The sequence below is a fragment of the Geomonas edaphica genome (assembly GCF_004917075.1).
Classification (GTDB): Bacteria; Desulfobacterota; Desulfuromonadia; order Geobacterales; family Geobacteraceae; genus Geomonas; species Geomonas edaphica.
On record NZ_SSYB01000001.1, the window covers coordinates 173015 to 288357 of the forward strand.

The 115343-nt window shown below is 60.1% G+C and carries 96 protein-coding genes and 1 pseudogene (2 of these 97 running past the window's edge); 58 read left to right on the top strand and 39 right to left on the bottom strand.

Going from position 1 to position 115343, the window contains the following annotated elements; all coding sequences use genetic code 11:
• A protein-coding gene (locus E8K79_RS00715) for a YeiH family protein (protein ID WP_136513021.1) crosses the window boundary here: on the bottom strand, positions 1 to 467 show its 5' portion. Its footprint begins 466 nt before the window's first position; only the first 467 of its 933 coding nucleotides appear in the window; its start codon is at positions 465 to 467; its stop codon lies beyond the left edge, outside the window.
• Between the two features lie 116 nt (positions 468 to 583).
• On the opposite strand from E8K79_RS00715, the gene E8K79_RS00720 reads away from it, so the two are divergent.
• The 4 genes and pseudogenes from E8K79_RS00720 to E8K79_RS21435 all read left to right on the top strand — a co-directional run bounded on the left by E8K79_RS00720 (position 584) and on the right by E8K79_RS21435 (position 4050).
• Positions 584 to 1510: a LysR family transcriptional regulator gene (locus E8K79_RS00720; RefSeq protein WP_136513022.1), complete on the top strand. Its 927-nt coding sequence runs from the start codon at positions 584 to 586 to the stop codon at positions 1508 to 1510.
• A gap of 1090 nt (positions 1511 to 2600) precedes the next feature.
• Positions 2601 to 2846 carry a hypothetical protein gene (locus E8K79_RS00725; protein ID WP_136513023.1) on the top strand — a complete coding sequence of 82 codons (246 nt, stop codon included), beginning with the start codon at positions 2601 to 2603 and terminating at the stop codon, positions 2844 to 2846.
• A 508-nt stretch (positions 2847 to 3354) separates the two neighbouring features.
• A pseudogene (locus tag E8K79_RS21430) lies at positions 3355 to 3528 on the top strand (helix-turn-helix domain-containing protein); the annotation flags it as partial.
• A 117-nt stretch (positions 3529 to 3645) separates the two neighbouring features.
• Entirely contained in the window at positions 3646 to 4050 is a 405-nt protein-coding gene (locus tag E8K79_RS21435; RefSeq protein ID WP_246043738.1) for a response regulator, read from the top strand.
• 57 nt (positions 4051 to 4107) lie between these two features.
• Here the strand turns inward: E8K79_RS21435 and E8K79_RS00735 are convergent, their stop codons facing one another.
• Positions 4108 to 4419 (bottom strand): hypothetical protein, encoded by a 312-nt coding sequence (locus E8K79_RS00735; RefSeq protein ID WP_136513025.1) that lies wholly within the window; start codon positions 4417 to 4419, stop codon positions 4108 to 4110.
• Between the two features lie 178 nt (positions 4420 to 4597).
• Here E8K79_RS00735 and E8K79_RS00740 point away from each other — a divergent pair, with 178 nt between their 5' ends.
• Complete coding sequence (locus tag E8K79_RS00740; RefSeq protein WP_136513026.1) at positions 4598 to 5170, top strand: YcbK family protein; 573 nt, start codon at positions 4598 to 4600, stop codon at positions 5168 to 5170.
• A 35-nt stretch (positions 5171 to 5205) separates the two neighbouring features.
• Here the strand turns inward: E8K79_RS00740 and nhaD are convergent, their stop codons facing one another.
• From nhaD to E8K79_RS00770, 6 genes are all read right to left on the bottom strand, one after another.
• Entirely contained in the window at positions 5206 to 6489 is a 1284-nt protein-coding gene (gene nhaD, locus E8K79_RS00745; RefSeq protein ID WP_136513027.1) for a sodium:proton antiporter NhaD, read from the bottom strand.
• A 130-nt stretch (positions 6490 to 6619) separates the two neighbouring features.
• Positions 6620 to 7999 (bottom strand): TRAP transporter large permease, encoded by a 1380-nt coding sequence (locus tag E8K79_RS00750; protein WP_136513028.1) that lies wholly within the window; start codon positions 7997 to 7999, stop codon positions 6620 to 6622.
• The gene (locus E8K79_RS00755) at positions 7996 to 8667 is read right to left on the bottom strand and encodes a TRAP transporter small permease (protein ID WP_198419753.1); all 672 of its coding nucleotides are present in this window, start codon (positions 8665 to 8667) and stop codon (positions 7996 to 7998) included. The genes E8K79_RS00750 and E8K79_RS00755 overlap by 4 nt, the downstream gene beginning before the upstream one ends.
• A gap of 69 nt (positions 8668 to 8736) precedes the next feature.
• Positions 8737 to 9741 (bottom strand): TRAP transporter substrate-binding protein, encoded by a 1005-nt coding sequence (locus E8K79_RS00760; protein WP_136513029.1) that lies wholly within the window; start codon positions 9739 to 9741, stop codon positions 8737 to 8739.
• Between the two features lie 398 nt (positions 9742 to 10139).
• Positions 10140 to 11519 (bottom strand): sigma-54-dependent transcriptional regulator, encoded by a 1380-nt coding sequence (locus E8K79_RS00765; protein ID WP_136513030.1) that lies wholly within the window; start codon positions 11517 to 11519, stop codon positions 10140 to 10142.
• A 124-nt stretch (positions 11520 to 11643) separates the two neighbouring features.
• A complete protein-coding gene (locus tag E8K79_RS00770; protein WP_136513031.1) occupies positions 11644 to 14154 on the bottom strand; it encodes a PAS domain-containing sensor histidine kinase in 2511 nt (836 codons plus the stop codon).
• A gap of 267 nt (positions 14155 to 14421) precedes the next feature.
• Between E8K79_RS00770 and E8K79_RS00775 the strand changes: the two genes are divergently transcribed.
• The 5 genes from E8K79_RS00775 to lgt all read left to right on the top strand — a co-directional run bounded on the left by E8K79_RS00775 (position 14422) and on the right by lgt (position 18963).
• A complete protein-coding gene (locus E8K79_RS00775) occupies positions 14422 to 16263 on the top strand; it encodes a UbiD family decarboxylase (RefSeq protein WP_136513032.1) in 1842 nt (613 codons plus the stop codon).
• 160 nt (positions 16264 to 16423) lie between these two features.
• The gene (locus E8K79_RS00780) at positions 16424 to 17191 is read left to right on the top strand and encodes a TlyA family RNA methyltransferase (RefSeq protein WP_136513033.1); all 768 of its coding nucleotides are present in this window, start codon (positions 16424 to 16426) and stop codon (positions 17189 to 17191) included.
• Positions 17192 to 17218: 27 nt separating this feature from the next.
• Entirely contained in the window at positions 17219 to 17563 is a 345-nt protein-coding gene (locus tag E8K79_RS00785) for a histidine triad nucleotide-binding protein (protein ID WP_136513034.1), read from the top strand.
• 48 nt (positions 17564 to 17611) lie between these two features.
• Complete coding sequence (locus E8K79_RS00790) at positions 17612 to 18109, top strand: DUF4124 domain-containing protein (protein ID WP_136513035.1); 498 nt, start codon at positions 17612 to 17614, stop codon at positions 18107 to 18109.
• Between the two features lie 80 nt (positions 18110 to 18189).
• Complete coding sequence (lgt, locus tag E8K79_RS00795; RefSeq protein ID WP_135870193.1) at positions 18190 to 18963, top strand: prolipoprotein diacylglyceryl transferase; 774 nt, start codon at positions 18190 to 18192, stop codon at positions 18961 to 18963.
• Positions 18964 to 18966: 3 nt separating this feature from the next.
• Here the strand turns inward: lgt and E8K79_RS00800 are convergent, their stop codons facing one another.
• The 5 genes from E8K79_RS00800 to E8K79_RS00820 form a co-directional block, all read right to left on the bottom strand.
• Complete coding sequence (locus E8K79_RS00800) at positions 18967 to 19392, bottom strand: ATP-binding protein (RefSeq protein ID WP_129125725.1); 426 nt, start codon at positions 19390 to 19392, stop codon at positions 18967 to 18969.
• A 32-nt stretch (positions 19393 to 19424) separates the two neighbouring features.
• Positions 19425 to 19766 carry an STAS domain-containing protein gene (locus E8K79_RS00805; protein WP_129125724.1) on the bottom strand — a complete coding sequence of 114 codons (342 nt, stop codon included), beginning with the start codon at positions 19764 to 19766 and terminating at the stop codon, positions 19425 to 19427.
• 92 nt (positions 19767 to 19858) lie between these two features.
• On the bottom strand, positions 19859 to 23092 hold the full coding sequence (locus E8K79_RS00810) for a SpoIIE family protein phosphatase (RefSeq protein WP_136513036.1): 3234 nt from the start codon (positions 23090 to 23092) through the stop codon (positions 19859 to 19861).
• Complete coding sequence (locus E8K79_RS00815; protein WP_136513037.1) at positions 23092 to 23340, bottom strand: hypothetical protein; 249 nt, start codon at positions 23338 to 23340, stop codon at positions 23092 to 23094. The genes E8K79_RS00810 and E8K79_RS00815 overlap by 1 nt, the downstream gene beginning before the upstream one ends.
• Positions 23337 to 24899, bottom strand: a complete 1563-nt coding sequence (locus E8K79_RS00820; RefSeq protein WP_136513038.1) for a bifunctional aminoglycoside phosphotransferase/ATP-binding protein — start codon at positions 24897 to 24899, stop codon at positions 23337 to 23339. The genes E8K79_RS00815 and E8K79_RS00820 overlap by 4 nt, the downstream gene beginning before the upstream one ends.
• 216 nt (positions 24900 to 25115) lie before the next feature.
• Between E8K79_RS00820 and E8K79_RS00825 the strand changes: the two genes are divergently transcribed.
• The 14 genes from E8K79_RS00825 (at position 25116) to E8K79_RS00890 (ending at position 39354) form a co-directional block, all read left to right on the top strand.
• Positions 25116 to 26834 carry a tetratricopeptide repeat protein gene (locus E8K79_RS00825; protein WP_136513039.1) on the top strand — a complete coding sequence of 573 codons (1719 nt, stop codon included), beginning with the start codon at positions 25116 to 25118 and terminating at the stop codon, positions 26832 to 26834.
• Positions 26831 to 28423: a peptide-binding protein gene (locus E8K79_RS00830; protein WP_136513040.1), complete on the top strand. Its 1593-nt coding sequence runs from the start codon at positions 26831 to 26833 to the stop codon at positions 28421 to 28423. The genes E8K79_RS00825 and E8K79_RS00830 overlap by 4 nt, the downstream gene beginning before the upstream one ends.
• Before the next feature lie 67 nt (positions 28424 to 28490).
• Positions 28491 to 29471, top strand: coding sequence for an ABC transporter permease (locus tag E8K79_RS00835; RefSeq protein WP_135870187.1), 981 nt, complete (start codon positions 28491 to 28493; stop codon positions 29469 to 29471).
• Positions 29472 to 29504: 33 nt separating this feature from the next.
• A complete protein-coding gene (opp4C, locus tag E8K79_RS00840) occupies positions 29505 to 30359 on the top strand; it encodes an oligopeptide ABC transporter permease (protein ID WP_136513041.1) in 855 nt (284 codons plus the stop codon).
• A gap of 152 nt (positions 30360 to 30511) precedes the next feature.
• On the top strand, positions 30512 to 31024 hold the full coding sequence (locus E8K79_RS00845) for a hypothetical protein (protein ID WP_136513042.1): 513 nt from the start codon (positions 30512 to 30514) through the stop codon (positions 31022 to 31024).
• A gap of 163 nt (positions 31025 to 31187) precedes the next feature.
• Positions 31188 to 32564, top strand: coding sequence for a tRNA lysidine(34) synthetase TilS (gene tilS, locus E8K79_RS00850; protein WP_136513043.1), 1377 nt, complete (start codon positions 31188 to 31190; stop codon positions 32562 to 32564).
• A 178-nt stretch (positions 32565 to 32742) separates the two neighbouring features.
• A complete protein-coding gene (gene ftsH / locus E8K79_RS00855; protein WP_135870183.1) occupies positions 32743 to 34581 on the top strand; it encodes an ATP-dependent zinc metalloprotease FtsH in 1839 nt (612 codons plus the stop codon).
• Between the two features lie 2 nt (positions 34582 to 34583).
• Positions 34584 to 35417, top strand: a complete 834-nt coding sequence (folP, locus tag E8K79_RS00860; RefSeq protein WP_136513044.1) for a dihydropteroate synthase — start codon at positions 34584 to 34586, stop codon at positions 35415 to 35417.
• A 46-nt stretch (positions 35418 to 35463) separates the two neighbouring features.
• Positions 35464 to 36222 (top strand): diadenylate cyclase CdaA, encoded by a 759-nt coding sequence (gene cdaA, locus E8K79_RS00865; protein WP_135870181.1) that lies wholly within the window; start codon positions 35464 to 35466, stop codon positions 36220 to 36222.
• On the top strand, positions 36219 to 36614 hold the full coding sequence (locus E8K79_RS00870; protein WP_246043656.1) for a YbbR-like domain-containing protein: 396 nt from the start codon (positions 36219 to 36221) through the stop codon (positions 36612 to 36614). Before cdaA ends, E8K79_RS00870 begins: the two co-directional genes overlap by 4 nt.
• A 38-nt stretch (positions 36615 to 36652) precedes the next feature.
• Positions 36653 to 38017, top strand: a complete 1365-nt coding sequence (glmM, locus tag E8K79_RS00875; protein ID WP_136513045.1) for a phosphoglucosamine mutase — start codon at positions 36653 to 36655, stop codon at positions 38015 to 38017.
• Positions 38010 to 38729 carry a pyridoxine 5'-phosphate synthase gene (locus tag E8K79_RS00880; RefSeq protein ID WP_136513046.1) on the top strand — a complete coding sequence of 240 codons (720 nt, stop codon included), beginning with the start codon at positions 38010 to 38012 and terminating at the stop codon, positions 38727 to 38729. The genes glmM and E8K79_RS00880 overlap by 8 nt, the downstream gene beginning before the upstream one ends.
• Before the next feature lie 10 nt (positions 38730 to 38739).
• Positions 38740 to 39021: a peptidylprolyl isomerase gene (locus E8K79_RS00885; RefSeq protein WP_136513047.1), complete on the top strand. Its 282-nt coding sequence runs from the start codon at positions 38740 to 38742 to the stop codon at positions 39019 to 39021.
• Positions 39022 to 39150: 129 nt separating this feature from the next.
• Entirely contained in the window at positions 39151 to 39354 is a 204-nt protein-coding gene (locus E8K79_RS00890; RefSeq protein WP_407925471.1) for a hypothetical protein, read from the top strand.
• A 56-nt stretch (positions 39355 to 39410) separates the two neighbouring features.
• Here E8K79_RS00890 and E8K79_RS00895 read toward each other — a convergent pair whose 3' ends face one another.
• From E8K79_RS00895 to E8K79_RS00915, 5 genes are all read right to left on the bottom strand, one after another.
• Positions 39411 to 40967, bottom strand: a complete 1557-nt coding sequence (locus E8K79_RS00895) for a DHA2 family efflux MFS transporter permease subunit (RefSeq protein WP_136513049.1) — start codon at positions 40965 to 40967, stop codon at positions 39411 to 39413.
• Positions 40968 to 40986: 19 nt separating this feature from the next.
• Positions 40987 to 42063 (bottom strand): HlyD family secretion protein, encoded by a 1077-nt coding sequence (locus E8K79_RS00900; RefSeq protein ID WP_136513050.1) that lies wholly within the window; start codon positions 42061 to 42063, stop codon positions 40987 to 40989.
• Positions 42064 to 42126: 63 nt separating this feature from the next.
• Positions 42127 to 43392 carry a TolC family protein gene (locus tag E8K79_RS00905; RefSeq protein ID WP_136513051.1) on the bottom strand — a complete coding sequence of 422 codons (1266 nt, stop codon included), beginning with the start codon at positions 43390 to 43392 and terminating at the stop codon, positions 42127 to 42129.
• A 13-nt stretch (positions 43393 to 43405) separates the two neighbouring features.
• Positions 43406 to 43840 carry a MarR family winged helix-turn-helix transcriptional regulator gene (locus E8K79_RS00910; protein WP_136513052.1) on the bottom strand — a complete coding sequence of 145 codons (435 nt, stop codon included), beginning with the start codon at positions 43838 to 43840 and terminating at the stop codon, positions 43406 to 43408.
• 212 nt (positions 43841 to 44052) lie between these two features.
• A complete protein-coding gene (locus tag E8K79_RS00915; protein ID WP_136513053.1) occupies positions 44053 to 46194 on the bottom strand; it encodes a transglycosylase SLT domain-containing protein in 2142 nt (713 codons plus the stop codon).
• A gap of 147 nt (positions 46195 to 46341) precedes the next feature.
• Here E8K79_RS00915 and E8K79_RS21040 point away from each other — a divergent pair, with 147 nt between their 5' ends.
• The 33 genes from E8K79_RS21040 to E8K79_RS01085 all read left to right on the top strand — a co-directional run bounded on the left by E8K79_RS21040 (position 46342) and on the right by E8K79_RS01085 (position 81212).
• Positions 46342 to 46941, top strand: coding sequence for a ribosomal eL19 family protein (locus E8K79_RS21040; protein WP_162604571.1), 600 nt, complete (start codon positions 46342 to 46344; stop codon positions 46939 to 46941).
• A 66-nt stretch (positions 46942 to 47007) separates the two neighbouring features.
• The gene (gene rnr, locus E8K79_RS00930; protein WP_136513055.1) at positions 47008 to 49221 is read left to right on the top strand and encodes a ribonuclease R; all 2214 of its coding nucleotides are present in this window, start codon (positions 47008 to 47010) and stop codon (positions 49219 to 49221) included.
• An 81-nt stretch (positions 49222 to 49302) separates the two neighbouring features.
• Positions 49303 to 50148 carry a twin-arginine translocase subunit TatC gene (gene tatC, locus E8K79_RS00935; RefSeq protein ID WP_136513056.1) on the top strand — a complete coding sequence of 282 codons (846 nt, stop codon included), beginning with the start codon at positions 49303 to 49305 and terminating at the stop codon, positions 50146 to 50148.
• A 15-nt stretch (positions 50149 to 50163) separates the two neighbouring features.
• A complete protein-coding gene (locus E8K79_RS00940) occupies positions 50164 to 51156 on the top strand; it encodes a bifunctional riboflavin kinase/FAD synthetase (RefSeq protein WP_136513057.1) in 993 nt (330 codons plus the stop codon).
• 26 nt (positions 51157 to 51182) lie between these two features.
• Positions 51183 to 52211: a lysylphosphatidylglycerol synthase transmembrane domain-containing protein gene (locus E8K79_RS00945; RefSeq protein ID WP_198419754.1), complete on the top strand. Its 1029-nt coding sequence runs from the start codon at positions 51183 to 51185 to the stop codon at positions 52209 to 52211.
• A complete protein-coding gene (locus E8K79_RS00950; protein WP_136513059.1) occupies positions 52201 to 54060 on the top strand; it encodes a glycosyltransferase family 117 protein in 1860 nt (619 codons plus the stop codon). The genes E8K79_RS00945 and E8K79_RS00950 overlap by 11 nt, the downstream gene beginning before the upstream one ends.
• On the top strand, positions 54057 to 54929 hold the full coding sequence (gene aroE, locus E8K79_RS00955; RefSeq protein WP_136513060.1) for a shikimate dehydrogenase: 873 nt from the start codon (positions 54057 to 54059) through the stop codon (positions 54927 to 54929). The genes E8K79_RS00950 and aroE overlap by 4 nt, the downstream gene beginning before the upstream one ends.
• Before the next feature lie 57 nt (positions 54930 to 54986).
• The gene (pilB, locus tag E8K79_RS00960; RefSeq protein WP_136513061.1) at positions 54987 to 56693 is read left to right on the top strand and encodes a type IV-A pilus assembly ATPase PilB; all 1707 of its coding nucleotides are present in this window, start codon (positions 54987 to 54989) and stop codon (positions 56691 to 56693) included.
• Positions 56694 to 56728: 35 nt separating this feature from the next.
• A complete protein-coding gene (locus tag E8K79_RS00965) occupies positions 56729 to 57829 on the top strand; it encodes a type IV pilus twitching motility protein PilT (RefSeq protein WP_136513062.1) in 1101 nt (366 codons plus the stop codon).
• A 39-nt stretch (positions 57830 to 57868) separates the two neighbouring features.
• Positions 57869 to 59092 (top strand): type II secretion system F family protein, encoded by a 1224-nt coding sequence (locus E8K79_RS00970; protein ID WP_136513063.1) that lies wholly within the window; start codon positions 57869 to 57871, stop codon positions 59090 to 59092.
• Positions 59093 to 59096: 4 nt separating this feature from the next.
• Complete coding sequence (locus tag E8K79_RS00975; protein WP_136513064.1) at positions 59097 to 60722, top strand: two-component system sensor histidine kinase NtrB; 1626 nt, start codon at positions 59097 to 59099, stop codon at positions 60720 to 60722.
• 64 nt (positions 60723 to 60786) lie between these two features.
• Complete coding sequence (locus E8K79_RS00980; protein ID WP_136513065.1) at positions 60787 to 62160, top strand: sigma-54-dependent transcriptional regulator; 1374 nt, start codon at positions 60787 to 60789, stop codon at positions 62158 to 62160.
• A 53-nt stretch (positions 62161 to 62213) separates the two neighbouring features.
• The gene (locus tag E8K79_RS00985) at positions 62214 to 62417 is read left to right on the top strand and encodes a type IV pilin protein (protein WP_136513066.1); all 204 of its coding nucleotides are present in this window, start codon (positions 62214 to 62216) and stop codon (positions 62415 to 62417) included.
• A 187-nt stretch (positions 62418 to 62604) separates the two neighbouring features.
• On the top strand, positions 62605 to 62814 hold the full coding sequence (locus E8K79_RS00990; RefSeq protein WP_136513067.1) for a type IV pilin protein: 210 nt from the start codon (positions 62605 to 62607) through the stop codon (positions 62812 to 62814).
• A gap of 47 nt (positions 62815 to 62861) precedes the next feature.
• Positions 62862 to 63224, top strand: a complete 363-nt coding sequence (locus E8K79_RS00995) for a hypothetical protein (protein ID WP_136513068.1) — start codon at positions 62862 to 62864, stop codon at positions 63222 to 63224.
• Between the two features lie 87 nt (positions 63225 to 63311).
• Entirely contained in the window at positions 63312 to 64118 is an 807-nt protein-coding gene (locus E8K79_RS01000) for an ABC transporter permease (protein WP_162604572.1), read from the top strand.
• Positions 64115 to 64963, top strand: coding sequence for a tetratricopeptide repeat protein (locus E8K79_RS01005; protein ID WP_136513070.1), 849 nt, complete (start codon positions 64115 to 64117; stop codon positions 64961 to 64963). Before E8K79_RS01000 ends, E8K79_RS01005 begins: the two co-directional genes overlap by 4 nt.
• Entirely contained in the window at positions 64950 to 65876 is a 927-nt protein-coding gene (locus E8K79_RS01010) for an ABC transporter ATP-binding protein (RefSeq protein WP_136513071.1), read from the top strand. Before E8K79_RS01005 ends, E8K79_RS01010 begins: the two co-directional genes overlap by 14 nt.
• The gene (locus tag E8K79_RS01015; RefSeq protein WP_136513072.1) at positions 65876 to 67660 is read left to right on the top strand and encodes a tetratricopeptide repeat protein; all 1785 of its coding nucleotides are present in this window, start codon (positions 65876 to 65878) and stop codon (positions 67658 to 67660) included. The genes E8K79_RS01010 and E8K79_RS01015 overlap by 1 nt, the downstream gene beginning before the upstream one ends.
• On the top strand, positions 67657 to 68508 hold the full coding sequence (locus E8K79_RS01020; RefSeq protein ID WP_281276034.1) for a decaprenyl-phosphate phosphoribosyltransferase: 852 nt from the start codon (positions 67657 to 67659) through the stop codon (positions 68506 to 68508). Before E8K79_RS01015 ends, E8K79_RS01020 begins: the two co-directional genes overlap by 4 nt.
• Before the next feature lie 5 nt (positions 68509 to 68513).
• Entirely contained in the window at positions 68514 to 69329 is an 816-nt protein-coding gene (locus E8K79_RS01025; protein WP_162604573.1) for an FkbM family methyltransferase, read from the top strand.
• Positions 69330 to 69376: 47 nt separating this feature from the next.
• Positions 69377 to 70381: a glycosyltransferase family 4 protein gene (locus E8K79_RS01030; protein ID WP_162604574.1), complete on the top strand. Its 1005-nt coding sequence runs from the start codon at positions 69377 to 69379 to the stop codon at positions 70379 to 70381.
• Between the two features lie 5 nt (positions 70382 to 70386).
• Positions 70387 to 71241, top strand: a complete 855-nt coding sequence (locus tag E8K79_RS01035) for an ABC transporter permease (RefSeq protein WP_136513075.1) — start codon at positions 70387 to 70389, stop codon at positions 71239 to 71241.
• Positions 71241 to 72497 (top strand): ABC transporter ATP-binding protein, encoded by a 1257-nt coding sequence (locus E8K79_RS01040; RefSeq protein ID WP_136513076.1) that lies wholly within the window; start codon positions 71241 to 71243, stop codon positions 72495 to 72497. Before E8K79_RS01035 ends, E8K79_RS01040 begins: the two co-directional genes overlap by 1 nt.
• 77 nt (positions 72498 to 72574) lie before the next feature.
• Entirely contained in the window at positions 72575 to 73531 is a 957-nt protein-coding gene (locus tag E8K79_RS01045; RefSeq protein ID WP_136513077.1) for a glycosyltransferase family 2 protein, read from the top strand.
• 15 nt (positions 73532 to 73546) lie between these two features.
• Positions 73547 to 74518 (top strand): glycosyltransferase family 2 protein, encoded by a 972-nt coding sequence (locus tag E8K79_RS01050; RefSeq protein WP_162604575.1) that lies wholly within the window; start codon positions 73547 to 73549, stop codon positions 74516 to 74518.
• 56 nt (positions 74519 to 74574) lie between these two features.
• Positions 74575 to 75945: a hypothetical protein gene (locus E8K79_RS01055; RefSeq protein ID WP_136513079.1), complete on the top strand. Its 1371-nt coding sequence runs from the start codon at positions 74575 to 74577 to the stop codon at positions 75943 to 75945.
• 24 nt (positions 75946 to 75969) lie between these two features.
• Positions 75970 to 76719, top strand: a complete 750-nt coding sequence (locus E8K79_RS01060) for a glycosyltransferase (RefSeq protein ID WP_198419755.1) — start codon at positions 75970 to 75972, stop codon at positions 76717 to 76719.
• Positions 76712 to 77719, top strand: a complete 1008-nt coding sequence (locus E8K79_RS01065; RefSeq protein ID WP_198419756.1) for an STELLO glycosyltransferase family protein — start codon at positions 76712 to 76714, stop codon at positions 77717 to 77719. The genes E8K79_RS01060 and E8K79_RS01065 overlap by 8 nt, the downstream gene beginning before the upstream one ends.
• On the top strand, positions 77720 to 78598 hold the full coding sequence (locus tag E8K79_RS01070) for an alpha-1,2-fucosyltransferase (RefSeq protein WP_136513082.1): 879 nt from the start codon (positions 77720 to 77722) through the stop codon (positions 78596 to 78598). It abuts the gene before it with no gap.
• A 2-nt stretch (positions 78599 to 78600) separates the two neighbouring features.
• The gene (locus tag E8K79_RS01075) at positions 78601 to 79659 is read left to right on the top strand and encodes a glycosyltransferase family 2 protein (protein ID WP_136513083.1); all 1059 of its coding nucleotides are present in this window, start codon (positions 78601 to 78603) and stop codon (positions 79657 to 79659) included.
• Positions 79660 to 79771: 112 nt separating this feature from the next.
• Positions 79772 to 80173 (top strand): hemerythrin domain-containing protein, encoded by a 402-nt coding sequence (locus tag E8K79_RS01080; protein WP_136513084.1) that lies wholly within the window; start codon positions 79772 to 79774, stop codon positions 80171 to 80173.
• A 274-nt stretch (positions 80174 to 80447) separates the two neighbouring features.
• Positions 80448 to 81212, top strand: a complete 765-nt coding sequence (locus E8K79_RS01085; RefSeq protein ID WP_136513085.1) for an undecaprenyl-diphosphate phosphatase — start codon at positions 80448 to 80450, stop codon at positions 81210 to 81212.
• A gap of 8 nt (positions 81213 to 81220) precedes the next feature.
• Here the strand turns inward: E8K79_RS01085 and E8K79_RS01090 are convergent, their stop codons facing one another.
• The 8 genes from E8K79_RS01090 to E8K79_RS01125 form a co-directional block, all read right to left on the bottom strand.
• Positions 81221 to 81958 (bottom strand): sulfite exporter TauE/SafE family protein, encoded by a 738-nt coding sequence (locus tag E8K79_RS01090; RefSeq protein ID WP_135869774.1) that lies wholly within the window; start codon positions 81956 to 81958, stop codon positions 81221 to 81223.
• A gap of 114 nt (positions 81959 to 82072) precedes the next feature.
• A complete protein-coding gene (locus E8K79_RS01095; protein WP_136513086.1) occupies positions 82073 to 83458 on the bottom strand; it encodes a NarK family nitrate/nitrite MFS transporter in 1386 nt (461 codons plus the stop codon).
• Positions 83459 to 83484: 26 nt separating this feature from the next.
• On the bottom strand, positions 83485 to 84150 hold the full coding sequence (locus tag E8K79_RS01100; RefSeq protein WP_135869776.1) for a respiratory nitrate reductase subunit gamma: 666 nt from the start codon (positions 84148 to 84150) through the stop codon (positions 83485 to 83487).
• Positions 84144 to 84689 carry a nitrate reductase molybdenum cofactor assembly chaperone gene (narJ, locus tag E8K79_RS01105; RefSeq protein ID WP_136513087.1) on the bottom strand — a complete coding sequence of 182 codons (546 nt, stop codon included), beginning with the start codon at positions 84687 to 84689 and terminating at the stop codon, positions 84144 to 84146. The genes E8K79_RS01100 and narJ overlap by 7 nt, the downstream gene beginning before the upstream one ends.
• A complete protein-coding gene (gene narH / locus E8K79_RS01110) occupies positions 84686 to 86140 on the bottom strand; it encodes a nitrate reductase subunit beta (protein WP_135869778.1) in 1455 nt (484 codons plus the stop codon). Before narH ends, narJ begins: the two co-directional genes overlap by 4 nt.
• 16 nt (positions 86141 to 86156) lie before the next feature.
• Positions 86157 to 89729 (bottom strand): nitrate reductase subunit alpha, encoded by a 3573-nt coding sequence (locus E8K79_RS01115; protein WP_136513088.1) that lies wholly within the window; start codon positions 89727 to 89729, stop codon positions 86157 to 86159.
• Positions 89729 to 90553 carry a c-type cytochrome gene (locus E8K79_RS01120; protein ID WP_136513089.1) on the bottom strand — a complete coding sequence of 275 codons (825 nt, stop codon included), beginning with the start codon at positions 90551 to 90553 and terminating at the stop codon, positions 89729 to 89731. The genes E8K79_RS01115 and E8K79_RS01120 overlap by 1 nt, the downstream gene beginning before the upstream one ends.
• 379 nt (positions 90554 to 90932) lie before the next feature.
• The gene (locus tag E8K79_RS01125) at positions 90933 to 92147 is read right to left on the bottom strand and encodes a molybdopterin molybdotransferase MoeA (RefSeq protein WP_136513090.1); all 1215 of its coding nucleotides are present in this window, start codon (positions 92145 to 92147) and stop codon (positions 90933 to 90935) included.
• Positions 92148 to 92291: 144 nt separating this feature from the next.
• On the opposite strand from E8K79_RS01125, the gene E8K79_RS01130 reads away from it, so the two are divergent.
• Entirely contained in the window at positions 92292 to 92768 is a 477-nt protein-coding gene (locus E8K79_RS01130) for a hypothetical protein (protein WP_246043660.1), read from the top strand.
• Between the two features lie 95 nt (positions 92769 to 92863).
• On the opposite strand, the gene E8K79_RS01135 is transcribed toward E8K79_RS01130, so the two are convergent.
• The 13 genes from E8K79_RS01135 to E8K79_RS01190 form a co-directional block, all read right to left on the bottom strand.
• Entirely contained in the window at positions 92864 to 94216 is a 1353-nt protein-coding gene (locus tag E8K79_RS01135; protein ID WP_136513092.1) for an ATP-binding protein, read from the bottom strand.
• On the bottom strand, positions 94203 to 94832 hold the full coding sequence (locus tag E8K79_RS01140; protein WP_136513093.1) for a hypothetical protein: 630 nt from the start codon (positions 94830 to 94832) through the stop codon (positions 94203 to 94205). The genes E8K79_RS01135 and E8K79_RS01140 overlap by 14 nt, the downstream gene beginning before the upstream one ends.
• Positions 94829 to 98479, bottom strand: a complete 3651-nt coding sequence (locus tag E8K79_RS01145) for an eCIS core domain-containing protein (RefSeq protein WP_136513094.1) — start codon at positions 98477 to 98479, stop codon at positions 94829 to 94831. Before E8K79_RS01145 ends, E8K79_RS01140 begins: the two co-directional genes overlap by 4 nt.
• Before the next feature lie 10 nt (positions 98480 to 98489).
• Positions 98490 to 99908 carry a contractile injection system tape measure protein gene (locus E8K79_RS01150; protein ID WP_136513095.1) on the bottom strand — a complete coding sequence of 473 codons (1419 nt, stop codon included), beginning with the start codon at positions 99906 to 99908 and terminating at the stop codon, positions 98490 to 98492.
• A gap of 89 nt (positions 99909 to 99997) precedes the next feature.
• Positions 99998 to 104410, bottom strand: coding sequence for a hypothetical protein (locus E8K79_RS01155; protein WP_136513096.1), 4413 nt, complete (start codon positions 104408 to 104410; stop codon positions 99998 to 100000).
• Between the two features lie 15 nt (positions 104411 to 104425).
• A complete protein-coding gene (locus E8K79_RS01160; RefSeq protein ID WP_136513097.1) occupies positions 104426 to 107866 on the bottom strand; it encodes a hypothetical protein in 3441 nt (1146 codons plus the stop codon).
• Entirely contained in the window at positions 107863 to 111579 is a 3717-nt protein-coding gene (locus E8K79_RS01165) for a baseplate J/gp47 family protein (RefSeq protein WP_136513098.1), read from the bottom strand. Before E8K79_RS01165 ends, E8K79_RS01160 begins: the two co-directional genes overlap by 4 nt.
• Positions 111580 to 111585: 6 nt before the next feature.
• Positions 111586 to 112029, bottom strand: coding sequence for a GPW/gp25 family protein (locus E8K79_RS01170; protein WP_136513099.1), 444 nt, complete (start codon positions 112027 to 112029; stop codon positions 111586 to 111588).
• Between the two features lie 2 nt (positions 112030 to 112031).
• Positions 112032 to 112301: a PAAR domain-containing protein gene (locus tag E8K79_RS01175; protein ID WP_136513100.1), complete on the bottom strand. Its 270-nt coding sequence runs from the start codon at positions 112299 to 112301 to the stop codon at positions 112032 to 112034.
• A 241-nt stretch (positions 112302 to 112542) separates the two neighbouring features.
• On the bottom strand, positions 112543 to 114312 hold the full coding sequence (vgrG, locus tag E8K79_RS01180) for a type VI secretion system tip protein VgrG (RefSeq protein WP_136513101.1): 1770 nt from the start codon (positions 114310 to 114312) through the stop codon (positions 112543 to 112545).
• The gene (locus E8K79_RS01185) at positions 114309 to 115016 is read right to left on the bottom strand and encodes a CIS tube protein (protein ID WP_136513102.1); all 708 of its coding nucleotides are present in this window, start codon (positions 115014 to 115016) and stop codon (positions 114309 to 114311) included. The genes vgrG and E8K79_RS01185 overlap by 4 nt, the downstream gene beginning before the upstream one ends.
• Positions 115016 to 115171: a DUF5908 family protein gene (locus E8K79_RS21195; protein ID WP_198419411.1), complete on the bottom strand. Its 156-nt coding sequence runs from the start codon at positions 115169 to 115171 to the stop codon at positions 115016 to 115018. The genes E8K79_RS01185 and E8K79_RS21195 overlap by 1 nt, the downstream gene beginning before the upstream one ends.
• A gap of 165 nt (positions 115172 to 115336) precedes the next feature.
• On the bottom strand, positions 115337 to 115343 hold the final stretch of the coding sequence (locus E8K79_RS01190) for a phage tail protein (protein ID WP_135869794.1). It continues 431 nt past the right edge of the window; only the last 7 of its 438 coding nucleotides appear in the window; the start codon falls outside the window, past its right edge — the gene reads right to left on this strand; it ends in the stop codon at positions 115337 to 115339.

Genomic DNA, 115343 nt, shown 5'->3' on the forward strand with positions numbered 1-115343 from the left:
AGAGGAAACAGCAACAGAGCCACGGAGTTGAGGGTGAAGACGGTCCCAAGGGCCACCGCCGTCTCGTCATCCTTGGCGTCCAGCACCGGCGCTAATGCAGCAATCGCACTGCCGCCGCAAATTGCCGTTCCCGCAGATATCAGCGCGGATGTGTTGCTTTGAGTGCCGAAAAGTCTTCCCAACAGGTATCCGACGCCGAGGGTGAAGCCAATCCCCACTATGGTGTACCCGAGACTTTCCCTTCCTGTCTGCACCACTTCTCCAAGTTTTAGTCCAAAGCCAAGCCCGACCACGGAGAGCTGCAGCGACACCCTGCTCAAGCTGGCCGTTCTTTGTTGCCACGGGTTGCCCAAGGTCAGGGCGTAGCCAGTCCCGAGGGCGAGGGCCAAGGCGGGGCCACCCCATGGGGAGATGGCCAGCGCCAGACATAGAATCATGACAATGCTTCGGACCTCCATGTGTCTCATTTTCCCCTCCTTAATGTGGAAATCTATTGCGGATAATATGTCTTTTGAGATATAAACAAAAATTAGTAATTTAGATAAATAGTATCAATTTGATTTATGTTTATCCGGGGTAGGCTATGACGATAACGCTCAGGCAGCTAGAGATATTCGAGAAGGTCGCAGCATGCGGCGGGGTGACCCAGGCTAGTGGCCAACTGCTGTTGACCCAATCGGCGGTCAGCATGGCGCTTGCTGAGCTGGAAAGGCTGGCGGGAGCGCCCCTCTTCGAGCGCTCCGGGAGGCGGCTCTTTTTGAATGATCGCGGGCGGGAGATGCTTCCTCAAGCGCGGGAGGTGCTTTCGCGCGTACGCATGATTGAGCTTTTCCTGGACGAGTCCGTCGGTGCACCTAAAGGAACCTTGGTTATCGGGGCGAGCACGACCATCGGCAACTACCTGTTGCCTGCAATGGTCGGCGAGTTCTCGAAGCGGTATTGCGACGCCAAAGCTCTGCTGCAGGTCGGCAATGCACTTCAGATTGAGCACGGGGTCGAGTCGGGTGAATTGGACCTTGGGCTCGTCGAAGGTCTGCCGCATCTTTCGTCGCTCGCTACCACCCCCTGGAGGCGGGATGAACTCGTGATTGTTGTCGGGCAGCAACATCCGTGGGCAGCGGCCCGAACGGCCACTCAGGACATGCTGCGGGAAGCCCCATGGATCGTGCGCGAGAGGGGGTCCGGAACAAGGGAGGTTTTCGAGGCGGCAATGGAGAGGGCAGGTGTGACTTACTCCATTGCCCTTGAACTGGGTCATACCGAGGCAATCAAGAAGGCGGTGGAAGCGGGGCTTGGGGTCGGGTGCGTTTCCAGAATGGCGGTCCAGCGGGAACTGGATCACGGGTGGCTTTTAGAAGTTACCAGTACGGTGGATCTACAGCGCACCCTGCTTCTTGTTACCAGAAAAAACGACTACCGCACCGCGTTGATGCGAGCGTTCCTCGGGATGCTTGAAGAGAGCAGGGATGTCGACGAAGTGAAGAGCGAGAAGGCAAGGGAATCGGTTTGATGTTAAGAAGACCAAAATGATCTTTTTTATGTTGACTTGATAGTGCTGCAGGTGTAGAAATAAATAACCTCAATTATGGGAAAGGAGATCAGGCAATGTGGACCTCTAAGTTTGCTATTCGTCCTGTATCGCACTGCAAAGAAGGTTGCAGTATTTAGCCCGTCTCGGAAGAGATGGGCGGCCCACAACCAAAAAGCCCCTGTAGAGATACAGGGGCTTTTTGCGTTTGTACTTTGAGGCGGCGCTCATGCCGCCTCTATGACTGCCGGTGACGGAGTGGTTGCCCGTAAAAGACAGCTGTCCCTACGGTGCAACCAGCTTCCAGTTTACGCACGAAGAAGCGCGGAGATCTTTCCTCTCTTTTATGGAAGGCGTAGCGACTGTCCCGTCATGACAGGACATGCACAACCTCCCTTTGCCAAGTCGTGGATCGAAATCCTCAGGAACGGCGACATTGGCCGGAATGTTGAGGGCATATGCTTTCCCGGACTTGGTCTGTTCCGTCTTGCTATTCCACAACATGCCACCCTCGGTAGTATCCTGATGCGGGACATGACAGAACTGACACAGCTTGCCCGCCCCTGGAACAGCAACGGGCGCGTTAGCCGCATGGTCCGCTCCCTCGGAACTCGCACAAGGAGGCACGTCAGCTTCTGCGATGACGGCAATGCATAACACAGTAAAAAAAATAATGACAAATCTGCACATCGAGAGCTTGTTCATGGCGATCTCGCTAGCCGGCACCCGCTTTAAAGGGGCATTCGGCCGATGGATTTTGACGGTCACCTGTAGGTCAGGCTACACCTCTCCAAAGTTGGCGGCATTTTACACATACATGACTTGATAATCAAATGAAATATATATGTAGGAATAAATGAATATATCCTTCGGTATAGATTCCTACATTTAAGCTGGACCAGTAGGTAATGGATCCTGGCTGCTAATGCAACAGGCCCTTTTCATGGAGTCGTAGCCCATGAGTAGTGGTTCTTACCAGACGGCTAATGCTTTCAAGCTTGAAGACTTTGAGGCAATACAGTAAGGTGCCCAACTGCACGCGAGGTTATCTTTTTGGAGGATGAAGGAGTTTATGAGAAGCGGTAAGAGGGGCGGTTTTGTGATGATACTGTTTTGCATGCCATTCCTGCTGGAGTGGTGGTTCCTCAGCTCCATGCATTCGGGTATGGCCATTGCGGTTGTCCTTTTACTGCTGGGGCTGCTTTTCCTCTGCTACTGTGCCATCGCCTTGTTACTTCCGGAGCCGCCCATCCCTCAGAGGGTAGGAAACTTCTCGTTCTCATCGCCGGATACTCTTCAGCGCAAATATCTTTCCTAGTTTTTCTTTCCTGGTTTTTTCCCACTTGTCCCGGCTCATGCAGGCAGCCTCCACCGAAAGCAACCTGTCGTGGAGGCATGTTAAGCCCGCTAGCTTTATGTTGATCTTTGGCTGGGACAACCTTCCTTCGTAACAGCCAGGCCCCTTGCATACGCCGTTGGGGCTACCTAAATACTTGTCGTATTTTCGCCTACACATGAATAAAATTTACTGTTATTTGGAATTACCCGGTTTTGAACATGCGAGCAGGATCCTGCAGCGTAAACATCAACATGGTAGCCTTGCTCACCTTTTCTCGTAGGCTTTTATGCGTTAAATCAAATATTTAATGGCTGTGGTGGTAAGAGGGGCCCATGGTGATGTCGACTGTGCATTCCACGGTTCGCAATGGCGGCCGTTGATTGCACAGTGCTGTCATAGGAGATATTTTTTTATTGTGGGGGTAATTGTCTACAGTAATTTAAGTGAATATTTGCTATAAAAGCTTCCCATGTCTGGAGGAGCATTAATGACCATTGAAGAAGCATTCGGCATAGTCGTACGACGACTGAGAAGGGAACGCAACCTCTCTCAGGACAGGCTGTCTATGTTAAGCTGCCTGGACCGCAAATTCATATCCAACATCGAAGGCGGTAAACAGCAGCCGAGTCTCTTGTCCATATTTGCCCTTGCCTCCGCCCTCAACGCATCCGCCTCCAGTATCATCTTTGAGACAGAATTCATCCTTAAAATTAACACTCCGGAAAGGATGCGGCCCGACGGGAGCAAGATCGACTGGATCAGTAGCATGGAGATCATGATGAGTAAGATTAACAACTGCTACCAGGGGACAGAGACCATTCTGATCGTCGACGACGAGAAACAGTTGCGCGAGATGCTCTCTGATTTCCTCGTAAGCTACGGTTACCGAGTGATCACTGCTGAAGACGGTCAGGATGCGTTGGACAAGTACAAACAGAACGAACCGATCCACCTGGTGGTCATGGACGTGGTTATGCCCCGCAAGGATGGTATTAGCTGTTTCAGGGAGATAAAGAAGGTGAACCCGGCCGCGAAGGCGGTGTTCATGAGCGGCTACCGCCCGGATCACCTGCAAGCGAAGCCCGATTTCCAGCTCATTCAGAAGCCGTTTTCCCCGGTCGAGATGATCAAGGCGATTAGGAGCGCGCTGGAGAGTGAGCAGGAGGTAATTGGCGACCGGTGACCAGCTCTGTAGAAAAATGAATCCATGAAGGGACGTTCCGACGAACGTCCCTTTTTTTTATCCCTGCTGGTACAAAAGGCTGAGCATCCAGGCCGTAGCGAGGGTTGACGAGAACCATATGATCGCCCGCGGCGTGATGTCCTTTGGAATATCCAGGTACGGCCGCTCGCCACGCAGCGATTGAATCCTGTACTCGATGGTTTGCTTGCCGTGGACGAACACGGCGATGGAGATAGGGAACCACAGGGCTCCAGATAGGGTGAGGAGGGCGCTCAGCGGGCCTTTGAGGTGTTCGCCCATGGAGAGCAGAAGCGCCAGCGTGACTCCTGAAACGAGTGCTGTGGTCTTAGTGGCGTAGGGTATTTTCATGGCAGACCCCGTGCTGTCCGGGAGGTGGGTGCCGACCCACACAGCAAAGCATACAAAGCCACATTAGCAAGCTAAAGAAAGTGGAAGAGTATGGGGAATTGTTGACAGCTTGGGAGACTTTGTGGTAGCAAGGAGGGGCGATTTCAGGTCGCTAATTGCCTGATTTATAGAGGTTTATGTGAAAGATGCAATGTTGTGCCGCAGGATGTTTCTCAAGTCCTCCGCCTTTTTTGCTGCGACCCTTCTTGGTGCCAAATCAGCCTTTGCGAGAATGGTCGATGGCGCCGGTACCGGCAGCCTTACCGAGGGCAAACTCTCCCTGTACAACGTCAACTGCAACGAACGGCTCACCGTAACCTACCGCAACAGCCTAGGCGAGTACTGCGATGAAGCCCTGCAGGCCTTGAACTGGATCTTCCGCTGCCACCATACCAACCAGACAACGAAAATGGACCTTCGCGTCGTCGAATACCTGAACCGGCTGGACAACACCCTGGGGGGCGACAACGAGATTCACATCATCTCCGGTTACCGCTCTCCTGAATACAACGCCGAGCTGCGCCGTCGCTCAAAAGGCGTGGCGAAAGACAGCCTCCACATGAAGGGGATGGCTATCGACCTCGCCATCCCGAGGTTCGGGCTGGACCGGATAAGAAAAGGTGCCCTGACCCTTGCCGCGGGCGGCGTCGGTTACTACCCTCAGTCCGGTTTCGTTCACATCGATTCCGGACACTTCAGGACCTGGGGATAGTCCCGGATCACACAGGACTACGCAAGCCCCAGCCGTCACCCAAAGACCCTCGTCTGCAGCAAGTAAACACCTATTCCTCCGAAATAGCCCAAAAGGGCAAGCCCGCTTATCTTCCTCACATACCAGAAGAAGTGCACCTTCTCGAGTCCCATGGCGGCCACCCCTGCTGCCGAGCCGATGACGAGTATGGAACCGCCGGTACCGGCGCAGTAGGCCATGAATTCCCAGAGAAAACTGTCGGCCGGATGCGCGGCCAGGTTGTACATCCCCATGGAGGCGGCAACGAGCGGCACGTTGTCGACGATAGCGCTCACAAGCCCGATGAGGGTGACGATCAGGTCGAGGCGTCCCACGGTACGGTCGAGCCAGCCCGCGATTGCCGACAGGATGTGCGTGTGTTCCAGCGTCGCCACCGCAAGCAGGATGCCGATGAAGAAGACGATGGAGCTCATGTCGATCTTCTCCAGGGCGTGTGCCAGGGTGAAGTGCCGCTTGTCCATCTCCTCCTTCTTCCTGTGCACGAGGTCACCGGCGAGCCAAAGAATGCCGAGCCCGAGCAGTATCCCCATGAAAGGGGGTAGGTGGGTCACCGTCTTGAAAACCGGGACGCTCACCAGGATGCCGATGCCGAGGAGGAACATGAGGTTGCGCTCGAAGAGGGTGCTCTGCGGGATGTCGCCGTTTTCCTCTCGGACCGGAGCCACCACCTCGCGGCCTCTCAATTGGAACGCGACCACGGTAAGCGGCAGCAACAGGTTCACCAGCGAAGGGGCGAGCACTCCCTTCATGATCGCCAGGGTGGTGATCTGGCCGCCGATCCATAGCATGGTGGTGGTGACGTCGCCGATTGGGGTCCAGGCGCCGCCGGCGTTGGCGGCGATGACGATGAGACCGGCGAAGAAGAGACGGTCCTCGTGGTTATCGAGGAGTTTCTTCATCAGCGAGATCATGACGATGGTGGTGGTCAGGTTGTCGAGCACCGCGCTCAGAAAGAAGGTAACGAAGCCAACGAGCCACATGAGCGAGGAGAGTTTCCTGGTATTTATGTGGGAAGTGATCACCTCGAACCCGTTGTGGGCGTCGATCACCTCAACTATGGTCATCGCCCCGATCAGAAAAAAGACGATCTGCGCCGTGGACGCCAACGACTCGTTCAACTGGTGTACGACAAGGTGTGAATCCGGGTTTGCGAGCGCGTACACGGACCAGAGCAGGCCCGCACCGAGAAGTGCGGAGGATGACTTGTTGATCCCGATGGGGTGTTCAAGGGCGATGGCCGCATAGGCGATGATGAAGATGGCGACGAGCAAGGTTACCATGGGGGTGAGGTTCCTTAGGAGTGGCGCTTGGGGACTCGGGCATTGATAGCGCAACTTGGTCAGCGGGTAAAGGTAAAAAGGGCCTGTCGTATGGACAGGCCCTTTTTCATTCAACGGTTAGGCTCTGCCGCTAGTAACCGAGTGCGCGCGGCAGCCAGAGCGAGATGATCGGTACGTAAGTGATCAGGAGCATGAAGCAGAGCATGGCGAGCAGCCATGGCCAGACCGCCACTGTCAGTTCCGATATCCCCATCTTAGTGATGCCGCTGGCAACATAGAGGTTGAGACCGACCGGCGGGTGGCACATGCCGACCTCCATGTTCACCGTGATGAGCACGCCGAAGTGGACCGGGTCGATGCCGAGCTGCATGGCGACCGGGAACAGGATCGGGGCGAGGATCAGGATGATCGAGGAGGGCTCCATGACGTTTCCGGCCAGAAGCAGCAGCACGTTGGTCACCAGCAGGAAGGAGACCACGCCGAGGTTGTGGCCGAGGATCCAGTCCGCCATGAGCTGCGGGATGTTCTCGTGCGTCATCAGGAAGCTGAAGAGTACCGCGTTGGTGATGATGTACAAAAGCATCGCCGACATGCTGGCCGAGTCCAGGAGCACCTTCGGGACCTTCTTGAAGGGGACGTCGCGATAGACGAAGACGGCGATGACGAAGGCGTACACCGCGCTCATCGCGGCCGCCTCTGTCGGGGTGAACATACCTGAGTAGATACCGCCTAAGACGATGACGATCAGGAACAGGCCCCAGACGCTGTCGCGGAAAGCCTTGGCGCGCTCGCCCCAGGTCGCCTTCTTCATGCGGGGGAGATTTCCTTGCTTCGCCCTGTACCACGCCACAAGGCCGAGCAGGGTGGCGAGCATGAGGCCAGGGATTACGCCGCCCATGAAGAGAGCGCCCACCGAGGAGTTGGTGGCTACGCAGTAGACCACCATCGGAATGGACGGCGGGATCAGGATGCCCAGCGAACCGGAGGTGGTGATGACGCCGGCGCCGAAGCGCTTCGGGTATCCGGCGCGCACCATCGCGGGCATCATGATGGATCCGATCGCGACGACGGTCGCGGGGCTCGAACCTGAGACCGCGGCGAAGAGGGCGCAGGCCATGACGCCGGCGAGTGCCAGGCCGCCGTGCCAGTGCCCCACAATGGAGGTGGCGAAGTTGATCATCCTTTTGGCGACGCCCCCGTGGGTCAGGAAGTTACCGGCCAGGATGAAGAACGGGATCGCCATGATCTCGAACTTCTCGATGCCGGTAAAGAGCTTCATGGCGACCGCCTCGGTCGGCACCTCAGAGAAGAAGAAGAGGAAGGTGAGCACGGTGAGGCCGAGTGCGATGGAGATGGGCATGCCCGTCAGCATCAGGGCCAAGAGAAGCGCGAAGACGATGCCGGTGCTGCCGAGGGTGGCTATCGCTCCAAGTATCACGGCGATGGCGAGAAGCCAGGTCGCCGCCTTTTTCTTGGAAAATTGTTCCCAGCCAGCTACTGCAGTACTCATTTCACACCCCCAGCGTCTTTATGATTGAACTTGTGCTGCTCGTATTCCTCCAGCGCATCGGTGGAGTCGAGCGTACCGATCTCGTCGATACCGTCGACATGGGCATGGTCATGGTGCGGCAGCTCGCCGGTACGCAGGAAGGCGTATCCAACCTGCAGGAAGCGGAAGCACATGAGGTACGAGCCCAGCGGAACGGCGCAATAGACGATCCAGGTCGGCCACTCGAGGTCCGGGGTGGTGGGGCCTTCGATCAGATCGGTGATGTTCATGCCGAGCTTGTTGAATACGGCGTAGTGCATGCCGTTTTCCCAGACGAACTTGGCGCCCAGCGAGCCGATCAGGCCGGTGAAGATGACACCGCCAAGGACAGCGATGATCACGGTGGTCTTGCGCCAGGAATCGGGGAGGCGGGTTACCAGGACGTCCACCCCCACGTGGATGCCGCTTCTGACGCCGTATGCGGCGCCGAACTTGGCCATCCAGACGAACATGTAGATGCAGAGCTCCTGCGCCCAGCTCATGTTAATGGTCAGCAGCCAGTCCTGCAGCCCCGGGATCGGGAGGCCGGACAGGTAGCGATGGGCGACGGCGACGGCGATGATTACCGTGGCGGCGCCGATGAGGAAGGTGATGATGATTTCCTCAAGATGGTCAAGATACTTCATCATGATGGGCTTCTCCTGGAACTCTCGGCGACGGCCGCCTGGATGCGGCCGTCGCGTTAAGGTTCGGCGTGATTAGTTCGCGTTGTAACCGGTGGCCGCGTAGACTTCCTTCACGATGTCGGCACCGATGCGGCTCATGTTGTCCTTGTGAGCCTTGTCCATCGCCTTCTTCCAGGCAGCGCGCTCCTGCGGGGTGAGGGTGATCAGCTGGCTGCGGCCGGACTTCTTGACGGCGGCGAGGGCCTCGTCGTTGTCCTTCTTGGCAACGTCGTTTGCATACTTGGTTGCGTCTTTCATGCACCCTTCGAGGATGGTGCGGATGTCAGCCGGGAGCCCCTGCCAGAACTTCTTGTTCACGATGACCGCATAGCCGAGGTAGCCATGGTCGGAGAGGGTGACGTATTTCTGCACCTCGTGCATCTTCTGGGTGTAGAGGTTTGAGGGGGGATTCTCGGTGCCGTCGACGACGCCGGTCTGCAGCGCCTGGTACACTTCGGAGAAGGCGAGTACCTGCGGGATAGCGCCGACCGAGCGCATCTGGGAGTCGAGCACCTTGGAGGACTGGATGCGCATCTTCTGGCCCCTGAAGTCGGCGACGTTCTTGAGCGGCTTGTTGTCGCTCATCACCTTGAAGCCGTTGTCCCAGTAAGCGAGGCCGAGGATGCCTTTCGGCTCGAGCTTCTTGAGGAGCTTGGCACCCACCGGCCCCTGGGTCACCTTGTGTAGTTCCTGATAGTTGTCGAAGATGAAGGGGAGGTCGAACACCTCGAACTCCTTGACGCCGAGCGGTGCGAACTTGGCAAGGGAGGGGGCGAGCATCTGGACCGCGCCGAGCTGCAGAGCTTCCATTTCCTCCTTATCCTTGTAAAGCTGGCTGTTCGGGTAGACCTCGACCTTCACGCGCCCCTTGGTGCGCTCTTCGGCCAATTTCTTGAAGTAATCGGCGGCCTGTCCTTTCGGGGTGTGCTGTGCTACGACGTGGCTGAACTTGATCACGATCGGGGCTGCGAAGGCGTTCACCGGCAGGGCGAGTGCCGCTGCCATGGCCAGCGTTTTAAAACAGGCTTTCAGGTTCATAGGGTATTCCTCCTTGGTTGGTGTCCTGCAGTTATGTGAAAATATTTATTAGTTTCGTAACGGCACGTTGATTGAGGCTTGTGGCGTGTTCGTATACGATACATTGTTTTGTTGCAACTGCGGTGCCACATCGTCATGGTTGTAACGTGCTGATTAATGAGAGCTGTTGGTTACAGAATGATGGTTGAAAGGGAAGGCAGTGGCGGAAAACGGCCACATGGGTGGCGGATATCTGCCAAAAGCCGTCTCGCTTGTCGGATTAAAAACTTTGCGCGGGTGCGCCGGGAGAGTGTAGCCGTGGTTGGTGGGGACTAATGTTGGTGCCGTGCCGAAAATAGAACAAGGCGGGCCAACGGCCACGCCTCGTCATCGTTTCGCAGCATCAGATCTTGCAAAAGCTAGAGACCGTACTTCTCCATCTTGTAACGCAGGGTGCCGCGGGGGATCCTCAATATCGTAGCGGTCTGCAGTACGTTGCCGCCCGTCTTTTGCAACGCCTGCCGAATGAGCGTTTTCTCGATGCTGTTGATCGCCTCCTCCAGCCCGACACCCTCGGGAACTTCTATCGCCGTCGCGTTGGTGTCGATCGCAGTATGATCGCTGTCCTGGCTGTTTCTGATTTCCAACGGCAGGTGCTCCGGCAGGAGGGTGGGCCCCGTGCGCATGATGCAGATGCGCTCGATGACGTTTCTTAGCTCGCGCACGTTTCCGGGCCAGGCGTACTGCGCCATGAGCTGTTCCGCCTCGGGCGAGATGTCGCGGAACTGGCGCCCGAAGGAGCGGCTGAATCCATCTAGGAAGTAGGCGGCGAGGGCGGCTATGTCGGCGGTGCGCTCGCGCAGGGGCGGGATGTGGATCGGGAAGACGTTAAGACGGTAGAAGAGGTCCTCCCGGAAACTCTTCTCGGCGATGCGCTGCAAAAGGTCGCGGTTCGTCGCCGCGATCACCCGCACGTCGATGGTGACGTCCTTCACCGCGCCGACCCTGCGTATCGACCTCTCTTGCAGCACCCTCAGGAGTTTTGCCTGCATCGCCATGTCCATCTCTCCGATCTCGTCGAGAAAAATGGTGCCGTGGTGCGCCTCCTCGAAGAGGCCCTTCTTGCGGCTACTCGCACCGGTGAAGGAACCTTTCTCGTGGCCGAAAAGCTCGCTTTCAAGGAGCGTCGCCGGTATCGAGGCGCAGTTGATGGCGATGAAGGGGGCTTCCTTGCGGTCTGATAGGTCGTGGATGGCCCGGGCCACCAACTCCTTGCCCGTCCCTGATTCGCCGGTGATCAGGACGGTCGAGGGTATGCGTGCTATCTCGCGTACCTGGGCCACCACCTCGTTGAAGGCCTCGCTTTTCCCGATGATGGGGGAGGAACCAGGGAGCGTGGCATTTCCCTGGCGCAGTTTGCGCACCTCGCGCTTCAGGGTCTGGGTCTTCAGTGCGAGCTTTACGATGAGGCGCAAGGCGTCCGCCTTGAACGGCTTTTTCATGTAATGAAAGGCGCCAAGCTGCAGCGATTCCACTGCGCTCTCGACCGAGCCGTACCCGGTGATGATGATCACCAGCAGCTCCGGGTCAAGCTCCTTCAGAGCCTTCAGGACGTCGATGCCGTTCTCGGTCCCGAGGTTCAGGTCCAGAAGGGCGAGGTCGATCTGCTCGGAGGCGACGATGTCGCGGGCCTCTTGGCCAGTCTGGGCGGTGCAGACCTGGAACCCTTCCCCGGAGAGGATGCGCTGCACGTTTTCGCAGATGAAGGCTTCGTCGTCGATGATCAGTATCTTTTCCATGCTGTTCCTTTTCCTGTTCAAGCTGATCTGCGTATGCCGCATCTAAATTGAGTAATCGGCGGCTCTGCACCTCCCCCGGGGAGGGGGGAGGCCGGGAGGGGGGATTACCTTTGCCGCCCTGGACTCAATCCGCTTCCTTTTGTTCGCCAAGCGGCAGCTCGACGGTGAACCGGGTTCCCCGACCCTGTGCGCTCTCCACCTGGACCCGCCCTTGGTGCTCTTCGACGATGCGCTGGGTGATCGAAAGGCCGAGACCGGTGCCGGCTCCCTTTCTTGTGAAGAACGGTTCGAAAATAAGGGGCTGGTCCTCGCTGGCGATCCCGGGGCCGTCGTCGCTGATGGTGATCACGGCGTACCCATCGGCAACGGCGGTGGAGACCTCGATACGTCCACCGCCGGGAAGGGCCTGCTGCGCGTTCTTGATGATGTTGAGCACCGCCTGCTTGATCTTCTCCGGGTCGAATCGGAAAGGGGGGACCTCCCCCTCGTTCATGACCAGCTGTACCTGCTGTTTCTCGCACGGTCGCCGCATCAGGAGCACGGTGTCGTTCACGAGCCGGTTGAGGTCGCACTCCCTGAACTCTGCGCGCACCGGGGAAGAGTAGTTCAAAAGGGCGTTGATCAGCTTTTCCACCCGCTCGATCTCGACGAGGGCCTTCTTGATGAGCTCCTTATCTGCCGGGTTGGAGGTCGTCTGGTCGTGCAGGTCGTCCAGTAACAGCGAGATTCCGGTCAGCGGGTTGCGCACCTCGTGGGCGATCCCCGCCGAGAGCTTCCCAAGGGAGGCGAGGCGGTCTAGTCTCATCATCTCCTCGTGCAGGTTCTCGCGCTCGGTCTCGTTGCGCAGAGTCACGGTAAGTCCCTGGTCGGAATCGACGCCGATGGGGAAGAAGCCGACGTCGAAATGGGTCTTGCCCGGTTCATGGTCGAAACGAAAGGTCTCGCGCCCGTATCCCGAACCGGTTGCGAAGACGTCGGCGATCCGGTCGCCTAGTATCCCCCAGCCGTTGAAAACCTCGCGGTAATGCATTCCCGTGGCGATCCCCTCGCCCAGGAAGAGACGGCCGGTGCTGTTGATGGAGGTGAGGAAGCCCTCCGGGGAGAAGGTCACGATGCCGCTCGAGATACTCTGCAGCACGCTCTCCTTGAAGTTGCGTTCGTCAAGGATCTCCAGCCGTGACTTCTTGAGCTCTTCCAGTGTGGCGAGGAGGCTATGTTTGCGGCGGTCCAGCTCGTCGGCCATGTAGTTGAAGGTCTGGGCGAGGACGCCGATCTCGTCGGCGGAGTTCACCGCGACCCTGACCGCGCTGTCGCCGGCGGCGAGCTTTTTGGCACTCACGGTGAGCTGCCTGAGCGGAACGCTGATGCCGCGTGACAAAAGCCAGGCTGAAAGCGCGGAGAAGACGGCGGTGATCAGGATGATGACCCCGCTTGCCTTGCGGTGCTCCCCGAGTTGGCGGCTGATGAGCCTGCTTCCCTTGCGGGACGCCTCGTGGAAGCGATCAACCTGGAAGCCTATGGTGACGCCACCGAAGATGCCGTGCTTCGCGTAGTTACCGGTGTCGTAGAAGATGGGCGCGTAGGCCATGATCTTCTTGGCTCCCCCCACGTTGGTGATGTCCACATGTCCCTCCCGCTTGGCGCGCACCGCCTCGGCCACCTGCGGGTATCCGGGATGAATGAAACCGGCGAAGTCGAGGTTGAAGGGGATGCGGCCGCTGTCCACATCCGCCTTGCTCGACTTGTCGCTGTATGGGGGGACCAGCTTGCCGCTTGGGTCCACACCACGGATGTCCCAGTACTTCGGGTGCGTGATGATCCATCCCTCGTCGTCGAACAAAAAGGCGTAGTTGCCGCTTTGGTAGGAGGGAAAGAGGGCCGCCGCGTTCTTGCCCGGGTCGATGTGCTGGGTGAACTCCATCAGGTGGCGGTGGTCCAGGGAGAGGAGCACCATGCCGGCGAAATTCCCTTTGCGGTCGAAAAGCGGCGCTCCGAAGCGGATCACCCCCTGGTAAATCTTGCCGTCGTAGGCGCTTTCCGGGTCCGGGGCGCCCGCCAACTGCTCCTGCTTGCTGACGTGAAAGCCGGTCAGGTGCGATACGTAGATCTCGCCCGGCTTCAAGGCGCGCACGCGGCGGAAGTAGTCCTCGCTTTTGAACTCCGTGTTCGCGGGGGCGGAGACGTCGGCAAGCTCCCTTTCCGGGACGAAGCTGCCGTTGCGGATCGCCAGGCGCTCCCGCCCCTTTGCGTCGATGATGGCGATGGAGCGGTAGATGGGGCGGAACTCGTGGGTCCCCTGGGCTTCGGTGGCACCGCCGCCGCGCTGCCAGACCTCTGAGAGCCTGGTCTGGTAGAAGTCGAGCAGGGTCTCTCGGTCGAGCCGAGACCGCGAAACGAAGAGGAGATCACTCTCGCACTGGTGCAGGAAATCTTTGATGTTTTCCGCGAGGTCCCGCGCCCTCATCTGCAGCGACTCGACGGCCTGGCGGTCGTCGGACTCGGTTATCTCCATCGAGAGCTTGATGCTGGTTGCCTGCAGGTTGGCTAAGAGGATGACGGACGAGACGAAGAGCGGCAGCAGGGAGAGCAGCAGCGTGATGACGAGGATCTTTTTGAAGATGGTGAAACGTGGCACGTGGCTCTCCCATGTGGTTAATCAGTTCGGCAGGTTAGCACAAAAGCTCTTTTCAGAATAGTGTTTCGACACCGTTCGGGAGAGCTAGGAGGCGAGGTGAGGGGGCGCGCCCGGGGGCTCCGTTGCCGATGGCCTTGTTCGACTGTGCCGGTAACCGCGGCTGAGCCCTCTCTGCGTGCGGGCTCGGGGGTCTTTTGTGTTGACTTGGCTGCGGGGCTGCATTAATAGTAGTCCGTTGTTCAGGCTGGAATCGTCCGGAGGAATCGGTTGGGATATAAAGACCTTGCATCCTGCGTCGCTGACTTGGAGCGCACCGGCGCGCTGGTCAGGATTGACTGCGAACTTTCCGCGGAACTCGAGATCGGGTCGATCCAGCGCCGCGTCTACCAGGCAGGCGGCCCGGCGCTGCTTTTCACCAGGGTTAAGGGGAGCTCCTTCCCCATGCTCGGGAACCTTTTCGGGACCCTCGACCGCACGAGATACATCTTCAGGGACACCCTCAAAGCGGTGGAGCGCCTGGTGAAGCTCAAGGTGGACCCGCGCACGGCGCTGAAAGAACCGACCACCCTGCTCGGCGCGGTCCCCGCTGCTTGGCACCTCCTCCCGAAAACGGTGACGGACGGCCCGGTTCTTGCCAATCGCACCACGATCGCCGGCCTGCCGCAGTTGAAGTCCTGGCCCGACGACGGCGGCGCCTTCATCACGCTTCCCCAAGTCTATTCCGAGAGTGCGGCTCAACCCGGGTTGCGCCATTCGAACCTCGGCATGTATCGGGTGCAGCTCTCCGGCGGCGCCTACCGGGAGAACGAGGAGATCGGGCTGCACTACCAGATCCACCGCGGCATCGGCTTTCACCACTCCGAGGCCATCGAGCGGGGGGAGCCGTTCCGTGTCAACATCTTCGTCGGCGGCCCCCCGTCCATGACGGTCGCCGCGGTCATGCCGCTTCCCGAGGGGATGCCGGAACTCTCCTTCGCCGGGCTTTTAGCCGGGCACCGCATCGAGATGGTGCAGCGCGAGGGGGGGCTTCCCGTCCCGGCACAGGCGGATTTCTGTATCACCGGCATCGTCGACCCGAAAAGAACGCTCCCCGAGGGCCCCTTCGGCGACCATTTCGGCTATTACAGCCTCGCACACGATTTCCCGGTGGTGAAAGTCGAAGAGGTCTTCCACCGCGACGGCGCCATCTGGCCCTTCACCACGGTGGGGCGCCCGCCGCAGGAGGATACTTCGTTCGGCGCCTTCATTCATGAGCTCACCGGACCGCTCATCCCGACCGTCATCCCCGGGGTGAAGGCGGTGCACGCGGTGGACGCGGCGGGGGTGCATCCGCTTTTGTTCGCCGTAGGCAGTGAACGCTACGTCCCGTACGGCGAGCGGCGCACGCCGCAGGAGCTTCTGACCATCGCTAACGCGGTGCTTGGGCAGGGGCAACTCTCCCTGGCTAAGTACCTGATGATCGCCGCCCACGAGGACGCGCCGCGCCTGGACATCCACGACATCCCGGCGTTTTTGGGCCACGTTCTTGAGCGTTTCGACCCGCGCCGTGACCTGCACTTCCAGACCGCAACCACAATGGACACCCTGGATTACTCCGGCTCGGGGCTGAACAGCGGCTCCAAGGTGGTCATCGCCGCGATCGGGGAGAAGCGCCGCACCCTCGCTGCCGAGCTTCCCGCAGGACTCAGGCTCCCCGCCGGCTTCGTCGACCCCATGCTCTGCCTCCCGGGCGTCATCGCGCTGCGCGGACCCGCCTGCCAGACCAGGAAGGGGGAACCTGATGAGCGGATGGATGAGCTTTGCGAGACGCTAGCCGGCGTCGAGGGGCTGGAGGGCTTCCCGCTCATCGTGGTCTGCGACGACAGCCGTTTCACCGCGGCGGAGCTGAACAACTTCCTCTGGGTGACCTTCACCCGCAGTGATCCCGCCGCCGACATCTACGGCGTGGGTGCCTCCATGGTCTGCAAGCAGTGGGGGTGCACCGGACCCGTCGTGATCGATGCGCGCGTGAAACCGCACCACGCCCCGCCCCTGGTCGAGGATCCCGCGGTGGAGCGCAAGGTGGACGAACTGGCAGCACCCGGCGGCCCGCTGCACGGGCTTTATTAACGGCAAAAGGCCTTAACGCAAAGACGCCAAGGCGCGAAGACGCAAAGACGGAAAAAAGTAAATTACTGTTAAGGCTTATAACGTGGATTGTTTTTTGCGCCTTTGCGGCTCCGAGTCTTTGCGTTGAAGCTTTGTTTTTGTTTCTGATTTTGGAGTAACGGTGGCGAAGGAAAGACTGGACAAGCTGGTGTTCGAACGGGGGCTCGCCCCCTCGCGGGAGAGGGCCAAGGCGCTCATCATGGCCGGGCAGGTGGTGGTGAACGACCATCTGGCCGACAAGGCGGGGCTCATGGTCGCCCCCGAGGCGGAGATTCGCCTGAAGGGTGAGCCGCTGCCGTACGTAAGCCGCGGCGGCCTGAAGCTTGCCGAGGGGCTTGCCCGCTTCGGTATCGAAGTCGCCGGGCTTTGCGCCGTCGACGTCGGCGCCTCAACCGGCGGCTTCACCGATTGCCTGTTGCAGCGCGGCGCCCGGCGCGTCTTCGCCGTCGACGTGGGGTACGGCCAGCTCGCCTGGAAGCTGCGCGAAGACCCGCGGGTGGTGAACCTCGAGAAGACCAACATCCGTTACCTGGAGTCGCTCCCGGAAACCCCGGATCTTGCCGTCATCGACGCCTCGTTCATCTCTCTGGACAAGGTGCTTCCGCCGACGCTGCGCCTCATCAAGGAGGACGGCATCGTCGTCGCCCTCATCAAGCCGCAGTTCGAGGTGGGACGCGGGCAAGTAGGTAAGGGGGGCGTGGTGCGGGACGCGAAAAAGCACCAGGAGGTGGTCGATGGCATCACCGATCTCGCCCGTGGCCTGGGCCTTACCGTCCTCGGCGTCTGCGACTCCCCGATCCTCGGCCCCAAGGGGAACAAGGAGTTCCTGATCCATCTGAAAAAGGGCGACGCAGTTCCCGAACCCGGGGACGCGGACGCTTCGGAGTAGATTTCCATGCCGCAGGAGGTGTTTCACATGAATGACTGTCTTTTCTGCAAGATGGCGGACGGGCGCATCCCGGTCAAGAAGGTCTACGAGGACGACCTCCTCTTCGCCATTGAGGACATAAACCCGGTGGCCCCGGTGCACATGCTCCTCATCCCGAAGAAGCATCTGGTGAACGCACTGGAACTCGCCCCTGAGGACGACCAACTGATCGGTGCGGTGCACCGTATTGCCGCCTCCCTCGCCCGTGAACGCGGCTTCGACGAGGAGGGGTTCCGCCTGGTGAACAACACCAACGCCGGCGCCGGCCAGTCCGTATTTCACATTCATTTCCACCTTTTGGCCGGGCGCAAGCTCGGGTGGCCTCCGGGTTAGCTTCGGGGGGAACGGAACCTGAAACGGTACAGCCTAAGGAGAGAAAAGATGAAAAAACTGCTCGTGCTGTTGCTGCTGCTCTACCCGCTCACGGCCATCGCAGAGACCTACCAGTGGACCGACGAGAGGGGAACGGTGAACTTCGCCGAGGACCTCGGCAAGGTTCCGAAGAAGTACCGGAAAAAGGCCAAAAGGCTCGGCGGCGATGAGGAGTCGGTGAAGATCATCAACGAGGCCCCGGCGGAACCGGCCAAGGCGAAGAAGGACGAGCCGGAAGCCGGTAAGAAGCTCTACGGCGGGAAGGACGAGGCCGCCTGGCGCAGGGAGTTTGGACAGGCCGAGTTCAACCTTAAAAACGCGGAGTCTGACCTCGCAACGCTCAAGGGGAGGCTGCGCGACACCTCGACCATGAGTCGCTCCGAGTACCTCTCCATCCAGAACAGCATCAGGTACGCCGAGGACCGGGTCCAGGCGCAGCGCAAGAGACTCGAACAGCTTCAGGAGAGCGCCGACCGCCTGGGCGTCCCCGCCGAATACCGTAAATAACAAGACATCTCGCCAACCCCGGACCGGGCGCCGCCAAGTGCGGTTACCGGTCCGGCCGGCATCACCGCCTGGAGAAAAGCATGGTTTTTCCCAACATCGACCCGGTTTTCCTGCGCCTTGGGCCGCTGGAATTCCGCTGGTACGGTCTCATGTACATCTGCGGCTTCGTCAGCTCCTACTTCATCATCCTCTCCGGTGTGAAGCGTAAGGGGCTGCCGCTCAACAAGGACCAGGTCGCCGACATCATCTTCACCGTCGCCCTCGGGGTGATCCTTGGTGGCCGCATCGGCTACATACTCTTTTACAACCTCTCCTATTACCTGAGCCACCCGCTGAAACTGTTCGCGGTTTGGGAGGGGGGGATGTCCTTCCACGGTGGCCTGATCGGCGCCACCCTGGCGAGCCTTTACTACATCCGCAAGCACAAGCTCGCCTTCTATCCCCTTGCTGACATAGGCTTTCTGGCGGGCCCGGTGGGGCTTGGTTTTGGCAGGATCGGCAACTTCATCAACGGCGAGCTCTACGGCCGGGTTACCGACGTCCCCTGGGGGATCGTCTTCCCGAGCGGAGGACCGCTGCCGCGCCACCCTTCCCAGCTCTACGAGGCGTTTCTCGAGGGGCCGGTCATGTTCACGATTCTTTACCTGGTTTCGCGCAAAGTGAATAAGGACGGGGTCGTGGTGTGGTCCTTCATCGCGCTATACGGACTGTTCCGTTTCCTGGTGGAGTTCGTCAGGGAACCCGACGAGCAGATAGGTTTTCTCTTCGGAGGGCTGTCTATGGGGCAGATGCTTAGCTTGCCGATGTTCCTTCTGGGCGCGGCGATGGTGATCCGACGCTACCGCCGCGGATAGGGGTCAGGCGAGTTTCTTTTTCATCTCAAGCATGTTTTCCTTGCAGCTCTTTCTGTAAGCGACCGAGTCCATCAGGGTACGGATCAAGAAGATGCCGCGTCCCCGGTCCTCCAACTCCTCGAAGTTGGGGGCGGGGATGGCGTTGATGTCGAATCCTTGACCGTCGTCGTAAACCCTGATGGTGAGATCATCGCGGTGCAGGCTTATCACGATGCGAACGAGCTTTTCCGGCTCTTTGGGGCCGGCATGCTTTATGGCGTTCACCATCGCCTCGGTGAGGACCAGATTCAGGTGGTAGGCGAGCACCTCCTTATCCCCGCTGAAGCGCTCAAGCTCGCGGGCGATGTCCTCCCCGATCTTCCCGATAAGACTCAGGTACCTGGTCTTGTTGGGGACCTTTATGTCGACCTCGATCGTGTTCCCTTGCATCTAGAGCCTCGCTTCAGGACCATGGGCCCCGCCTAGGACTGAAAGTTCTCCACTGCCTCCACTGTGGATGGGAAAATCTCGAAGACCCGGTGCAATCGGGTCAATTCGAACATCGACTTGACCTGAGACTGCAGCGAGGAAAGCTTCAGGTTCCCCTGATGCGAAATGGCGTTCTTGAATCCGGACACCAGCGCGCCGAGACCGGAGCTGTCGATAAAACGGACATCCTTCAGGTCCACCAGCACGTTCTTCTTGCCGTCCTCAAAAAGCTTCTGCACCGCGCTCTTCAGCTCGGTGGAATTGTGCGCGTCCAGCCTTTCCTCCTTGACGTATATAATTACAACGTCGTTCCTCGTCTCGCTTGCTAGGTTCATGGCCTTCTCCTTGTTGTGAGGTCCGATACGGTATACACCCTGCTTTATTGTGCAATAAGTGCCGACATTTAGCAAGAGGCGCCCCCCTGTGGTCACGCCACCTTCATGACTACCATGGAAATGTCGTCCTGTAAAGGTTGGGGCCAGGCGTGGTTTCCCACCTCGGTCAGCACCCTCTCGATAACCACCTCTGGCTCCTCTTTAAGCAGCCCGGAGAGGAGCCGGCAAAGCCGGTCCACCCCGAAGAAATCCCCCGCATCGTTCTCCGCCTCGATGATGCCGTCTGTGTAAATGAAGAGGAGGTCCCCCGGTTCCAGCGGGGTACGTCGCTCCTCGAAAACGACATTTTTTTCGACACCCAGGATGAGTCCCTCGGCGTCCAACTCCTGCCAGGTCCCGCCGCGGAACAGGATGGGGCGGGTGTGACCCGCGTTGGCGAAGGTGAGGGCGCGTTCCGTGCCGTCGTACCTTGCGCAGAACATGGTGATGAAGAGTTCGGCGCCGGTCAGGTCCTCGTACAAAAGCTCGTTCAAAAGCTTCAAAAGGTCCTTCGGGGACCTCGACTCCTGCATCTGGGCGCGCAGTACGCTCCTTGTCTCGACCATGATGAGGGCGGCCCCGACGCTGTGGCCTGAGACGTCCCCCATGACCACGTCCATGACCCCGGTGCTGCGGTGGAAGAAGTCGTAGTAGTCGCCACCAACGTGTGCTGCGGGCACGCAGCGGCTGGCGATGCGCAGCCCGGGGAGTGACGGCGGGTTTTCCGGCAGGAGCGAGAGCTGGATCTGCTTGGCAAGCTCGAGGTCGCGGGTTACCCGTGCGTTCTCCAGAAGTGCAGCCTCCTTCTGGCGCCGCTCGCGCTCCTTCGCCTCCCGCTCCTCGACGATACGCACCGCCTGGGCGAGCTGCCCTGCAAGGCTCTCAAGAAGCTCGACGAACTGCTCGGTGAAAAGACCGATGATGGAGCGGGAGAATACCGAAAGAACTCCAACCGGAGGGGCCCCCTCGCTCGCGATCGGGATATGGGCGAAGGACTTGATCCCTTCCTTCTGGAAGATCTCCTTGGCGATCGGTTTGGTGATGAAGGCGGTGTCGTTGAAGAATTCGGTCCGGCGCCCGAGAAATGCCTCGCCGACGTGGGTGTCTATCTCGAGGATACGATCCTCCGCGGTGATTCTTTCCCCGCCGACGCCCCGGTAGGAGCGGACCTTCAATACCGATTCCTCGTTTAAAAGCCGTATCACGGCAAGATCAAGCTTGAATTCACGCAAAAGAAGCTCGAGAAGATCCCCCATGATGATGTCGAGTTCGAGCGAGCGGTTCATGATCTCGGACGCACGCAGCCTGACGAAAAGGGCCTCTCGGCTTTGGTCGCGTGAGGTGCGCACCGTGGAAAAAATGTCGAACACAGGCTCCATCTTGGAGCCGATGTCGCTTAGATAACTCTCGACGACTGCGCCGGCGGCGGCCCCCCCTAGCGAGCCGGCGAGGGTCTTTTCCACGAAGCGCTTCAGGTTCGGGAGCTCGAACTCGGAGACCCCCCCCTTGCCGTCGATCTCGCGTTCCCCCAGATAGTCCGCGATCGCGGCGTGGGCCTGCTGTTCGCCGATGAACTTGGACATGAGGGTAACGAATTGCACGATGGTGACCGGCTTCGAGAGGCGCTTGGTCTCCCACTGCGGCGTCCCCTCCTGCGAGAAGACACGCACGAAGCGGTTCATCTGTTCGCTCTCTTTCTCCCCCTGGCCAAGAAGGATGGAGAGGGAGAGGTAGGCTGCGATGTTCATGAACATGCTCCAGAAGAGCGTGTGGGTGAACTCGTCCAGTCCGGTCAGCCCGAAGAGTGCCTGGGGGCGTAAAAACTCGATCCCGAACGGGCCGTAGAGTAAAAGGTCGGTCTGCCACCCCCCCGCCTGCAGCACTGAGGGGAGGAGCAGAGTGTAGGACCAGACCGCGAAGCCGAGCAAAAGCCCTGTGATGGCGCCCGCCTTGTTGCCGCGCGGCCAGTAGAGACCGCCGATCAGGGCGGGGGCGAACTGGACCGCTGCGGAGAAGGAGATCAGCCCCATGTTGGCGAGCATGTAGCTCTCGCCCACCGCACTTTGGTACAGGTACCCGAGCAGGATGACGAGCACAATGCCGAAGCGCTTCAGGTTGATGAGCAGGAGGGGGAACCAGGACTGCGGCCGGAAGCGGATCACGACCGGCATCAGCACATGGTTCAAAAGCATGGTGGAGACGGCGATGGATTCGACCATCACCATCCCTGCCGATGCCGAGAACCCGCCCAAGAAGGCGACCAGGGCGAGCCACGGTGACTCAAGCCGCATCGGCAGTGTGAGCACGAAGTAGTCGGCACCGCTGTTGCTCCCTGTCATCAGGATTCCGGCGAGTGCGATGGGCATGACAAACAGGTTCATGAGGAACATGTAGGCGGGGAAGCGCCAGGATGCGCTGTTCAGGTGCGCCTCATGCGCGTTTTCCAGCACCATGACCTGGAACTGGCGCGGCAGGAGCATGACCGCGCTCATCGAGAGCGCGAGAATGCTGAACATCGAGGCGTAGGAGTTCTCCCCCGTCGCGTCGAGCGTGACGAGGCGCGCCAGCGTGTGCGGCTCCTTCTGGAACATGCGCCAGAAGATGTCCCCCATGCCGTCGAAGGCGAAGTAGGTGATGAAGGCGCCGACGACCAGCATGGCGACGAGCTTGACGACCGATTCCAGCGCAATGGCCGCCACGAGGCCGTCGTGGCGCTCGGTGGAGGTCAGGTGTCTCGCCCCGAACAGCACGCTGAACACCGCCAGCAGCAGCGCCGTGAAAAGCCCGGGGTGCGGGGAGGGGATGTAGGCCCGTTCCATGAAGCCTAGGTGGAAGTCGTGGTAGCCGGTGATGATGGTGAAGGAAGTGGAGACCGCCTTCAACTGCAGGGCGATGTAGGGCATCACTCCCATGAGCGTGATCACCGTGATGATGGCACCAAGCCACTGCGAAGAACCGTAGCGGGAGCTGATGAAGTCGGCGATGGAGGTGATGTTGTTTTCTTTGGAGATCCGCACCATCTTCTTCAGCAGAAACCACCAGGTAAAGGCGGTCAGGGTGGGGCCCAGGTAGACGGGTAGGAAATCGATCCCGGTGGTGGCGGCCTTCCCGACGCTGCCGTAGAAGGTCCAGGATGTGGCGTAGACCGCGATGGAGAGGGAGTAGACCCAGGCGTTGGCCGTGATGCTGCGCCCGGCCTTCTGTCGTAGATCGGCGTAGTAGGCGACCAGGAAGAGGAGGGCTATGTAGAGCAGGGCAGTGCCCCAGACCCAGTTAACCTCAAGCATCAAAGGTGCCCCTTGGTATCGGCTTCGCGGCGCGCGGCGCGGCTGAAAAGGTAGACGATGAAGATGGAGAAACTCCATCCAACCAGCAGGTACAGGTAGAGAAGCGGTATCCCGAAGGGGAGATACTCCTTGTTGAAGATGCTGATGAACGGGTAGTTCATCATGACCAGCCCGAGCACAAAGCAGATGACCCAGGTGTCCTTCAATTTGAGCCGGTGTATTACCAGTTCCTTCATGGTCTTTTTCATGACAGTATCCCCGCTGCCTCGATCACCAGGTCGACTCCTTGGTGAACGGGAAGGGCGCTGTCGACAACGATCGCCTCGCCCGGCTGCGGCGCCTCGAACTCCGCCTGCAGCTGGCGGTAATGTTCCCAACGCGCGTCCGATACCTCTGCTGCGTCGCTGTTTCGGGCCTCCAGGCGCCGGTGCGCGAGCTCTTCGGAACAGCGCGTCTCGACGATCAGAAACGGCACGCCTAGCCTCATGGCGAGCTCGCAGAAGCGCTCCCGGTCCGCACTGCGCCGGAAGGTGGCATCCACCACCATCCCTTCACACCGGGAAAGCGAGCGCTCCGCCTCTGTCAGGAGGGCGTTGTAGGTGGCCTGGTCCATGTCGCTGTTGTAAATCCCGGCGCGGTAGGACTGGATAGGCGCCACTCCCACGATGGCACCGCCGGCCAGTTCCTTGCGTACTACGTCGGAACGCTTTAGGGCGAGCCCCAACTCACGGCTGAGCGCGCGGGCGAGCGTGCTCTTGCCGCTTCCGATCATCCCGCAGGTGAGGACGAGCATGGGTTGCATTCTCGCTCTAAAGGTGTAGCCGCGCGCTAGCCTGAAGTAGCGGATCGCCACGTCCTTGACCGCGGCACGCTCCGTTTGGGTGAGGGACGCGTGCTCTAGGCGCAGGCTGGTCACCTTGCCCCGCACGAAGGCGCGCTGCGCCTTGTAAAAGTCGAGCAGCGGCGCCATCGCCATGTCTCCGCTAGCCGCCTGGTAGGCGTTAAGAAGCTCGCTGGCCAGGTCCTTTCGATCGGCGTATTCCAGGTCCATGAGCAGGAAGGCGAGGTCGGCGGCCGTGTCGATGTACCGGAACTTCTCGTTGAATTCTATGCAGTCGAAGATGCAAACCGGGTCGGTGAGGCAGATGTTGCCGGAGTGCAGGTCGCCGTCGCAATCCCTGATGAAGCCCCCACTCACCCGCTCCCGAAAGAGTGCGTCGTTTCCCTGGAGAAAGGAGGCCACCCACTGCCGGATCTCCGTCATCTGGGCGGCTGAGATGGTGGCATCTACGAAGTGGGCCGCCTGTCGGAAATTCTGCTCCCAATTCTCGCGTATAACGTCGGTTTCTCCGCAGGCGTCGATCACCGGACCGCGTTCAGCCTCCTCGTGGAAACGCGCTACCACCTGTGCGATGCGCGTCATGTCGCCGGCGTCGACGTTTCCTTCGGCAAGGAGCCTGTCGAGCATGCGTTCCTGCGGCAGGCGCCGCATCTTCACCGCGTAGTCGAGCAACGGACCGGTACCGCCGAAACAGGGGCCGTCCGTGGTGTCGCGCAGTTCGACAACGCCCAGGTAGACCTCGGGACAAAGACGGCGGTTCAGGCGCACTTCCTCGTTGCAGTAGAAGCGGCGCCGGTCGAGAGTGGTGAAGTCGAGAAAGCCGTAATTTACCGCCTTTTTCACCTTGTAGACGAAGTTATCGGTGAGGAATATGAAGGAGACGTGCGTCTCTACCAGGCGCACTTCCGTCGTCGGGTCCGGGTAGGCCTTAGCTTCAAATAGCGATTTTATAACGCTTCGGATCATCGTTTTACCTGTAAGATGATGATTTCATTTGAGAATAGTACCATACCGCATTTGAGGCGCAACCGCCTAAAATGCAGCTAAATGTTGTTTGACGCTGCTACCTATTTATGCTAGCTTTCATGGTAATTAACCGCGCCACCCACGGATACTGTATCCAGAGAGGGTGCCGCGTTTTTTAGGTTTTTGCCCCAAATCTACCGAAGCCACAGGTACCCCATGACCAAGAAGTGTCTGCCACTCCTTTTTCTACCCCTGTTGATCAACGCCTGCGCCACCGAGCAAGCTTCGGTTTCGAAGCCGCTTGCCGATCTAGGCGTCATCACCGCGCCGACTCCGCCCCCCGGTGGCGGGAAGACCATGTACCTGTTCGCTCTAGCGAGGTTGCGGGCGGCCGAAGGTGACCTGGACGCCGCGCAGGTCTTGCTGCGGGAGGGGATAGCGGCCGACCCGAACTCCGCATTCCTGCATCACACCTCGGCCCAGATCTACCTACAGCAAAACCGTCCTGAAGAAGCGCTTGCTGAGTGCCAGGCGGCCATCGGCATCGACCCCTCGTCCGTGCCGGCACAGCTTCTTTGCGGCAACATCCTGATGACGCTGCAGCGCGAAAAAGAGGCGGTCCAGCACTACAAGAAGGTGATCGAGCTCGACCCTTCCAAGGAAGACGTCTACCTGCACGTCGCCATCTACTACCTGAAGAGCTTCGAGTACGAGCAGGCGGTGGACACGCTGAAGTCGCTGGTGAAGGCTTCGCCCGACTCGGCGCTCGGGTACTACTACCTGGCGAAGACCTACGAGCAGATGCGTCTGCCGAAGGAGGCGCTCTCCTATTACAAGAAGGCCATCGAGATAAAGCCGGACTTCGAGCAGGCCCTGATCGAGATGGGCATCTCCCAAGAGACCCAGGGGCTCATCCCGGACGCGATCGATAGTTACAAAGACCTTCTTGAGATCAACCCGAACAACGCAAACGTGATCCAGCACCTCGTGCAGCTTTACATCCAGCAGAAGCGCCTCGACGAGGCCCTCGCCCTGTTGCAGCAAAAAGGCGGGCGCTCGCTGGAGAATTCGCGCAAGATCGGGCTTTTGCTGCTTGAGCTTGAGCGCTACGACGAGGCCATCAAGGTCTTCCAGGATATCCTCAAGGCCGAGCCGGACGCGCAGCAGGTCCGTTTCTATCTCGCCAGCGCCTTCGAGGAGAAAGAGGACGTAGATCAGGCCATCGAGCAGTTCCAGATGATCCCGCGGGACTCCGCCTATTACCTGGATTCCCTTGGGCACCTGGCCTACCTGTACAAGGAGAAGGGGCACCCGGAAAAGGGGGTAACCCTGCTCCTGGAGGAGATTGCCAAGCAGCCTTCCCGCATCGAAGCGTACCTGCACCTGGCCGGCTTTTACGAGTCAATGGAGCAGTACCAGCTCGGCATCAATACCCTGAAGTCGATGGACGTGAAACTCCAGGCGGACCCGCGCGTCCTGTTCCGGCTGGGGATCATGTACGACAAGCTGGGACAGAAGGAACTCTCCGTCGACATGATGAAGAAGGTCATCGCGGCGACCCCGAACGACGCGCAGGCACTCAATTACCTTGGGTACACCTATGCGGAGATGGGGGTGAACTTGGACGAGGCGCTCACCTACCTTAAAAAGGCGGTCGAGCTGAAGCCTGACGACGGGTTCATTCTGGACAGCCTCGGGTGGACCTACTTCAAGCTCAAGCGCTACAACGATGCGGTTACCCAGCTCGAGCGTGCGGTCGAGCTTTCCGACGGTGACGCCATCGTCATGGGGCACCTGGCCGACGCTTACTGCGCCGTCCGCGCCTACAAGAAGGCACTGCCGCTCTACAAAAAGCTGCAGAAGATGGAGCCGGAGCAAAGCGCCGAGCTCGCCGAGAAGATCAAACACTGCCGACAGGAAGCCGGCGAGAAATGATCCCGCTGCGTCGTCTTCTCCTCCTCGTCCTTCTGACGCTGACCGCCTGCAGCCAGGGTGCGCCTGCGGACCGGGCCGGGAGCCGTGGACCAGGCGCCAATGGTTCCTCCTTCGTCACCGGGAGTATCGGGGAGCCTTCAACCCTCATCCCGACCCTCGCTACTGACACCTCGTCGAGCGACATCGCCGGGCTCGTCTACAACGGCCTGGTCCGCTACGACAAGAACTTGAAGCTCGAGGGGGACTTGGCTGAGTCCTGGGAGGTCTCCCCGGACGGCCTGCAGATCACCTTCCACCTGCGCCGCGGCGTGAAATGGCATGACGGCAAGGATTTTACTTCGCGCGACGTGCTCTACACCTACCGCGTCACCGTCGACCCCAAGACCCCGACCGCCTACGCCGAGGATTTCAAGCAGGTGCAGAGCGCGCAGGCCCCGGACGCCTACACCTTCAAGGTACGCTACGCGAAGCCTTTCGCACCTGCGCTCGCCTCCTGGGGGATGAACATCCTCCCCGCCCATCTGCTTGAGGGCAGGGACATCACCAAGAGTCCGCTCGCCCGGAGCCCGATCGGCACCGGCCCGTACATCTTCAAGGAGTGGATCCCCGGGCAGCGCCTTATCCTCGAAGCGAATCCGAACTACTGGGAGGGGAAGCCGCGCCTTTCCCGCTACGTCTATCGCATCATCCCCGACAGTTCCACCATGTACATGGAGCTGAAGGCTGGCGGGGTCGACATGATGGGGCTCTCCCCGGTGCAGTACCAGCGCCAGACCAATACCAAGGAGTTCCTGGCGCGCTTCAACAAGTACCGCTATCCGGCCTCCGCCTACACCTACCTCGGTTACAACCTGCGCCTTCCCATGTTCCAGGACGCGAGGGTGCGCCGGGCGATTACCTGTGCCATCAACAAGGAAGAGATCATCCAGGGGGTGCTACTCGGGATGGGGCAGATCGCCCATGGCCCCTACAAGCCAGGGACCTGGGCCTACAAGGCGAAGGTGGAAAACGACCCCGGCTACGACCCGGCACGCGCCCAGGCGCTATTGCGTGAGGCGGGCTACGTCATGGGGGCGGACGGCATCCTCACGAAGGACGGCAAGCCGCTCAGCTTCACCATCCTAACCAACCAGGGGAACGACCAGCGTCTTAAGGCGGCCCAGATCATCCAGATGCGGCTGAAGCGCGTCGGCATCGACGTGAAGATCCGCGTGGTGGAATGGGCGTCGTTTCTCACCAACTTCATCGACAAGGGGAAGTTCGAGGCGGTGCTCCTCGGGTGGACCATCTCCCAGGACCCGGACCTGTTCGACGTCTGGCACTCCTCGAAGACCGGCCCTAAGGAACTCAACTTCATCAACTACAAAAACCCCGAGCTGGACCGGCTCATCGTGGAGGGGAGGGGGACCTTCGATATGGAGAAGCGGCGCGACTGCTACTACCGCATCCAGGAGATCCTCGCGAAGGACCAGCCCTACACCTTCCTGTACGTCCCTGACGCCCTGCCGGTGGTCTCCTCCAGGATAAAGGGGATCGAACCGGCACCAGCGGGGATCATGCATAACTTCATCAAGTGGTACGTCGAATAGCAATTGACGATTGACAGTTGACGATTGACAGCGAAGCTCTGGTACATCTCCACTACTTCAGAGAACTATGGCCAACTACCTGATAAAACGCATACTCATGCTGATTCCGCTGCTCCTTGGGATCACGCTGATCACCTTTACGGTGATCCATCTCGCACCGGGCGAACCGGTAGAGATGCAGACGGCGATGAGCCCGAAGGTCTCGGCTCAGTCGCGGGCACGGCTGCGCGAGTTCTACGGACTGGACAAGCCGCTGCACGTGCAGTACGGCAAGTGGCTCGGGAACCTCTCCCGGCTCGACTTCGGCCGCTCCTTCGCGCCGGACAACCGACCGGTACTCGACAAGATAAAGGAAAGGATCCCGATCACCATCTCGCTCAACGTGATCGCGCTGATCCTCGAATTCGGTCTGGCACTTCCCATCGGCATCCTGGCGGCAGTGCACCGCGACACGCTGCTCGACCGCGCCATATCGGTCTTTGTCTTCGTAGGATTTGCCGTGCCGACCTTCTGGCTGGCGCTTCTTTGCATGTACTTCTTCGGGGTGAAGCTCTCCTGGCTGCCGATCTCGGGCATACACTCGCTTGGCAGCGAACAGCTCCCCTTTTTCGGGCGCGTTCTCGATCTCGGGAAACACCTGGTGCTTCCCATCGCCATCGCCACCTTCGGTAGCCTTGCCGGGCTGTCGCGCTACATGCGCTCCACCATGATCGAGGTGCTTTCACAGGACTACATCACCACCGCCCGCGCCAAGGGGGTGAAGGAGCGGGTGGTCATCTACCGGCACGCCCTGAAGAACGCGCTGCTCCCGGTGATCACCCTGCTAGGCTTTTCGCTCCCCGCCCTGATCGGCGGCAGCGTCATCTTCGAGACCATTTTTTCCATCCCCGGGATGGGGCAGCTCTTCTACCAAGGCGTCATGGCGCGCGACTATCCGCTCGTCATGGGGATCCTGGTCATCGGCGCCTGCCTCACCCTGATCGGAAACCTCCTGGCCGACCTGAGCTACGCCCTCGCCGATCCCAGGATCAGGCACGGAAAGGGGTAGGGGATGCGGATATCGTCGCTTCATGGAGGGGGCATGCGTGACAAGGTGAGCAGCCCGGCCAGGGAGTTCTGGGAGCGTTTCACGACCAACCGCTTTGCGACCGCGGGGCTCGTAGTCATCGCGGTGTTGTTCCTGCTGTCTTTGGCGGCAGCCGCTGTGACGCCTTACAGCCCGGACACCATCGACGCGTGGCACGTGCTCCTGCCTCCCTCAACGGCACACTGGTTCGGCACCGATGAGTTGGGGCGCGACGTCTTCACCCGCGTCGTCTACGGCGCGCGCGTCTCCCTGAAGGTCGGTTTCGTCGCGGTCGGCATCGCCGTCGTCGTCGGTACGGTGGTGGGGCTCTTCGCCGGGTTCTATGGCGGCTGGATCGATTCGGTGCTGATGCGGATCGTCGACATCATGCTCTGCTTCCCGACCTTCTTCTTGATCCTTGCCGTCATCGCCATGCTGGAGCCTTCCATCTGGTACATCATGGTGATCATCGGACTTACCGGATGGATGGGGGTGGCGCGTCTGGTGCGTGCCGAGGTTCTCTCCTTGAAGAGCCGTGACTTCATCCTGGCCGCCCGCGTGCTCGGGGCGTCGGATCTGCGCATCATCTTCCGCCATGTTCTCCCCAACGCGCTTTCGCCGGTGCTGGTTTCTGCGACGCTCGGGGTGGCCGGCGCCATACTCACCGAGTCGGCGCTTTCCTTCCTCGGTATCGGGGTGCAGCCGCCGACGCCCAGTTGGGGTAACATCCTGACCTCCGGCAAGGACTACATAGAATTCGCTTGGTGGCTTTCCCTTTTCCCGGGGCTTGCCATCCTGGTAACCGTGCTCTCCTACAACCTGGTAGGGGAGGGGATCCGCGACGCACTCGACCCGAGAAGGCGAGGCTAACGGCCGTTCAACGTTCAACGTTCTGCGTTCCACAAGATGCCGTCTCGTGGCACCGTACGATTTGGCTGCCGCCACGATGCAGGGGCGGACAAGGAAAGCCGTGGCGAACGTTGAGCGCTGAACGTTGAACATCTTTAGAGAAAGAGGTGCACATGGCAGAATTTTGCGAAGAGGCATTTGACGTATTGAAGGTCGATAAAAGGGATTACGTTCCGACCACCCTCGATGACGAGGTGCGGGTCGACAAACTGGTCAGCGACCTGCTGCACCGTTTTTACGAGGAGATACAGCAGACGGGCATGTCGCCGGAACAGGCGACGGCATTGGCCGGTGCCGCCGATTACTTCACCCGCGATTTTGTCGTCTCCATCAAGCAGCGCAGCATCTTCGACGAGCGTGCGGGGATCGTGCGTCAGTTCGCCGGCAACTGGTACATCGTCAACACCATGGAGCCGCTCATCGACGAGATCGAGGGGTACCTTGCCGGGGTCCGCGAGTTCTACCGGTTCCTGTACGGGCACCAGTTGATCTCGCTCAAGTTTCTCCACGCCATCGAGGCGGAATGCTCGGAACTCGACTTCTACGCCGGGCGCATTGAGTCGTTCTGGGACATCGTCGGGGACGGGTATCTCACCTGGGAGAAGGAGTGCACGCTTAAGGACTAGAAGCCGTTCAACGTTCTACGTTCTACGTTGAAACCCCGCTCCAACTTCTATGATCCCCCTCTCCCTCCGGGAGAGGGGGATCACTTGACTGACGAAACAGATATCCTAACCAGTCGAATTCCTCGTCACTCTCTCTACTCAACACTCAAGGAGTTCGTGCCGTTTGAAAGACCTACTCGCCAAAGTCCGTGCACAGTACCTCTTCACCCCCGGTGAGACCGTGGTGGTCGCGGTCTCGGGCGGCGCCGACTCGGTGGCGCTCCTCGATATCCTTACGCGACTCGATACTGAACGCCTGAAACTCATTGTCGCTCATCTGAACCACTGCCTGAGAGGCGCGGAATCAGACGGTGACGAACGCTTCGTCGCTGACCTCGCCGCCCGCTACCATATCCCCTTTCTCTCCATCCGGGTCGATGTCGGCTCTTTCGCCGCTGCGGAAGGGCTTTCCCTTGAAGATGCCGGACGTCAGGCACGCTACGCTTTTTTCCGCGAGGTCGCACGCCGTCACGGCGCGACGAGCATCGCCTTGGCCCACCACATGGACGACCAGGCCGAGACGGTGCTGATCCGCCTCTTGCGCGGCTCCGGCGGTGCAGGGCTGAGCGCTATGGCTGCGGTAGGCGACAACATGCTGAAACGCCCGCTCCTGAAGGTGACCCGCGCCGAGCTTGAGCGTTACTTGACAGAACACGGCCTAAACTGGCGTACCGATTCGACTAACGCGGATACCGCGATCCTGCGCAACAGCATTCGGCACGAGTTGATCCCACTGCTCAAAAGGTACAACCCCAAGGTAACCGAGCGACTCGCGGCCACCGCGGAGATCCTCGCCTCGGACGAGGAACTCCTCGAGCAGTTGACTGACGAGACTTTCTCTCGTTTGGCCCGCTGTGAGGATGAAAACGTCCGCCTGGGGATCGCCTCCCTGCTAGGTGAACGCCGCGGTCTGCGTCTGCGCCTGTACCGTCACGCGCTGCGCGAACTGCGCGGAGACCTCATGCGCATCGCCCTGACGCACCTCGAGGCGATCGACCGCCTCGTCGCCTCCAGTCGCCCCAACGCGAACTTAAACCTCCCGGGCGATCTTCGCGTTGAGCGCAGCTACGACGAACTTCGCTTCACCTCCGTAACTAAGCCCATCGAGCAGAGCTGGGAGATGACTATTTCCGGAGAGGGGAGCTACCCCTTGCCGAACGGCATGACGCTCAGCGTGCAGCGGTTGCCGCGCCCTGCCGACCTCGTGACCGGTTCTGAGAAGATCGCCTACGTGTCGGCGGAAGCCGCACCTTTTCCATGGCTTGTGCGCCCTTTTGCAGCCGGTGACCGCTTCACCCCGCTGGGGCTGAACGGCTCACAGAAGGTGAAGGAGCTCTTCATCAACAAGAAACTCCCGCCGCACGAGCGCAGCAGAGTGCCGCTTGTTTTCAGCGAAGGGGATGTCATCTGGGTAGCCGGTGTGAGACTTGCCGAGAAAGGACGGGTAAAACCCGCAGCTGACGCGGTTTTACGTTTGGAAATTCTTGAAATTACACCTTAAAGCTCTTGTCAACCTGCACCCTTTATGGTAATCCTTTTTACTCATTTGAATGCTTTTTCTTTCTTTCTCATAAATGCTAGGCATAAGACGAACTTCAACCTCGCGGCCCGTGCTATGTATCAACGACAAACACTGATAGTACACGGAGTTGCGGCACACCGATTAATCGGGAGGAAACTTGAATCAATTCTATAAAAACTTGGCGCTCTGGCTCGTTATCAGCTTGATGATGATCCTGTTGTTCAACCTGTTCAACAAGCCGAAGCCGACCCAGGAAAAACTCGACTACAGCGACTTCATCGAGGCCGTGGAAACCGGCAAGGTTAAGAACGTGAACCGTCCGGTGGCGAGCGTCGTCATCCAGGGGGACGAGGTCTTAGGCAAGTTCGCCGACGGCAAGGAGTTCAGGACCTTCAAGCCGGCAGACGCCAAGCTGACCGACCTGCTGATCGAGAAGAAGGTCGCCGTGTCGGCCCGCCCGGAGGAGGAGCACTTCTCCTGGTTCTCGCTGCTCATCTCCTGGTTCCCGATCATCTTCCTCGTCGCGGTCTGGATCTTCTTCATGCGCCAGATGCAGGGTGGCGGCGGTAAGGCGATGGCCTTCGGCAAGAGCCGCGCAAAGCTTCTCACCGAGGCGCAGGGGCGCGTCACTTTCGAGGACGTAGCCGGCATCGAGGAGGCCAAGGAAGAGCTTGAGGAGATTATCTCCTTCCTGAAGGACCCGAAGAAATTCACCAAACTCGGCGGCCGTATCCCGAAAGGCGTCCTGCTCATGGGCCCTCCGGGCACCGGCAAGACACTTCTTGCCCGCGCCATCGCGGGTGAGGCGGGCGTTCCCTTCTTCTCCATCTCAGGTTCCGACTTCGTCGAGATGTTCGTCGGCGTCGGCGCCTCCCGTGTGCGCGACCTGTTCGTGCAGGGTAAGAAGAGCGCTCCCTGCATCATCTTCATCGACGAGATCGACGCAGTGGGCCGTCACCGCGGCGCTGGTCTTGGCGGCGGTCACGACGAGCGTGAGCAGACCCTGAATCAGCTCCTGGTAGAGATGGACGGCTTCGAGTCTAACGAAGGGGTCATCCTCATCGCCGCTACCAACCGTCCCGACGTACTCGACCCGGCGCTCCTTCGTCCGGGCCGCTTCGATCGCCAGGTCGTTGTGCCGCGTCCCGACGTGAAGGGTCGCGAGATGATCCTCAAGGTGCATTGCAAGAAAACCCCGCTCGCTCCGGACGTCGACCTCGGCGTCGTGGCCCGCGGTACCCCGGGCTTCTCCGGTGCGGACCTCTCCAACGTGGTCAACGAGGCCGCGCTCCTCGCCGCACGCAAGGAAAAGAGCATGGTCGAGATGATCGACTTTGACGACGCGAAGGACAAGGTCCTCATGGGTGTCGAGCGCCGCTCCATGGTCATCTCCGACGAGGAGAAGAAAAACACCGCCTACCACGAGGCGGGGCACACCCTTATCGCGAAACTCATCCCGGGCGCGGACCCGGTGCACAAGGTCTCCATCATCCCGCGTGGGCGCGCTCTCGGCGTCACCATGCAGCTCCCGATCGAAGACAAGCACAGCTACTCCCGCGAGTCGCTGCTTGACCGCATCGCCGTGCTCCTTGGCGGCCGCGTAGCCGAGGAGGTCATCTTCAACTCCATGACCACCGGCGCGGGCAACGACATCGAGCGCGCCACCGACATCGCACGCAAGATGGTCTGCGAGTGGGGCATGAGCGAGAAACTCGGTCCCGTTTCCTTCGGCAAAAAGGACGAGCAGATCTTCCTCGGGCGCGACATGGCGCACCAGAAGAACTACTCCGAGGCGACCGCCATCGAGATCGACCACGAGATCAGGCTCATCGTCGAGCAGAACTACGCCCGCGTGCAGGATCTGCTGCGGAATAACCTCGACGCCCTGCACCGCATCTCCCACGCACTCATCGAGAAGGAAAACCTGACCGGCGAGGAAGTGGACCGCATCATCGAAGGCAAGGAGATCGCCTCCGAGCCTGTCGTAACCGCGTAACGATGCAGGTTCAGAAGTGGGAACTTTCCCGACGCACCCTGTCCCTGGAGCGTCCGCAGATCATGGGCATCCTGAACATGACTCCGGACTCCTTCTCGGACGGGGGGCGCTTCTTCTCCGTTGAGAGGGCGGTGGAACGGGCCCGCGAGATGGAGCGTGAGGGGGCCGACATCATCGATATCGGCGGCGAAAGCACCCGGCCCGATGCCCCTGCGGTAAGCCTGCAGGAGGAACTGGACCGGGTGCTTCCCGTTATAGAGGGGCTCAAAGGCAACATCTCGGTCCCCATCTCCATCGATACTTATAAGGCGGGGGTTGCGAAGGCAGCCTGCGCCGCCGGGGCCGAGATCGTCAACGACGTCACCGGCCTCATGTTCGATCCTGAGATGGCCGCCGTTGTGGCCGAATCCGACGCGGGAGTGGTGGTCATGCACACCCGCGGCATGCCCGACACCATGCAGAAGGACACGAACTACGACGACCTGATCACCGACGTGAAGGACTACCTGACAGGCTCCATCGAACTCGCCCGACGTGCCGGTGTCCCTGCGGGGCGCATCGTCGTCGATCCGGGGCTCGGCTTCGGTAAGAGCGTCCAGGGGAACCTGGAGCTTATCAAACGGCTTGAGGAATTCAGGCCGCTTGGCTGTCCGATCCTGGTAGGGCCTTCCCGGAAGTCGTTCATCGGGGCGGTCACCGGAAGGGACGGAGGAGAGAGGATATTCGGCACGGCAGCCGCGGTCGTCATGTCGATCGTGCACGGAGCCGCCATCATACGGGTTCATGACGTGGCAGCCATGAGGGATGTCGCCGTCATGACGCGGGCGCTCATGTAACCCGCAGGCCCGACAAACCGGAAGCGCTGCTTCCCGACCGGTGCGGATGAATTCATTCCTGCAAAACATAGGCATACTGCGGGACCTCCTGGACCTGTCGCTCGCGATACTGATCATCTCCAGGCTGGCGCGGCTCCTGAAGGGAGTGCTCGCGCTGCGCATCCTCGCCATCCTTTCGGCACTCGTGGCCCTTCATCTCCTGGCGCGCTTTTTCTCCCTGCAGACCGTCCGGCTCATCATCGACCTGATCCTGGCCTCCTCCGTGGTCGGTCTCGCGGTCATCTTCCAGACCGACATCCGCAGGGCCTTCGCCACGCTGACCAGAAGCCGCACCGAGAAGGACGTCGAGATGTCCGACGTCATTGACGAGCTCGTCTTCGCCGTCGCGGGGCTTGCGCAGAAGAAGATCGGCGCGCTCATCGTCATCGAGCGCGCCATCTCGGTGGACAGCTACCTAGCCGTCGGCACCGACATCGACGCCAAGGTGACGAGCGAGCTGATCTCCTCGATCTTCCTGCCGTATTCGCCTATTCACGACGGCGCCGTGATCATCCAGCACGGCAAGCTGACCAAGGCGGGGTGCTTCCTGCCGCTCACCCAGAACCTTGAGGTGAACAAAGCCCTCGGCACCAGGCACCGCGCTGCCATCGGCCTCTCCGAACTGGTCGATGCCCTGGTTGTCGTGGTATCCGAGGAGACCGGGACTGCCTCGGTGGTTGTGGGGGGGAAGAAGACCGACGTGGTGGACATGCCGTCCCTGGGCAAGACGCTTAGAAGGCTCGTCGAACCGAGGTGGCTCAAATGACGACCATGCACGCAAGAGGGCATGAATGGCTGAAGGGGGTCAAGGCGCTTTCCGTGCTGCTGGCCGTCCTGATCTGGCTCAGCGTGATCGTCGAGCGACCCGGGGAGATGGTGCTCACCGTTCCCGTCGGCCTTGATCGCATGCCGCCGGGGCTGCAGCTTGACGGGGTAGCACCGGCCGAGGCAGAGGTCGTTGTCTCCGGGCCGCGGATTCTATTGTTCCTGCTGCCGTTTCACCAGACCCGTCTCAGGATCGATCTGACCGGCGCCAATGCGGGGCAGCAGCAGATCTCGCTGAAGGACGGCCTTTTCGATCTCGATCCGGAGATCAAGGTGGTTCACGTCGCCCCCGCGACGGTAACCATCGCGCTTACCAGCAGGGACCAGAAGTAAGGCTGTTTTAGAATGACTATTTTTACGAGGTGAAGAGAATGAAGAAACTTTTCGGTACCGACGGGGTCCGCGGTGTGGCCAACGTCTACCCGATGACGGCGGAGATGGCGATGCAGATCGGCCGCGCCGCCGCCTACATATTCAAAAACGGCAAGAAACGCCACCGCATCGTCATCGGCAAGGACACCCGTCTTTCCGGCTACATGCTCGAGAGCGCGCTCATGGCAGGCATCTGCTCCATGGGCGTCGACGTCCTCTTGGTCGGCCCGCTCCCGACGCCGGGCATCGCCAACATCACCTCCTCGATGCGTGCCGATGCGGGTGTCGTGATCTCCGCCTCGCACAACCCGTTCGAGGATAACGGCATCAAGTTCTTCTCGAGCGACGGCTTCAAGCTGCCGGACGAGACCGAGCTGATGATCGAGGACTTGATCTTCTCGAAACGCATCGACTCTTTACGCCCGACCGCGAAAGAGGTCGGCAAGGCGTACCGCATCGACGACGCCCAGGGGCGCTTCGTCGTCTTCCTGAAGAGCACCTTCCCGAAGGACCTCGACCTCTCCGGGCTGAAGATCGTTCTCGACTGCGCCAACGGCGCGGCGTACAAGGTCGCCCCGGCGGTGTTCGAGGAACTGGGCGCCGAGGTGATAACGATCGGTGTTAAGCCCAACGGCACCAACATCAACGCGGAGTGTGGCTCGTTGCACCCTGAGGTGCTGAGCGAGGCGGTGAAGATGCACGGCGCAGACTTGGGCGTAGCGCTCGACGGCGACGCGGACCGCGTCATCTTCGTCGACGAGTACGGCAACGTGGTGGACGGCGACAAAATCATGGCCATCTGCGGGACCGAGATGATCCGCCAGGGAACCCTGAAGCAAAACACCCTGGTCGCCACCGTGATGAGCAACATGGGTCTCGATATCGCGATGAAACGCGCCGGTGGTGAGGTTATCAAGACCGCCGTCGGTGACCGCTACGTCGTGGAAGAGATGCTGAAAGGCGGCTACAACCTGGGCGGCGAGCAGTCCGGCCACATGATCTTCCTCGACCACAACACAACCGGTGACGGCATCCTCTCCGCACTGCAGGTGCTCGCCATCATGCAGCGCCGCCAGAAGCGCCTCTCCGAGCTCGCCCTCGTCATGCACTCCCTGCCGCAGGTGCTCGTGAACGTGCGCCTTTCGCAGAAGACCGACGTGATGCAGGTCCCCGAGATCGCGAACCTCGTGAACGACGTAGAGGGTAGGCTGAAAGGGGAGGGGAGGGTGCTGATCCGGTGGTCCGGCACCGAGCCCCTTTTGCGCATCATGCTAGAAGGTGATGACGAGACGAAAATTCGCAACTGGGCCAACGAGATAGCCGAAACCGCGGCGTCGGCCCTGGGAGGAGATAACCGTGGCTAAACTGGGCGTCAACGTCGACCATGTAGCGACTCTGAGGCAGGCAAGGGGCGGGAGTGAGCCCGATCCGATCGCGGCCGCGGCCATTGCCGAACTGGCGGGCGCCGACGGCATCACCATCCACCTGCGCGAGGACAGAAGGCACATCCAGGATCGTGATCTCAAGATCATGCGCCAGACCGTGCAGACCAAGCTGAACCTGGAAATGGCGGCAACCGACGAGATGATCGCCATCGCCCTTGCGGTGAAGCCGGAGTGCTGCACCCTGGTCCCCGAGAAGCGGGCCGAGCTGACCACCGAAGGGGGGCTCGACGTCCGGATACATCAGGAAGCGTTGAAGGTCGCCATCGAGAAGCTGCAGGCGGGAGGCATCATCGTGAGCCTCTTCATCGATCCCGATCCCGATCAGATCAAGGTCGCCAACAAGATCGGCGCCGATTACATCGAGATCCACACCGGTTCCTTCGCCGATGCGCCCACCTGGAAAGAAGAGGAGCAGGAGCTGATCAAGATCGAGAACACGGTGAAGCTCGCGCGTAAGCTCGACCTCGGCGTCAACGCCGGGCACGGCCTAAACTACACAAACGTGAAGAAGGTAGCCGCGATCGGCGGCATCGAGGAATTCAACATCGGGCATTCCATCATGTCGCGCGCCATCCTGGTCGGTCTCGACCGCGCCGTACGTGATATGTCCGAACTGGTCCGCTACTCATAAGGAGACAAACATGGCAAGAGCAAAAGCGCGTCACATACTGGTGGAAACCGAGGCCGAGTGTCTCGCACTCAAGGAAAAGATCGAAGCGGGTGCCGACTTTGCCGAGGTCGCAAGGGCTCACTCCCTTTGCCCGTCCGGCAACCAGGGGGGACTTCTCGGAGAGTTCGGCCCCGGCCAGATGGTCGAAGAGTTCGACAAGGTGGTCTTCAGCGGCGAAGTGGGCAAGGTGCTCGGCCCGGTGCGTACCCAGTTCGGCTACCACCTGATAGAGATCACCAACCGCACCGCGTAAGGGCGAACAATGGTTCCAGATGTAGGGGCGAATAATCATTCGCCCGGATGTCGGTGACACGGAGGAAATCAGATGGCAGAGAAGCAATCCCTGGGAAGCCTCATCTTCAGCGCTCCCTTCCTGCTTGGCCTGGCCGGGGTCGGCTGTATGATCTACGGAGTTGCCGAAGGGTTCAAGGTGATGCAGTTCTTTTTCGGGGTCTGCATCGTCCTCGGGAGTTTCGCTCTGCACTTCATTAGGAAGAAGGACTGGGACGCCCATTGGCAGGAAATGGATCAGATCCGCGAGGCGCACGAAAAGCGGATGGCTGAAGAGGAAGAGAAAAAGAAATAACCGGCAGAGCCCGGTTACTAAGAAGGGCGGGGGACATCCCCCGCCCTTTTCTATTATTAATGCACCGCTCCCGGCGGCAGGTGTTTCTGGGGTTTCTTCAGAAGCAGCAAGAGCGGGATGATCACCACGAAGGCGATGCCTACGATGAAGAAGATCCTGTTGTAGGAGAGCATGTAGGCCTGCCGCGAGATCTTGCCGTAGATGATGGCAAGCGCGCCCTGCTCGGCGGCGACTGGTCCCAGACCGCGCCCCATCATGGCCTGTTTGAGTACCGCGATCTGGGACTGTGCGAGCGGGTTGTACGGGGTCACATGGGCCACCAGGCTGGTCTGGTAGAACTGGCCGTAACGCGCGAGGAGCGTGGCTGCGATGGCGATCCCGACGCTGCCGCCGATGTTGCGCAACAGGCTGAAGATGCCGGTCGCGTTTCCCATCTCCTCCTTCGTTATGGAGGCGAGGGTGACCGTGGTCAGCGGAACGAAGATCATGGCAAGCCCCACGCCCAGCACGACGCGCGGCCATACGAAATCGCGGTAGGCGGCCTCCAGCGTGAAACCCTGCATCATGTGCATCGAGTAGGCGGCGATGATGAGGCCGACAAAGACGACCTTCCTGCCGTCGTAGCGCTGGATGATCGCGCCGACGAAGGGCATGCAGATGAGCGTCGCGACACCCCCCGGGGCGAGCACCATGCCAGCCATGGTCGCGTTGTACCCCATGAGGGTCTGCAGGAACATCGGTATGAGCATGATCGAGCTGTAAAGGCAGAAACCCACCGCGAACATGATCAGGTTCCCCGCCGAGAAGGAGACGTTTTTGAACAGGCGCAGATTGACGACCGGGTGCGGGTGATTGAGCTCCACGTAGATCAGCGCGCTGAGCGCAACGGCGGTGACGACCGAACAAGCGACGATGAAGCCGGAGTTAAACCAGTCGTCCTGTTGTCCCTTGTCGAGTACGATCTGCAGGGCGCCGAGTCCCACCGTCAGGAGCATCAATCCCCAGTAGTCGATCGATGTTCGGGCCCGCTTGATGTAGCTCGGGTCGTAGATGAAGAAGGTCGCCATGACCACGGCCACTATGCCGATCGGGATGTTGATGTAGAAGATCCAGCGCCAGTTCAGGTTGTCGGTGATCCATCCCCCGAGGGCCGGGCCGATGATCGGGCCGAACATGGCCCCGACGCCGAAGATGGCCATCGCCATACCCTGCTGGTACGGCGGGAAGGTCTCCATCATGATCGCCTGGCTCATCGGTATGAGCGCCCCCCCGGCCGCCCCCTGCAGCACCCGGAAGAAGATGAGGAGACCTAGGTTGGGTGCCGCGCCGCACATGAGCGAGGCGAGGGTGAAGAGGGTGATGCAGGTGATGAGGAAGCGCTTGCGGCCGAAGATCCCCGCGAGCCAGCCGGTCATGGGGAGGACGACGGCGTTACTCACGAGATACGAGGTGAGCACCCAGGTGACCTCGTCGGTACCTGCGTTAAGGCTCCCCTGCATGTGCGGCAGCGCCACGTTGGCGACCGAGGTGTCGACGATCTCCATGATCGCCGGCAGCATCACCGTTATCGTGATCAGCCACTTGTTGATGTTCTTTTCTTCAGCGCTGTTCATGGTACCGCCAAAAGGAGTGCTAGTGCCCGAACCCGACTACCTGCCCGAAACTCTGCCCGGTCAGGATGGTCGGTACCACGCTCATGCCGACGCGCAGGACGTGTTCCGGATCGCTCGTCTTGTCGATGGCGATGCGGACCGGGATCCTTTGTGTCACCTTCACGTAGTTGCCGGTGGCGTTCTCCGGCGGCAGCAGGGAAAAGGCGGCACCGGTGCCCGCCATGATGCTTTCCACCTTGCCGGAGAAGTGGCGCCCGGGGTAGCCGTCCACGGTGAACTCGACGGACTGCCCGGGGCGTACGGCGTTCAGCTGGCTTTCCTTGTAGTTCGCGGTGATCCAGGCGTCTTCGAGCGGGACGATAGCCATGAGCGCCTGTCCGGGCTGGACGAAGTTGCCGACCTCCACGCCTTTGCGGGTCACATACCCGTCGCTCGGCGCGACGACGTGGGTGTAGGAGAGGTTCAGCCGTGCCGCTTCGAGCTCGCCCTGCTTCTGCGCCACGCGTGCGTCTTTGGAACCGGTGCCTGAAACACCGATCATCGCCTTGGCGCGGTTCTCCGCTTCGCGTGCTTCCCTTACCTGCGCCTCCGCCACCTTGTGCGCGGTGCGCGTGCGGTCAAGCTGCTCCCTCGGGATTACTTCCTTCGCGTACAGCGCCTCGGCGCGCTTGAGGTCGAGGCTTGCCTGCTCAAGGCGGGCGGCGGCGAGGTTCACGTTGGCGCGTGCGCTCTCGACACTTGCGTAATCGCCGGAGGTCTCGTTCTTGGCCATCTCGAGGGACGCCGCAGCGCTCGTCACCCGTGCCTGGTAGTCCGCCGGGTCGAGTTCCACCAGCAGGTCCCCTTTGTGCACGAACTGGTTGTCGACCACGGCAACCCGCTGCACCATAGCGGGCACCCGACTCGCTACGGAGTGGACGTGCGCCTCGATGAAGGCGTTGTCGGTCTCGATATGGGTCTTGCTGCGTACCCACTGGCGCATGCCGAAGAGCCCGCCGGCCACGATGATGATCAAGAGGATGATGCCGCCGCGCTGTTTCTTGCTCAATCCGCCTTTGGCCTGGGGCTGCGGTTTTTCGATAGTTTGGTCTGCCATGGTATTTGCTCCGGTCGGGGCGGCGTCCGGTAAAACGGAAGGCCCTGGATGGTTAGAGATGGATCAAAGCTCGCCGGTTGCCCTCTTCACCCGGGCGGCGGAGACCTGCAGGTCGAAGATGCTGCGGTAGTAGTCGGTTCTGGTTCTGGTCAGAAGGGTCTGCGCGTCGATCACCTCGGTCGCCGTTCCCACGTGCTCCTGGTAGCGGTCCTTGGTGATGCGGAGGTTTTCCACCCCCTGGGTGATCGCCTTTTCCGCCACCGAGATCCTGTCCCTGGCGACCAGCATGTCGCTCACCGCCAGCGCGTATTCCAGTCTGGTGCGCTCCTCCATGTCCCTCAGCCGTTCTTCGTCGCGCGATCTTGCCTGTACCGCCTGTCTTATGCGTGCGGTCGATGCCTGGCCGTCGAAGAGGTTCACCTTGAGCCCGACCGTGGCGGCCACGATGGCCTGCTCGCGTACCTTACTGTTGGAAAGGTAGTCGACGCCGAACTTGGCGAAGAACTCGGGGTAATGGATCGTCTTCGCCTCTTTTAACGCGAATTCGTCGGCGCCTACCACTGCCTTGAGCGCCGATAGCTCGCCCCGTTTGGACATGTCGGGAGCGTCGGAAAGGGAAGGGGTCTGAGGGAGCTGCGTGTCGTCTTTCAATTCCGCGCGGCGCTCAGGAGGCGCACCGGTCAGGTAGTTCAGTAGCAGCCAACCCTTTTGCACCTCGTTCCTGGCGCTCAAGAGACTCTGACGGCTGGACGCCACCAGGACTTCGGCCTGCAAGAGATCGTTTCTGGTCACGACACCCTCGTCGAAGAGCGCCTGAGCCGTCTTTTGGTGCGAGAGCATCTGGGTGACCTCGTCCTCGGCCGCGTTGACGAGTTTTACTGCGGTCAGGATGCCGTAGTAGGCCTGCACCACCTGCATGAAGACGTCCTGCTCGTTTCCGGTGTAGGAGTAGCGGGCGGCCTCGCTCTGCATGCGCGCCATCCCCTCGGCTGCGCCGGTACGACCGAAGTCGTACAGGGTCTGGTAAACGCTGAAGTTGGCGAAGGGGTAGCGCGGGTCCTGGGTCTCCTGGGACTCTGACCCGAACTTGAAGGCCTGGGCCTTGGCTTGTGCCACGTAACCCGCCTGCAGATCGACGCGCGGCAGACGTGTCGACCGGGCGACGCCTACCTGCTCCCGCGCAATCTCGACGTCGTGCGAAGCGGACTTCAGCCCGCGGCTCGTGGCGACAGCACCGTCGAGGCATTCCTTCAGCGTTAGGGTTTCCGCGTGCGCGGAACTGCAGATGGCGCAGAGTAGAAGCGCCAGTAGAACTACGACTTTATGCATGAAAGCTCCGGGATTAGCTGCGTAATTTTTGCAGCAGCGACGTCAGTGTTTCGACCTCGTTCGGTTCCAGTCTCGCGATGAACTCTGCCTGAGCCCTGAGCGCCACGGGCACGAGCTCGGGCTCAAGCGCCTTTCCCTTTTCGGTAAGGCAGATGCGGTAGGCCCGGCGGTCGGCAGGGTCTGGGCGACGCATCACCAGCCCTTCCTTTTCAAGCCGGTCGATAAGTCCCCCCATCGTGGTCCGATCGATCTGGCTTTTTGCGGATAGAAGCGACTGGCTGATGCCGTCCTCCTGCCACAGAAAGCCAAGCAGTCCGAACTGCTGCGGGGTCAGCTCGTACTGGTCGAACTGTTCCTTGAAGATGAGGCAGGCGCGCTGGTAAGCCTTAGCCAGCAGGAAGCCCACTGTTTTTTCGATGTCCATGTTGGGGGTCTGTTGTGCTTCCATAGCTCCTCCCGTAGAAGGGCAACGGTTTGATATCACGACCGAAAAGCTGCCCCAGCAAAGGAGAGCATTATGCACATAATCAGTATGCTGTCAATCAGCTTATTTAGGGGGTGAGAGCGGGGTTTTTCAGGAGGTGATAGGGTGAGGGCGTTTGGTAGTGAGGGACCGTGTCGACCTCCCCCCTCGGGGGGAGGTCGGCTTTACGATGCTGACTATTGCTGGGACGGGGAGGGCTGCGTGGCCACGTCTTGAGCGACCTTGCTTTCCTCCACCGCCTGCTGCGGGAGGACCGGTTTCGGTGCACCCGGCTCCTGGTAGGGGGGGAGGCGGTACAGCCGCTGGTACATCTGCATGCTGGTTACTACTTTTTTGACGTACTCGCGGGTCTCCCGGAAGGGGATGCTCTCCACGAACTCGTCCTGCGGCAGGTCGCCGTACGCCTTCTGCCAACGCTTCACGTTGCCCGAGCCCGCGTTGTAGGCGGCGACTGTGAGGGTGAGGTTCTTGTCGTACAGTTGCAGCAAGTCCTTTAGGTGGCGTGCGCCTAGCTTGATGTTGAGGGCCGGGGTGGTCAAACGATTCGAGTCACCCTTGGAAATCGACTCGGCGGTGGCGGGCATGATCTGCATGAGACCGACGGCGCCCACCGGCGAAAGTGCGGCGGGGAAATAGTTGCTCTCGGTGCGCATCACTGCGTAAACCAGGCTCTCGGGGACCGCGGCCGCGGCGGCGTGTTTGGCGACATCTTCGCGGAAGGCGAGCGGGAAAGCGGCGCCGAGCACGGTGGCGTTGTCGCCGCGCTTGGGCTTTTCGTTCCCGAGTGCGTGATAGGCGCCGTTGTAGTTCCCCATCTCGAGGTACAGACGTGCGATACCCGAGGGGTTCTTCCCTTTCTTGGAAAGTGAGAGTTCCCGCGCCGCTTCCTCGAAGAGACCGAGCGCGATAAGCGCCTTCTCCCGTTCGAAGCCGGACGGCATCGGCAGGACGTCGGCCAGGTTCTGGGGGGGCTGGGGGAGCGAGGCGGCGCTCTGGTTCTGGTTGCTTATCAGCGTGTAGTATCCGAGCGGGTATTCCGCGACCAGCGCGGCGAACATCACCTGTGCGCTCTTCTCGTCGCCGGTGAGGGCAAGGGTTCTGCCTAGCCAGTAAAGCGCCTTGTCGCGCAGGTCGTCGCGTTCGGCAAGTTTCCTGAACTGTGCCGCGGCATCGGCGTAGTCGCGGGACTGGTAGCTGCACCAAGCGGCTTCCCATAGGACGTTGACGTTCTTCTGGGTCGGCGCCGCGGCAAGGTATTGCCTGAACAACGACGCCGCTTCACTCCATTTCCTCTGGAAACGTTTCAGGTAGGCGGCCTCGAGCATCGCTTCCTGGGCCACCGTTCCACGCTTCGCGTCCTGGGAAAGCTTTTGATAAAGCTGGAAAGCCTCTTCTCCCTTGCCTTCCTTGTCCAGGGTACGGGCAAACCACAGATCCGCATCGCCGTATCCGGAAAGGGCCGCGAAGGTGCTCTGTGCCTGCTGATAGCGTCTTGCCTTGAACAGCGCTTGTCCCTTCTTGAAAGTCACCTTGCGGATGAAGTCGTCGTTTTCACCGTTCAACTGGATTGCGGCAAAGGCCTCGGCGGCCTTCAGATGGCGCCCGAGATCGTAGAGGGTGCAGGCGCGTTTGTAGAGTTCGGCGCTGCTGTAAGGCTCGGCCTTGATGCCGGTTGCCGCGAGATTCTGCAGCTCGGCGGCCGCTTTGTCGGCATAGGGGGAGGCGGGGTAGCTGAGGTAGATGGTGCGTAAAACGGTAACGGCGGTCGCGGTATCTCCAAGCTTTTCGCGGGAGAGGGCGGACCCGTATAGAGCCGAGATGGAATCACTGCCGGAGGGGTAGCGCTCGACGAAGGTGGCATAGCTTTGCTGCGCTTCCTTCGGGTAGCCGGCGGCGGCAAGGGAATCGGCGTAGAGGATGAGCGTCTGGCGCGCGAGCCGGCTCGCCGGGAAGTCCTTGAGAAGCTTGTACAGCGGCGGGAGTGCCTGGGCGTGGCGCTGCAGCTTGGAAAGGGCGAGCCCCTGGTAGTAGAGGGCGTAGTCGGCTAAGAGCGGGTAACCTTCCGCAGCGGCGGGGAACTGTGCCGCGGCCTCTTCCCACTGCTCCATCTTGGCGGCGGCGATCCCCGCCATGAAGGAGCGGATTGCCGGGTCGTTGATGTTAAGGGCTGCGTCACGGGCGGCGCGGTAGTCCTTGGCCTGCATGCGCTTGGCGGCGGTGGTGAGAGCCTCGTCGGCCGGTTTGCTAAGGTTTGCTGCGGAGGCGGGAAGGACGGCGCAAAGCATCAGTGCTGCTGCTGCGATGGTACGGCAAAACATGGAGACTCCCTTACGTTGCAAAACTAACCTCGTATTTGTACCGAAGCACGGCGCAAAAGGCAATTGTTAATGTATTGACCAATTACAACTAATCCCAACTTCTCATCGGTTAACTCCGAATTTTGTTCCTACTGGGGCTCCCGGCACGTGACCTCCAGCGGGTGGCCTGTCGCGCCCATCGAGTCCTTCATCGCACCCGACGAGTCGTCGGTCCCACCGGACGAGTCGTTGATCGCACCGGACGAGTCGTTGATCGCACCGGACGAGTCGTTGATCGCACCGGACGAGTCGTCGACCGCACCCGACGAGTCGTTGGTCGCACCTGATGAGTCGTTGATCGCACCTGATGAGTCGTCGATCGCACCTGATGAGTCGTCGATCGCGCCTGATGAGTTGTTGATCGCACCTGACGAGTCGTTGATCGCACCTGACGAGTCGTTGGTCGCACCTGATGAGTCGTTGATCGCACCTGACGAGTCGTTGATCGCGCCTAACGAGTCGTCGATCGCGCCTGACGAGTCGTTGATCGCGCCTGATGAGTCGTTGGTCGCGCCTGATGAGTCGTTGGTCGCACCTGACGAGTCATTGATCGCACTCGACGAGTCGTTGATCGCGCTTGATGAGTCGTTGGTCGCACCTGACGAGTCGTTGATCGCACCCGACGAGTCGTCGATCGCACCCGACGAGTCGTTGATCCCTCTCGACGAGTCGTCTGCCGCGGCATTCGTGCCGCATCGCCTTTCTTGACTTTCCGTCGCCCCTTCTGCATTATCCAACGGTGCTGATTTTATTGTTTTTCCCGGAGGTTTATATATGCGCAAAGGCAAGGACGCGATCATGAGGCTGCTGGGCAAAGGGGAGCCGGTGCCGTACCGGCAGATGCTCAAGGCCCTCAACGTCTCCCGTCACGAGCGGGAACACCTGGACGATCAACTCGACTACCTGGTCGAAACAGGGGAGATCGCCAAGCTTCCGGGGCGTATTTATACCATGGCGGGAGCGGGTGGCTCGGTGCGCGGCAAACTCTCCATGCACCGCGACGGCTACGGTTTCGTGATGCCGGAGGACGGGGGCGAGGACCTCTTCGTCCCGGCTCGATACCTCACGGAATATATGAACGGCGACATCGTGGACGCCCAGGTTGTTTCCACACGTCGTGACGGTAAAAGGGAAGGGCGCGTCACCGGCATCGTGAAGCGTGGCGTCACTGAGATCGTCGGTCGCTTCGAGGCAGCCGGGAAGGGGGGGCGCGTGATACCGGACGATCCTAAGCTCGGCCGCGACCTCTTCCTGACCCCCGGGGCCTCCGGTGGGGCCGCCAAGGCACGCACGGGGCAGATCGTGCTCGCCCAGATCACCTCGTACCCTTCCGGGGTGCGCCCGCTTGAGGGGCGCATCGTGGAGGTGCTTGGGGAGGCGAACGACCCAGAAGTGGAAGTCCTCTCCGTCATCAAGAAGTACGAGCTCCCGCATGTCTTCGATGCGAAGGTGATGGAGGAGGCCGAGCGCGAGCCGCAGGAGGTAAGCGAGGAGGCGCGGCAGGGGCGGGTCGATCTGCGCGAGCGGCTCATCGTCACCATAGACGGCGAGACCGCGCGCGACTTCGACGACGCGGTCTCCGTCTCTCGCGAGGGGGACAAGATCCGCCTCTGGGTTTCCATCGCGGACGTTGCGCACTACGTCACCGAAGGATCGCGCCTGGACACCGAGGCGTACCTGCGCGGGACCTCGGTCTACTTCCCGGACCGCTGCATTCCGATGCTCCCGGAAGAGCTCTCCAACGGTATCTGCTCGCTAAACCCGCAGGTGGACCGCCTGACCATGACCGCCGAGATGCTCTTCGACGAGTCCGGCGCCCGCGTGGACCAGAAGTTCTACGCGAGCGTCATCAAGAGCTCCGCCCGTCTCACCTATACCACGGTGAAGAAGGTTCTCGTGGACCGGGACGAGGAGACCATCGCGGCGAACCGGCACCTGGTCGAGGATCTCAAGGTGATGGAAGACCTGGCGCTCAGGCTCAATAAGGTGCGCGCGGGACGAGGGAGCATCGATTTCGACCTGCCGGAGCCCCAGATCATCCTCGACACCCAGGGGGAAACCACGGCGATCGTGCGCGCCGAGAGAAACCTTGCGCACCGCATCATCGAGGAGTTCATGCTCGCCGCCAACGAGGCGGTGTCCCACTTTCTCGAAACGACACCGGTCCCTTCGCTCTACCGCATCCACGAGAATCCCGACCCGGTCAAGCTCCAGGACCTGTCAGAGTTCGTCTTCGGCTTCGGCTACATACTCAAAGTGGTAGACGAAAAGGTGAGCCCCAACGCGCTGCAAAAGCTACTGGAAGAGGTGGCGGGAAAGCCGGAGGAGCGGCTCATCAACGAGGTGCTGCTGCGCTGCATGAAGCAGGCGCGCTACAGCGCCGAGAACCTGGGCCACTTTGGCCTCGCCGCCGCGAGTTACACCCACTTCACCTCGCCGATTCGCCGCTATCCCGACCTCGTGGTGCACCGCATCCTTAAGCGCGTGCTCGCCGGGAAGATGAATAAGGCGGATAAGGACCGGCTCGAGGCGCGGCTCCCCGAGACCGCGCTGCACACGAGCAAGCGCGAACGGGTCGCCATGGAGGCGGAACGTGAGATGGTGGATCTCAAGAAAATGCAGTTCATGCGCGACAAGATAGGCGAGGAGTACGACGGGTACATCACCGGGGTCGCCCCATTTGGTTTCTTCGTGGAGCTCGTCGACCTCTTCGTGGAGGGGATGGTGCCGGTCGCCACCCTCCCGCAGGACTACTACGTGCACATCGAGAAGAGCCACGCCCTGGTGGGTGAGCGAAGCCGCGCCATGTACCGCATCGCCGACAAGATCCGGGTGAAGGTGGCCGGGGTGAACGAGCCGGCGCGGCAGGTGGAATTCGCGCTCGTCGGGACCCTGGAGAAGCGTCCCATCGAGCCGATCGCCGATGTCCGGAACGCCTACCAGCGCATCCCGATAAAGGGGAAGCGTCCCAAGCCGAAACGGCGCTGAAAGCTGTTGCGCTGGATTTAAGCGCTGTGATATAAAAGCTGTTTGAGCTCTGCACGGCATTAATTAGGAGAAGAGAGGTATATGGAAGAAAAGGTATTGCCGTTCATGGAGCACCTGGTTGAACTCAGAAAACGGCTCATCGTAAGCGTAATTGCCATCGTCATCGGCATGGGGATCGCCTGGAACTTCTCCACCGACCTCTTGAAGTTCGTGGAACAGCCGCTCACCGGTCACACCTACCTGACCGACATGAAGAAATCCTTCTACGAGAAAGTCAAGCAGCGCTACCCCGAGGCGTACCAGCAGATGAAGCTCGGGGAGGAGCACCAGGTGGCCGAGAAGCCGCGCATGCTGAACTACAGCGCGCCGCTCGAGCCGTTCTTCGTGCAGTGCAAGATCTCCATGCTGGCAGGTTTCGTCATCGTGCTGCCGGTGCTCTTTCACCAGTTCTGGCTCTTCGTGGCGCCCGGGCTCACCCGCAAGGAGCGGCGCCTGGTGGTTCCCTTCGTCACCACGGCCACCGTCGCCTTCTGCGTCGGGGCGATGTTCTTCCTGCTCATCATCTGGCCCGTCATCATAAACTTCTCCCTCTCCTACGAGGCGACCGGGTTGCAGAGCTGGTACAACATCTCGGCCTACATAAATTTCTGTCTGCGCCTGATCCTGATGTTCGGCCTCATCTTCGAGCTCCCGATCCTTGCGCTCCTTTTGTCCCGTTTCGGCATCGTCAACTACCGGATGCTCGCCACGCGCAGGAAGTACGCGCTCCTGGCCAGCGCCATCGTTGCCGCCTTCCATGCCGACCTGGTCACCATGTTTGTCATCATGATCCCGCTCTACCTCATGTACGAGATCAGCATCTGGGTGGCCCTGGTTTTCGGGAAGAAGAAGGCGCCCCAGGTGGAGACCGAGGCGGCGGAAGCCTGAGGACCCCCATAGTCCATGGAAATTTTTAGAAGCATCCCTGAGATCAGGGAAAAACTGCGCCATCCGGTCGTCACCATCGGCAACTTCGACGGCGTGCACCTGGGGCACCGCGAGATCTTCAAGAGGGTGCGGCAAATCGCCCGCGAGATCGACGGCGTTTCCGTGGTGATCACCTTCGTGCCGCACCCGCTCAAGGTCGTCGCGGCCCACAAGGAGGTGCGGCTCATCACCACAAGCCGCGAGAAGGAAGCCCTCATCGAGGGGTCCGGCATCGACTACCTCCTCGAGATCCCCTTCGACAAGGAATTCGCCTCGGTGCCGGCCGCCGTCTTCGTGGAAAAGGTGCTGGTCGACGCCATCGGCGTCGAGCGCCTGGTGATCGGCTACGACTACGCCTTCGGCCGCGGCAGGGAAGGGGACGTCGCGCTTTTGCGCAGGCTTGGCGAGCGTCACGGCTATACCGTGGAAGAACTGGAGCCGATCTCGGACGGCTCCACCGTCTACAGCTCCACCGCCGTGCGCAGGATGGTGAGCGCAGGAAACGTCTCCTGCGCCGCGAGCCTTTTGGGACGGCACTTCTCCATCTCAGGCAAGGTGGTGCACGGCCACGAGCGTGGCCGCAGCCTCGGCTTTCCCACTGCCAACATCGAAACGGAAAAGGACCTCATCCCATCGGTCGGGGTCTACGCGGTGAAGGTGTGCATGGGAGATCGGCTCTTCGACGGTGCCTGTAATATCGGCGCCAACCCGACCTTCGGCAACCAGCACCTCTCCATCGAGGTGTTCCTCCTCGACTTCGAAGGCGACCTTTACGGACGCGAGCTGACCCTTTTCTTCATCGAGAGGCTCAGGGGGGAGAAACGCTTCTCCGGGCTCGATGAACTGAAAGAGGCCATTGCCGCGGACGTCGCGCGTTGCCGTGAGATCCTCAGTGGCGCACGCCCGGTTCTGTCCGAGAGTGGCGGTGACTGGGATTGCGCAAGCCCCGGCACGGGCCGCCCCGATTGACAACGCAACCGATGACAGGAGCCCGATTGACCACGCAAAAACCAGATAAGAAGCTCTTGCTCGGCATCGCAATCAGCGCTCTCTGCCTCTTTCTCCTCTTCAGGAAGATCGACTTCAGAAAGATGGCGGACGCCTTTGCCGCGATGGATTACCGCTACCTGGTGCCCGCGCTGGTGCTCACCTTTGTTAGCTACTACCTGCGTGCGGTACGCTGGAAGTTCCTGCTCGCCCCGATAAAAAGCACGCGCCTTGGGAACCTCTTCCCCTCGACCCTCATCGGATACATGGCGAACAACCTCCTCCCGGCGCGCCTGGGGGAGCTGGTGCGGGCCCACTCGCTCGGACAGAAGGAGGGGATCGGCACCAGCGCGGTCTTTGCCTCCCTGGTGCTTGACCGGCTCTGTGACGGCTTCACCGTACTCCTCGTGCTCCTGATCACCTTCTTCACCATAAAGCTGCCAAGCGGGATGGAACGCGTACAGCACGGGCTCGTCACCGGCGGGTACGTCACTTTCGCCCTCTACCTTTTTGTCCTTGCCTTTCTTTTCCTGCTCAGGTGGCGCACCGAGTTCACCGTCAAGGTGGTGACCCGCGTGCTGCATCCTTTCTCCGCGCGGTTGGCTGAGCATGCCGGCGCTCTGCTGGTCTCCTTCATCTCGGGTATCCGCATTCCGACCAGTGTCTCCGGCATTTCCGGTGTCGCGGTCAGCTCGCTTCTCGTGTGGGCCACCGCAATCTGGCCGGTCGACCTGATGCTGCGCTCCTTCGGTCTCTTTCTCCCTCCCTCGGCGTCCATGTTCATCATGGTCTTCCTGGTCTTCGCCGTGATGGTACCGGCATCTCCGGGTTTTATCGGGACGTATCACATTGCCTGCGTCACCGCCCTTTCCGCATTCCAGATTGGCAGCGAAAAGGCGCTCAGCATCGCCATCGTCATTCACGCCATGGGCTTTTTCCCGGTCACCGTCGTCGGGCTGTACTGCCTCTGGCGGGACAAGGTCTCCATCAGGAGCATCGGCGTCACTAACACCGAGGAGCAGTTGCGTGAACCATAACGGAATCCTGCGCAGGCTCGACCCGTGCGCCATCGCGGCCTTCGTCATCCCGCTGTTCGTGTATCTCCTTACCCTGGCGCCCACGGTCACCTTCTTCGACAGCGGCGAGTTCCTGACCGCCATCTCTTCTCTCGGTACGGCGCACTCGCCGGGGTACCCGCTCTTCATCAACTACGCGAAGCCTTTTACCTTTCTCCCGCTCGGCAACATCGCCTTCCGGGTCAACTTCGCGACCGCGGTCTCCGCGGGGCTTGCCTGCTTCGGCGTCTATCTGCTCACCATCCAGTTGCTCAAGGGTGAGGAGACCCCCTGGCAGGGGCGGTTCGGTGCGTGTGTCCCCAGGCTCGCCGGTGTCGCGGCGGCGCTCACCTTCGCCTTCACGCCGAGGCTTTGGCTGCAGTCAAACCACGACAAGCCTTACCCGCTGCTCGCCTTCATCTGCGCCATCATCTTCTACCTGATGCTTCTTTGGCGGGAGAGCTACCTCGAGGGACGGGAGCGCCCCGCCTACGTCTACCTGGGCGCCTTTCTCTGCGGGCTTGGGACCGGCGCGCACCAGATCATGGTGCTGATGATTCCGACCTACGCCTTCCTGATCTGGTCCGCGGACCGGCGCGTCATCTTCCGGGTGCGCGAGTTCTTCATCGCCTTCGCCTTCGGCCTGTTGGGCTTCGGCATCCACCTGCACCTCGTGGTCCGGGCGCTTAGGAAACCGATTCTGAACTGGGGCGACTCGAAGAACCTCACCCAGTTCCTCTGGAACATCCTGCGCAAGGGGTACCCGGTCGACAAGCCGCACCGCGACCTCGATCTCCTCTGGGCGCAGATGAACGCCTTCAACATCCCGCACGAGTTCACCGTCGTTGGCCTTGTCCTTTTGCTGTTCGGTCTGTGGGCCCTGATGCGGACAAAGCGCGACCTGGTTCTTGGCTACCTGATCGCACTCGGCTCGTTCCTGCTCGTCATCGTCGGCTACTTCAACACGCCGGGCGAGATGATCTTCCTGACCGAGGAGTTCTTCACCCCGCTTTACCTCCTCTCCGCGGTCTTCATCGGTGTCGGGCTCATCACCCTCATCAAGGAGGCGGTGCAGCATCTTCCCGACGCACCTGCCGCACGCCTTTTTTTACCCGCGCTCCTCTTCGTGCTGCCGCTCGCCGTCTGTCTTTTGAACTACCGGGAGAACGACCAGCATAAAAACTACATCGCCTTCGACTACGCCTCCAACACGCTCAGGTCCCTGCCGCAGGACGCCGTGCTCTTCACGTGGGGGGATTCGGGAGCGTTTCCGCTTTGGTATTTGCAGGGGGTGGAAAGGATGCGCGAGGATGTCGATCTGCCGCACACCCCGCACCTCGTCTTTGACTGGTACCTGGACAGCATGCCGCGCCTGTTCAAGAACTCGCGGCTGTACGAGCTACCCATGGATCAGCGCACCTCGGACGGGACGCTCATGATTGCGGTCGGGGAGCAGTACGGCAAGCGGCCGGTGTACGTGGATTTCTCCACCAAGTACTCCATCGAGTTCAAGGATTTCGTCGTGCACCAGCGCGGCATCCTTTTCGCACTCCAGGCGGCCGGCACCCCCGCGGCTCCACCGGACCTCGACGTATGGCCTCTTTTCTCCCTGCGCGGCGTGCTCGGTGACCGCGACATGTTCTTCCGTGATCTCGATACGGGGAAGGCGATCCTCATCTACGCAGCGTCCCTCATGGAGTCGGGGGAGACGCGTCTTCGTATGGGGCAGCGCGAGGCGGGGGCACGCGACCTGGAAGTGGCTGCAAGCATAGCGCCTGAGATCAGGCCGCGCGTCGCAGCACTTTTGAGTGCGAACGGGGTGGCCCAATGACCATCACCGGAAAGACCACGGTTACCGGTATCATCGGTGCCCCGGTTGCCCACTCGCTTTCGCCGGTGATGCACAACGCTGCCTTCGGGGCTCTCGGGCTTGACTGGGTCTACGTCCCTTTCCCCGTCCCCCCGGCACGTCTTGAGGCTGCGGTGGCGGGGCTTGCCGCAGCGGGAGTCGCCGGCTTCAACGTCACCATTCCGCACAAGGTCGCCATCATGCCGTTTCTCGATGTAATCGACCCGGACGCGGAACTGATCGGCGCGGTGAACACGGTGCTCGTACGGGAAGGAAGGCTCACCGGCTACAACACCGACGGCCTTGGCCTCGTGGCTGCACTCGCCGGAAAGCTTACCTTTGACCCACGCGGCAAGAGCATCCTCGTGCTCGGGGCGGGCGGGGCTGCCAGGAGCGCCGTCGTGTCGCTCGCACGTGCCGGTGCGGTGCGGGTGCATGTCGCGAACCGCACCGCGGATGCGGCAGTTACCCTCGTCGACCTCGTCGCAGGACGGCTGGAGGGAACCGCCTTTGCCGCTGGTTCCCTCAACGCTCTTGCCGATCCGGCCTTCATAGGCTCCTTCGACCTCGTCGTCAACACCACCTCGGTCGGCATGTCCGGTGACTCTTTCTCAGGACTCGATCCGGCCATGCTAAAGTCCGGCGTCTGTATTTACGATATGGTCTATGCACCGCCGGTTACGCCGCTTTTGGCGCAATGCGGTGCCCATGGCATCCCGTGCGCCAACGGTCTCGGCATGCTCGTGGCACAGGGTGAAGCGGCCTTTCGCATCTGGACCGGGGTCGCGCCGCCCGAAGGGTGCATGGAAAGGGCTCTGGCAGCGTTTCTGCCGGAACCATGTAAGCCTTGACATTAACGCAATTACAAAATACCATTCACAGGATTCTCCACCCCCCTGAGGTAGTATATGCACGTAAGCAGACTCGGTGAGCTGCTGGTCACGAACAATCTGATCAACAAGGAACAGCTGAAGCAGGCCCTCGCTGAGCAGAAGGCGGCGGGGGGGCAACTGCGCCTTGGGTCCATCCTGGTCAGGGACGGGCTGATCAACGAGGCTGACCTCACCTCATTTCTTTCCAAGCAGTACGGTGTTCCCACCATAAACCTTGCCGACTATGAGGTCGATGCCGCGGTGGTGAAGATCATACCCGCGGAGATCGCCCATAAATACCAGATCGTTCCGGTGAACCGGGCCGGCTCCACGCTCATCATAGCGATGAGTGATCCTTCCAACATCTTCGCTATCGACGACATAAAGTTCATGACTGGCTACAACGTCGAGGTCGTCGTGGTCGCTGAGAGCGCGATCAAGGCCGCCATCGACAAGCTCTACGACCAGAGCGCGTCTTTGGCCGACGTCATGAGCGACCTGGAGATGGAGGACCTCGAGGTCATCGGGGAGGAAGAGGATATCGATGTCGGCTCGCTGGAGCGCGCCACCGAGGACGCCCCGGTCGTCAAGCTGGTCAACCTGATCCTCACCGACGCCATCAAGAAGAAGGCCTCCGATATCCATATCGAGCCGTACGAGAAGTTCTTCCGGGTGCGCTACCGCATCGACGGCGTGCTCTACGAGGTGATGAAACCGCCTCTAAAGCTGAAAAACGCCATCACCTCCCGAATCAAGATCATGAGCGAGCTCGACATCGCCGAGCGCCGCCTGCCGCAGGACGGCCGCATCAAGATCAAGCTTGGCGGCGGCAAGGACATGGACTACCGCGTCTCGGTGCTCCCGACCCTCTTCGGCGAGAAGATCGTTCTGCGTCTTCTGGACAAGAGCAACCTGCAACTGGACATGTCCAAGCTGGGGTACGAGCCGGAAGCGCTCGTCCACTTCAAGCGCGAGATCCACAAGCCGTTCGGCATGGTACTCGTCACGGGGCCTACCGGTAGCGGGAAGACCGTTTCGCTCTACTCCGCGCTCTCCGAACTGAACAAGGTAACCGAGAACATCTCCACCGCCGAGGACCCGGTCGAGTTCAACTTCGCCGGGATCAACCAGGTGCAGATGCACGAGGACATCGGCCTCAACTTCGCGGCGGCGCTCAGGGCCTTCCTGCGCCAGGACCCGGACGTGATCATGATCGGTGAGATCCGTGACTTCGAGACCGCCGAGATCGGCGTGAAGGCGGCGCTCACCGGCCACCTGGTCCTCTCGACGCTGCATACGAACGATGCCCCATCGACCATCAACCGTCTCCTCAATATGGGGATCGAGCCGTTCCTGGTCGCCTCCGCCGTCAACCTCATTTCCGCCCAGCGCCTCGCGCGCCGCGTCTGCAGCGAGTGTAAGGTGGTCGAGGAGGTGCCGGTTCAAGCGCTCATCGAAGCAGGCATCACAGCCGAACAGGCTCCTTCCGTGGTATGCTATCGCGGCACCGGCTGTCCCAAATGCAACGGCACCGGCTACAAGGGGAGGGTGGGCTTCTACCAGGTCATGCCGATGCTCGAGCCGATCAAGGAGATGATCCTGAACGGCGCCAACACCGCGGAGATCAAGAGGGAGTCCATGCGCCTGGGGATCAAGACCATGCGCCAGTCCGGGCTCACCAAGCTGATCGAAGGGGTCACCTCCTTCGAGGAAGTGCTCAGGGTGACCGTGGCCGATGACTGACGCTTTTAAGCAGACAAATTGAGACGAGGGTTTTCATGATCAACTTTCACCAAATGCTCAAGGAACTTGTGGAGAGGGGCGGCTCCGACCTGCACATCACCACGAACACCTCGCCGCAGATCCGCATCGACGGCCAGCTGACCCCGATGGACGTTCCTCCGCTCACCGCCATCGAGACCAAGCAGCTTTGCTACAGCATCCTCACTGACGCCCAAAAGCACCGCTTCGAGGAGGACAACGAGCTCGACCTCTCCTTCGGCGTCAAGGGGCTCTCCCGCTTCAGGGGGAACATCTTCGTGCAGCGCGGCGCCGTGGCAGGCGTCTTCAGGGTGATCCCCTACAAGATCCTCACCTTCGAGGAGCTTGGGCTTCCGCCGGTGGCGCGCGCTCTTTGCGACAAGCCGCGCGGCCTGATCCTCGTCACCGGACCTACCGGCAGCGGCAAGTCGACCACCCTCGCCTCTATGATCGACCACATAAACATCAACCGCCACGACCACATCGTCACCGTCGAGGACCCGATCGAGTACCTGCACCCGCACAAGGGGTGCATCGTGAACCAGCGCGAGGTCGGGGCCGACACGAAGAGCTTCAAGCACGCCCTCAAGTACGTGCTGCGCCAGGACCCCGACGTCGTCCTGATCGGCGAGTTGCGCGACCTGGAGACCATCGAGGCTGCGCTCACCCTGGCCGAGACAGGCCACCTCTGCTTTGCGACACTCCACACGAACTCCTGCGCCCAGACGATCAACAGGGTCATCGACGTCTTCCCTCCTTACCAGCAGACCCAGGTGAGGACCCAGCTCTCTTTCGTGCTTGAAGGGGTCATGTCCCAAACCCTGATCCCGAGGGCTAACGGTCCCGGGCGCGCCCTCGCCCTCGAGGTAATGGTCCCGAACCCCGCGATCAGGAACTTGATCCGCGAGGACAAGGTGCACCAGATCTACTCCCAGATGCAGGTCGGTCAGGAGAAGTTCGGCATGCAGACCATGAATCAATGCTTGATGGGCCTGCTCTCCAGGCGCCTCATAACGGTGGATGATGCGTTGGGGCGCTCCTCCGAGCCTGACGAGTTGAAGCAGATGCTAGCCCCTGGCGGGGCGGCGGGGCAGATCAGAAGACCGCCACAAAGATAGCAACAGCCAGTCCCGGCAGGGCCGGGAAAGGAGTCACAAATGGCAAAATTCGATTGGGAAGCAAGAAGCAAGGCGGGGAACGTCCAAAAGGGCGTCATGGAAGCCGCCAGCGCCGCCATGGTCGAGGCGCAGCTTAAAAGATACGGCTTTACCAGCATCACAGTGAAGGAGGCAGGCAAAGGGCTCTCTATGGAGCTCAAGATCCCCGGGCTCGGTGGTCCCAAGAAGATTGAGACCAAGGACCTCGTGGTCTTCACCCGGCAGTTCGCTACCATGATCGATTCTGGCCTGCCGCTCGTGCAGTGTTTGGACATTCTCTCCAACCAGCAAGAAAACAAGACCTTCAAGGATATCCTCGTCAAGGTGAAGGAAAGTGTGGAGAGCGGCTCCACCTTCGCTGATGCGTTGGCGAAGCACCCTAAGGCGTTCGACCAGCTCTACGTCAACCTGGTCGCGGCAGGGGAGGTGGGGGGTATCCTCGACACCATCCTCGCCCGTCTCGCCGCCTACATCGAGAAGGCGATGAAACTGAAGAAGCAGGTGAAAGGGGCCATGGTTTACCCGCTCACCATCCTCTCCATCGCCGTCATCGTTGTTGGCGTCATCCTCATCTTCGTTATCCCGACCTTTGCCAAGATGTTCGCCGACTTCGGAGGCGATCTACCCGCACCGACCAAGGTCGTCATCGCGCTCTCTAACTTCCTGGTCAAGTACATCGTGGTTATCATCGCCATCATGTTCGGCATCAAGTACGCCATCGGCAAATACTACGACACCGCCAACGGCCGCAAGGTGCTGGACGCCTTCGCCCTGAAGGCCCCCATAGCCGGGCCGCTCATACGCAAGGTGGCTGTTGCCAAGTTCACCCGTACCCTGGGAACCATGATCAGCTCGGGGGTGCCCATCATGGACGGTCTCGAGATCGTCGCGAAAACCGCCGGAAACAAGGTCGTGGAAGAGGCCATCTACAAGGTGCGCCAGTCTATCTCCGAGGGTAAGACCATCGCCGAGCCTCTTGCCGAGTGCGGCGTCTTTCCCCCCATGGTGGTGCAGATGATCTCGGTTGGCGAGGCGACCGGCGCCATGGACGCGATGCTGAACAAGATCGCCGATTTTTACGACGACGAGGTGGACGACGCCGTCGGAGCCCTAACCGCCATGATGGAACCTTTGCTGATGGTCTTCCTAGGTACCACGGTGGGCGGCCTGGTTGTCGCCATGTACCTGCCGATCTTCAAGCTCGCGGGCGCCGTCGGCGGTTAATTGGATGATCGAAAAAAAGAAGGTCTTCTGGTTCATACTACTCAGACTGCTGGTGGTGACCCTCTTTTTGGTCACCACCGTTTATCTTGACGTACACACCTACGACACAAGCGGTGCCGTGGCCGGGAAGGTGCTGCTGCGCCTCATCGGTGCCACCTACCTCTTTTCCCTGTTATCGCTCGTCGCGCTCCGGACGGCGACCCTGCGCCGTGTGCGCACCCTGGCATACCTCCAGATTGTCTGGGACCTGATCCTCGTCACCGTACTGATCCTCGTCTCGGGTGGGGTCACCTCGCACTATGCCTTCCTCTATTTTCTTTCCATCATCAGCGCAAGTGCGCTTTTGGCGCGCTCTCAGGCGTACTACACGGCGTCGCTTTGCGTCATCCTCTATGGCGCCATCCTTGACTTCCAGTACTACGACAAACTCGCCCCTATAGGGCTCGATTCCGCACCCGCGCAACAATGGGGAGCGGGCTACCTCTTCTACCTCATCTTTTTGCACGGGGCCTCCTTTTTCCTGACTGCGGTACTTGCCGGACACATGGCGGAAAGGGCGCGCATTTCCGAGAGCGCCCTTAAGGAAAAAGCGATCGATTACGATGAACTGGAGCGGCTGAACTCCTGCATCGTCTCTACCATCGACAGCGGCCTTCTGACCATCAACACCGCCGGCAGGATCCGCGTGTTCAACCGCTATATGGAAGCGCTCGCCTGCATGTCCCAGCAGGAGGCCTACGACCGGCCGCTGGCGGAGGTGCTTCCGGGCATCGCCGGTTTCGAATCATCCTTTTTCGAGCCGGGACAGGGAGAGTTCAGCCACACCGCTTCCGACGGCCTTAAGCTGCTGCTGGCGTTCAAATCGGTCCCTTTGTCGGATAAGGACGGGGGGACGGTTGGGGCTTTGTTCGACCTGCACGACCTGACTGAGATGAAGCGGTTGGCTGCCGAGCTGAAACGTGCGGATCGACTGGCAGCACTTGGAGAACTCTCTGCGCGCATGGCGCACGAGATCCGCAACCCTCTTGCCGCCATCAGCGGCTCGGTTCAGTTGGTTTCCCTGCGCCCATGGGTAGATGAGAAGGACCAGCGGCTCTTCTCCATCATCGTCAGGGAGACCGACCGGCTTGACGGCTTGTTGCGTGATTTCCTCTTTTATGCGAAACCAAACCAGCCAACCAGGATCAAGTTGAACCTGAGACAAGTGATCGTTGATCTCTGCTCGCTGCTAGCCACCGATCCGCGTCTGGAGCGCGTAGATATAGATAACCAAGTCCCAGACGACCTTGTGGTGCAATTCGATAAGGACCAGTGCTCACAGGTGTTCTGGAATCTTTTCGTGAACAGCGCTGAAGCGATGCATGGGGACGGACAGATCTGGGTCTCCGGCTGCATCACAAGAGAAAGGGGTGCCCGCGACGAGGTTTGCATCAGGGTCAGGGACAACGGCGCGGGGATGAACCCTGAGGACGTCAAAAGGGTCTTCGAGCCCTTCTTCACCACCAAGAAGGGAGGGACCGGCCTTGGCCTCGCGACGGTTTACCGCATCGTCGAGGCTAACGGTGGAAGGATGACGGTAAACAGCACACAGGGTAAGGGGACGACTGTTACCCTGCACCTGCCGGCATAAAGACAGGTTGAGGCGACCCAGTGGTCGTATTTTTAGCATGAAAAGCAAACGAGGTTCTTAGGAAATGCGTGCCAGGATTTTAGTTGTTGATGATGAGCTGAGCATGCGGGAGTTTCTCGCCATCCTGCTCGATGGCGAAGGATATCTGGTCGATCAGGCGGACAGCGCGGAGGATGCCCTGGCGCGCCTTGCCTGCGAACACTACGACCTGGTGCTTTCGGATGTTAGCATGCCCGGGCTCGGAGGACTCGAACTGCTCAGCCGGATTAAGACCGACGCGCCAGATACTGCGGTCTTGATGATTACCGCGTTCACCACCGCAGAACAGGCGGTGGAGGCGATGAAACTTGGCGCCTACGATTACATAGGTAAGCCCTTCAAGGTAGAAGAGGTGAAGGTGCTGGTCCGCAAGGCGCTTGAAAAACGCAGCCTCGTTCAGGAAAACAAGCGGCTCCAGGCCGAGGTGCAGGAGCGCTTCGGCTTCAGCGGGTTGATCGGCAAGAGCAAGCAGATGCGCGAAGTCTATGATCTGATCGCCAAGGTTGCCGACAGTATGGCCAACGTCCTCATCACCGGCGAGAGCGGCACCGGCAAGGAACTCGCCGCGCGAGCCATCCATTACAACAGCCCGCGCAAGAGTGCTCCCTTCGAGGCGGTTAACTGCGGCGCCATTCCCGACACCCTTATCGAAAGCGAGCTTTTCGGACACATAAAAGGAGCCTTCACCGGAGCCACCATGGATCGTCCAGGCTTGTTCGAGCAGGCCGAGGGTGGGACGCTTTTTCTCGACGAGATAGGCGAGGTGCCACTTCAGTTGCAGGCGAAGCTTTTGCGCGTGCTGCAGGAACGTGAATTTCGCCGCGTAGGCGGCGGAGGCGCACTTAGGGCTGACGTCCGCATCGTGGCGGCTTCGAACCGCAACCTTGAGGAACAGGTGCGCGAAGGGACCTTCCGGGAGGATCTTTTCTACCGCCTCAACGTGGTCGAGGTGCGCATGCCATCCCTGAGGGAGCGCAGTGAGGACATCCCACTGCTAATCGAGCACTTCTACAAGAAGTACGCGATTTGGTCCGGGACTGGTGAAATCGTCGCTCCTGATGCGATGCTGGCGCTTTTTAACTACCCTTTCCCCGGCAACGTGCGCGAACTCGAAAATCTGGTCGAACGCTGCGTTGTGCTCGGCAGCAGGGTCATAGGCTTTGAGTGCCTACCCCCTAGCGTGCGTAACTACCATATCCCGAGTGCCGCTCCCGAGGAGGTTTCCATTCCTCCGGAGGGGATGGATCTGCAAGGATATCTCGATGGCCTGGAGCGCCGCATCCTGGTGCAGGCTCTGGAGCGCAGCGGTGGGGTGAAAAAGCGGGCTGCGGCCCTTCTTGGCATGACCTTTAGGTCTTTCAGGTACAGGCTCGCGAAATTTGGCATGGAAGATGATTGAGGGCAGTCTTATCTGATATACGGGGCGGCTAAGAAGTCTACAAGGGAGAGGTAATGACAGGCATAAGCCAGAGGGGATTCACCCTAATTGAGCTGTTGATCGTGGTGGCGGTCATCGGCATACTCGCCGCTATTGCCGTTCCGTACATCTCCGCATACCGCGTAAGGTCGTATAACGCCAGCGCCATGACGGATTTACGCTCTCTGAAGACCGAGCTTGAAGGGTACCTTCTCGCACACGGGCAATACCCGAACTGACAAAAAATGTCACTTGTGGGCCGAAAAAGGTCAGTCAGGCGCGTGGGCAGGTTGTGTCATGCACTGTCAAAGCCTGTAAAAACGCGCTTTCGCTTCACGGTTCTACTTGGCGCGCGAATTGCTAAACAGTCACTCGTTATCAATTGGCGCGTCTAACGCGAGCCTATTTCACGCAAAGGAGAAAGATATGCTCAACAGACTGAGAAGCAAAAAAGGCTTCACCCTCATCGAGCTGCTGATCGTCGTCGCGATCATCGGCATCCTGGCTGCAATCGCCATCCCGCAGTTCTCTTCCTACCGCATTAAGTCGTACAACACCGCCGCAGCGAGCGACCTGAAAAACGTTAAGACCGCTCTCGAGGCTTACTTCGCAGACCACCAGGAATACCCGAAGTAATTGGTGTCTGAGCTGACTCAAACTAATAACCTTACAGGAGGCTTAATATGCTGAAGAAGATAGCTTTAACCCTTGCCGCGGTGGCAGTGATGGCAGCAGGTGCCTATGCAGGTTCCACTTATACCTCGGTTGACGCAGTGACCGCTCTGAACTTCAAACCGTCCAACAAGGTAGTTGTCATGTATTCCCCGGATACCGTGGCTTCCTCTCCGCAGAGCTACGTGATCGCGTCCAAGAACACCGCTGGTGACACCATTTACGCTACTTCCAACATCTCCACCACGATCTACAAAATCGTACCTACGGTGTCCACCACCGTCGGCCCTGGCATCCCGCTTTCCGCCACCGACAGCAACATTACCGCCCTGAGCGCCGGCGAGTCCGTTTTCAGCGGCTGGACCGCGATGTAACGGTCGACCAGTTCATTGTGGTACCGATGGGGCATGCCTGCATGCCCCATTTTTATTCCACCACACCAGGAAGGAGTACCGCCGTCGATGCTGGCAAGATTTCCTTTGGCGCTCGCCACCTTCAAGGGGGGCTTTCGTGACCGCCTGCTGCTCGGTCTGTTCGTAGTTTCGCTGCTGCTGGTCTGCACCATGCCGATCTTTGGCTCCTTCTCCATGCGCGACGTCACCGCTGCGGCCACCACCTTTTCCCTTTCTGCCGTCTCGGTGATTGGCCTCCTGCTTGTCCTTCTGATCGGCTCCGCGCTTATACCGCGCGACATCCAGAGCCGTTCCATCTACGCTGTGGCCACCCTGCCGATCTCGCGTACGCGCTACCTTCTGGAGAAGTTCCTGGGGGTCGCGCTCTTGTTAGCCGCGAGCCTCGGCATCCTCGGCGCGATAAACGGAGCAGGCATCTGGTTCATGTCCATGTCGTACCCACCGGATCGGCCCGTCGCATGGGGCAATTACCTGCTCTATCTAGTTTTCGATCTGGAAAAACTGCTTGTTCTCGCTTCTGTGCTCGTCCTCTTCTCGGCCGTTGCCACCTCGTCGTTGCTGCCGATGATCTTGACGCTTGCCGTGTATGCGGTGGGTATGACTACGGAGAAGGTGAAGCTCTTCATCGAGACGGCGGTCGGCGCACAGCGCATCTCCCCTACGATCAAGGCCGTGGTGCAGTTCATCTATTACCTGTTTCCCAACCTGTCTCCCTTCGATCTCAAGGTGCAGATGATCTACTCACTGCCGCTTGATCCCGCAGCGCTTCTCTTGACCTGCATTTATGGTTTGGGGTACGTTGTTGTGATGCTCGTTCTCGCCTCGTGTGTTTTCTCCCGCAGAGACTTCATATGAGGCGGCTTGTTGCTCTTTTCATCGGCCTTGCTCTGCTGGTGCCGTCGCTTCTCGCGCTCACCGCCACCCGCAAGGCCGCTCCTGCTCCGGAGAGACTTGGTTATAAGCCTTCCTTCGAGGTAACCTTCTTCACCTCGCTCGAACACCGCTACCTGCTCTCCGAGCTTCTTTTCTACGATGCTGCGTTTTACTACGGGACGATTGTGGAGACGAAGCAGACACCGGATTACGGCACGCTCCTAAGGTACGTTGACATCTCGACCCGGCTCAACCCCTACAACATCGATTCCTACTACTTCGGGCAGGCCATTCTCACTTGGGACGCCGGAATGGTGCGGGAGATGAATTTCATAATGGAGCGCGGCGCTAAGAAGAGGCCCTGGGATTTCTACATCCCGTTCTTCATCGGTTTCAATGACGCCTACTTCCTCAAGGACTACCAGAGCGCGGCCCGCTACATGGCGCGTGCGGCGCAGTTGAACCCAAAGGTTGGATATCTCTCGAACCTGGCCGGACGGTTTTACTATGAATCTAACCAGACGGAACAGGCGATACAGTATCTCAAGGTGGTTTACCAGGGTACGTACAGCGACCAGGTCCGCGCGGGGATTAAGACCCGCATTGAGGCGCTGGAAGCCATCCTTTTCCTGGAGAAGGCGGTGCAGCGCTACGAGAAAGAGACAGGACGGACGCCCCAGCTTCTTTCTGATCTCGTTGCCGGCGGCATTCTGAAGGGGATCCCCCCCGATCCCTACGGCGGCACCTTTTATTACGACCGCAGTGACAATCGCGTCAAGACCACCAGCAAAATGGCATCGCACGGAGCAGCGCATGACCGCAATTGAAGTCGCTTCCATCAGCAAGACATTCACCAAAAAGCTTACCCACAAGGTGCGCGCCCTGAACGAGGTCTCCTTTTCGGTTCCGCAAGGCAACGTGTTCGGCTTCATCGGCCCAAACGGTGCGGGCAAGAGTACCACGATAAAGATCCTGATGGGGCTTTTGCGCCCTGATACCGGGAGCACTTCCTTCTACGGCCAGGACTCCAGGCTTCCTGCAGCTCGTGCTAAGGTCGGGTATCTTGCTGAAAATCCTTCCTACTACGACTATCTTACTCCGCGCGAGTTGCTTGGTTTCGTGGCGCACTACTTCGACGTACCCGCCGATCGTAGGGACGCAAGAGTTGAAGAGGTGCTCGGAGTTATCGAACTTACGCACGCGGCGGACCGCCCGATCAGAAGCCTCTCCAAGGGGATGGTGCAGCGCATTGGGCTTGGGCAGACGCTTGTTCACGACCCAGACCTCTACATTCTGGACGAACCTATGTCCGGGCTCGACCCGCTGGGGCGCGCCCTGGTGGCCGATATCATCCAGCAGTTGAAGTCCCGCGGCAAAACTGTCTTTTTCAGCACGCACATAATTCACGATGTCGAGAGGGTATGTGACGACGTGGCGCTACTTTTGAACGGGTCACTGCAGTTTTGCGGCGCGGTTAAGTCGGTCATCGACGAGAGCTTCAATTCCTATGAGGTGGTGCTCAGAGTAAGCGGTGGAGCTGTTCCTGACCTGCCTGAAGGGATTTGCGCAGCCCGTGAGGGTGACACCTGGCGTCTCTCCATCCCGCGCGAGGAATTGAACCCGCTCCTTGCTTCTCTCTCCAGGAATAACGAGCTCCTCTCTGTTGAACCTGAACGGAGGACGCTCGAGCACATCTTCGTGGATCTGATAAAGAGCGCTGGAACGGCACAGGGGCGTTGATGAGAGGGAGGATCTTCCCATTTCTTACCATCATCTCCGCGGGCATCATAGCCTACCTCTGCGCGTTGCAGTCCGGATTCCTCTCCATCGATGATGTGGGGATGACGCAATTTGTCAGCCAGGTGGATCTAAACCTGAAGTCGCTACTTTTCGGCGGGGCGAGCACCTACTACCGGCCGCTGGCCGTGATCTCCTACGTTGCCAATTACAGTCTTTTTTATCTGGATCCCTTCTGGTTCCATGCGGTGAACCTTGGGCTGCACTTGGCGAATGCCTTGCTTGTGCATGAGCTTGCGCTGGTTTTTTTCGCACAACGTGCCTGTCGGGAGCGTGCCGCGCTTTTGGCTGCTCTCTTTTTCCTCTTGAACCCCGTTAATACCGAGGCGGTGATCTGGGTCTCCGCAAGGCCAGATCTTTTGTGCACCCTGTTTTTCATCCTTTCCGTGTTGCTCTTGTTGCGCCACGGCGCCGACATGACGCCTAGGACCCTTGCTCTGTTCGTCATGGCCTACCTTGCCTCGCTGGCGGGCAAGGAGTCATCGATCGCCCTTGTCCTCATCGTTCCGCTTTATCTCGTGATACGCTTTCCCCGCGTTACGCTAAAAGAAGGCCTTTATCTAGGCGGGGGCGTCTTTGCCGCCACCTGCGTTTATCTGCTTCTGCGTGCCGGTTCATCTCTGAATTTCGATCGCGGCGTCGGCAGTCTTGCCAAGGGGGTGATGAACACCGGGGGGGGCGGGGTGCAAAAAGGCGCGGAGGCAGTAAAAGCCGCAGGGGTGATCGCGCAAAACTACGATTACCCATCCTTTCTCGATGCCATGGGGGCGTACGGCTTCTACCTGCGCAAGCTGGTGTTTCCTTTCCCGCTCAGCTTCACCATCTTGGAATACAACCATGCGGCCGGGCTGATCTGCTTCGCTTTAGGCATTGCCGCCGCGTTGCTTTTGTTTCGGCGCTTTCCGGAAACGCTGCTACCTTTACTCATCATCTTTGCTGGGATCGTACCGCCGCTGCTCGCCTACCTGGGAAGGATCCCTTGGACCCCGTTCGGGGAGCGCTACCTCTACCTCCCAATGGTGGGATTTTCCCTGCTGGTTTCCTTGCTAGTCACCAGGATCCCGAGGATGCCGTCATGGGTCCCACTTGGTGCCGTGCTGCTTTTAGCTATCCCCACCATTTCGCGAGCAGCGCTTTGGTCCGATGGCGTTGCTTTTTGGGAAGACAACATAAAAAATGCCCCCGGTTTCGCCAAGAGCTATTCCGCCCTCGGTGTGCTGGCGTTTGAAGAACTGCGCTACGACGATGCCGAGAGGTACATGAAGAAGGCTCAGGCGCTTGGTTTCAACGAGCCGGTGATATGGACGAACCTGGGGCATGTCTACCTGGCGAAGGGTGACTATACGCGCTACGAACAGGTCATGAACAAGGCCGCGGCCCGGTCACAGCAGCCGAACCCGGTCTACAGCGAGATGATCCTCGCGCTCATGACGGCACGCGGTATGGACGAGCGGACCCGCTTCGAAAAGGCGATCAAGTACCATTTGATCATGCTGAAAAAAGACCCGACCTATTTCGACGCCTACTACTACCTTGGAAGGCTTTACTACGCAGCCGGCGATGTGCCAAACGCTCAACGGTACATCGGCCGTTACGCTCAACTTGCCCCACGCGGCGAGTACGCCTCTTTTGCGGCGAAGATGCTCGACAACCTCACCAAGGGAAAGGTGAGACTGCGCCCCGAGCTGCAGGGCCTCAAAAGCGAAGCAGCGGAGCAGGCACTGTGAACGAGACCGCGATGAAATACCTGGCCATGCTGCGCCCCGCCCAGTGGCTGAAGAACCTGATGATCTATTTCCCGCCGTTTCTCGGCGGGACGATCCTGACGCCAGGCGTCTGGCGCGTCGGCTTGCTCCCTTTTGCAGCCTTTTGCCTTGCCGCAAGTTTCACCTACCTGGTGAACGACATTTGCGATCGGGAAAACGACTTGCACCATCCGGTGAAGAAGAACCGTCCCATTCCCTCAGGCTCGGTCTCGGTGCGCACGGCCTTCGTGGTCTCATTGGTGCTGCTCGGCTCTGCCCTATGGCTCGCCACAGAGGTTTCCGGCACTTTTCTGCTCCTGCTTGCCGGCTATCTGGTGGTCTCGGTTTCCTATTCGCTGAGGCTCAAGGAGATTCCTGTGTTGGATCTCTTCTGCATCTCCTCCGGATTTCTTTTCAGACTAGAGGCGGGTGGGGTAGCCTTCGGAATCACGGTTTCGCAGTGGCTCTTTCTCTCTGTGTTTCTTCTGTCATTGTTTTTAAGCACCGGGAAGCGCCTTGGAGAACTTAACGCACTGGGCGAAAACGCCGGGCAGCACCGCAAGTCGCTCATGCGCTACCCGGACGGTTTTCTTGAGCTCGCGCTCTCCCTCACGGGAGCCGCTGTTCTCGTCACCTACACCATATACGTGGTCGCACGTCCGTCGTTGGTCTACACTGTGTTACTTTGCTGCTTTGGACTGCTTCGCTTCATGTTCCGCGTGAAGGCAGGGATGGGAGGGGATCCGACAGAATCGCTTCTCAAGGACCGGCAGCTTCTGGTGGTCAGCATCCTGTGGGCCAGCGCGTTCTTCTGGATTGTTTACCGGTGATGGCCATGCTGAAGATGCTTTACTGGTCGCTTCGTCTCGACCACCAGCTGCTTTTTCACGTTTCGGGGCTCCCCCTTTGTAGGAAGCTCTCGCTTGTACTGAAAAAGTACGCGCTCTACTGCTTTGGCATGGCTCGCACCGTGGCGGGGAAGGCGAAATCATTCATGGTTTTCGGTTCCCGCTTCTGGTACAATGAGCCGCTCGCGCCAGCCTCCATCGAACGTGTTTACTGCTCGTCGCATCATCTACTTGGGCTTTTGCAAGAGCGCCCAGTGGTGGTAGACGTTGGCGCCAACATAGGTCAGTTCAACCTTTTTGCCAGGCAGTATCTTGGCGCCCGACGTGTCGTCAGCATAGAGCCCGACCCGGGGAGCTTTGAACTGCTCCGCCGTAACGCGGCGCTCTCATCCGATTGCCTTTGTTGCGCCGTGAGCGATCGTGACGGTGAGGTGCTCTTTCATGTCGCCAGCGAGTCGAGCCAGTTGAGCTCCTATCTCACCCAGCCTGATGCCGGTTACCGGAGTAGCTACAAGGTGCCCGCTCGGACCCTTGATGCAATCGTCGACGAGTTGGGGGTAGGGGAGGTCGACCTGCTGAAGATCGACACCGAAGGGAGCGAGCTGGACGTCCTGAAATCTGCTGAGGAGCTGCTTGCCCGCACCAGGTATGTACTTGTGGAGATGAGCGTTTTCAGGAGGAGCACCGGGAATCTGTTCCAAATCGGGACCTTTCTTGAAGCGCGGGGGTTCGTGCTGGCAAGGCTTTCGGCGAGTGATGAGGGGCGGCCGCGCGACGTCGACGGGCTCTTTAAACGGGTATGAGAATCGTTTACTACGCCCATAGCGTCCTCAGCCGTGGTGGCGATAAGATGGTCATCGCCCACCTCCGGCATTTGGCCGAGTCTGGGCATGAAGTGGTACTGCGGGTAAATGCGTTGGAAACGGTTTTCCCGATGTCTCCGTCCTTTGTGTTAGAGCGTCCGCTTTTCCCCGGAAAGTGGGGGACGTTGTTGAGTTCTCTGTTTGAGAAGCAGAATGCGGACCTGGTCCTTGCCACTATCGTTCCTACAGCGCTCCTTCTTTGGGTTAGAAATCGCGGAAGAGTGGTCTACTTCGCCCAGGATGATAACGAAACTGCTTGTAACCGGCTACTGAAACCACTGATCCGTTTACTTTCGTTTCTAGTATTACGCGTATGCTCTTTGCCCACCGTTGCTGTCTCGCATGTGCTCGCTTCTACTTTCAAGAAGCGGTTCGGCACCAATTGCTGGGTTGTCGAAAACGGCATCAGTACGGACGTCTTCTACCCGGCTCCCTCTTCCGAACTGATTACAGCGAAGGAAGGACGAAAGTCCGTGCTTGTTCTGTCACGCAAGGACCCGCGGAAGGGGTTTGATCTTGCCTTGAAGGCCATCAAGCAGTTACCTAGTTATCTCCGAGAGCAAGTCGAGATCTGGACCGTTGACGAGAAGTTGGACATCCCCAATATCAAGCATCGTAACTTCGGGGTGGTGGATGAGGCGCGCATGCGTGTCCTTTTCAGTAGTGCCGACGTTTTTCTGTACCCAAGTTGGTCTGAGGGGTTCGGACTCATGGTCTTGGAGGCTTTTGCTTGTGGGTGTCCTGTTGTTACAACTGAAGCTGTAGGATTTGTTCGGAATACCAATGCGCTAGTCACTAGAGTAGGCGATGTCGCCTCTCTTGCCGAGAAACTCGCTGTTGCTCTCACGGACCCTCAAACTACCAGTTCACTTACTCAAGCCGGCTTTGAGTTGGCTCAGCGGTATGAGATAACCGGGGCATCGGAACAGTTTGAAGGAATTATAAAAGATATTTTATCCTGCAGGACTAAAGCGAAACGTCTAACCGGATAACGAGCATGAAGAAAACAGATCAGGACAAGTGGGATAGAATCATCAAGCCTCGCAGCGGTTGGTACCCTGCCGGAATGCTGGATGTCTGGAAATACCGCGAACTTGTTGCTATGTTCGTTTGGCGCGACTTTGTGTCGATCTATAAGCAGACTATCCTGGGCCCTCTTTGGTATTTCATACAGCCACTACTGACTACCATTGTTTTCACCGTGGTCTTCGGCAATCTCGCACAACTGCCTACCGACGGTCTCCCCCCCTTTATGTTTTATTTGTCAGGCGTTTTGGCTTGGCGTTACTTCGCTGACTGTCTCACCAGCACGTCTAACACCTTTGTGAACAACGTGCACCTTTTCGGTAAGGTATGCTTTCCGCGCCTCACCGTCCCGGTTTCTGTAGTCATCAGCAATCTCATCGCTTTTGGTATCCAGCTCCTTTTATTTTTTGGCTTTTACTTTTTCTATTGGCTTAATGGGGCCAATATTCATCCAAACCTCACGGTTTTGCTACTGCCCGTTTTGCTGGCCCAGATGGCAATGCTAGGGCTCGGCTTCGGCATTATCACCTCTTCCATGACAGTCCGCTACCGTGACTTAACTCAACTGGTGGGATTTGGTGTCCAGTTGTGGATGTTTATCACGCCCGTTGTCTATTCCACATCGTCCATTCCACAAAAGCTTCGCTGGGCAGTGCAATTAAATCCCATGTCTCCCTTGATCGATATGTTTCGATACGCTTTCTTGGGAACGGGGACGGTCAGCATGTACGCTTGGCTACAGAGTCTGGTTATTACCTTGCTTGTGCTTTTTGTCGCACTAGTTCTTTTTAACAGAGTTGAAAAAACCTTTATGGATAGTATCTGATGAGTGGGAAAGTCATATCTGTAGAAAATCTTTCAAAAAGGTATCGGCTTGGCGTTGTCAGTCACCAGACCTTGATGCACGACTTCCAGAGTTGGTGGTCCAGAATCCGTGGCAAAGAAGACCCCAATTCGCCAATTGACGGTCCCCGCAGAGCTAACGCCGATGCGACCTTCTGGGCTTTGCGCGACATCTCTTTTGAAGTTGCAAAGGGAGATGTGCTTGGTGTCATAGGCCGCAACGGTGCTGGAAAGACTACCCTTTTGAAAGTGCTGTCAGAGGTGACTGCGCCCACCAACGGTTCGGTACGCTACAAGGGACGGATTGCAAGTCTTCTGGAGGTAGGGACCGGATTCCATCCTGAGTTAACTGGGCGCGAGAACATTTTTCTGAATGCTGCCTTGTACGGCATGAAAAAAAACGATGTCAGGAACAAAATCGACGAGATTGTTTCTTTCGCTGAAATCGATCAGTTCATAGACACACCAGTAAAACGCTATTCGTCGGGGATGTACATGCGCCTTGCCTTTTCGGTAGCTGCACATCTCGATCCAGACATCCTTGTTGTTGACGAGGTATTAGCAGTAGGTGATGCCCAGTTTCAAAAAAAGTGCTTAGGCAAACTTGAGGACGTAGGTAAAGACGGCAGGACTGTCCTTTTTGTGAGTCACAATATGAGTACGGTTATGAATCTCTGTAACCGATGCATAATTCTCGAGAACGGGCGACTTACTTTTGATGGTGATACAAAGGCTGGCATAACATCATATCTCAAGACCGCACAGATCACCGGCAAAATTGAGCAGCACCATTTTATCGGGCCGTTGTCTAGTAAAATCCAGTTTACCGAGGTTGCTGTCACAGGCTCTGAAGAGGATAAAGGTGTAATTTTCCCCTCTTCAGAGATAAGAATAACAGTCAAAGGGCTCTGCCTACAGTACATACCCAGGTTCCGAACCTTCATCATCCTTTACAAGGACGGATACCGGATCTGCACTCTGCACGATTTACCTGAGCCGAAACCCTTAAAAGCTGGCGAAATTATCTCGACTATAAAAGTAGCTCCATACTACCTGCGACCTGGCGATTACTACATAGTTATCGGAGGGCATGATGTCGGTCCATTGGGACCGGGGACTGAGTGGGTTTGCGGTAATGAGGTCGCTTCATTCACGATACAAGAAGAGTGGGGTGCTAACAATGACTACGGAAACATCGGAGCTGTCAATGTTCCACATTCGGGAGAAAGACTCCTTTAGGTTGTTTTGCCTCAGAAATTGCAATCTGTGAAAATTTCTGTGATTCGGTTATATGTTTTTTTCAAACGGAGCCCTGCATGAGCGCGCCCGTAGTCAGCGTGGTGCTGCCAGTCTATAACGGCGACCGCTTTCTCGAAGAGTCCCTACAGAGCATTCTTCGACAAAGCTTCACGGACTTGGAACTGATCGTGATAAACGACGGCTCCACCGACGGCACCAGAGAAATCCTCGAGAGGTACTGTGACCGTGATCCACGCCTGAGAGTTTGGCACCAAGAAAATCGTGGTCTGTCCAGAAGTTTAAACGTTGGGCTGGAGCTAGCTAGGGGGAGGTACCTAGCGCGCCAGGACGCTGACGATGTTTCCCTTCCCGAGCGTATCGCGAAGCAGGTGGCGTTTCTCGACGCGCATCCCGACTACTGCATGGTCGGGACGTGGTCTCATATCATCGAAGAGCAGAGGCACTCGCTGCGCTTTCACAGACACCCCGCCGAGAACGGTCCGCTCAAGTTCAACCTGCTTTTCGACAATTTCTTCGTGCACACTTCGGTGATGGTACGTAAGTCGGCGCTCGATGCCGTCGGCGCGTACACCACCGCGCAGGTCAGACAGCCTGAAGACTACGAGCTCTGGTCCCGTCTTTTGCGCGGCAGGCTGGGTAAAATGGCGAACCTCCCAGAGGTACTCGTCGAGTACCGGGAGGTCGAAGGGAGCATATGTCGTAGCGATTCGCGGTCCTTTACGGACCAGGTGATGGCGATCTCCAGGCTGAACCTTGCCGCCTTTTCTGGACGGGAGCCAGAAGACCAACTGGTCGCCGATCTGTCCGCCCTGGTGCATGGTGTCTTCGACCAGGTCTCCACACGCCCCGATTTTGCCGCTATTTTCATGTTGCTGCGCCGAACTGCACGGGGGGTGATCGGGGAGGCGGAAGCCACACCAATGGGCGAGGTGTATCGCCTCTTTTTTGCACTTGTGAAAGGGTACGTGCGGTATCGTCTACGAAACCTCAGATGCCTCCGGTTGGATCGGTGACCGATGGAGAAAAGCATGCATTACGCACAGGGGGGCGCAGTAGCGCCCCCTACCTTAGATGTCGTCATACCGGTCTATAACGGGGAAAGTTTTATCGTTCAGGCGATCGAAAGCGTCATGTCCCAGGACTACCTCCCGGTCCGTATCATTGTAGTCGATGACGGTTCAACCGATCGCACCGCGGCGCTTGTGCGCGAGTTGATGGGACCGGTACCGATACTCTACCACCATCAGGAAAACAGTGGGTTAAGTGCTGCTCGTAACGCGGGGATCAGGCTTTGCACCAGCGACTATGTCGCCTTTCTCGACGCTGACGACGAGTGGTACCCAGAGAAGCTGTCCAGCCAACTTAAGTTGTTCGCCGAAGGCGACTGGGACAATCTCGGTGTCGTTTATTGCCGCTACATTCATATCGACGAGGTCGGGCACATCGCCAACAACTACCATGTCGTGGCTCCCGACCCGGAAAACCGCGGGTACATCTTCGAACGTCTCCTTAAGGCAAACATGATTACGGGCAGTGGCTCTGGCGTGCTCGTCAAGCGCTCCTGCTTCGAGCGGGTCTCCCTTTTCGATGAGGAGCTGAAGGCGTGCGAGGACTGGGATATGTGGCTGCGGCTTTCCCGTGAGTACCAGTTTGACTATGTCGACCATACTCTGGTCAAGATTCGCCGACATACCAATAACATGCAGAAGGATCACAACCACATCTATCGTAATTTGTTTCGTTTCTACGACAAGTGGGCTTCGGAGGCACGCAGGTGCAGGTGGCAATCAAACTGGAGGAGTATGATGATCTGCAAGATCGTCAGGGATCTTCCGGACCTTTCGTCCTACCGGCTAGTGACGCAGTCGCTCTCCGAAGATGCCAAACGCCAACTTTTTTACGGCGGCGACGGCTGGATTATCTTCTTTCTTATTCTCAAAACGCCTTCCCTACTGATCCTGGCACTACAACGCTTGCTCTTGCGAAAGCGTATATCCTGACTCCGTTCAGGTGCGTCTAAGCACTATATTCATAAACCGAAGCTTGTAGAGGAAGCATGTCAGCCAATTTCCCAACCCCAAAAGCTGAGACGGTAGATACTGCTACAATTATAAATAAATTGTGGCGGGAAAGAATCGAAACGATCTGCTCTTCCGTGTCTACTGTTATGTTTACCGCTATGGCCGTGATACCGTTTCTTGTTCTCGGCATAAAGGTAGTTCACCAAATCTTTGACGGCTACTACAAGGAAAGTTGGCACATCACCGAATGGCTCATCAACTACGAGGGGGGATTCGTCCGGAGAGGCTTACTGGGGGAGCTTCTGCTACAGTCGCACAAGAATCTTGGGCTCAATCCTTACTACACGATCGTCGTTCTCTCCTTTTTTTTATACCTTACCTTGGCTTTGTTCTTCATACGTTCTTTCCGTCGGACAGGATTATCGCTTGTCGTGCTTCCATGTGCTTTTTTTATGGGGGGGCCTGCAATCAGCAATGAATGGGTTCGCAAAGACGTCTTGTTGGTGCTGTTGTTCATCGGGATGGTAAGACTTGCGCTGTCCAACAGTTATAAACGGGTTCTTGCGGTGAACCTTTTATTCATTGTCGCCCTGCTGGTGCACGAATCAATAGGGTTCTGGGCCTTTCCGATGATGATAATGCTTTTATATCATGGCATCCTTGGCAGGGTAGGAAGTCGAAATAAGGCCATCGCCCTTTCCTTGCTGCTTTTGTCTCCTGCCATGCTCACCTTCTTGATGGTTCTATACCATAAGGGCAATATCGAGGTGGCTTCAGCGATCTGGGAATCATGGAGCGCTGTCTCTTTTCCTTTTCAAAGCTATCACGACGGCATCGCTCCACCTGCCGCGATAGGCGGTATCTCCTGGTCGCTTGAGAAGGGGGTCAGTTATACTAGGGGACTTTTGAGTAACTTCAATGACGGAATCTATGGTCCATTGGCCTGGCTTTTCATGCTGGGTGCCACCTTTGCTGTGACCGTGAACGTTGGGGCTCTCAAGACTGTGAGTGTGCATCAGCACGAACATATTGAAGACAGGGATTTACTTTGTTCTCTTCTGTCTCTCCAGTTACTTTCGATTACCCCTCTTTTCATCCTCGGAATCGACTACGGGCGTTGGGTTTTTTTCTGGGTCACCTCAACTTTCAGCATTTATCTTTTGGTGCCTCACGCAGTGTTGCGGGATATTTTCCCCACATGGGTATTCGGTTACAGTGCGAAAGTGACTGGATGCCTTGATGCCTTGATTGGAAGATCGAAGCGAACTCTGTACGTGATGATTTTATTCATCGGTATTCCGGCTTGCGGCTGGAGTATGGGAGACTATTACAAAAGTACTTTTATTTACCTGCTGCTCGAGTTCGGGACCAAGATGGTTAAGTTCGCAATGTGGATTCTTGGATAACTGGGAGTAAGGCAAGAGGGTGTTATGCTAAATAGCAATTGGGCCGTCATAATTCCTATGGCCAATGAAGAACCCGAATTCCACCACTTCACTACTGAGCTTGTGAAAGTGCTCGACGAGCTTAACTCAGGCAAGATCTACTTTGTTGTGGACAAGGTTTCCAAAGATCGGACTTTGCAGCTTTGCCATGATCTCTCCTGCAAAGACATGCGCTTCGTCACGGTGTGGGCTCCGGAAACCAGAAACGTGGTAGACGCATACCTTCGCGGCTACCGCGAGGCTTACCAGGCCGGCCACGATTTCATCATAGAGATGGATGCCGGGATGTCGCACGACCCACAGGCGATTCCAATCTTTCTCGATGCCCTTCATCAAGGGTACGAATGCGTTTTCGGCAGCCGCTTTATCGCCGGCGGGTCCATTGGCGACTCACCCCTGAAGAGAAGACTGTTATCCCAAGGGGGAACCCTGCTCGCGAACCTGCTCCTCGGCACCAGGCTTCACGACATGACCTCCGGTTTCCAGGGGTTTCACGCGCATGCCTTAGGCAAGCTGCTGGATTACCGGCTGCTCTCCAAGGCACACTTCTATCAGACGGAGGTCCGGTACCTCATGCGTGCTTTCAAACACGTAGAGGTGCCAATCCGTTACCGGGCGCCTTCCCCGCGCGTGTCTCGAAACTCGATCTCCAACTCTCTTTCCGTGCTGCGGCACTATTTCATGAAGCGTTTGAGCGGCAAGGCCGTGATCATCGATGGAGGAAAACGTGGCTGAGACCGCACTTGTTATCACATCCATTTCTGCACCAAACTCTGCGCTCACTGCTTGCGCCGCTGGATGTCAGCAGCATGGGATCGATTTCTTTGTCGTTGGCGATACCAAGTCTCCGTCTGACTTCTCCCTTCCCGGATGCGAATTTATGAGCCTTGAGAGCCAGAGGGAGCTACCGGTGAAGCTCGGGTCCATTTTGCCCGAACGTCACTACGCCCGAAAGAACCTTGGATATCTGGAGGCAATGGCGCGGGGAGCTCGGATCATCATAGAAACCGACGATGACAACTTTCCGAGGGAATCCTTTTGGGAGGAGAGGGCGCTGCGCCATATCGTGCCACTAGTGCAGCATGGTGGATGGACGAACGTTTACCGCTACTTCACTGACAGCGTCATATGGCCGCGAGGCTTTCCTTTGGAACACCTCCAGGGCGCCGTGCCTGAGTTGGACCGGATTAAACATGGCGAGGTCTGCTGCCCGATTCAACAGGGGCTCGCCGACGACAACCCCGATGTCGATGCCATCTACCGGCTGACCCGCGAGCTTCCGCAAAGTTTCGACAAGGAGACCAAGGTGGCGCTTGGGAACGGGAGCTGGACTCCGTTCAACAGCCAGAACACCACATGGTTCAAAGAGGCATTCCCGCTTCTTTACATACCTTCCTTTTGCAGCTTCCGCATGTGCGACATCTGGCGTAGCTTCATCGCGCAGCGTATCTGCTGGGCCAACGGGTGGGGGGTGCTTTTCCACGGGCCGACAGTCTACCAAGAACGCAACGAGCACAATCTCCTCAGGGATTTCACCGACGAGGTTCCGGGGTACCTGCACAATGCACGTGTCTGCGAATTACTCGCTGGTCTGGAAATCGAGGGCGGCACCGAAAGCCTAGCGGGCGGTCTTCGGTCGTGTTACCGGACTTTCATTGAACTTGGCCTTGTCGGTGCCGATGAACTTCCCCTTCTTGATGCGTGGCTCTACGATGTAGGATCGTTGGTGGGATAGATGATTATCGTAAAACTGATGGGTGGATTGGGGAACCAGATGTTTCAGTACGCTGCGGCACGACGCCTCTCGTACGTGAGTCGGGTACCCCTGAAGCTCGACCTTGGCTGGTTTCGCAGCACCTCGCCAGGGACCACCCCGAGGCAGTACGCGCTGCACCCTTTCAATATCGTCGAAGCGTTCGCTTCGGAAAAGGAGGTGGCTCGTTTCGTTCCGGGGCCGCAACCGCTCTGGTCCCTTCTCGCGCGCTTCTTGCCGCCTGGCGGTCGCTACCTGAGGGAGAAGCACTACCACTTCGACCCTCTCATGCTCGCACCGCGCCAAAGCGGCTACCTCGACGGCTACTGGCAGAGTGAGCGGTATTTCAGTGACGTCCGCGACATCATCTGTACTGACTTTACGGTAAAAGAGCGGGCCCAGGGGATGAACCGCTCACTGGCGGAGCTTGTTGGCGACCCGGAGCTTTGCAGCGTTTCGCTGCACATCCGCCGGGGGGACTACATCTCCAGCCCGTCCGCCTCCCTGGTGCACGGGAGCTGCTCCCCGGAGTACTACGCCCGAGCCGTCGAGACCATCGCCTCGAAAACACGGCACCCGCACTTTTTCATCTTCTCCGACGATCCGCAATGGGTGATCGATAACTTCCCGCTCGAGTATCCCTTCACCATTGTGCAGCACAACGACCCCGACCATGGGTACGAGGACCTGCGCCTGATGACCCTCTGCAAGCACCACATCATAGCGAACAGCAGCTTCAGTTGGTGGGGCGCGTGGCTCTGCCTTAACTCTGAAAAGATCGTGGTGGCGCCCAAGACCTGGTTTGCCGGTGCGAGCCACGACACCGGCGATGTCGTCCCCGCTTCCTGGACGAGGATCTAGCGATGACCGCTGCGCTACGGCCACGAGTTACCGTTTTGATGCCGGTCTACAACGGCGAGGCATTTGTCCGAGAGGCGGTGAGGAGCATCCTCTCTCAGACTTTTACTGATTTCGAGCTCCTAGCCATCGACGACGGCTCCGCCGATGCTTCCGCTGCCACCCTGGAAAGCTTCGCCGATCCACGCATCCGCCTGGTACGCAACGAGGCGAACCTCGGCCTCATCGCTACGCTGAACCGCGGCATCGAGCTTGCGCAAGGAGACTACGTCCTGCGCATGGACTGCGATGACCTGAGCCTTCCCAAGCGGCTGCAACGGCAGGTCGAGTTCATGGACGCCCATCCGGAAGTCGGCGTTTGCGGTGTGTGGTACCTCGAGTTCGGCGACCGCGTGCGCAGGACGACGCGCTGCGCACGCGACCACGACAGCATCAGGTGCGGCACTCTTTTCAATCCGGTCGTAGGGCACCCGACGGTGATCCTCCGCAGGGAACTGCTGCTTAAACACGGCCTGCGCTACGATGCGGAGTTTCTTCACGCCGAGGACTACCGGCTCTGGGCCGAGGCACTCAGGTACTGTCGCTTTGCCAACATCCCGGAGGTCCTTTTGCACTACCGGCTGCATTCCGGGCAGGTGACCAGCGTGCATGCGCAGCAGCAGATGGAATCGGCAGGCCGGGTGCGACGCGCCCTGCTGCAGGAACTTGGTCTTGAACCAACACCGGACGAGTTCGAGGTCCACCAGATGCTGAGTGCCCTGACTCGTCCCGTTGATTTTCCCGTTCAGCACCTCCCCCCAACCGAACAGCTTGGCCGGATCGACGCATGGCTGTGCAAATTAAAGAGGGCGAACGACGTCAGCGCCGTCTACCCGGAGCCACAGTTCTCCCGGATGCTCGTGGAGCGCTGGGTGGGTGTTTGTGTTGTCAATTTCCTTGCCAAGGGGATCTTCTCTCCGAAACTCTTCACCGTGCCGGAGCTTTTCTGCTTAACCGGTCCCGCATGGCGTTACACCTTTGCCTTCATCTCCAGCCGCATTCGGGCGGCTCTCCGCGATTCCTAGTTTTTTGACATGCATCAAGCCGCCGCGCTTTCTCCGGGCCTATACTTCGATCATACAAAACAAACGTTCTGATCAGGTGCAGGACAAAGACAGCATCAAGGAGAGGTGGCTCATGGCAAGGTTGATCGACGAGTTGAAAAGGGACCACGTGGAAATCGAGGCGATGCTCAATCGCGTGAAGGATACCACCATCACCAACAAGGAAGCGCACAGGATTCTTGTTGCGGCGCAGAACACGCTACTCGCCCACCTGAGGAAGGAGGACGCACAGCTCTACCCGGTGCTGAACCGCGCCGCGCAGACGGACCAGGCACTCAAGCGTACCGTTGACTTCTACGCGAAGGACATGGAAGAAATCTCCAGCAATGCCATCGCCTTCTTCAAGAAGTACGCGGCAGATGACGCGCCGATCGACATCGAATTTGCGAGGGCGCTCGGGCGTCTCTTTGCAACCATCTCCAGGAGACTGCGCAGCGAAGAGAACACCCTTTACGCTGCCTTTGATAAACTCTAGCCCCAAAGATTCTACTCAGCGCTCCCGCCTCGGTTTTCGGCTAACTGGATCCGGATTGGAATGACCCGGATCCAGTTTTCCCCAAATTGCTTCCACTTGTCGGACAAAGTCTCCAGTTTCCCCAAAACTATCTCCTTTTTCTGGAAAAGGTCTCCTCGGCTCACGTAAGTGATCCGGCTAGGGTAACTAGCGCCTTTACAAGGGGAAGATGATGGGGTATGTTACCTCGCTTTGATTACCAGCGACTGCGCCGGCAGTACGAGGAGTGTTTTCAGTGGGGATTTTCGACGCGATCATACTGGGCATCGTGGAAGGGCTTAGCGAGTTTCTTCCCATTTCTTCAACCGGGCATCTCATCCTGGCATCCGCGCTTTTGAAACTGCCGCAAACCGATGCTCACAAGGTATTCGAGGTGGTCATCCAGCTTGGGGCGATGCTCGCCGTCGTCGAGGTGTACCGAAAGCAGCTTTTCGCGCGCCCGGAACTGCTCAAGAAGCTCTGCTGGGCATTCCTGCCCACCGGCACGATTGGGTTTCTCCTTTACAAACTGGTCAAGTCCTTCTTCCAGCCCTCCCTGGTGAGCTACATGCTCATCGCTGGTGGCATCGCCTTCATCGTCATAGAACTCTGGATGAAGGACCGCCCGGCCACGACCCATACCCTTGACGAAGTCAGCTACCGGCAGGCCTTCATCATCGGCCTCGTGCAGTGCATCTCCATGGTCCCCGGCGTCTCGCGTTCTGGCGCCACCATCATCGGCGGGCTTGTCTGCGGGCTCGACCGCAAGGACGCTGCCGAATTTTCTTTTCTCCTCGCGCTTCCCACCATGCTTGCCGCCACCTGTTACGACATCTACAAGAACCACTCTGTGTTTCACATGGGGGACTGGCAGAACATCGCCGTGGGTTTCGTCGTTTCGTTCATCTTCGGCGTGATCGGCATCAAGGCCCTCCTCAAGTTCGTCACCAGTCACACCTTCATCCCCTTTGGCATCTACCGCATCGCCGCCGGTATCATCTTCCTGGTTTTCATGTTCTAGTTTGGGGTCTAAACCAGCAGCAGCTTGAACCCGGCGATGGTGAGTACGAGCGATAACACCCGCATGATGGTGGGGACGGGGAGATGACGGCTACCCAGCAGCGAACCGATGGCGCCGCCCAGAAGGGCGCTTCCGGCCATGAGCGGCGCGTAGCTCGGTATCGCCTGAACGCCGCTCAGATGCCCGAGTAACCCGGCGCAGGAGTTCACCAGGATGAACAGGGCGGCGACCGCCGAGACCTCGCGCAGCTCGCCCCATTTGCAGAGCAGCAGAAGTGGACTCAGGAATATGCCGCCGCCGACTCCGGTCAGCCCGGAGAGAAGCCCGAGCGCGGCCCCGATGACGAGAGCGACCGGCAGGGACGGGGGAGTGGTGCGGACAGGGGCCGCGTTTTTCTGCAGCAAAAGACGCGACGCCGACAGGAGCAGCACCACCCCGACCAGCGGCCGGTAGATGTGGGCGGGGAGGGTGAGGTATCCGCCGAGGAAACTGAACGGGATCGAGGTCGCGGCGAAGGGCCAGAAAAGCCGCCACGAGAAATGCCCGGCGCGGAAAAACGACCACGTGGTGATTCCGGCGACCAGCAGGTTCAGGGTGAGAGCGGTCGGCTTGAAGACCTCGGGCGACACGCTGAACAAAGCGAGTACCGCGATGTATCCGGACGCGCCGCCGTGGCCGACGCAGGAGTACAGAAGCGCCACCAGCAGCGTACAGAAAAGCATCGGTATGAGAAGTTGCAGGATCATGTAACCCTCCGGCTGGCGGCGGGGGACGGCTCCGTGGCCGTCGCCCCGCCTCAACTCTGCTGGAGACACCGGGGAAAGATACCACGCTTCCCCGCTCCCTTCACAGCGCTTACCTCAACAAGGCATCTCGGCGTTTTTCCGCGAATAACAGTACCAAGTGAGAGCCAGGCAGCTCAGGTAAAAGGCCAGAAAGCCGTACAGGGCCAGATGCGGGGCTCCGGTGTGGGTTATCGAGCTTCCGAAGGCCTTGGGTATGAAGAAGGCCCCGTAGGCTGCGAACGCCGAGCTGAAGCCGAGAACCGCCGCCGCTTCTTTGCCCGCCTCGGCCGTCGCCTGGGCCTGCGCTTTCGGGCCGCCATCCTGCGCGGCGCGCTGGCGCTCGGTCAAGAAGATAACCGGTATCATCCTGAATGTGGAACCGTTGCCGATCCCGGTGGTGATGAACATCAGGATGAACATGGCGAGAAAGCCCCAGAAATTGCCGGGGTTACCCTGGCTCGGAAGGTAGTAGAGCACGCCGACGGCGGCCGCCGCCATGGCGATGAAGTTCCAGAAGGTAACCCGCGCGCCGCCCAGTTTGTCGGCGATCCAGCCGCCGACCGGACGGAACAAGGCGCCCAGCAGGGGGCCGATAAAGGCGTACTGGGTCGGGCTGACCGCGGGAAACTGTGATTTGATCAAGAGCGGCAGACCGGCCGAGTAGCCGATGAAGGAGCCGAAGGTGCCGAGGTAGAGCCAGCACATGATCCAGTTGTGCTTGCGCTTGAAGATGACCGACTGCTCCTTGAAGGACGCCTTTGCATCGGCGATGTCGTTCATGCCGAACCAGGCGGCGAGAGTGGCGAGCACGATGAAGGGGACCCAGATGAATCCGGCGTTCTGCATCCATACCGATTCAGCCGTCCCCTTGATGACGCAAAGCTGGGGGTTGCCGCAGAGCGCACGGAAGGAACCGGTGGTGATGACGATCGGCACCAGGAACTGCATGGCGCTGACGCCCAGGTTGCCGAGCCCCGCGTTCAGGCCGAGGGCGGTTCCCTTCAGCGATTTTGGGAAGAAAAAGCTGATGTTGGACATGCTAGACGCGAAGTTACCCCCTCCCAGGCCGCAGAGAAAGGCGAGCAGCAGCATGGTCGTGTAGCTCGTGCTCGGGTCGCGCACGGCGAAGCCGATGCCGACCGCGGGGATGAGAAGTGAAGCGGTGCTGATCGTGGTCCAGGTCCTGCCGCCGAAGATGGGGACCATGAAAGAGTAGAAGATCCTCAGGGTGGCGCCGGAAAGTCCCGGAAGCGCCGCCAGCCAGAAAAGTTTGTCCGCGTCGAAGGCGAAGCCGATCGACTGCAGGTTAACCACCACCACGCTCCAGACCATCCATACCGCGAATGAGATGAACAGGGCCGGGATCGAGATCCACAGGTTTCGATAGGCGACCGCCTTGCCCTGATCCTCCCAGAATGTTGCATCCTCCGGGCTCCATACTGCCAATACTCGTGACGACATCGACCCTCCTGTAAATTATTAAATTGCTATTTGGAACGCCAGCGGTACAGAAGCGGCGGGTCCTTCAGGAAATCCACCGGGAGGTAGAGCATGTGCACGAGTTTCGTGAACGGGAGCACCGCGACGATCAGGAAGGCGCAGGCGGCGTGCAGCTTGAACACGAGCGGCAGGTCGGCAACGTACTCGATCTGCGGGCGGAACGAGACGATGGACCAGAGATAGGGGACCGCGGTGTGCAGGTACCATTGCGAGCCCCAGCGCATGAAGTAGCCGATATAGATCCCGGTACCCGCCTGGAAGGCGAGGAGATAAAGCACGAGCCAGTCCGAACTGAAGGTGACCCGCTTCAGCATCCCCGAGTTCACGCGCCGCAGCAAAAGGAGCAGCACGCCGAAAAAGGCGAAGGCGCCGAGCCCGAAGAGTACGCTTTCCGTCGCGAAAAGGGTCTGCTGGTTACCGAGGAACCCCTTGAAGAAACCGGGGAAGGCGAAGCCCAGGACATGGGCCAGGAGGATGGGAAGGATGCCGTAGTGCCACGGGTTGATCCCCCAGTAGAGGACCTTTCGCTCGAGAAACTGCGTCGAGTAGGCCGACCAGGTGAGCCTATTGCTCAAAAAGCGGTACGGCGTTACCAGGAGCACCAGCGCGAGCGCCGCATAAGGGAGCGCTATGAAGATCAGATCGTTCAGCATGAGGGAACCTCCCGGCAGTCCGCGCTGCAAAGTAGCTCGGCCGCCTCGACCAGGGTGAACCATGGGGACGTGTCGCGCGGGGCCTGGGCCCCGATCAGCTTGTTGATGCCGGGCAGCACCAGTTTCCCGATGAACTCGCGGCGCGCCTCGTCCTCGCCATGCCGCGCCAGGTGTGCGAGGAAGGAGAGAAGTACCGCCAGGTGGTCCGGGAGTTCCTCGTCGGGCGCGACGAAGCCGTGCCTCGCGTACTCCTGTTTCACCTGGATCATGTATCCCCCCTTTTTCTGGTTGTCGCCGTACAGGTGGTGACCCAGGTACGGCGCCCCGGCCGGGTTGAAGTCGAAGCGGGCGACGTACTCTTCCTGCAGTTTTTCCAGCGTCGATCCGGTCACCAGCTCGCCGAAGAGGTTCAGCCGCGACTGGATCTCGTTTTGCCGCAGGTAGCCCGCGACGCTGGCGAAGGATGCCTGCAGCTCCTCCCTTTGCCTTGGATACTCGAACAGTCTCGCCAGGGCGTCATAGCTCTGCTGAATGCTCATTTGCCGCCCCTCCTGGTCTTTTTAAGGATGCCGAAGCCTCCCTCCTGCCTGCGTTTCTCCGGATCGTTCTCCTCGCGCTGCTGCGGCGGGATCACGTTGCGCTCGTTGTAGCCCGCGATGGTGAAGAGCCGGTACAGCCTCTTTGCCGCCGCTTCGTCGAGCCCCGCGTCCGCAAGGAGCTCCGGGTCGGCAGGGAGTCCGAGGTTTTCGGCCCGCATCCGCACCCTGATCGCGATCAGCTTTTTAAGCGCCTCCTCGATCACCGCGTGGTTCCCGCCGGAAAGAAGGCTCGCCAGGTAACCGATGGGAACGCGCAAGGTCTCCAGCGCCGGGATCATGCCGTGCTCGAGGAGCTTGTGGGTATCGCCCCAGGTGGAGAGGACCGGGGAGAGGGAAGGGATGTAGTACGCCATCGGGAGCGTCCTGAATTCCGGGTGCAGCGGGAGGGCGACACGGAACTCCTTCACCAGCGCGTAGACCGGGGAAGCGGCTGCGGCATCCAGCCACTGGTCGGAGATGCCGTTCTCCTTGGCCTGTCTGCAGACTTCCGGGTCGCGCGGATCGAGGATGACGTCGCGGTGCGCCTCGACGAGTTCGGCGTCCCCCTTAAGTGCCGCTGCCTCGACGGCGTCCGCGTCGTAAAGGAGCACGCCCACGTAGCGGATGCGCCCGACGCAGCTGTGGGCGCAGGCGTTGCACTGTCCCCCCTCGACGCGGGGGTAGCAGAAGATGCACTTCTCCGCCTTGCCGGTACTCCAGTTGAAGTAGACCTTCTTGTACGGGCAGGCACTGGTGCAGAAGCGCCACCCCTTGCACACCTCCTGGTCGACGAGGACGATGCCGTCTTCGCCGCGCTTGTAGAGGGCGCGCGACGGGCAGGAGGCGACGCAGGCCGGGTTCAGGCAGTGGTTGCAGATGCGCGGCAGGTACTGCATGAACATCGAGTCGTAGGACTCGATCACCTTCTTGTCTTTGAGGTTCAGGTCCTTGGCCGCGTAGACCTGGGAGCCGGAGAGGTCGTCGTCCCAGTTGGGGCCTCCCTGGATCTCCTCGATCTTCTTCCCGGAGATCTGGGAGAAGGCCTCGGCCACCGGCTGGTCCTTCGACTCCTTGGCGCCGGCCAAGTTACCGTAATCGAAGTCGAAGGGCTCGTAGTAGTCCTCGATCTTCGGCATGTTGGGCTGGAAGAACATGTTGGCGAGGGTGGGGCCCTTGCCCATGGCCTTCAGCTTCAGCTTCTTGCCGTCGACCACCCAGCCCCCCTTGAAGCGCTCCTGGTCCTCCCACTGCCGCGGGTAACCGACGCCGGGTTTGGTCTCGACGTTGTTCCACCACATGTATTCGGCGCCCTTCCTGTCGGTCCAGATGTTCTTGCAGGAAATGGAACAGGTGTGGCAGCCGATGCACTTGTCCAGGTTGAACACCATGACTATTTGGGCTCTAACATCCATTTATGGCTCCTTGATCCTATTTCAGTTTCCTGACCACCACGTAACTGTCACGGTTCACGCCGGTTGGGCCCCAGTAGTTGAAGTAGTAGCTGAACTGCGCGTACCCTCCTAGCATCAGGGTCGGCTTCAGACGAATGCGGGAGAGGCTGTTGTGAACGCCGCCCCTTTTCCCGCTTTTCTTCGACTTCTTGATGTTCAGGGTCCGCTCCGGTGCGTGATACATGATCGCAGCGCCGCGCGGTATGCGGGACGAGACGATGGAGCGGCAGACTACCGCGCCGTTTGCGTTGTACACCTCGATGGTCTCGTTGTCTTCGATACCGGCACCGGCCGCGTCCAGATGGTTCAGCCATATCGCCTGCCCGCCGCGGGAGAGGGTGAGCATCCTCAGGTTGTCGCTGTAGGTGGAGTGGATGCCCCATTTCCCGTGCGGGGTGAGGAAGTTCAGCACGAGCCCCTGTTCCCCCTCGGTCTCGTCCAGAAGCGCTGGGTTCAGTTTCCCCTTGAAGGTGGGGAGCCCCTCGTGGAACTCACGGTAGTACGGGTGATCCAGGTAGAGCGATTGCCGCCCGGTCAGGGTGCGCCAGGGGACCTCGTGCTCGACGTTCAGCGTGAACGGCGCGTACGGGCGACCGCCGTTCACGAGCCCGCTCCAGATCGGGGAGTTCAGCACCCGGCGCGGTTTCTGGGTCACGTCCTCCCATTTGATCCGCACATCGCGCGACCCTTCGGCTAGCTGCGCGAGCGGCTTGCCGACCCTCTTCTCCAGGTTGCGGTAGGCGCGGTGCGCGAGTTCGCCGTTGGTCTCGGGGGCAAGCGACAGGATCACGTCCGCCACCACCTTCTCGTCGGCGATGTCGATGAAGCTCTTGCCGTTCCAGGTACGGTTGGGAAGGGTTTCCCGCAGTTTCTCGTGCTCGTCATCCGCGTCGTAGTAGTTTCCGTGTGAACCGAGGTGCCCGATCTCGGGCCCGACCGATAGGTAGCGGTTGTAGAGGTTCACGTAGTCTCGCTCGACGATGGCGAGGTTGGGCATGGTCTTGCCCGGCACCGGCTCGCACTCGCCGAGTTTCCAGTCCTTTACCGTGCGCTGTGCGATCTCGCCAGGGGTGTCGTGTAAAAGCGGCGCGGCGATCACGTCGCGTACCGGCTCGGGGAGGTGCGTCGCGGCGAGTTCGCTCACCTTCTTGGCGATCATGGTGAAGATCTTCCAGTCCGATTTGGATTCCCAGGAAGGGGGAACCGCAGCGTCCATGCAGTTAACAAAGGAGTGCATGTCGGTGGTGTTCAGGTCGCTCTTCTCGTACCAGGTTGCCGCCGGAAGGACGATGTCCGAGTACATGGTCGAGGTGTCCATCCTGAAGTTGAGATCGATGACGAGGTCGACCTTCCCCTCGGGGGCTTTTTCGTGCCAGACGATGTCCTGCACCTCGCCCTTGGCCGCCTCTCGTGCGGTACAGCTCGCATTCGGGGCGCCGAGCACATGCTTCAGGAAGAACTCGTGCCCCTTGGCGCTTGCCGAGATCGCGTTGCCGCGCCAGATGAACCACACCTTCGGGCAGTTCCCCTCCCGGTCCGGGTCCTCGATGGCAAAGCGGGTGGTGCCACTTTTCAGGCGTTGTACGAGCCACGCGCGCGTCGCCGCGTCGTCCTCGCACCCCGCCTCCTTCGCCTGTTTCATCAGCGAAAGGGGGTTCTCGTTGAAATGCGGGGCGAAGGGGAGCCAGCCAAGCCGAACCGCTTTCGCGTTGAAGTCCGCGGCGTGCACCGGCATTTTCTCGCCGGTCTCCGGCTTGAAGTAATCCACGAAGCTGCGGTCGTAGCGCCACTGGTCCGAGTGCATGTACCAAAAGCTCGGAGTGTTCTGCAGACGGGACCCCTTGATCCAGTCGTGGGCCATGGCGATGGAGGTCCAGGGCGAGAGCGGCTGGACCTTCTCCTGCCCGACGTAATGGGCGAGGCCTGCGCCGTTTCTCCCGACACTCCCGGTCAGGATGAGGGCTGTTATCGCGGCGCGGTAGATGAGGTCTTGGTGGTACCAGTGGTTCACACCGGCCCCGATGATGACCATGTTGCGCCCGTTACTTTTCTCGCCGTTCTCACCCCATTCGCGTGCGATCTTCAAGACGGTCTCGGCATCGATGCCGGTGTGCTTCTCCTGCCATTTCGGGGTGAAGGGAAGCTCGGAATGATACCCGGCCGGGTAGTCGCCGGAAAGGCCGCGCGAGACGCCGAACTGCGCCATCAAGAGATCGAAGACCGTGGTGACTACGATCTCGCCCTTGTCGGTGGTGACGCGCTGCACCGGGACCTCGCGGACCGCGTCGGTTTCACCCTCGAAACGGAAGCGCACCCTGCGGGTCTCTCCCCCCAGGAAGGTGAGGGCTGGGTCGATCGCACCGCCGTCCACCACGTCCTTCATCTCGAGGTTCCAGGTCCCCTCCTGTTTGCTCCAGCGCGTGCCGAGGCTCCCGTTGGGGACGCGTACCGAGCCGTCCTGGTCCGCAACGCACAGGCACCATTCCGCATGTTCGAGGTTTGCCGAGCGCTCTAACTGGGCGGCGCGCACCAGTTCACCCTGGCGCCAGACGCCGTCTTGCTCCGTTAGCTCAACGAGGAAGGGGAAATCGGTGTACTTGGTGACGTAATCCTTGAAGAAGGGGACTTCGCGCTCGGCGTAGAACTCCTTGAGGAGCACGTGGTTCACTGCCATCCAGAAGGCGCCGTCGTGCCCCTGTTCCACCGGGAGCCAGGCGTCGGCGAACTTGGTCGCTATGGAGAAGTCCGGCGACATCACCACCACCTTGGTGCCGCGGTAGCGCGCCTCGGTCAGGTAGTGGGCGTCCGGGGTGCGGGTCATCGGGACGTTGGAGCCGCAAAGGACGATGTAGGAGGCGTTGTACCAGTCCGCCGACTCGTTCACGTCGGTCTGCTCGCCCCAGACCTGCGGGGAGGCGGGGGGAAGGTCGCAGTACCAGTCGTAGAAGCTCATGGCGACCCCGCCGAATAGCTGCAGGAAGCGCGTTCCCGCCGCATAGCTGATCATCGACATGGCGGGAATGGGGGAAAATCCGACGACGCGGTCCGGGCCGTGCTTCTTCGCGGTGTAGATGTTGGAGGCCGCGATGATCTCGGTCACGGTATCCCAGTCGCCGCGCCTAAAGCCCCCCATGCCGCGCTGGCCGGTGTAGGAGGCGCGTTTCTCCTTGTCCTCTACGATGCTCGCCCAGGCGTCCACCGGGTCGGCGTGAAGCTTTCTTGCCTCGGTCCAGCGGTCGAGCAGCGCGCCGCGCAGGTAGGGGTGCTTGACCCTCAGGGGGCTGTAGAGGTACCAGGAGAAGGTGATGCCGCGCGTGCAGCCGCGGGGCTCGTGGTTCGGGATGGTGCCGTCGAACTGCGGGTAGTCGTTCGCCTGCAGTTCCCAGCCGACGATGCCGTCCTTCACGTGCACCATCCAGCTACAGCCGCCGGTACAGTTGACGCCGTGGGTGCTGCGCACCACCTTGTCGTACTGGTGGCGGTTGCGGTAGAACTCCTCCCATTGCCGGTTTTGCGGCGAACGTTCGTCCTTGATCCTGTCGTGTGACATTATTTGTATCTCCTCTTGAAGGCGAGCGCGGCGATAAGGCAGAAGGCGAAGAAGCCAAGGCCGGCAATGGGGTAGGGATCACTTTGGGCCTGCTTTCGGGCGGAGGCGTCCTTGAAAAGCGCGGTGAGCGCGGTCGCCTCATCGTCGGTCAGCGGGCGGTCCGCGTAGATCTTTTTCATCACCGGGAAGTTGAGGCTTTTCAGCACGCCGCGCACGCCGTTCTCGCCCATCTTGCCGTAGAGACCGGTAAGGTCGGCGGCAAGGGCTCCGCTGTGGATTCCGGGATAGTCGAAGTGATGGCAGGAGACGCAAGGGGCGCCACCTTTGGCAAAGCGCTGTTTCCCGGTGAAGAGGTCCCGTCCTGTCGCGAGTAGCTCCTTGGTGACCACGACCTCGGCAGGCGGGGCGGCATTGGTCTCAGCAGGTGCTGGCGCACTACCTGACGCAGCGGAACCTGCAGCGGCGCCCGGCGCGGGAGCGCCACCACCCAGGAACGCGACGATTTTCTCGGCATCCGGGCGGCTCACCCCGAGGCTCGGCATTTCCATGCCGTACTTTTTAACCAACTCGGCTTGAGCCGGGTCCTTCGACGCGGTGAGCTTCGCCGGGTCGGTGATGATCTGCACCAGCCACTCGGAAGAACGCTTGGTACCGACCCCTTTAAGGTCGGGGCCGGCCCCGTCACCGCCGCCAATAGTGTGGCAGGAGGAACACATCTTGTCGAAAAGGTCCTTGCCCGCATCGGCGCGAACGGTTCCCGAGGCGAAAAGCACCAATGTCATCGACAAAATCAAACGGCCGAGTTTTGAAAAGGCAGGCTGCATGGATTTTCTCCTTCTGCTTCCAGGTTGGTTGTACGGGGAGGGGCTCTTGAGGAAGCCTTCGGCCCAGTAGTGTAAACGTTTCGGAGCAAGACGACTCTAGAACACTATTCTGTGGATAATTTTGACCTAGATCAAAAAAAGCGATAAGGCTGTCTTCCCCTTTTGCGGACTGAGGTGATACCGCGAGTTGGACCGATCCTGGGAAAAATGTAGCAGGGAAAATTTTGTTAATTAGGCTTGGACGGGTCGGGACCTAATTATAACAAGGCAAAGAGGATTTGCAGGTTGAAGCAGAAAAATGGCGGCGGCCGTCGTTTATGAAGTGACCGCCGCCTCGAAAAGGGGAGGGGGCTAGATGGGAGAGACGGAACGGTTCTGGTTACTCCTGCAAAAGGCCCATCTCGAAATTGCGGTCGAGCAGCATGACCTCCACCTCGTTGCCGGACTCGATCCTGGATTCCGGCGCGAGCTTCATGAGGCCGTTGCCTAAGGTGAGGGAGGAGAGCCGCCCCGAGCTCTGGTTGCCGGTGGTGGAGACAAGGTAACGCCCGTCGCACTGCGACACGATGCCGCGCACGAGGTGGGGGCGGTTCCCCTTGTTGACCGCAGGCTCCTGCAGCACGGCCCGGACCGTCGGCCGGAACACGCGCCGGTGCCCCATCGCCTTCAAAAGGGAAGGGCGCACGAAAAGCTCGAACGAAACCATAGCAGCCACCGGGTTGCCGGGAAGGGCGAAGACGGGTTTCCCCTGCAGCGTGGCGTAGGCGAGCGGCTTGCCCGGCTTCATGTTCACCTTCCAGAAGTTCACGCTGCCGCCCAACTCCTCGATGGCCGCCTTCACGAAGTCGCGGTCGCCGACCGAGACCCCGCCGGTTATCACGAGGAAATCCGCGTTGAGCCCAGCTCTTATTTTTTCGCAGGTGGCCTCGAGGTCGTCGGTGGCGATGCCAAGCAGCACCGGGTCGCCGCCTGCGTCGAGCACCTGTGCGGCAAGGCTGTAGCTGTTGCTGTTGATGAGTTTGCCCGGTTCGGGCGTGGCCCCGGGCTCGAGAAGTTCGTCGCCGGTTGCGAGGATGGCGACGCGGGTGCGCCGGTAGACGGCGAGCGAGGTGTTCCCCATGGCGGATAGCATGCCGATTTCCTGCGGGCGCAAGAGCGAGCCTGCCGGGATGACGACATCGCCGCGGGAGATGTCCTCGCCGCGCCGTCGCACATGGTCGCCAGCTTTCACCTTGCCTCGGATGACAATGGCGTCGCCGTCCGTTTCGACATCCTCGATGGGCACCACGGTGTCGCACCCCGGCGGTATCTGGGCGCCGGTCATGATGCGCACCGCGCTACCCGGCGGTACCGTCTCACGGCGCACCTCACCGGCGGGGAGAAAGCCGCAGACGCTGAGGCGATTATCCTGGACCGACGAGTGGAGAAAGGCGAAGCCGTCCATCGCCGAGTTATCCGCGGCGGGGATGTCCCACGGCGCTACGTGATCCTCAGGCGTGATGCGGTTCAGTCCGTGGAAGACGGTTACTTTCTCGATCTCGAGCGGAACGATCTGTTCCAGGATGATCCGCTGTGCTTCTTCGATACTCACCATGGCGACGCTGCCTCCTGAATGTGCATAGATCTCTTCTTCGGCTTGACACTGCTGCCGGTCACTGTACATTTTGTCGGGATATTCTACCGCTTTCCATGGAGAGTCAAAGTCAAAGTGAAAAAGATTCGTGTTTGTGTCAATGACATGATGCAGAGAGACTACGTCTATTACCGTACCGAACCGGCTGGTGAGAACTTCCATCCGGAGTTCAAACCCGATCTGACGCCTAAAGAGATGCTGGAGATGGGAGTTTTTGGCGGCAAGTACATGACCGATTGCCGGGATGAGTTTCCCGAGGACTGGTTTGAGAACGCGAGGCTCTGTCACGAGCGGCATGTGGCGGAGTACAACTTTTTCGGGGTGAATGCATCGAAGCCGCTTTCGTACTGGCGCGAGAAAGGGTGGATTTACAGCGACGACCCGCGCGGCTGGTTCCAGTGGTACTGCCGCTACTACATGGGGCGCAGGTGTCCGGATGACGCGCGACAGATCAAGCGCTGGAAGGCGATGACGAGGCACATCGCCCAGATCAGGAATAACTGCCCGGAAGGTGTGCTCACCTGCCGCCGCAGGCAGCGCCAGGCGCTTTTGCACTGGGCATACGACAGCAGAAGGTTTTAAAAGCGAGGTTCTACGTTCTAAGTTCTACGTTCTACGTTAAAGGCCAGGCTTCTAAACATAGAACTTAGAACATAGAACTTAGAACGGCTTCTTCTTCAGACGACCTTTCCTTCCTTCACGTATTCCCTCAATATCGCCCCTTCCAGCCTTTTGAGATCCAGGCGGCGCGACTGGTCGGCCAACACCTCCAGGGCGCAGTACTGCATGACATTCATGATCCCGGCGCCGGAGAGCTCGTACTTCGTTGCAATCTGCCGCCAGTCGATTTCTGGGGCGATCTCGACCTGCTGCGGGAAGGCGACACTCCAGATCCGGTAGCGTTCCTCCGGCCTCGGTATTTGGAAATGGATGATGGCCTGAAAGCGCCGCACGAAGGCGTCGTCAAGTTGGTTACGCTTGTTGCTAGCGAGGATCACGAGCCCCCGGTACTGCTCGATGCGCTGCAACAGGTAGGAGATCTCCTGGTTCGCGAAACGGTCGTGGGCGTCGCGAACGTCGGTCCTCTTGCCGAAGAGGGCGTCGGCCTCGTCGAAAAAAAGGATCCACTCCTTGTACTCCGCCTTCTCGAACAAGAGGGCGAGGTTCTTCTCGGTTTCCCCGATGTACTTGGAAACCACCCGCGACAGGTCGATGCGGAACACGTCCCGGCCTGTGTACTTCCCTAACAGCGTCGCGGTCAGGGTCTTGCCGGTGCCGGGGGGGCCGTGGAAGAAGGCGCGGTAGCCGTGCGGCAGCTTCTTCTTCATCCCCCATTCTTCCATGAGGACGTCCTTGTGCCGGACCCAGCTCTCGATCTCGCGGATCTGGCGCAGCGTGTCCGGGTGCAGCACCAGGTCCTCCCATCCCATCTCCGTCTCGATCGCCTGGGCCGGGAACTCGATGCCGAAGCGCGGCTTTCCAACCGTGCCGAGGGTCACCCATTCCACCAGTTCCGGGTCTATGCAAAGGCGCCCGCTCATCATCGGCTCGCCGGGACGCACCGTGTCGAGCCAGACGACCTTTTTCTTGGCGAACCAGTGCTCGGCGCCGAACATGCGCTGCACCTCGATCCTTTTGCGCACGTCGTTCCCGGCCAGGATGAACTGGGCGGTCTCCCCAGTGGGGAGGATGGCCCGGTGATCGGAGCCGTGCACACCGCCGAACTCGTGCACCTCGCCCCCCTCCGGAAGAAACTGCGCGAGTATCTTGTTGTAGAAGCCGGGGCGCAGGTGGGGCGCCAGCGCCAACATCACTACGGCGAATTCCTCCATGCCCGGGTCCTGGCTCTTTATGAATAGCTCCAGCGGCGAATCCTCGCTGCAAAACTCGAGCGGCGGCGGCTCGAAGCTTTCGGCCCGCTCGAAACGAAGGGCGAGATAGCCCGTTACCAGCTGCTCGATCCAGTCCAGGGCGAGACCGAGGTTCGCCGCTTCCGCGCTTGGGTGCTGAGTATTCCTATCCCCGGACATGGGTCACCGCCCCGGCAGCTTCGAGAAAGGAGAGCGTGAGCTCGGGGTACTCTCCCTGGAAGAAGGAGGCGTCGCCGGAACCCAGCGCCGCGCGCAGGTGGAAAGCCTTTTCATCGACGCGGACCACCTGTATGACCGGGTCCGGGGACGCCGCCACCTTCCTTGCCGCCACCAGTTCCTTGTCGTTAGCGAGACGGGGCGCCGTTTCCCGCGCCTTTTCTTCCGAGTCAAAGCTTCCGGCCACCAGGCAAGAGAAGGGCTCGAACTTGTAGCTCTCCACGAGCGGCGAATAGTCGTCGATGTCGTCTATCCCGAGATAGCCGAGCTTCAGCGGTCGTATCGCCACCTGCGCCTTGAAATGGATTGTCACACGCCAGATGAAGTCCCACCTCGATTCCCATCCCCCTTCGGACCAGTACTCGCTGTAAAAGTTGCAGCGGTATGGCTTTATCGACCACTTGAGCGGGATGGTGCCGATCTCCAGCGTGGAGGCCAGCGCGCTCACGAAGCGCTCCGAGCCGCCACCGATTTGGTCCGAATCCCCACGCGTCAGGATGCAGTCGAGAACCTTGCCGTCCCCGCTTACCGACGGATGCCACAGATACAACATGCTCATGTCCCTTCTCCCGGACCTCTGAATTTAATGGTGACTCGCTTTGAATAACTGTCGGGAAGTTTTGACCCCATGGAACTGTTCTCGCTGTAGGGAACGACCTCCATCCCTTTTATGTCATTGAAGTAATCGAGGCGTTTTTTGTGATAGGTCGTTCTCCCTGTTTCATTCCAGTGCTGGACCACAGCCTGCTTCTTGTGGTCGATGGTGGGGGACTCCTTGTACTTGAGCGTCTTGTCCCACCACTTGTTGTTCCACTTGTACAGATTGGGCTTGGTCGGGTGCCTCAGCTTTTTGGGATCGTTCACCTGGTCGTCGCGCCATTCGTACACGTCGGTGCGGTAGCCCTTGGCGTAGAAACTGTCGCGGATGTACTCCTTGGTGTTGAACTCCGGCTTGAGTACGTACTGATGCCCCTTGCGCGTGACGTACTGCGACTTGTGCTTTCTGAGACGCTTCTTCTTCGTACCGCTCTTGGTCGGGTTGACGGTGGCGCGTATGCTGTCGTAGACCTCGTCCTCGTCCGCATCAGCTTCGACCAGTTCGATCAGGATCAGGTAGTACTTCGTCTTGATCGCCGGGAGCGCCTGCTTGATTTCAGCGGCGTCCTTGTTTTCGTCCTCCAGGAGGGCGGTGGCATCGGCGAGGGCCGCGTCGAGATCCGCCTGCTTCTGGGCCTCACTCCTTGCGTCCTTTTTCCCGTCCTTGGCGTCCTTGTCGATTCCTTTTCCCTTCAACTGGACCGGTTTCGCGCTCTTCCCCCCCGCCTTCGGGGTAACCACCCAGTTCTCCCCCTTGGCCTGCACGTCGAAGGTGATCCCCTTCACCGATCCCTTGATCTTTCCAAGTTCCGCGTCCAGCATGGCGCGGGTGAAAGGGCCGCCCGACCGGAGTGCGCCCAGGGGCTTCGCCGCAGCCTGAAAGATCTTGGCCGTTTCCTGGTCCTTGACCCCCTTCGGGTCCGGTTTGGCCGATTTGGTCCCGGCAGGTGGTGTCTTTCCTTTCTTGGTCGGTTTCGGCTCCGGCTTCTTCGGTGCCGGTTTCTTCGGGGGGATGGTCGGTGGCGGGATACTCCCGTCGTTCTTGAAGGTGCCGCTACCGCTCCCCTTGGCGCCGGACTTCTCGGGCAGCTTGTCGTCCACCATGCTGGTCATGAATTTGGACGGGTCGAACTCCGGCTTCTTCAGTTCGATCTCCGGGACGGTGCCCGAGCCGAGCACGTACTCCTTTACCACCGCGCTGATGCCGACCGGGTCGGAGAGGGGCCACTGCTTGGAGAATAGTGGCCAGGTCCATCGGTGGTCCGAGATCGGCGACCACCATGGCGCTTCCAGGGCGATGAAGAAATCGCCGCCGAGGTCGAGCATGGGCTGGGCGACGATGTCCAGCGTTCCGCCGACGTAGAAAACGCCGGGGTCGCGATAGCCTATGGTGGGGCGGGCGTCGGCGTACGCCATGAGCCCCACGTCCACCTGGATCCCTACGCCGAACTTCAGGTCATGCGACGCGATCTCGATCCCGGCGCCCCCCTCGGCGCGCAGTCTCAGGCCGGCATAGGCAGAGATGTTGAAAGAGGCCGAGATCTGGATGAACTTCTGGACCTCGGGGTCTGTCGAGTAGGTCCCCAGAATCTCGATGTTGTAGATCTTGGCCGGGCCGAGCCGCGCCAGCGCCCAAAGGCTTATGTTGGCGAATAGGTTCAGGTTGCCGACCACGGGGATGCCGTAATATGCCTTCGCCTCTAACTTGACGATCTCCCGGTCGAAGTTCTTCTGCGGGAAGAGCGGGATCTCACCGGGCGGCGCGATCTTGCTCACCACGGTCAGAAGGCCGCGTCCGTCGACCACGACCCATACGGTACCGGCAAACCACTGGGTCAGGTGGAATTGCAACTGCCCCGTGGCCGCGATGGCGCGGCTCTTCTTCTCCGGCTTTGGCGCAGGTATCGGCGGGGGAGGACCGGTCGCCTCGATGTTCTCCTTGCCACCTGCCGCTGCGATCGCGTCCTTGGCGAACTTATTGGCCGAATCGAGATCGGTGGCGATGAAAGAGACCTCGCCGGAGAGTTTGTCCGCGTTGTAGGCCGCCTTGCCGCCTATATCAACGCTGCCGTCCGGCTTGTAGATGACCGTCGCGGAACCGGAGAAGGACTTGTGGTTGACCGCCAGGGTGAGCTGGCCGGTGAGGGGGCCCTTGGTGTTGTCCACCTTGAGGTCCCCCTTCACCATCCCCTTCACGTCGACGGTGGCGCTCGCGTCGATCTTCGGCTTCGCGACGTTTTCCACCAGGATGTTGAAGTCGGCGTCCAGGAACCCGCCGATTTCGACCTTCAGGTTTTCGACGCCCAGGGTGAGCTTGCCGGATTCGAAGGTGTTCTTGGGTTTCGGGAGCCTCTCGACCTTGAGGCCGAGTCCCCCCAGCAGTTCCGCGTTTTTCTGCAGCGCCCGCAGCCAATCGTTGGTGTCGCCGCCCTTTGGTTTCAGCGATGCGTAGCCGCCGGTCACCTCGTTGTTCTTGATGGTGAAGTTGATGTGCATCCCGCCGATCTGGTCGGTCCACGGATTTTGCAGGGGCATGGTCCCCCTGCCGATCGAGTCGAGGTTCTTCTTGCTGTCCATGCGGACCTTGACCCGTCCCTCGGCGGTCAGTCCCTTCACGATCACGCGTACTTCCAGGCCTTTGTCCTTGGAAGCCTCGATCTCGTCTTTAACCTTTTGCGAGGGGGCGAAGACGGAGGAGGAGAGATCCACCACTTGGGAACTCACCGGACCGGCATCGACTGCGGGCGCGGCTTTGGGGGGAGCGGGGGCGGGGGGCCGCATGATTCGCGACTCGTCGCGCTTTTCCTTGTGCGGGTTCCCCTGGCGGGCGACCCCCTCGCCCTGTTGTACGGTGTGGGCCAGTTCGTGGGCTAAGAGCCGCTTCCCCTCGCTAGTGCCGGGCTGGTAGGCGTCGCGGGAGAAGAAGATGTGGTTCCCATAGGTGAAGGCGCGGGCGGAAAGGTCATTCGAGAGCCGGGCGGAACGCTCGTCGTCGTGGACACGGACCGCGCCGAAGTCGTTACCGAAGCGCGGCTCCATGAAGTCCCGCACCTCGCTTGCCAACGGGCGCCCGCCTGAAGCGCCGCTTTTCACGGCGGACTTGGTCGCATCGCCGACCGCAGGGGAGACACCGGCCTCGGAGCGCAGGACGTTGTCCTTCTCCGCCCCCTCCTTGCTGATCTTTTCGTCCTCCTTGCGTCTTAGCTTCTCTTCGTTCCCCTGCCGGGAAAGGCGGTCCTGTTCACGCTGCGGCTTCTCGTCCTGCTGCTTCTGCAGGCGCTCCTCATTCCCCTTTTTCTGAACGCGCTCCTCCTGCCGCTGCAGACGCTCGTCGGGCAGACGGCTGACCTTCTCCTCGTTTCCTTGCTTTCCGAGGCGTTCTTCCTGGCGCTGGAGCGGCTCATGTTGCCGGGAGATTTCTTCCTTCGGGCCTTCCGGGGCGCTCATGCGCATGACCCGGTCCGCGGTCCGGTCCGCTTGCTGCTCGAGCTTGTCGCCCGGCTTGCTGACCGTCATCTTCCTCTGCACGGCAGGGGAGAGAAACGGCTCTCTTGCGACTTGAGCCGCTGCGGTCGAAGCAGCAGAAGATTTTTCCGCGCACGATTTCATCGCCGCACTCCTAGTCCCACTGCACCCACAAAAGTTTCTCCATCCAGGGGAGCTTCACCATTGAGATACTGAACGGGAGCTGATCCAGCAGTATGTCGCAGCTGTTTTTCTCCACCTGCAAAAGCCACTCGTCGTTGTCGCGCAGGGTCAGCTTCGCAGGCCGCATGAGAAATGCGCCGCGCAACCCGTTCACTGAGCTGTTACGCAGAGCGCCCCAGTGCTGGAGCAGGGCTTTAAGCAGGCTGTCGCACATTTCGATGTCCAGTTCGGTCAGTTCTATGTTTCGTGCGATCGGGATATGCAGTGGGATGCTGCACAGGATCTTTTGCAGCGCCACCAGATATTCCGGCGGCTCGGTTGACCCCGAGGCAAGGTAGTGCAGGACTGCGACGCCGCGCTCGGGTGTGAGTATGTGGTTTCCGCTGCTGATCTCAAGCGCCTCGAAGAGCCGGGTAAGGTACGGATGCAGCAGCACCACGCCGCCGTTTTCGATGTAGATACCTTCCTGCACCGCCTCAGGCTTGTCCGCTCCTTCGATCTTCTCCGCATGCCCGGCTGACGGCTCCTCATTCTGTTTATGGGTGGCGCTTTTTAAATCTTCGACCGTTGCCTCTGGCTTGCTCGAACCGACGGCTCCGGGCCAGTGCCGCTCCAGGGCGACTGAGACCTCGGGATGCCTTCGTAACCATTCCGGGAGCCCGAGCCACGCGCGGGAGATGAGTTCGTGCTCGGTTGCGCTGACGTGGTTTGCCGCGGCAGCCAGGCCATTGTCCCACACCTTTTCTCGGATCGGGGCTACCGCTGTCGAAGGAAGCGCAACACCGGAAAGCCGCTCCAGTACCGCCGCAACCCTAATGCCGACTTGCGGTGCGATGATCGGCAACAGCAGCGAGCGGAAGCGCTCCGAGAACTGCAGGATCAGCCGCCTGCGCGCCGATTCCTTCTGTAGCGGGATGAGGACCTCTTCCAGGGTGATGACGGCGGCGCCGTAGGGGAGGCTTTCGTCCAACCAGCACTCAAGCAGTACCTGTTCAAGCTCCTTTCCCGCCTGGAGCTGAAACCACCATGGTAGAGAACCCTGTTCCAGGAAATGCATGAACACCTCGGTCATCGCCTGGAGTTTGTTCCTGCGTCTGGAGTTGATGCGCGGACTTTGCAGCTCCTCGCCCAAAGCCTGCTGCATTCCTTCTTGCACGGCTTGAGAAAGGTCGGCCTCCATCTGGTCCAGCGGGATGGTCCCCGCGTCGATGACGACTTCTTCAAGCAGGATGTGTTCATCTTCCGCCGCGTGTTCGTTCAGGGCGACCTCCATTACAGGTAGTAGGGAGTCGTAGCAGAAGCGCTCCAGTCGGCGCTGCAGCGCCGCGACCTCCGACTCCGGCCCGTGGAACTCGATATGGAGGCGCTTTTTGCGGATAACGTGCGGCATTTGGGGGCTCCGTTTTTGTCGGACAGTCGGACCTGTCGGACTAGTCAGACGGGTCTGACTAAGTCTGACCGGTCTGACGTTGAGGCTGCTTAAAGCTCCTTCCTCGCTGCCCCGAAACACCCTTTGCGGGTTATCGCGGCGAGCTGCACGGGGCCATTGGGGCGCTGCACCTGCGCTTCTACCTGCTCCCCTTCGTAGAAGGGCTCGCTGCTGTTCGCAAGCGGCAGGTCCCACACCCAGGCGGCTACTTCCTCTCTTGGCAGGTTCCCTACCTTTCCCGCGAGCCGCAAACCGTTCTCCGCCGCGCGCTCCACATTCATGTCCAGTTCCGGTTGCGGCCCTTCGCAGAGCTTATGGTAGTCGGTGTGCGTGCACTGGTTGCGCTCGCTGCAGTCGAAGGAGGGAACCCTGGTCTCCTTGTTGTTCAGGCGTTGGTTGATGAAGACGGCGCCGTCGAAGGGCGCGCCGGTCGCCGCCGGCTCGTTCGTGTAGCGGATCACCATCGAGAAGGCCGGGTTCGGCCTGGCGAAGCTGTAACGGAACTCGAGGTTGAAGTTGTCGCAGACAAAGTACTCGATAAAGAGCACGGCGAAGGGAAGGGCGTCGTCGGGCTGGAAGCTGAAGACCAGACGTCCCGGCGCGGCGCCAGCCTGCTCGACCAGGGCCTGGTTAACCACCTCGTTCAACGCCTTCACGTAGCTCCCGACGGCATCGTTGAAGTTCTCGTTCAAATGGCCCGCATCGGGTATGGGGAGCCCGTCGGCGCGCAGCGTTATGTCCCGGCCGTTGAACCGCAGCCGCACTTCCCGCTCCTGGCGATAGCTCTCGTAGCGCGCGTCCTGGAAGGGGGGCTGAATCCAGAGCCGGTAGGCACAGCGCCGCGACTGGCCGCTGCAAGGAAGGTCGCAGGCCTGTTCGCAGTTGTGCTGCACCTGGAGCGAGGCGGTGCAGTTGTTGTGGTCGACGACGGTAACAGAGAAGCTGCTTCCGCTTGGGATGGAATCGGTGTTGAAGAAATTCCCGGTGACCGGCTTGTCGTTCGCCGTGAAGGGGGGCGTTCCTCCTTCGATGCGGATGAAGGAGCGATAGCTCTCGGTCCCCTCGCAACTGAAATCGGTCTCCCGCAGCACGAGGGGCGGCGGCACCACTATGGTTTGCGGCGCGGTGGCGGTCCCGGCTGCGTCGTGCACGATGATGCTGTGCCCGCCGACGTTCAGCTTCAACGCCAGGTTTGCCGGAGCGGGCTGAGCGGTGTCGACCTGCACGTTGTACGGCGCGGTCCCGCCGGTCACTTTCACCTCGACCGGCGCCTGGTTGTCCGGGCCGGTACAGCCGACCGTGGCGCTGAAGGCGAGCGGCTGGGTGCAGGTGTGCCTGAGGGTGGCCGAGGCGCTGCAGTTGCGTGCATCGGTGATGACGATCTCGACGTCGGTGTCGCCGGGGAGGTTGCCGCTGGAATAAACCGTCCCGTTGACCGAGCCGCGGTTCGGCGTGTAAGGGGGGGTGCCGCCCTTTATGTCCAGGACGGCGACGTAAGTTCCGGTGTCGCCGATGCAGTCGAAACGCGGCTCCCCGAGGACGAGTTGTGCCGGGATCGATACCGTCTGCGGCGCGGAGACCGTTGCCTCCTGGTCGCGTATCGAGATGATGTGGGTTCCAGCGGAGAGGGCAAGCACACCGTTCAGCGGCGTGAAGTCCTGTTGGTCCACCTTCACGCTGTAGGGCGCCGTTCCCCCTTCGGGGGTGATGGTCACCTCGGCCTGGTTGTTGGCGTTGGTACAGCCGGTCTGCACGGTGAAGCTTAGCGGCGGCGTGGGAAGCACGAACTGTACGGGTGCGCAGTCCGAGCAGCAGAGATAAGGGAGGTAGAAGTCGGCGATAACTGCGCCGTCCTCCAGCTCCCGTACCGTCTGTTCGATGATGTCTTCGGCGCCGGTCCGCGGCGGGCGCGTCACACCAAGGTCTGGCACGCGTCCCGTGAAAGCCCCCAGCACGAGCCGTACGTCAGGGTCCGCTGCGAGCTCGGGCTTGCTTGCCATCCGGGTGAAGGCGTCCATCATGGCGGCGGGCTCCACGTCGGCGCAGATGGTGGCCGTTCCCGAAGGTGCTGCCGGTCCCGTCCTGCCGGTTACGCCCTCGGGTGCCACGCGTCCGTCGAAGCGGAAGCGGTCCCTGAGGCCGCCGAGGTCGATCCCGCCTCCGGGCTGGAGCACCCTCGCCGGTTCTTCGTGATAGACGACGATGAAGGTGCCACCTAACGGAACCCCGGCTTTATGTTGGATGCCGGGGTGATCGCGCAGGAAAGTTCCGAGGTAGAGCCTCTGCTTCACCTCCCTCAGCCGGTCCTGGAACTCTCCCTCCAGCGCCTTCACCACGTCCAGGCGGCAGTGGTACAGGATCGCCTCGAGCCGGTCGTCGAGCTCCTCCCAGCGGAGCAGGTTGATGGTTCCTTCGATGGCTCCGGCCGCGTCCTCCCGTTCCTTCTCCACTGCCTCGGTCACCCGCAAAAGATCCTGGTAACGCTTTTCGAAGGACGTGTAGTCAAGCTCGGCGAGCGTCGCCGCGTACTGCTCGAAAAGCTTCGCCACGCAGGCGATGACGTAGAAGATGATCAGGTTCGACTGTCCCGCGTTCTGGCTGTTCAGGAAGTTTATGATGACGTTCGGATCGATCTCTGGGACGGCCCCGCCAGGCTGGTTCGCCAGGAAGTCCTCGAAGAGCCGTCCCAGCGTCTGGGGCTGTACCAGGAAATCGGGGGCGCAGTTGGCGAGCACGGCGAGCTGTGGCTTGACCGGGGTGGTGACAGGCGAGCGGGTCTCGAAGGGAAGCGCGTAAAAGTAGCGCAGCTCCGCGCAGAGAAAGCAGGTCGATTCCGCCTTCACGCTCTCGTAGAGCGTCTCGAGGTCCTGGAAACGGCAACCCTGTTTGGAGAGATCGACGGTCACCTTCTCGTCGAAGGCGCCGGTGCGCAGCGCGATCACCTCGATGGGGAGGCGGTAGCGCGACTTGAGCGTCAGGAGCGTCGTCATCACGCGCTGGTAGTTCTTGCCGAGGTGCCCCTCGACGCGCAGGAAGTTGTACGGCTCCAGGTCGTAACGCAGCGCCTGGGTCACGAAGGTAGGGGCAGGTGGCTGGTAGGAGTCGGAACGGTAGCCGAGATTCTGGTTGGCGCGGTTACGCCGTGTCTTCTCGGGGTCCCAGAGGCGGTACAGCGGCGGGGTCCCGGTGAAGAGGTAGTAATAGGGGATCGCCTTCCCTGAAAGAGGGGCTTCCCCGAGCCTGCTCGGGGTGATCCTGATCGTGCTGTCGGTCGAGGGGAGGCGCGAAAAGCCGGCAAGCGGCAGCGGCGGAGCATCTGTGAAGCGCGTCGTCATCTCCACGAGGCGCTCGAAGAGCCGCTCTAGCTCGACGATACGATCCTCGCCGCCGGAGAGCGCCGGGGAAGGCCAGAACGGGGTCCGGTACAGCTCCGGTGTGCTCACCTGGATAGGGAAGAGGACACCTAGCATCAGGTGGCGCGGGAAGAGCCCTTCCGGTGGGCAGCAGACCGCGAAAAGTTCGGCGCCCGCATGGGAGAGCTCGCACAGCCCCTTCGAGATGTCGTCGAAGAAATCGTAGTAGTACTGAAGGAACCTGACCTGTGCCGTGGAGCCTGGCGTGTTGTCCAGGGACCCGAAGCGGCCGGTGAACTCGGCGAAGGGGTTGTCCGGGTACTTCTGCTGCACCAGCGGCTTGAACGCGTCGTAAGCGGCGGTGAGCGCCGTCGCCGTCTGCTGCACGAGTTTTTCTCCCGTGAATGCAGCCTGGAAAGCGGCGTACACGTCCTGCGAGGTGGCGGGGGCCGTGTTCGGCACGTCTATCCTTGGCAGGTGCACTTCCGGGATGTTCAGCCGCTCCAAGAGTGTTTGGGCGAGATCGGTGACGGTGCCGTTCCCCTCCAGGGCGTTCGCCCGCGCGATGATCTCCTTCAGGTCGTTAATGCCGATAAGGAGGCGCCGCACCGTTACCGTGATCTCGCTTCCCCTGTCGTCGCAGTTGTTCATGCTGCAGTTACGCAGCCCCTCCTTTTTCAGCTCCAGGAAAAGGAGCACCGCCTTGTCGTTAAGAAAGCCTTCCGGGGTTGTGATGGGGGCCGTGTCCGGCTCGCCGGCTGGAAAGAGCTCCCATATGGGATAGGGGGCGTCCCCCTTCATGAAGAGAGTGTAGGGGATATCGCTGGGAGGGAGGTACTGCCGGTAGCTGACGAGGAACGCGTCCTCAGGCTCCACGATCAGGTACCCCTGTGAGGTGACGCCGCACCCCCGGGTGACCGTTATGGCGAGGCCTCCGTCGACGTTCTGGGAGAGGGCGATCTCCAGCCCACAGACGATGCCGATGCCGATCAGGTTTGCGCGGGTGAGCCGCTCCTGCTCGTCCAGGTAGTCAAAAACCTGGTTCAGGTGTGAGAAGGAGAGCACCTGGTTCGCCTCGAAGACGGGGAAGTTATCTTGTGAAGGTTTCATCGCGGAGCACCTCGATCAGTTTCCTAGAGCCGTTGTACCCAGACGTACCGGGTTTTTGTCGTTGCCCTCGTCGCAGTCGTGCAGCGTCGCGGGGGGATAGCTGTTGCTCAATGCGCCCAGCAGGTCGAGCACCACGCGCAGAAGGTAGGAGACCTCGCGGTAGGCGTGGTACCTCTCCTCGAGCAGGGCGCGTATCCTTTCCGTCGTCCCCGCCTGGAACGAAACGCCCGGGCACGCCTGCCCGAGATCGATGGGGAAGGTTGGGAGCTGTGCATCGGGCGTGAAACTCCCGGAGCGGAAGAGGCCGTCCATCCATTGGTAGAACTCCATCCCGAAGCCGGTCAGGATGCCCCGGGCGCAGTGGCAAAGGTTGGCGCCGCTTCGATTCACCGTCTCGCCCGGTGACAGGAGGTTCCGCGTGAGGACAGCCTCCACCCTTTCTTCCAGGCGCTCCTCGGTCCAGTCGAAGCCGGCGTTGGCCGCGAGCCAGTCGCACCAAGCCGCCTGGAAACGCTCGTACTGCAGCCCGTAAAGGGCGATTTGCCCGAAGTGTTCAACTTCCTCTGCCAAAACCTGGGTCCACAGCTCGAAAAGAAGCGCCACGCCGCAGGCGATCTCCTCAGGCTTGACCTTGTCGCCGAACGTGAGTTCCAGTTCCATCTTCAGGGCGTCCGCGTGGAAGTGCTTCTTCGCGTTCTCCTGGTACCAGAGCAGGAACACCTGGGCGAACTCCTTGTGAATGGCGATGGCGCAGGCGCAGGCCTCCTCCTCGCCGGGCGAAAGACCGTCAGCCTTGCGCCCCTCGCGCTCCAAAAGTGCCGCGAGCCGCCCGAGCACCGGATCGCACGGGTCCTCGACGTAGCCGTCGTTTCCCACCCAGCAGATCTTGGCGACGAGGTGCGATGGGACCTCATCGCGGATCACCCGGTCCGCGTAGCCGCGCATCTCAAGATCGGCATGGAAGGGATCAAGCCAGCCGGGCATGACGAAGGTGAGCCGGAAGGAGTAGGGATCTTCGGCGCCGCAGGTGTTGCAGGCCCCGTCGGTGCAGGCGGGGTAGAGGGCGTCCCCAGGGAACTTCGGGCGGAGCAGCAGGTGCTCCACCACGATCATCCGCTTGTCGAGTTCCGGGTAGCCTAGAAGCAGGGAGATGCGACGCCTGATGCCCGGCTGGTTGTCCGCGCCGCACGGGTCGTGCCGGTAATCGAAGGCCCTGGCGCGGTCGTGGCTGATCCGCGGGTAGTCCGAAAGGAAGGCGATCTTGTCCTTTATCAACTGGTCCAGGGCGATGTCCTGCCCGAGGACCTTCGCGAGCAGCAGGCCGTATGCGCTGAAGTCTTCGCCGAAGCGGGCGAGCAGGTGGTCCAGGAACCGGTTGCGCCGCTCCCTGAATTCCTCCGGCGTCTCCAGCATCGCATCCAGCAGCGTCTTGCTGAGGCCGGTCACGAGCTCTGAGTAACCCTGGATCACGGCATCGGAAAGCTCGGCGGCGAAGTAGGTCCGGCTCACCGCGGTGTCGAGGGAGAAGAGATCGGCGGTGTGGGCGAGCTGTGTGAAGGCGTCGGCGAGGATCTGCTCGAACACCATCAGGTAGGCCTTCATCTGGCGCGACTGCGCCCTGCGCCGGGCCGAGGCCGTGGTGGGGAGCTGGTCTGGACCGACGCCGTAGGTGAGCGGGAAGCTGTACTGCACCGGGAAGTACCGGTCCGGGTTCCGGTATTTCCCGGTCGGGATCGGGAGGTCGTTCATCGCACCGCGGATTGCTGAGCGCTCCGCCTCGCCGCGCAGGCGCGTGAGCGTGTCCAGCGCCTCGTCCATCCTCGGGAGGAAGGGAAGCCCGTTCTTGTAAAAGAGAAAGCGAGATGCGTTTCTGTACAACCTCGGCTGGTGCTGCGGCAACAGGTAGAGGAGCCAGGAGGCGCTCGCCTTGTTCGGGTCGAAGATCGGTTTGCCGTCGCTGCCGAAGATCGGGTCGTAGGCGCCACGGACCGGGTTCCCCTCTGCGTCGTACTTGGTGAGCTGCAACTGGTTCACGGCGACTACCCCATCGATGTCCATGAGCCGGTTGATGAGGTCGGAGACGCAGAGTGCGCTCTTAAGCGAAGCCGCCTCTAGGTCCTCGTCGCTCAAGAAGCCGCTCGCGAGCTCCGGGCCGTTGAAGATATCTTCCACCGGCACTCCCCGGTCCAGGAGTTCCTGGAGGGTGTAGAAGGGGATGGGCGGGTTGAAGTAGCGCTCGATCTCGAACCAAATGCGCGCCTGGACCAGTTCGATGTCGGCGTCCGGCGTCACCTCGACATCGGCGCAGGCCGCCACCTCCTCGATGCCGATGACGCCTACCCGGCAGAAGTCCTCGTCCAGGTTGCGGTGCGTGATCAGCTCTTCCCGGGCTAGATCGATGGCGGAGGCCTTAAGCGTTTCCTTGCGCCGGTACCGCTGGATCAGTCCATTAGAGGTCTTGTCCTCAAGTATCGCTTTCAGTGCCGCGACCGTGGCGGCGTCCCGCACGGCACTCACCCCGAGCAGGCGGAGCGCCGCATCCTGCAACACGATCTTCGCCCCGGAAGGAAGGATCTCGACCTCGAAGGTCGCGTAGAAGATGGTGCGCCAGTGGCGCCTCAGGTACTCGTCGCGTCCCTGCTCGTCGAGATGCGGGTCGCTCAGCAGATCGTAGTTCCTGGTCGCCCCGAAGCGGAGCAGCTTGAGGTTGACGGAGGCGCCGCTTTTCCCGTCGAAGGCGTCGTCGCTGTCCAAGAAGAGCTCCCACTGATCCCGGTCGGCAAGCGACACCTCCGGGAAACGGAGCTCTAGCACGACCGGGGCGCTTGCCGCCGCTCCGCTCAGCACCGCGGTTGCCTCGATCTTCCTGTCGTTCAGATCCCCGGCGTCCAGATCCTCCTCCAGTTCCAGGAGCGCCTCGTACAGCCCAAGCGGCCAGACTTGAACCGCGTGATGTCGACCCGCACCACCCCGAGCGATAATGCCGCGCCCTCCGGGCTCGGGCGGAAGGTAGGAGAGGGTAAGTCCATCCTCCTCGTCGCACCAGGCCCAGTAACTCGTGTCGCACGCGCACTCCTTGCAGATGATCCAGGCGTTGCGCACCGGCTCCAGGTCGATCAACAGTCGGCGGAAGTCCTTTTCCGTCCACGGGTTGGCGGTGAGGATGTTGCGCGCCGTGAAAAAGGGTTGGTTCGGAAAGGGGTGCGCTGGGTCGCCGGACGGGACGGTGGGTGCCAGGATGTCCTTTATGTCCCAGCCGGTGCGGTAGCCGAGGTCGGTGAGGGCGTAGCAGAGGGCCTCGTGGATGGCGATGCCGGAATCGCTCTCGTTGTAGTCGGTCCAGACGGCGCTCGCCATCTGCTCGATGAAGGCGATCCCCTCACGGCGCAGGCGGAAAAAATCCTGGACGGGGGGAAGCTGCGGCTGTTTCGCTATGGTGGCGGAGAGTCGGCTCATACCGCGCACCTGCACACCTCGGCGGGGACGGACACCCCGGCGGGATCGATGAAGGCGACGGTGTGCTTTCTGGCTGAGACGAGGACCGATACCGCCTTGGAACCGGCCGCCTCGTTCACCTCCACCGTCCTTCGCAGGTCATGTTCGTCTTGGTAGGTGTGGAAGAGGCGGAAATCTGTGACGCAGTCTACGTACGTTAGATCCTCCAGGAAGTTAATCAGAACCGACTTGCGCACCACACCTCCGAAGGTGGGACTCCCGCCGCCGGGGAACGCCCACGGGGAAAGAAACCGGGTGATCGCCTCCGAGATCTTCTGCCCGTAAAAGGACTGGTCGAGGCCTGGGTGCAGGCGCACCTTGCAGTCGACGCGCACCTCCTCAAACTGCGGGTTCTTGACGTGGAGCTTGACGAAACAGGAGGTGCGCGCTTCAACAAAACCGGCGATCTCTTCTAAGAGCCCAAGGCTCGTGTAGGGACGCAGGGGATCGCGCAGGTGCGTGAAGCGCTGGTTAGGTATGGCGACCACGGTGACGTGTCCCGGCGCCAGTTCCCGGTAGATCCCGGTGCCGCTTGCGTCCGGCTCGTACTGGGTGTGGTTCAGGCATTTGACCCGGTAGACCTGAGGGAACGCTTCAAGGATCAGGTGCTCGTAGTCCCACTGCGCGATGGCGCGGTCCTTGTGCCTGAGCCTCTCCGAAATGCGCGTGTAGAAGTCCCCGGGGGACTCCTTGCCGCGTCCTCCGAACCCGGGGAAGGGCTGGGTGATCCCCTTCACGGCGGCGTCCGGCTGGTCTAGCTTCGAGATGGTCCCGGCGGGGAGGGGCGTCGCCGGAAAGGCTGGGTCGTTGCCGCGGTCTGCGAAGGTCGCCCTGAGCGCCTGCGCCGCAACCATGATCAGGCGGCAGACCGAGTCCGCGTTTTCCGCCACCGCCGCGCGCAGCCAGTGCATCCCGGCGGGGAGCACGCTGTTGTCTGCCGACGCCTCGCGCGGTACGGCAAAGGTGACGATGCCCGAGTCGATCAGTTCGGCTGTGCGGTCGTCCACCCCGTCCTTTGCGAAAGGCACCCACTCGTTTTGCCTAAGGTAACTCCACTCGATGTGCGGCTTTGGTTTCACCGAGAGGGGATCGGCGCTGCCGTCCACCACCTGGAAGAGGAGGGCGAGATTACGGGGTGGTAGCAGATCGCTGATGCCGATGTAGAACTCAGCCTCGTGCTTCACCTTTTGCCCCTGCGGAAGCTTTTGGTCGTCCCGGTTTTGATGCTTGAACTGGGGCAAAAGGTAAATGGCTGCGTCCGCCGATGGGACGCTCGCCTTGAGGTAAGGGTGCTGCTCGGCGGTGCCGAAAGGGGCCAGGTTGAAGAAGCGTGCCGGGCGCCCGGCGAACAGGTCCAGGTCCGCCTTGTCGAGGGGGATGGTCTGTGTCGCCGCGTAATCGAGGGTGAGTTCGGTGACGAATGGTCCCGTCGGCGGCATGGGCCTCGTGCCGTCGTTGTTCGGGTCGGCGTCGGTCACCCGCTTGATGTAGTCGATAAGCGCCTGCTCGTAGCTCGCCTGCCCGAAATCGTCGTCGAGCCTCAGGCGGACGAAGCCGTTTCTAGAACCGGTTGTGAATTGCTCGTCCTCGGTCGGATCGGGTGCATCCAGGTAGGGGGGAGCGTCTGAGGATTGCGGGTTCCCAAGCAGGGTGAAGCTCGAGTCCGTCACCGAGGTCTGCACCGTGGTCAGATACGGGTGCCAGCGCCCCCCCTGGAGGTATTCGGTCACCGCGTTGACCGTCTTGCCGCCGTAGGGTGCAGGCGTACCCTGCCAGGTGAGGTGCAGCGTGGCGCTGGTCAGCTTCTTCTGGAAAAGCTCCTTCGAGCCGATGATAAAGGCGCTGTTCGCCAACGGCGAAGGTCCGAAGGGCTGGAAGGGCTTCGAGGCGTCCACCGGACCGAAGTCGTTTGCGAGCGCTGCTCCCTTCAGATCCTGCACCTCGACGGTCAGCTCCAAGCCGGTGATGGTCACGTCCTCGAGGTTTTCGTACCTGAACCTCGCGTCGTCGCGGTGCCTGAGTCTGACCATGAGGACCGGGAGAGATGTGTCGAAGTTGTAGCCGTGCGTTTCCGGGAGGTACGGAATGACCGCGGGATCGGCGCCGGTGAGCGCGACCACCACCCTGAGCCCCCCAGTCACCTGGCTGAAGGAGAGGGGGGACTTGTCGAGCCATCCCTTTTTCGTGGTGAAGGAGCAGATGACGTCGGCCGTGAAGTCCCCGGAAACCGGTGTCGGCTGCTGAAAGGTCACCGTGATGGTGCGGCTTCCCTGGGCCAGGAAGAGGTAGTGCGAGGCGACGGCGAAACCTGTTTCGGCGCGGGACATGTCGATAACGGCAAGCGAGCCATCCTGGTAGCGCTTGTTGTGGAATGGGTGCCAGGACTTGTCCTCGCTGGTGAGCTCCGCTCCCTTGCCGTCGGCGGAGTTTGCGACCGGTGAGGCAAAGAGACGCCCCTGATCCACGCCGCTGGGGCTCAGGAGTCCCACCTTTTCCGAGCCGTGACGGTACACGGTCTTAAGCTCGGTCACCTTGGCCTGGTTCGCCACGAAATCGGCATCGTTTGCGTAGAAGGCGTCCTTTCCCTGGGCATCCTTCCCCGCCTTGAATAGTTCACCCTCCGGGAAAAGCCGATCTTCCACCTGGCGTGCAAGCTCAGCCAGGAGGTGCACCTGTCCCGGGCGGGCCGGCTTCTCCTTCAGGCGCAGGATTTCCCGGTAATAGAAGTCGAGATGGCGCGCGGTGAGCGTATTTGCCGCATCGCGTGCGTAGGCGAAGAGGCGCAGAAAGGCGAGAAACAGCGCGTAATGGGGCTGGTGGTCGTCACGGTCGGTCAGGGTTTTCTCCAGCGCCTGTTTACCCTCGTTCGCCACCCTCGCGTAACTTTTCAGGAATTGATCGAGGACCGAGGTGAACATGTTGTGCGTCGCGATGTGGTTGATCCTTTGGAACGGCTCGATGCCGCTCCCATACACCGAGGCGTCCGCGGCGATGCCACCGGTGTAGCTCGCCCAGTCGGGGGAGGCATCGGTGATCCACTCCTTGCCCAAACCGGAATTGAAGACGGTGCTGAAGGGGACGGTCTGGGTGCCGAACAGCTCCAGTCCCGGCTGCAGGTCCGCGATCAGGCGATCCGAGTCGGGCGTCACGGCGAGATCCGCCTTGTAGTAGGAGATGAGCCGGTACAGCGCCGGAGCGAGCTGGTTCACGATGAGGCCCCGCAGCATCCCCTTCAGGGCGAGATCCTGTGGGAGCGCATCCTTCAGCCGGTCTAACTGTCGCGCGAGGCTCCCCACGCTGCTGAAGAGGTAGCCGAGATAATCCTTCGCCTTGGTTTCGTCCGAGCCGAAACCCAGATCCTTCAGAAAGTCGAGGACCTCCTTGATCCTGCCGCGGTAGAATTCCACGTCCTGCACCGCTGTGAGTGCCAGCTGCACCGAGACGTCGGTGCCGTAAAAAGGGGTCCAGTCGCCGTCTTTCACGTTGTTGGCGTTGAAGTAGTTGAGGAAGGAGGCGTAGGCCTGCGCGAAGACCATACCGTGCGCCACGTCGCGCTGGTCCACCGGTGCGAAGTTCGGGTCGAGGGGGAGGGCGAGGCGCTGGTCCTGGCTCGTTCCTTCCCGGAGCGGCTTCAGTGCATCCCTGTTCTGTTTGCAGTCGGCGGATTTAGGCATATCGTCCTAGTCGTTTTCCGGCAGGAGGTTCACCGTCATCCCGAGATCGAGGTCGGTTCCTTCCAGCCTGTAGTAGGGGAAGACGAAATTGAAGCGCGAGTTGGTCGTCTTGACCCGGTAGACCACCTCGATGAGGACGACTCCCTCGAGTTCCCGGGTGTCGTCCAGGTTGATGCTCTCGAGCTCTATGCGCGGCTCGTGGTAGAGGATCGCCGTCTCGATCTTGTCCGCCATGAGCGCCTTGGTGCCGGTGTCGAGGTTTTCGAAGACCAGGTCGTCCAGATTGCAGCCGTACTGCGGGAGCATGGCGCGCTCCCCCTGGGAGGTGCTGAGCAAGGTCTGCAGGCTTGCGACGATGTCCGCCTCGTGTTCCAGCATGGCGACGCCGGGGAGAGACTTGTCGAAATCGGGAGGAAAGGACCAGCCGCGGCCCAGGAAGTCGAGGTTCATGGTTAGCCTCCGATCAGCACGGTGAGGGCGCAGGGGGGGAGGATGAGTCCGCCGCCTGCGGTTGAGTCGGACATGCGTGCCGCAGGCAGTCCGCCGATCATCACCGTGGCCGAGCCTTTGATGATGGCGTCCGCGCCACAGGAGTCACCCAAGCGTGCTGCGGGAAGTCCGCCGATGAGCACGGTCGGCGCCCCCGGCGGTATGATCGGCGTCGGCACCCCCTGCGTGGCCGTGCTGACGATGAGATCCGTGATGCGTGCGGCAGGAAGCATTTTTTGGGCTCCTTACATCTGACGAAGGCAAATCCCACCTGTCCCCCCTTCGCAAAGGGGAGAACGTAATGCCTCATCTTTTGGTCTCCGAGTGAGCACATCACTGGGTCCCAGGAATTATTCTGTGAACTTTTGCCAAGGGGGAATGCTACCTAAGAAGCGCTGCACATGCCCCAGCGTCCCCCCCTTTGCGAAGGGGGGGGATTTGCTCTTTGGTCGCAAGTGGTAGGGCAGATATCCCTTAATTGATCTGCACAATCCCCCCCTGGATCACGGTCTTCGCGCTTCCTTTTATTGTCGTGCTCGCGCCGGACACCTCGGCGCTCGAGGCACCGGCTGCCTTCAGCGCGGCTTGGGCACTTAAATCAAGATTGGAGCCGCACTCGATCTTCAGGTTCTTGGCCGCCTTCAGGGTGAGGTCCTTGGCACTTTCAATCCGCACACCCTGGTCGTCCATGGTGATCTTGTTGCCGTTCTGGTCCTGTATCACCACGCCCTTTTTGTCCTCGGAGAGCGTCAGCCGGTTCCCCTTGGGGGTCTCCATCTGCACCGACTTCTTCTCGTCGTCGAAGGTGAACTTCATCTTGGAGCGGCTTACGTACCCCTTGCGGTGGTTCTTGTCCTTGGCCGCCTCAGGCGCGGGCTTCGCGGAGCTGTGGCACATCCCCAGGACCACCGGGTGGCGTGGGTCGTCCCAGAGAAAGCCGACCACGACCTCGTCGCCGATCTCGGGCCTGAAGAAGGTGCCGCGCTCCTTCCCCGCGTCGAGGGTGGCGAGCCGCGCCCAGAGCCCTTCTTCGGCCTTACTGACGAGCGGCAGTCGCACCTTGATGCGGTCCTCTCCTTGCGGGTCCTTTTCCAATACGGTGACCACACCCATCTGCAGCCCGGTCACCCCCGGTATGAGCCCCGCGGCGGGAACGGGCCTCACTTCAAAGCTTTCGGCGAAGGTCTCGGTGCACAGGCCGAACTGCACGTCGGTTTCCCAGTTGCCGTTGTCCACCTGGTGGCGCACGCCGGAGACGTACACTTTTCCCTGGAATCGCTCCCCTACGCCGGTGATCTCGATTACCTTGCCCGGGGCGACGGCGGCGAAGCCCTGAAACCTCGCCCGGCCCCGCACCTGCGCGAGTCGCTCGGTCCGTAGTCTCCCGTCCGCCCAAGCCTGCAACTCAGGCTGTCCCAATTTGCCGCCGTGTCGTAACACGTGCGGATCGCTCCCCAGGATGGCTGCGAGATCGGCGGGTTTCAGGTTCCCACTGGAAGAAGCGGCGGGTTCCCTGGCTTCCGCCTCCAGGACCTTCTGCTCCGATGCATCCCAGCTTTTCGCCACAATCCCCTTGCTCTGCCTGCGTGCGTCTATGTCGGCGTCGAGTTCCAAGAGTGTGGAGCCGAAGCCGACGGTGAGGACCGGGGCGGCACCGGTGCCGGGAGCCGTTACGGTCACCTTGCCGTCGCTCGCAATGACCACGAGCCCATTCGCCTCGGCCCGAAGCAACAGGAAATCCCAGTCGGTCGAGTTGTACTGCGTGACTTCCTTCAGGTCCGGCTTGGTGGCATCGACCTCTTTTCCGAGCTTGTAGGTGTCGATGATCTGCTCAATGACGTCGCTGTCCTTCATGTCCACGAAGTAGCGGCTCTTAAGCCCCGCGCTCATCTTCACCGCCTCGTCCCGGCACTCGACGGTGAGGAGGCTGCCGCTTTTGCGCACGCTGATGCCGTGCCTGATCACGACCCCCTTGAAGACGGTGTCGTTCTGTGAACGGTAACCCAGCTTGATCTCTATCTTCTTCCCCGGGAGGAAGAGGTCTGCATTGCTGGCGTTGAAAGTCGCCTTGGCCGCCTCGCCGTCGCGGATCCGGATCGTCGCGGTCGGGATGCGGTTTACCTCTTTGCGGACCGCCACCGACATCACGTGGTATTCCCCCGGCACCGCCGCCCCGTCCATGAGCAGTTCGACCGTGCATACGTCCGGCGTGGCGGGAGTGGGTATGGTCGATTCTGTGCTCACGTGTCGGCGCCTTTCTTGCTGATGGGGGGGAAGAGGATGCTCGTGTTAGGCGTAAGCTTCCTGAAGTTGTCGAGCCCGTTCACCTGTGCCACCTGCAGGTAGTACCTCGTGTCGCCGTAGGCCAGGTAGCAGAGAAGCGGCAGGGTGTCGCCCGCCTTCACGGTGCGCTTGTGGGTCAGGTCCGGAGATGACTTGTCCTCCTTCCTGGCGCGTTTCTTCTCCTCGATGCTCTTCTTGAACTTAACCTTGGCGACGGAGCGTATCGGCTGTCCGTCCGTGTTGAACATCTTGTGCGTCAGGGAAAGTTCCGTGGTGCGACCGGTGAAGACGAGGCTTCCCCAGACCAGCTTAAGGTGGTACGGCTCGTGGGATTTTCCTTGGTAGCCGGTCAGCATCTTGCGCAGCCGGTCGACGTCCTTCTGCACCCCTTCCTTCTTAGGCTTGCCGTCGATGATGCCTGAGTTGTCGAAAAGAAACTCGAAGGTGAGTTCCTCGGGTAGGGTAAATTCGTATTTCGCCTGGGCGCCACTGGTTCCCTGCCCCTGGCCGTCCGAGGTCTTCACCTTGTAGTCAAGCGTGTAACTCTCAGGGTTGATGAGCGCCTCGAAGCTCTCCTTCGCCTCGGCCTTGCTGCCGCGCTCAGCGTCCTCCGAGGTGTCGAAGGCGAGGATCAGGACTTTTTCCAGTTTGCCGTTGTCCGCCATCAGCGTTCCGCCTTGTTTTCCAGGATCTGCAGCACCTGTTCGATGCACTCGCTCACGATCGCGTCCCGTTCCGCGCCGCCTCCCGCAGAAGGGGGCGGGGCAGGGGAGGTGGTCAACGCGACCCGTATGTGCAGTTCCTTGATCTCGATGGGCATGAATTGCTCCGGCACTTAGTCCCTGCAATGTCTTTCCGAATGCAGGTGGACGTACAGTAACAGTGTCCACAACGCGCTGAATCTGCCCTAGCGTTCCCCCCTTTGCGAAGGGGGGAGCTTGAAGGCCTCCCATTTAACATGGGACACAGCTGGACGGACTTTCCGCTACGCC

What these genes read in the sequence shown, in the direction of transcription:
- E8K79_RS00765 (WP_136513030.1), bottom strand. Translation starts at nt 11,519, where the DNA reads ATGGAAAAGATACTGATCATCGACGACGAAGCCTTCATCTGCGAAAAC.
- E8K79_RS00910 (WP_136513052.1), bottom strand. Translation starts at nt 43,840, where the DNA reads ATGGAAGCACAACAGACCCCCAACATGGACATCGAAAAAACAGTGGGC.
- folP (WP_136513044.1), top strand. Translation starts at nt 34,584, where the DNA reads ATGCAGGTTCAGAAGTGGGAACTTTCCCGACGCACCCTGTCCCTGGAG.
- E8K79_RS01160 (WP_136513097.1), bottom strand. Translation starts at nt 107,866, where the DNA reads ATGAGCCGACTCTCCGCCACCATAGCGAAACAGCCGCAGCTTCCCCCC.
- E8K79_RS00750 (WP_136513028.1), bottom strand. Translation starts at nt 7,999, where the DNA reads ATGAGTACTGCAGTAGCTGGCTGGGAACAATTTTCCAAGAAAAAGGCG.
- E8K79_RS01120 (WP_136513089.1), bottom strand. Translation starts at nt 90,553, where the DNA reads ATGCAGCCTGCCTTTTCAAAACTCGGCCGTTTGATTTTGTCGATGACA.
- E8K79_RS00790 (WP_136513035.1), top strand. Translation starts at nt 17,612, where the DNA reads ATGAAAAAACTGCTCGTGCTGTTGCTGCTGCTCTACCCGCTCACGGCC.
- E8K79_RS01000 (WP_162604572.1), top strand. Translation starts at nt 63,312, where the DNA reads ATGCTGGCAAGATTTCCTTTGGCGCTCGCCACCTTCAAGGGGGGCTTT.
- E8K79_RS01035 (WP_136513075.1), top strand. Translation starts at nt 70,387, where the DNA reads ATGAAGAAAACAGATCAGGACAAGTGGGATAGAATCATCAAGCCTCGC.
- E8K79_RS01115 (WP_136513088.1), bottom strand. Translation starts at nt 89,729, where the DNA reads ATGTCACACGACAGGATCAAGGACGAACGTTCGCCGCAAAACCGGCAA.
- E8K79_RS00975 (WP_136513064.1), top strand. Translation starts at nt 59,097, where the DNA reads ATGATCGAAAAAAAGAAGGTCTTCTGGTTCATACTACTCAGACTGCTG.
- narH (WP_135869778.1), bottom strand. Translation starts at nt 86,140, where the DNA reads ATGGATGTTAGAGCCCAAATAGTCATGGTGTTCAACCTGGACAAGTGC.
- E8K79_RS01055 (WP_136513079.1), top strand. Translation starts at nt 74,575, where the DNA reads ATGTCAGCCAATTTCCCAACCCCAAAAGCTGAGACGGTAGATACTGCT.
- E8K79_RS01135 (WP_136513092.1), bottom strand. Translation starts at nt 94,216, where the DNA reads ATGTCCGGGGATAGGAATACTCAGCACCCAAGCGCGGAAGCGGCGAAC.
- glmM (WP_136513045.1), top strand. Translation starts at nt 36,653, where the DNA reads ATGAAGAAACTTTTCGGTACCGACGGGGTCCGCGGTGTGGCCAACGTC.
- E8K79_RS00835 (WP_135870187.1), top strand. Translation starts at nt 28,491, where the DNA reads ATGGCCAACTACCTGATAAAACGCATACTCATGCTGATTCCGCTGCTC.
- aroE (WP_136513060.1), top strand. Translation starts at nt 54,057, where the DNA reads ATGACCATCACCGGAAAGACCACGGTTACCGGTATCATCGGTGCCCCG.
- E8K79_RS01170 (WP_136513099.1), bottom strand. Translation starts at nt 112,029, where the DNA reads ATGAACCTCGACTTCCTGGGCCGCGGCTGGTCCTTTCCTCCCGATTTC.
- E8K79_RS01140 (WP_136513093.1), bottom strand. Translation starts at nt 94,832, where the DNA reads ATGAGCATGTTGTATCTGTGGCATCCGTCGGTAAGCGGGGACGGCAAG.
- E8K79_RS01165 (WP_136513098.1), bottom strand. Translation starts at nt 111,579, where the DNA reads ATGCCTAAATCCGCCGACTGCAAACAGAACAGGGATGCACTGAAGCCG.
- E8K79_RS01060 (WP_198419755.1), top strand. Translation starts at nt 75,970, where the DNA reads ATGCTAAATAGCAATTGGGCCGTCATAATTCCTATGGCCAATGAAGAA.
- rnr (WP_136513055.1), top strand. Translation starts at nt 47,008, where the DNA reads ATGCGCAAAGGCAAGGACGCGATCATGAGGCTGCTGGGCAAAGGGGAG.
- cdaA (WP_135870181.1), top strand. Translation starts at nt 35,464, where the DNA reads ATGAATTCATTCCTGCAAAACATAGGCATACTGCGGGACCTCCTGGAC.
- pilB (WP_136513061.1), top strand. Translation starts at nt 54,987, where the DNA reads ATGCACGTAAGCAGACTCGGTGAGCTGCTGGTCACGAACAATCTGATC.
- E8K79_RS00810 (WP_136513036.1), bottom strand. Translation starts at nt 23,092, where the DNA reads ATGCTTGAGGTTAACTGGGTCTGGGGCACTGCCCTGCTCTACATAGCC.
- E8K79_RS01005 (WP_136513070.1), top strand. Translation starts at nt 64,115, where the DNA reads ATGAGGCGGCTTGTTGCTCTTTTCATCGGCCTTGCTCTGCTGGTGCCG.
- E8K79_RS01100 (WP_135869776.1), bottom strand. Translation starts at nt 84,150, where the DNA reads ATGCTGAACGATCTGATCTTCATAGCGCTCCCTTATGCGGCGCTCGCG.
- E8K79_RS01045 (WP_136513077.1), top strand. Translation starts at nt 72,575, where the DNA reads ATGAGCGCGCCCGTAGTCAGCGTGGTGCTGCCAGTCTATAACGGCGAC.
- E8K79_RS00815 (WP_136513037.1), bottom strand. Translation starts at nt 23,340, where the DNA reads ATGAAAAAGACCATGAAGGAACTGGTAATACACCGGCTCAAATTGAAG.
- E8K79_RS00885 (WP_136513047.1), top strand. Translation starts at nt 38,740, where the DNA reads ATGGCAAGAGCAAAAGCGCGTCACATACTGGTGGAAACCGAGGCCGAG.
- lgt (WP_135870193.1), top strand. Translation starts at nt 18,190, where the DNA reads ATGGTTTTTCCCAACATCGACCCGGTTTTCCTGCGCCTTGGGCCGCTG.
- E8K79_RS01175 (WP_136513100.1), bottom strand. Translation starts at nt 112,301, where the DNA reads ATGCTTCCTGCCGCACGCATCACGGATCTCATCGTCAGCACGGCCACG.
- E8K79_RS01010 (WP_136513071.1), top strand. Translation starts at nt 64,950, where the DNA reads ATGACCGCAATTGAAGTCGCTTCCATCAGCAAGACATTCACCAAAAAG.
- E8K79_RS01155 (WP_136513096.1), bottom strand. Translation starts at nt 104,410, where the DNA reads ATGAAACCTTCACAAGATAACTTCCCCGTCTTCGAGGCGAACCAGGTG.
- E8K79_RS01025 (WP_162604573.1), top strand. Translation starts at nt 68,514, where the DNA reads ATGCTGAAGATGCTTTACTGGTCGCTTCGTCTCGACCACCAGCTGCTT.
- E8K79_RS00995 (WP_136513068.1), top strand. Translation starts at nt 62,862, where the DNA reads ATGCTGAAGAAGATAGCTTTAACCCTTGCCGCGGTGGCAGTGATGGCA.
- E8K79_RS01090 (WP_135869774.1), bottom strand. Translation starts at nt 81,958, where the DNA reads ATGATCCTGCAACTTCTCATACCGATGCTTTTCTGTACGCTGCTGGTG.
- E8K79_RS00820 (WP_136513038.1), bottom strand. Translation starts at nt 24,899, where the DNA reads ATGATCCGAAGCGTTATAAAATCGCTATTTGAAGCTAAGGCCTACCCG.
- E8K79_RS00805 (WP_129125724.1), bottom strand. Translation starts at nt 19,766, where the DNA reads ATGAACCTAGCAAGCGAGACGAGGAACGACGTTGTAATTATATACGTC.
- E8K79_RS00725 (WP_136513023.1), top strand. Translation starts at nt 2,601, where the DNA reads ATGAGAAGCGGTAAGAGGGGCGGTTTTGTGATGATACTGTTTTGCATG.
- tatC (WP_136513056.1), top strand. Translation starts at nt 49,303, where the DNA reads ATGGAAGAAAAGGTATTGCCGTTCATGGAGCACCTGGTTGAACTCAGA.
- E8K79_RS00895 (WP_136513049.1), bottom strand. Translation starts at nt 40,967, where the DNA reads ATGAACAGCGCTGAAGAAAAGAACATCAACAAGTGGCTGATCACGATA.
- E8K79_RS00785 (WP_136513034.1), top strand. Translation starts at nt 17,219, where the DNA reads ATGAATGACTGTCTTTTCTGCAAGATGGCGGACGGGCGCATCCCGGTC.
- E8K79_RS21435 (WP_246043738.1), top strand. Translation starts at nt 3,646, where the DNA reads ATGAGTAAGATTAACAACTGCTACCAGGGGACAGAGACCATTCTGATC.
- E8K79_RS01125 (WP_136513090.1), bottom strand. Translation starts at nt 92,147, where the DNA reads ATGGTGAGTATCGAAGAAGCACAGCGGATCATCCTGGAACAGATCGTT.
- E8K79_RS01030 (WP_162604574.1), top strand. Translation starts at nt 69,377, where the DNA reads ATGGTCATCGCCCACCTCCGGCATTTGGCCGAGTCTGGGCATGAAGTG.
- E8K79_RS01050 (WP_162604575.1), top strand. Translation starts at nt 73,547, where the DNA reads ATGCATTACGCACAGGGGGGCGCAGTAGCGCCCCCTACCTTAGATGTC.
- narJ (WP_136513087.1), bottom strand. Translation starts at nt 84,689, where the DNA reads ATGAGCATTCAGCAGAGCTATGACGCCCTGGCGAGACTGTTCGAGTAT.
- E8K79_RS21195 (WP_198419411.1), bottom strand. Translation starts at nt 115,171, where the DNA reads ATGCCCATCGAGATCAAGGAACTGCACATACGGGTCGCGTTGACCACC.
- E8K79_RS00760 (WP_136513029.1), bottom strand. Translation starts at nt 9,741, where the DNA reads ATGAACCTGAAAGCCTGTTTTAAAACGCTGGCCATGGCAGCGGCACTC.
- E8K79_RS00720 (WP_136513022.1), top strand. Translation starts at nt 584, where the DNA reads ATGACGATAACGCTCAGGCAGCTAGAGATATTCGAGAAGGTCGCAGCA.
- E8K79_RS00825 (WP_136513039.1), top strand. Translation starts at nt 25,116, where the DNA reads ATGACCAAGAAGTGTCTGCCACTCCTTTTTCTACCCCTGTTGATCAAC.
- E8K79_RS00905 (WP_136513051.1), bottom strand. Translation starts at nt 43,392, where the DNA reads ATGCATAAAGTCGTAGTTCTACTGGCGCTTCTACTCTGCGCCATCTGC.
- E8K79_RS00900 (WP_136513050.1), bottom strand. Translation starts at nt 42,063, where the DNA reads ATGGCAGACCAAACTATCGAAAAACCGCAGCCCCAGGCCAAAGGCGGA.
- E8K79_RS01040 (WP_136513076.1), top strand. Translation starts at nt 71,241, where the DNA reads ATGAGTGGGAAAGTCATATCTGTAGAAAATCTTTCAAAAAGGTATCGG.
- E8K79_RS01130 (WP_246043660.1), top strand. Translation starts at nt 92,292, where the DNA reads ATGATGCAGAGAGACTACGTCTATTACCGTACCGAACCGGCTGGTGAG.
- E8K79_RS00985 (WP_136513066.1), top strand. Translation starts at nt 62,214, where the DNA reads ATGACAGGCATAAGCCAGAGGGGATTCACCCTAATTGAGCTGTTGATC.
- E8K79_RS01150 (WP_136513095.1), bottom strand. Translation starts at nt 99,908, where the DNA reads ATGCCGCACGTTATCCGCAAAAAGCGCCTCCATATCGAGTTCCACGGG.
- E8K79_RS00755 (WP_198419753.1), bottom strand. Translation starts at nt 8,667, where the DNA reads ATGATGAAGTATCTTGACCATCTTGAGGAAATCATCATCACCTTCCTC.
- E8K79_RS00940 (WP_136513057.1), top strand. Translation starts at nt 50,164, where the DNA reads ATGGAAATTTTTAGAAGCATCCCTGAGATCAGGGAAAAACTGCGCCAT.
- nhaD (WP_136513027.1), bottom strand. Translation starts at nt 6,489, where the DNA reads ATGGTAACCTTGCTCGTCGCCATCTTCATCATCGCCTATGCGGCCATC.
- E8K79_RS00800 (WP_129125725.1), bottom strand. Translation starts at nt 19,392, where the DNA reads ATGCAAGGGAACACGATCGAGGTCGACATAAAGGTCCCCAACAAGACC.
- E8K79_RS00965 (WP_136513062.1), top strand. Translation starts at nt 56,729, where the DNA reads ATGATCAACTTTCACCAAATGCTCAAGGAACTTGTGGAGAGGGGCGGC.
- E8K79_RS00870 (WP_246043656.1), top strand. Translation starts at nt 36,219, where the DNA reads ATGACGACCATGCACGCAAGAGGGCATGAATGGCTGAAGGGGGTCAAG.
- E8K79_RS00845 (WP_136513042.1), top strand. Translation starts at nt 30,512, where the DNA reads ATGGCAGAATTTTGCGAAGAGGCATTTGACGTATTGAAGGTCGATAAA.
- E8K79_RS00990 (WP_136513067.1), top strand. Translation starts at nt 62,605, where the DNA reads ATGCTCAACAGACTGAGAAGCAAAAAAGGCTTCACCCTCATCGAGCTG.
- E8K79_RS01095 (WP_136513086.1), bottom strand. Translation starts at nt 83,458, where the DNA reads ATGTCGTCACGAGTATTGGCAGTATGGAGCCCGGAGGATGCAACATTC.
- E8K79_RS01185 (WP_136513102.1), bottom strand. Translation starts at nt 115,016, where the DNA reads ATGGCGGACAACGGCAAACTGGAAAAAGTCCTGATCCTCGCCTTCGAC.
- E8K79_RS01145 (WP_136513094.1), bottom strand. Translation starts at nt 98,479, where the DNA reads ATGAAATCGTGCGCGGAAAAATCTTCTGCTGCTTCGACCGCAGCGGCT.
- E8K79_RS00735 (WP_136513025.1), bottom strand. Translation starts at nt 4,419, where the DNA reads ATGAAAATACCCTACGCCACTAAGACCACAGCACTCGTTTCAGGAGTC.
- E8K79_RS00915 (WP_136513053.1), bottom strand. Translation starts at nt 46,194, where the DNA reads ATGTTTTGCCGTACCATCGCAGCAGCAGCACTGATGCTTTGCGCCGTC.
- opp4C (WP_136513041.1), top strand. Translation starts at nt 29,505, where the DNA reads ATGCGTGACAAGGTGAGCAGCCCGGCCAGGGAGTTCTGGGAGCGTTTC.
- E8K79_RS01070 (WP_136513082.1), top strand. Translation starts at nt 77,720, where the DNA reads ATGATTATCGTAAAACTGATGGGTGGATTGGGGAACCAGATGTTTCAG.
- E8K79_RS00830 (WP_136513040.1), top strand. Translation starts at nt 26,831, where the DNA reads ATGATCCCGCTGCGTCGTCTTCTCCTCCTCGTCCTTCTGACGCTGACC.
- E8K79_RS00970 (WP_136513063.1), top strand. Translation starts at nt 57,869, where the DNA reads ATGGCAAAATTCGATTGGGAAGCAAGAAGCAAGGCGGGGAACGTCCAA.
- E8K79_RS01015 (WP_136513072.1), top strand. Translation starts at nt 65,876, where the DNA reads ATGAGAGGGAGGATCTTCCCATTTCTTACCATCATCTCCGCGGGCATC.
- E8K79_RS01080 (WP_136513084.1), top strand. Translation starts at nt 79,772, where the DNA reads ATGGCAAGGTTGATCGACGAGTTGAAAAGGGACCACGTGGAAATCGAG.
- E8K79_RS00980 (WP_136513065.1), top strand. Translation starts at nt 60,787, where the DNA reads ATGCGTGCCAGGATTTTAGTTGTTGATGATGAGCTGAGCATGCGGGAG.
- E8K79_RS01075 (WP_136513083.1), top strand. Translation starts at nt 78,601, where the DNA reads ATGACCGCTGCGCTACGGCCACGAGTTACCGTTTTGATGCCGGTCTAC.